Genomic DNA, 102,945 nt, shown 5'->3' with positions numbered 1-102,945 from the left:
TTGAAGAACTTCGATCTGGTGGCAATGGCGGAGGGGTTCCACGCGTACCCATCTCGAACACGACCGTTAAGCCCTCCAGCGCCGATGGTACTTGGACCGCAGGGTCCTGGGAGAGTAGGACGTTGCCAGGTTGGAGAACAGGAAAGCACCTCATACGGGGTGCTTTTTTTGTGCTTCTTTTTTGGCTTTTTCGCTTGATATAAGGTTGGTTCGAGTACTTCTCCAAATTTAAGGTATGGGCTGTTATATGGATGCATATGAACTCCTGGCGTGATCACTCAGGCGCGAAAACGGCATTCTCCTCCAAAAGTCGTACACTGGCGAGCTCTGTGCGAATGGTACTTGGGCAACGGCCACCGGGGAGCTCTGCGAATGGGTACTTGGGTAACGGACAACGGTGAGCTGCTATGAGGTGACATGGGCGGCGGAAACCTGCGGGTTCCGCCTATGTTGGATTTTATCCAACCGACGGAGCAAGAAATGCGGAAATGTTGATCTACAGTGGATTTGATCCAACGAGAAACGGGAAAATCGGGCGAAATCCCCGAAAGGGCCGCTCCTGATTGGACAAAATCCAACCAAAGCCGGCGGGTTTCGCGAAAAGGCCGGTTTTGGTTGGACAAAATCCAACGAAGCTCCGCGTACCTAGCCTAGACCTCCTGCCAAATTCGCTCTCATAACCGCATCCGTCTCGTCAAGGCACAAATGTACCCGAAATTTTCGCCCTCATGGCCGCATCCGTCAACCTGCATGACCAGCCCGTTAACGCCGGCGATGCGGCGGGTTGACGGCCGGCTGCGCCCCGCAAGAGCGGAGCGGCAACGGCGGCAAATCAGTGCGCCGCGCTGCCGCTATGGCCCGTTTTGTAGTGCCGCCGGAATTCGTTCGGCGTCATGCCGGTTGACTTTTTGAAGACGGTGCAAAAGTGAGGATAATTGACGAACCCGACTTTCTCGGCCAGCTCGTAGTTTTTCAGATCGGACTGAAGCAGAAATTCCTTCGCTTTCCGCACCCGCTGTTCGGTCAGAAAATCGAGAAAATTGTCGCCCGTCTGGATTTTGAACAGGTGGCTGAGGTAGCTCGGATTCAGGTGAACATGCTCCGCCACTTTGTTCAACGTAAGATTTTCGGAAAGATGAGCATAAATAAAGTCGACCGCCTTTTGAATTTCGGGATGCACCTGAACCGGCAGCTCGGCATCCTGCTTGTGGGCTTTGGCCATGATTTTTTCCAGATGGGACAGCCAGTCCTCAAGCGAGTCGCTGTGCTCCATGCGCAGCCATTCCTGTCTCGTCAGCGGCATCGCAAGCTCCTCCAGCACGCGCAAAACGGCGCTTTTCAGCTTCGAAGGCGTGGGCCGTTTCTCGAGCACGAACGAGAGCAGCAGCTGAATGCCTTCGATTCGTTTGTCGACGTCGGGCACGCTCCATTTGAGCGACAGCTTTTGGGACAGAAGGTTCCAATCCTGCTCCGTTTCGTGGCTCCAGACGATGCGATGGTATTGATGATAAAAATGCAAGGACGAACGGTTATCGTAAAAAAACGTTTCCTTCGCCTGCACGGCCTGCGAAATGGCGCGTTTCAATTCGGCGTAGTCGGTTGCGTCCGAGCTGATTCCGCACAGCAGCGGAGTGCCGAGATATTTTTTGAACCATTGATTTATATGGTCGTACAGCTGCTGGATCTGGATTTCGGAATCCGCTTTGCTGGACGAGGCGGGCTTCTGCAAAATGACGGCGGATTCGCCGTTGCCGAGCGGCAGCACGTCGCCCTCGGCGCGGTTCGGGATGCTCTCATAGATCGCCTGATTCATCGTGAACCGGATGAGCGAATGATCCCGCTCCGCATACCCGGCAAAAAACGCGATTCGATCCTGCAGCGCGACATAAAGCACCCGGTACGGCATTTTCGGCCGAAGCTCGCCGCTTCCCCGGATCAGATTGGCGCCGTCGCGCTCGAAGTTGAACAAGCCGCGGTCGATATCCTCGGCCATCCGTTTGCGGATTTCCCAGCTGTGCTGATGCTCCAGCCGGTCCCCGATCAGGGCGCGCTGCTTCATTTCCTTTTCGGCCCCGATGGCGTCTTTGCAGCGCAGCAGCGTCGCTTCGATTTCCTCCGGATTCAACGGGGTTTTCAGCACGTAATCGAGCGCTCCGAGCGCGATCGCCTGCTTGGCGTATTCGAAATCCTTGTGCGCCGTCAAAATGGCGAACCGGACATGGGGAAACCCTTTGCGCAGCTCCGCCATCAGCTCGATTCCGTCCATGACCGGCATCGTAATATCGGTGATGACCAGGTCCGGAAAGTAAACGGCGCAGCGCTCGAGCGCCTGCCGGCCGTTCGCCGCCGTGGCGACGACCTCGAGGCCGAGCTTCTCCCACCGGATATCGGAGCACAGCGCATCGAGCACCATATATTCATCGTCCACGAGCAATACGCGCAGCATGCGGTTCATCTCCTTCCGGTTCGGACGTTGCGCGATCCTCCGGCCGTTCGCCGGGCGGGGAAGCCGTCGCGGGCAACCGAACGGTTACGGTCGTGCCCTCTCCGGGAGCGCTTGCGACCGTCAGGCCGTATTTCGGGCCGAAATACAGTTGCAAACGGTCGTGAATATTTTTGATCCCCATGTGGTAGTATGTGTTTCGGCGGTTTTTTTGCGCGCCGGCAAACAGCGATTCGACGACCGCCCGTTCCATGCCGACGCCGTCGTCGGATACTTGCAAAACGATGTCCTCCTCCTCCTCCTCCCTCCGTCCGGAAAGGACGATCGTGCCGGGCCCCGCTCCGGCGAGAATGCCGTGGAAAACCGCGTTTTCCACCAACGGCTGGATCGTCAGCTTCGGGATGCCGAACGCGAGAACGTCGTCGTCAAGCTCCGCTTCGAGCGCGAACTTGTCGGGATAACGCACGGACAGCAAATAGGCGTAATGACGAATGCCTTCGACCTCCTGGCCGATCGGCACGAATTCGTCGACTTTGTCCAGATGGAAGTGAAGCAGCTCGACCAGGCTCGTAATCATCCGGTCGACATGCTCCGTCTGCCTGTGCCGGGCCAAATAGCTGATGGAATTCAGCGTGTTGTACAGAAAATGAGGCTGAATCTGGGCTTGCAGCACTTTGAGCTCGAACCGCTTTTTTTCCCGTTCGCTTTCGACAAGCTCCTCCATCAGTCCTTTGATCCTTCGCACCATCTGGTTGAAGCTGTTCACGAGAATGCCGATCTCCCCGCGAAAAGGCAGCGAAATCCGGGTTTGAAAATCGCCGGTGCTGAAGCGCCGCATCTGCTTGCTCAACAACTTGATCGGCCGGGCGACGTATCGGGACAAATAATACGAAATGACGAGCGACAGCAGCAAGCCGACGAGCCCGACCCAAAGAATGTAGCTTTGCAAAACGCCGATGCTGCCGTAAAGCTCTTCTTCCTGAAGCACGGCCATGATCCGCCAGCCCCAATTGTTGTTCTGAACGCCGGATACGTACAAACGCCCGCCCGCGCCGTCGTCGACATGCCGGCTGTTCCCGCCGCTCGCCTCCAGCTCTTCGGCCGGAAGCCCGGAAACGGAGTACGATTCGGAGAAAACGTCGTAGACGACAAACGGGTTGGAAACCGTAATCGGCCGGAGATCCGCGCTTAAAATAAGAAGGTCCTCGTTCAGCGAATCGTCCCTTACCCCATAGACGTTGATGATGCTCTCCAAATCCAAATCGGCCGCAAGCACGCCCCGAAGCGTTCCGTACGCGTCCGACACCCGGACGCCGACCGATACCGTATAATCGGACACGTCCGACATGTACGGCTCCGACCAATACATATACTCGCTTTTCAGCGCGCCGTCGTAAAGGTTCCGGGCCAGCCGATGCCCCCGGATATCCCATAAATAATTCGACGTTCCGACAACGTCCAGATCGGGCCGGATCAGATAGATGTTTTTCAGGTCCTGGTTCCAATACTTGCGCTCCCGCTCGAGCAAAGCGATCAGCGTTTCGTCGTCCGCAGCCGACTGCAGCCGTTCGTCGTTGGAAAGAGCGAGCAAATTGCCCTGGAGATTTTTCATGAAAAGGTTCAAATGGAGCTGCGTGCTTTCCAGCAAATTCGCGACGTAGCGGGTTTGCTGTTTTTTGTACGTTTCGACGATATAGTTTTGCGAGATGTAGCCGAGCAGGAAGATCAGCGACGCGATCGAGACGAAGCTGATCGCGAACACCTTGACGCTCAAGCTGATAAAAGCCGGGCTTCTCATCGGGAGGACGCTCCTCGCAGGGAAGTTGTATCATTGTAACGCGGCTCTGCCGCCGGCCGCCTTCGGATTTTTTGGATAAACCTTTTTCGTTTTTGGATTTTTGGGGATTACATCTTGCAGCAATTATATCAGAATAAAGAGAGTTGCAGCGGAAAGGGGTTTCGCCATGAGGCTGAAACGGCTCATTTTGTTTACGGTTTCGGCGGCGGTCGCGCTCGGCATGCTCGCGGGCTGCGGAGGCGGGGAAGACGGGGCGGATAAGGCCGTCGTCATCGAGGTCGACCGCTGGTACCCGACCAGCGTGCGGTTTCCCGATCCGGACGACGATATCGTTCTCGAGACGATCCGCAAGGAGCTGAATATCGATCTGAAGTACGACTTCTCCACGGGCAGATCCCAGGAATGGAGGGCGAAGCTGGCGGCCCGGGCGGCTTCGGGCGACCTGCCGGACGTCATCTATTTTTTCAACATGATGGATTACCGGACCGCCCGTTCGCAAGGGTATATCGTTCCGCTTAACGACGTGCTGAACGCAAGCAATCTGCCGGAGAACTTATCTTATATAACCGAGGATATGCTGCGCTCGATTTCCGACGACGGCGGGCTTTACTACGGCATTCCGAACCGGATGGGGCCTATGCTCGAAGGGATGTTCATCCGCAGCGACTGGCTCCGCGAGCTGGGCCTTGAGCCGCCGCGAACCGTCGAACAATTCGCGGCCGTCGCCGAAGCGTTCGCGAAGCGCGACCCGGACGGCAACGGAAAGGACGACACGTACGGCTTCACCTCCGGCGGGTGCATGAGCTGCCAGGATTTCTGGGAGCTGCTGTCCGCGTTCACCGGCCTCGCTTCCCCGGACGAATATTTGGCGGACGGCGAACTGAAGGGAGGCTGGACGTCTCCGAGGTACCGGGAGTATTTGCGGTTCATGCGGGATTTGATGGCCGCGGGGGCGCTCGACCCGGATATGGCCGTCAACGATTCCAACCGCAAAACCCAAAAAATCGTGCAGGGACAGGTCGGCATTTTCCATTCTACCGGGTATCCCGCGGACGTCATCCGGCAGCTTCGGGCGAACGACCCGGGTGCCGAAATCGCGTATTTGCCGCCGCTGGAAGGTCCGGCGGGCGCCGGTTACCATTGGCCGCTCGTCGGCGTCGGCACGACGATCGGCATTACGACGAAGGCGGCCAAATCGCCGGAGAAAGTGCGCAAAATCGTGGAGCTCGTCGATTGGATGAACGGGGAAGAAGGGAAACGGCTTCTTCTGTATGGGGCGGAGGGCACGAACCACGTCAAGGAGCGGGGCGAAATCCGAATGCTGCAAGGCAGACAAAACGACTACCTCGAGGTTTACAACCTGATCGGAGACCGCAGCAAATTTCTGTCCGACCTGGACGTCATGAAAGCGTTCCATTCGGAGCCGGAGGAATTCGAGACCGTCAAAAGCATGATCGAAGGCGGCGGCAAAAGAGGCTCCGTCTACGGGCTGGGCTACGCGATGGAACGCTCGGAGCTGATCGACCGGCTGAAAAGCTACCGCGAACAGATGGCGGCCAGATTCATTTACGGCAACGCCTCGCTGGACGATGCCGGCTGGGAGGCTTACGTCCGCGCCCATGACGGGGAATACGGCGGCGGCCGGGTCCGCGAAGCCATCCTTCTCGACCTGCAAAAAGGCGGCTTTTTGCAAACGGACAAAAAATAGAAAGGCGAACCCCAAAAAATCCGAATTCAAGCGGCGCTCGTCCCCCTTTATACTTGCCCTGAAACCAAAAACAGAGTTGAAAGGGGCAAAATCGGCACATGAAGGGTTTGCGTAACATGTTGGCAAGCGCCCTCGTCTTCACGGTTTTTCTGGCCGGATGCGGCGGGGAAAACGGGGCGACGAACGGAGCGGCGACCGGCTCGGCGTCCCCGTCCCCGTCGAATGCGGGGGCGGAATCCACGGGCGGCGCCGCGCCCGAGAAAGTCACGATTACGATCCAGTATCCGAAGCCGGACCAGGAAGTGGAGCGGGCGGCGATGGACGATCGGATCAAGCGGTTCCAGGAAGAATATCCGCACGTCGAAATATTGAAAAGCGATTGGCATTATAGCGACGGCGGGGCGGCGACGCTCGGCGTCAAGCTCGCGGCCGGGGAAGCTCCGTCCTACTACAACACGTATGCCACCGAAGCGAAAATTTTGACCGACAACGGCTATGCGGCCGACCTGACGAAATTTTTCGACCAATACGAGTTCAAGGATCAGTTGAATCAGAAGCTGCTCGACATTTTCAACGTGGACGGCAAGTATTACGCGTTTCCGCAGGGCGGCTACGTCATGACGGTCGGCCTCAATGCGAAGCTGTTCCGCGAAAAGGGCGTGGAGCTGCCGGGCTACGACTGGACCTGGGACGATTTGATCGCGGCGGCCAAAGCCGTGAACGACCCGGCCAAAGGCATCGCCGGCTTCGCCGTTGCGGCGAAAGGCAATTCGGCCGGCTGGAATATGACGAACTTCCTGTACCAGGCGGGCGAATTCGTCGAGGAAACGAAGGACGGCAAAGTGACGACGACGCTGAACTCCCCGGCCGCGCTCAAGGTGCTGGAGCTTTATCGTCAGCTCAGATGGGAGCATAACGTGCTGCCGGGCGACTGGAATCTGGAAAATCCGGATTTGTCGAACCTGTACAAGCAAGGACGGCTGGGCATCGTGTTCCATTCCAATTCCCTGAACACGGGAATCAACGACGGCGGCTTCGCTCCGGAAGACGCGAAAATCTACCCGCTTCCGAGCATGGAGAAGGGTTCTCCCAATTACGCCATTACCGGGGGCAACTTCTACGTCATCAACCCGCAGCAGACGGAAGCCCAGCAGGAAATGGCGTTCAAGTTCATCACGTACGACTATTTCAAGGACAGCGGCATCGAAACGGAGGAAAAGAAAATCCAGGAGCGCCAGGCGAAAAATCAGATGCACATTCCCGATCTGATGCCGTATTACAGCCCGGATTCCGCGTACGCCGCCAAAATGGAGGAGCTGTACGCCAAATATCCCGGCGTCGTCTACGAATTCGATCCGGCGTTCCTCGAAATCTACAATGCCAACGCGAAGCCGGAGCCGCCGTTCCATGCCCAGGATTTTTATGCGATCATGACGAACGTCATCCAGGAAATTTTCAGCAACGAAAAAGCCGATTTGCAAAAGCTTCTGGAAGAAGGGGCGCAGGAGCTGCAATCCGAGTTCCTGGATAAAGTGGAGCTGTAACATCAAAGACGGAGGACGCCCGAAGCCGCGCGCGGCGTTCGGCGTCCTCCGGGAACGTCCCGAACGAGGAAGGTGAAGCATGAAATCGGCATATTCGGCAAGCCCGCCGCTGACCGCAGGAAAGGTCCGCAGCAAGTCGAAGCTTTATTTCTGGGGACTCGTTTTTCTGCTTCCGGAAATCGTAATCTTTTGCGTCTTTTTGTGGAAACCGATCGTCATGGGGATTTATTACAGCCTGCATGACATCAATTTCGTCAAAGGCAATACGTTCGTCGGCCTTCAAAACTATATCGAAATGATCCGCGACGACAGCTTTTTTACCGCCATCCGCAATACGCTCTGGTTTATTTTTCTAGGGCTCGCCATCGGCTATTGGGTTCCGGCCGTGGCGGCGATCGCCATCTCCGAGCTGAGACGGTTCAAGTCGACCGCCAGGCTCATCGTCTATTTGCCCAATATCGTGCCGGCCGTCGCGCTGTACGGCGTCTGGAAGTGGCTGTTCGAGCCGATCGGTCCGCTCAACAATTTCCTGTCCGTCTTCGGTCTGGATCCGGTCATGTGGCTCACCGACAAATCGATGTCGATGTTTTCGATCGTGCTGATGAACACGTGGCACCATTTCGGCGCGACCGCGCTGATCTACCTGGCGGCGGTCATGAGCATTCCGAAGGACCTGTACGAGGCGGCGGAAATCGACGGGGCGGGCGTCTTTCAGCGCATTCGCTATATTACGCTGCCCTCGATCCGGATGATTTTCGTGCTGATGCTCATCATGCAGCTCATTTCCAACAGCCAGTCCTACGAGCCGCAGCTTGCGATGACCGGGGGCGGACCGAATGAGGCGACAACGACGTATATGCTGCTCGTCGTCAACGATGCCTTCAAATCGTTCGCGTTCGGCGAGGCGTCGGCCATGGGCGTCATGCTGTTCGTGGCGCTGACCCTGCTGTCCATCGTGCTGTACTCGCTGCAAAGAAAGGGGACGGAACCGTAATGGACAAGGAATCGCTGCGCGAACGCGGCATTTTGTCCCACTTCGATTTTCGCCGGAAAACGGTTTGGGCCGGGTACGCGGTCATGATCGTGCTGCTTGCCGCCTTGTCGGCGACGATGATTTATCCGTTCCTGGTGACGATCTTCAACGCCTTCAAAACGAGAGAGGACATCTACACGTTTCCTCCGACGCTGTGGCCGAAGGAGTGGGTGTGGAGCAACCTGGGAGAAGGCTTTCAATTTATCGACCTGTCCCGGTACATGCTGAACACGTTCGCCATTTATGCCGGCAGCATGATCGTCGCGGTCGTCTGCATCGGCCTGGCCGCGTTCAGCCTGTCCCACCTGCACATCCCGTTCCGCAAAGGGTTCACCCTGTTTTTCATGTGCACGCTGATGATCCCGTCGGCGACGTACATGATTCCGAACTACTTGAACCTGCAGGAGCTCGGACTGCTGAATACGTATTGGGCGTTCTGGCTGCCGTCCGCCGCCAACGCTTTCTGGATTTTGCTGCTCAAAAGCTTTTTCGACGGCATACACAAGGAGCTGTTCGAAGCGGCCCGAATGGACGGGGCCTCCGAGCTGCGCTGCTTCCTGCAAATGGCGCTGCCGCTGTCGTATCCGATTCTCGCCACGATTTTGATTTTCGGATTCACGGCGGCGTGGAACGAATGGTTTTGGGCGGGGCTCGTCATTTCCAGTCCGGATAAGTACCCGATCGCCACCGCCGTCTACAAATACGTGCTTTCCGGCGAGTCCAACAACATTCAGGTCAACGTAAAATTCGCGATTTTGACGCTGGTGATGGTTCCGCCGTTGTTGATGTTCGCCTTTTTGCAAAAATACATTATTCGCGGAGTCAATTTGTCCTCTGTGAAAGGGTGAACGCGCCCGAAGCGCCTTGCGAATCCTCATCCGGTTTTGCCGCCGCACGGGGATTCTTTTTTTGGCGATTTCAAAAAACGAAGGAGGAGAACAGGAATGAGACGAAAAACGGCAATGCGGGTCGCGGCCTGGGCGCTCGCGATCGTCACAGCCCTCGGCGGTTTGCCGCTCCCGGGGGCGTCGACTGCGCCGGCGGCCGCGGCCTCGGAGACCTGGTTCGAGGATGATTTCGACAGCCCGGCTCTCGCGCAGGAACGCTGGAAGGAAGTTCCGGGCCAGTGGGACGTCAAGACGGAAGACGGGGTCAGCTTTTTTCACGGATTCCACGCGAACACGCGAACGTTTCTCCGGTTGGAGGAAGCCGCGGGCTGGACCGATTACGAAGTGAACGTCAGGGCCAGGTTCGCCGCCAACGTCACGGGCCGGGCGGAGTTTTTCGTCAGGGCCGACGACAGCGGCAATTTCTACTCCGTAGAGGCGCAGCTGACGCAGGACGGGGCTTCGGCCGCGACGTTCAAGATCCACCGCTGGGCGGGCACCGTCTACCAGGGGAATTTGACCGCGAACGTGACGCATGCTTACGATCCGACGCAGTGGCACGATTATACGGTAACGGTGGAAGGAAGCACGATTTCGCTTCGGCTGGACGGGGAACCGATTATTTCCGCGACGGATCCGAATTCTCATTATCCGTCGGGCGGGATCGGGTTCCGTTCGCAGAACGTCGGCCTGCAGATCGATCGGGTCGCCGTTTCGGGCGAGGGCGGGCGGGCTCAGGAATTGCAGATTCATCACTCGCCGATTACGGAGGCCGACACCGGGCAGGGGATCGACATTTCCGCGGATATCGTCGGGCCTGCAAGCGTAACGGCGACCGTGTATTATCGGTACGGACATGCCGATGAGGGGCGCATTTTTGAAAGCGCTTCAATGTCGAAGGGCAGCGGAGACTCGCATTCCGTACGCCTTCCCGCACCCCCGTCCGGGGACGAGGACACGCTCAACTACTATATCGAAGCCTCGGATGCGGCCGGGAGCCGGAAGTCGACCGGGTATGCCGACGATTTCGCGGATGCCGCCCGGACCGCGGAGCACTGGACGAAAACGCCCGAGGAGTGGATCGTCGCGGACGACGGGGACGAGCGGGTCATGAAAGCGACCGCCGGCAATACGCGCAACTATTTGACGGGGGCTGGCTCCGAGACGTGGACGGATTACGACGTCGAGTTCCGGGCCAAATTCGCCCGCAAAGCGAACGGCCGCGGCGAGTTTTTCGTCCGGGCGAACGACCAGGGCGACTATTACGCCGTCGAGGCTCAAACGTCGGAAGGGACGAACGACGTCCTGCTGAAAATCCATTATTGGGACAACACCGTTTATCAGCAAAATCTGACGGCCAACGTGAACGCGACGTTCGACGCTTCGGCCTGGAACGACTACCGCATCGAGGTGCGGGGGAACCGGATTACCTTCTACGTGAACGGGACCGGGCTGATTTCGGCAACGGATTCGAACAACCGGTATCCGTCGGGCGGCATCGGCTTCCGTTCGAATAACGTCGATCTGGAAATCGCCGATCTGACCGTGAGCCATCCGGTGAAGCTGATCGCCTCGGGGCCGCTGGCGGTCGAACATTCTCCCGTCGCATCTGTGCCGTACAACGCCGACATTCCGGTCGCCTTTACGGTCAGAGGCGACGCCGGATCGGCGGTGACGGCCGCGGTCCGGTACCGGTACGGAGACGAGCCGGAGCGGGAAGTCGCGGCCGCGCGGGGGACGGACGGCATCTATCGCGCGACGATTCCGGGCACGAACCGGTCCTCCGCCGTCGGCTACCATATCGCGGTACGGGACGAGGCCGGCAACGCGGCCCGGTATCCGGCGTCCGGCGACGCGTCGGTAGCCGTCGGGGCGTTCGAGCCGTACGCGAACGATTTCGAATCGCTTGCGGTCGGCAGCGTGCCCGCGGGCTGGACGGTGCGCGGCGACGCCAAAATCGCGGCGCTTCCGGAAGGAGGCAAGGCGCTGCGCCTGAACGGCCGGGTCGGCACCGTTTACCCGTCCGCCACGCTGTCGAATCCGGCGTACGGCAGCATCGACAACTTTATTTTGAAGTTCCGGGCCAAATACGTCCGCACGAGCGACGAGTATTACAACGTGTGGCGGTTGCGTTACCGGACCCAAAACGACAACAACAACTATTCGATGGAGTGGGGGACCCACAACTGGCGGTATTTCATCATGCGCAAAACCGATCTCGGCGGCAACTATTATTTGGGCACGTATAACGAAGCGCTCGACAACCGCTGGGTCGACTACGAAATCCGGGCGTCGGGCATCACCCACGAGCTTTACATCGACGGGGAAAAGGTGATCGGCGTCGACGACTTCGACACGCTGCGGATGGACAAAGGCTACATCCAATTCGGCACGGTCAACGGCATCGAGCTGCTGATCGACTCGTTCGAAATCGTCCCGCTGGAGCCGGAGCCTATCTACAACGTCGAGCCGGCAGGCAATTACACGGGCATTTACGGACCGGGCGAGGCGCCGGGGCTGAACGTCTTCGTCTCGGGGGGCGCGGAGGCGCACACGTACAAGGTTGCCTACAAGGTCCGGCGGGCCGACGGCGAACGGGAGCTCGTCGCGTCCGGCGAGCGGGAATACGAGCTTGCGGCCTACGGAGAACTGAACGAGGAGCTGACGTTCGAGCCGGGCATCGGGGACATCGGCACGTACGACGTCGAAGTCGAGCTTTACGTGGACGGCGTGCGGAGCGACGCGTCGACGAAAACGATGCGGATGGCGGTCGTCCGGGAAATTCCCGAAACGCCGGAAATCGACGCCGACATCGAGTCGAAGTTCGGGTTCAATACGCACTACAAGGAAAACTGGCGCGACGACATAATGGACGCCGTCCGCAAAACGGGGGCGAGGCACCACCGAAGCACGCTTAACATCGCCGACAGCTTCACGGGCCAATACGGCGCAGACGGCAAGCCCGTATTCGACTTTGCGAAGACGGACGCGTATTTGAACAAAATCGCCAGCTTCGGCCTGAACAGTATCCCCGTGTTCGGCGTGATCGAAGACACGGCGACGGCCGCTTCCTACGAAGGCCTGCGGCTGCTCGAACGCTTCGCCTACGAGAGCGCGAACCGGTACCGGGGGCTGATCCGGACCTTCGAAACGTCCAACGAGCCGGAGCTGTTTGTCGATCCGTACATTCCGTACGAAATCGTTCAGCAGTGGAAGCGGCTCTATCTCGGAACGAAAAAAGCGAATCCGGGCAGCGCGCTGATCGCCGGGGGCCACACGTCGAGCGTCCGGAGCGTGCTCCCGAGGGAGCTGGAGCTCGGGGCGTACAACTTCGCGGACGCGTTTTCCTGGCATCCGTACGTGTACAACGCGATGCCGGACGGCGCCATCGAATCGTTCGTGGACGATATCGGCGGCATGATCGACGCGTACGGGGGCTGGAAAGATTTCTACCTGACCGAAGGCGGCTGGCCGACGGCCAAGGGCGGCTACCCGAACGTGAGCGAAGAGGTGCAGCGGGATTACATTGCGCGAGCGTTTCTGATTTATATGACGGAGCCGAAGGTCAGGGCGTGGGAGTATTACAATTTCAAAAACGACGGCACGGACGAAAACTATTACGAAATTTTCTGGGGCATCACCGACGTGGACGGCAGGCCCAAGCTGGCGTACGGCGCGGTCAACAACCTGATGACGACGCTGGCCGGAGCGGCCTATGCCGGACGACTGGAAGTGCCCGACGGCAAAGTCAGAGCCTACGTCTTCCTGAAGGACGGCAAGCCGATCATCGCCGCCTGGCGGTCGGTCGATCACAAGGACGATCCCGCGAGCAACCCGGCTACGTCGCAGCTTGCGATCGACGTCGGCACCGACGAAGTCGTCGTGCGGTCGATCGAGGGACGCGACCGGACGGTGGCGGCGACGAACGGCCAAGCGGAGGTTACGGTATCGGGTTCGCCGATCTTTATTTTGAACGCTTCGGCCGACGCGCTGTACGAGGCGGCGATTGCGCTGCAGGGCGATTACCGCGAAGACGCCGCGGGCAAAATCGCGAAGCTGGAAACGGCGGACAACGCCGCGGCCGTGGCGGAGCTGCTCGGAAGGCTGGAAGGCATCGGACAGCGGCTCGAAACGGCGATGCGCGAACCGGCGCTCGCGGACAAGGCGGCGGGGCTCGAGCAGGGCATCGGCAGCCTGTATGGCTTAATGAGCGACATGGCGAGCGCGATCGAGGCCGGACAAGCGGAGCGGAAGCAGGCTTTCGTCGTTATGGAAGCGCTTTACTATTATGCGGAAGCGGCCGCCCAGGCCTTGATCCAGGCGAAGAGCGAACAGGGAGCGGGTGCGGGTGCGGGTTCGGCCGTTCCGGACTATGCGGCCGCGGTGGCTGCGGCCCGGTCCGCTCTTGAGGCGAGGGCGGGGGACGACTACGTGCTGCCGGTCGGCAACGCGGCGGTCATGCGGGCCGAGCGCTACGGCAGGCTGGCGGAAAACAACCGCGAGCGCGGGGCCGATGCCGCAAGCTACGCATACGGGCTGCTCGCCCGCGAGTTCGCCGCGGTCGCGCTGCGGATGACGGCGGCGGACGCTCCCGTGTATGTGGGAGCGTGGCTGAACGTGACGCCGGTCAAGCGGAACGCGGAGGCCGGCTACGCGAGCGAATTGGCGGGCACCGTCGCCAACGATACCGCGGAAAGCGTCAGCGCCGCCGTGCGGATCGTACCGCCCGAAGGCTGGGGGGAGGCGGAGACGCTGACGGCGACGATCGCTCCCGGCGGGACGTACCGCTTCGAGCATACGCTCGCGATTCCGGCCGACGCGCCGGAGGGTGTCTACGAACCGAAGGTCGAACTCGTCGTCGGCGGCGCCGTCGTCGACGAGGCGGCTATCGAGCTGACCGTCGAAAGCGCGATCGCCGCCGGGATTTTGCCGGTCGGCAAGCCGATCGCCGAGCTGGACGAAATTCAAGTGCGGCTGCAAGGTCGCTCCGCGGCTCCGAAATCCGGCAAGGTGACGGTGTACGGTCCCGACGGCGAGCCGCTCGCTCCGGTTTCGGGCGATACGTTCGCGGATCTCGGCAAGGACGAAACCGTCACGCTCGCCTTCCGCTGGGACTACCGCGAAGCCCGCGACTTCAACGAATATTCGAACCGGATTACGGTGACCGAATCGGCAAGCGGCCGGGTCATCTTCGACGACGCGCAGGTTCCGCTCGATTTTCTCCTGATCGAGAAGACGGGGACGGTCGCCGTCGACGGCCGGCTGGACGACTGGACGGCGGCGTATCCCGTTCATCTGCGCGGGGCCGGCCGGAACAACACCGGCGTGTACGACCCCGGCAACCTGGACGCGACGGCGTACGCGATGTGGGACGACGGTCATCTGTACCTGGCGGCGAAGGTGTCGGACGACATTCACAAAAACTCGGAGGACGCCGCGAACATGTGGAAAAACGATTCGCTGCAATTCGCGATCGATCCGCTGGCCGACAGCCCGGCTGCCTACAACCAGGACGACATGGAATGGGGCTTCGCGCGGCATGACGACGGCCGGCTGCTCGCGAACATCTTCTTCTCGCGTCCGCCGAATCCGAACGGAAGCGCCGGGGAGCTGCTGCCGTTCGCGATCGCCCGCGACGAGGAGGCGAAGGAAACGACGTACGAGATCAAGATTCCGCGCGGGCTGATCCATGGCCTGGCGCTGGCGGAAGGGACGAAGCTCGGCATGAACTACGCGGTCAACGACGCGGACTTTCAGATGGGCCGGGACAATTTCATCCAATGGACGCGCGGCCTCGCCGACGGCAAAAACCCGGGCGGCTACGACCGGTTCGCGCTCGCCGACACCGCCGAGGACCCGGATCCGGTGTCCGGCACGTCCATCGCGTTGGCCGCCGACAAGCCGATCGTGGAAGTCGGCGAGAAAGTCGCCGTGACGGTCGCGGCGGAGGAGGCGGACGATCTGTATGCCGTCGAGCTGACGTTCCGTTACGACCCGAGCCTTTTCCGGCTGAACCGGGCCGAATTGGCGGAGGCGTTCGCTCCCGGCGGCGACGGTTATTTGCGGTACGAGGACGACGGCGGAACCGTGCGCGTCGCGGCAAGCCGGACGGGCGCCGTGCCGGGCGCCTTTGGCAGCGCGGATTTGATCCGGCTGGAGTTTGCGGCGCTTTCCGAGGACGGGGCGGCCGACTTCGCCGTGCCGGGCCCTGTCGCCGTTTCGAATAGCGGCGGGCAAGCGGCGGTCGTTCCGCAAGGCGGCGAGCTTCGGGTCGCGGTTGCCGATACGGCGGCGGTGACGGGCGGAAAGCCGAATCCGAAAGCGATCGAGACGATCGCCCGCTCGTTCGGGAAGCGCGAAGGAGAGACGGGGTACAAGGCGGTTTACGACATGAACAAGGACGGCATCATCGACATTATCGATCTGGCCTATGTCGCTTCGCGGTATTTGCGGTCCTGATCATTTGAGGAAACGGAGGATGGCGAAATGCGAGTCAAACGATGGATAGCCTTCCCGCTCGCGATGGCGCTGCTGCTGGGCGGACTGCCGCTGCCGGCGCAGAAGGGGGCCGCGGAGGAGCTTCCGGCCGAACCGGAGCCCGCCCCCCGGGTCGCGCTGAAGGAGCTCGGCTGGACGCCTGCCGAGCCGGCCGTGGGCGAGGAAGTCGGGTTTTACGCGGTCGTGGAAAATCAGGGCGGCGCAGCGACGTCCGCGCCGGTGGAGGTCGCCTTTACGGTCGACGGCGTTTCGGTGGCGCAGGCCGTGTACGGCGGGGCGATCGCCCCCGGCCAGTCGGTAACCGTCGCGGCGGAGCAAGGCTGGACGGCCGCGCCGAACGAGCACCGCGTCGCGGCGAAGCTCGCCGGGTCGTCCGCCGAGCTCGCGCGGATGCTGGCGATGCCCGCGGCCGAACTTGCGCGCGGCAAGCCGGCGACGGCGAGCTCGGAGAAAACGGGCAGCGGCCGGGTGGCGGCGAACGCCGTCGACGGCGACGCCGCCACCCAATGGGAAGCGGCCGGCGCGCCCGCGCACCTGACCGTCGACCTGCAGGCGCCTTACGTCGTCGACAAGGTCGCCGTCTCGCTCGGCCCGGACTGGAGCGCGCGAACCCAGACGCTGGCCGTCGAGGGCAGCCTTGACGGCACCGCGTTCATGACCCTTGCGCCCGCGCAGAGCTACCGGTTCGAACGGACGCCCAAGAACCGGCACGAGATCGCGTTCGATCCGGCGAAGGTCCGGTACGTCCGGATCGCGGGAAGCTCCAATTCGAACGCGGCCAACGGCATCCAGCTGACCGAGCTCGAGGTATACGAGGACCCGACCTATCCCGACGAAACGGGAACGGCGAACCTGACGGTCGCCGGACTGACGTGGGAGCCGGTCGGCCCGTTCGCCGGCGACTCCGTCCTCTTCAACGCCGAAATCCGGAACGCGGGCGAAAAAGACTTCGCGGGCGATCTGACCGTTCGCTTCGAGGTCGGAGGCCAAATTGTCGCCGGCACCGCGGCGAACGTCTCCCTGCCGCGCGGCTGGCGGACGACCGTCGTCTCGGCGCCCTGGGTGCCCGCGTCGGCCGGCCCGCATGAGGTCAAGGTGTATGCCGAAGGGTTCGAGAGCGGCGCCCGCGTCTACCCGATCCGCATCGCCGACGCGGAGACGAGGCTGCCGGACGGGTGGACCCACACGCAGGTCGGCAGCCACGCCCTGGCCGGGTCGGCCGTCTATGCGGACGGAACGTTCGCGGCGGAAAGCTCGGGCTTCGACATCGCCGGAAGCGCCGACGAATTTACGTTCGTGCACCGGAAAGCGGCCGGCGACACCGCGATATCGCTCCGGCTGCATCCGCTGGCGAACGCGGGCGCGTCGGCCGGCTCCGGCGTCATGCTCCGGGAGGGCGCGGGCCCGGGCGGCGATTTCGTCGGCGTGCGGCTGCTCGCCGGCGGCTCGCTGCGGCTCGAGAGCCGCAGCGGCGGGGGAGCGGCGGAAGCGGTCGAGCTGCGATCGTCGGTTGCGGCACCGGTTTACGTCAAGCTGCAGCGGGCGGGCGACGCGTTCTCGGCTTACGCGTCTTCGGACGGGGTGCAGTGGGGAGAGCCGCTGGCTGTCCGCAGGCAGGAGATGGACGAAGAGCTCGAAGCCGGCATGACCGTCGCGTCGCGGAACCGCGGCCAACTGGTCCGGGCGGAGTTCGACGAGGTGAACGTCGAGCAGGTGAACCTCCCGGACCTTGTCGTCGCCGGCGTCGCCATGTCGCCCGCCGAGCCTGAGCCCGGCGACGAAGTGACGTTCGTCGCCGAGGTGGAAAACCGCGGGCTCGCCGCTACGGCGCAGGCCGAGTTTACGGTGGGATTTAAGGTCGACCCGTCCGTGAACGTAGCGCTCGTCGCCACGGGCGTCCATTCCGGCATCGTCGAGCCGGGCCAAACCGTTACCGTCACGGCTTCGGCGCCGTGGACGGCCGAACCGGGAACCCATGCGGTGCTGGCCGTCGCCGACATCGGGGAAACGGTGGCGGAGGGCAACGATCTGAACAACGAAACGACCGCGTATACGGCGGTCAAAGTCCGCAAGTCCGAAGCGGAAAAAACGGATTTCGAAAAGCGGGCGGACTTCATTTTGGACACGTTCGCGACGGAGCGGCCCGAGCAGACGGACCGCACGCTGTGGGTGAAGGAAGCGATTTTTTACGCCCAGGCGCGGTTCGAGCGGGGCGTCGACGTCGAAACGGCGCTGGACATCGTGGACAGCATCAACGACAATCCGGCCGGCGCGTCCATGTTCTTTTATACGGCGAACATCGACACCTACTTGCGATTCGGACATTTGTATCCGGAAGCGCTCCGGGAAAAGGTGAAGGCGAAGCTGACGGCCATCGACTACAGCCAGAACGGCAGCACGGAAAACCATTTCATCAAGTTCCGGACCGCGGGCTATCTGGTCGCCCAGACGTGGCCGGACTGGAGCCGGGCAGCGGCGACGAAGCAGTTTGCCGAGCAGGATTTGCGGAGCATGATGAAGCGTTTCGTCACCTACGGCATGAAGGAATACGATTCGACGACCTACGCCGCGCTGTACGTCGAATGCCTGCTCATGCTCTACGAGTTCGCGCAGGACGAAGAGATGCGGCAAATGGCGAAAATGACGCTCGACGCCATGCTGGCGAACATCGCGGGAGAATGGATGAACGGCTACTGGGTATCGTCGACGCTGCGCGATTACAACGGAATGAGCCCGGAAATCGGAGGCGCCGGGACGATCATGGCCTGGCTTTACTTCGGCGGCGAACGCGCGCCGAGCCTCCGGGTGAACGAGTTCGGCTACCCGGAAGGAATGTATTCGGTCATCGCCGCGTCCTCGTCCTACCGGCTGCCCGGCCTGCTGGCGGACATCGCGGCCGACCGGAGCGCGCCGTACGTGCACAAGGAAAGCCACGACCAGCATCCGACCAACAAGCTCAATCCGCCGCACGGCTACCGCAAAACGACCTACATGACCGAAAACTACGGGGTCGCCAGCCAGTTCGACGGAGCGGGCAGCCTCGGCTGGTCGGATCAAATGCGGCGCTGGTTCGTCCGCTGGACGTCCGACGGTCCGTACAGCACCTTTTTCATGACCCATCCGAAGCGGGGCGGCATCGAATCGGGGGCGACGCCGTACGAGCAGGTGCTGCAAAAGGACGGGGCGGTCGTCGCGGTCTACAACATCCCTTCCGGCGACCCGTTCAAGTTCATAAACGGGCCGTTTCCGGACTCGCTATTAAAAATTCGGGAAGATCCGAGCGGCTGGATTTTTGCCCACGGCGGCAGCGTCCTGCTGGCGGTCAAGCCGCTGAAGCCGTACGTCTGGACGGAGTCGTTCGTCGGCTCGCTGCGCGTGCCGGTGCTGAAAAGCGATGGAACGAAAAACGGCGTCATCGTGGAAACGGCCGACCCGTCGGCGTACGGCGCCGAGGAGGACGGGGCGCTTTCCGAAGCGGAGCGGATCGACGCCGAGCTGGACCGTTTCGCGCAGGCGGTGCTCGCGCGCACGGAGGTGGACGCCTCCGGGCTCGAGCAGGCCAACCCGTCGCTTACCTACACGTCGCTGGCGGGAGATACGCTCAGCCTGACGTATAACGGGGCGCGGACCGTAAATGGCGAGGCGGTCGATTATACGGCCTGGCCCCTGATCGATTCTCCGTTCATGCATCAGGAGGTCGGCGGGAGCCTGCTGACGATCCGCCGCGGCGAGGAGGCGGTCGTATACGATTTCGAAAACTGGCAAACGTTCCGTCCGGCGGCCGGGCCGGATCTATCCGCCGCGGGTCTGACCTGGACGCCGTCGTATCCGCAGGCGGGCAAGGATATCGTCTTCGGGGCCGCGGTCCGCAACGACGGCTTGAGCGCGACGCCGGGCGAAGGATTCGAGGCGATTTTTAAGGCGAACGGGGAGACGGTGAGCACCGTGCGGCATCCGGAAGCGCTGGCGGCGGGCCAAACGGTCACGGTAACCTCCGGCGCCTGGCGTCCCGCCGAACAGGGGGCGTACGAGGTAAGCGTCGAGCTTCGCGCGGCGGGCTGGGACGAAGCGGAGACGGCGAACAACGAACGCGACGCGCGGCTCGAGGTGTACGGCCCGTCCCGCCTGCTGTTCTCCGACGGCTTCGAGCAGGACGTTACAACGAAGTGGGATGCCGCGGGCAGCGTCGGGTCGTGGTCGCACGAGGCGGATCCGGCGCGAAATTCGATGGTCATGAAGGGCACGAGCACGGCGACGAGCGGGAACCCGGTCCGCAAAGCGGCCAAGGCGTCGGCCTGGGCGGATTACGAGCAGACGTCCCGCGACTACCGTTTCGAATTTACGGCCAAGTACGCCGGCGGCGCGGCAAACGGCGGCGCCGGCGAGCAGCTGCGCGCGCTCGTCCGGTTCGCGAGCCCGCAAGCGTACTACTATTTCGACTTCAACGATGCGGCGGACCAGGTTTCGTTCGCGAAATATACGGCGGAAACGGGATTCGTCACGTTGCATCCGCCCGTCCGGATTGCCGGCAAGCTTCCCGGCTTCGATTTTCGCCAGTACAACGAATACGCCATCGAGGCGGCCGGCGACCGGTTCTCCTTGTTTATCAATGGCGTTCCGATCATCGAAGGCGTCGCGGATACGGCGGTTCCGTCCGGTACGGTCGGCTTCATGAACCGGAATTCGGAGCTGTGGATCGATGAGGCGTCCGTGCGCACGCTCGGCGACGAGCCCGGTCCCGATGACCGAACGACGTTCGATTTCGCGGTCGAGCCCGGCTCGATCTCGGACGGAGCGGTGACGATCAACGTCGAAGCGGCCGATGCGGACGACCTTTACGGTGCCGCGCTGGATATCGCCTACGACAAGACGAAGCTGACGCTGACGGACGTCCGCCCGCACCCGCAATTCGGCGAGCACGCGGAGGCGACCTACGAGGAATTCGATTCGTTCGTTCGCGCGACCGCGACCCGGACCGAAGGGGACGGCCCGTCCGGCATCGACGGCGACGTCCCGGTGCTGCAGCTGACGTTTCTCGTCGCCGAGCCGGACGAACCGTTCGTCCTGACGCTGCGAAGCGGCTCGGAGTATGTAGACGGCGCGTCGGAGCGCTTTACGGTGGAAGAGGACGTCGAGGCGTCCATTCTGCTGATCGATCCGGACGTCAATGGCGACGGAGAGGTCGAAATCGACGACCTGGCGCTCGTCGCCCGAGGGTACGGGTTGACGGCGACCGATCCCGGCTACGACGCCGCATGCGATTTGAACCGCGACCTCGTCATCGACGCCGCGGACTTGGATTTCATAGCCGATCGGCTGCTGGAAAGCTGACCTTCGCTTTGCCGATGCGGTTTGCGCCCGCGCGCGGCCGCATCGTCATCGCCCCGGGACAAAAAGGAGGAAACGAACTTGCGAAAACTCATGTTGGCGGGCCTTGCGCTCGCGCTCGTCTGGATGCTCGTTCCGGCCGCGCCCGGCATCGCGCGGGCCGAAGAGGAAGAGCTGCGGCTCTCGCTGTCCGTCGCGGGCAAACCCAAATCGGACCGCCACAAGAAAGGCGACACGTTCGAAGTGGAAGTCGCGGCCGGGCAGGCGAAGGACCTGTTCGGGGTCCAGTTTGTCGTGGAATACGACCCGAAGGCGCTTCAGTTGAAAGCCGACGGCCATATTTCCGTAAGCAAGCGGTTCAACGACTGGGTGCGGAAGGCGGACGCGCGCAAGGGAAAAGTCGAGCTGGCGTTGACGCGCAAAACGCTGCCTTCGGGCGCGACCGGCACGGAGTCGTTGGCGACGCTGAAATTCAAGGCGTTGAAGGAGGGGGAAACGACGATCAGGCTGACCGGCATCAAGGCGACGGACGCGGCGCCGAGGGAGCTTGCGGCCAACGACGAATTCGTCCTTCGGCACGTTATCGACAAACCCGGCAAGCCGGATAAACCTGACAAGCCGGATAAACCTGACAAGCCGGATAAACCGGACAAACCCGACAAGCCAGACAAGGCGGAAAAAACAGGAAAACGTTAAATTTACAAACCGACGGCCTTCGGATGATATGGACTTAACATTTCCTCCCTATGCTTGTACTTGATGGATGTCATTACAAGGGCTAGGGGTGGATAAGTTGAGCAAAACGATGGACCGGAAAACGTTTCTCTCTTACCTGGGTACGGGCGCGACGGCGCTGGCGGCAGCTTCCGCCGGACTGGGCGTGCTGGACGGCAAAGCTTCCGCCGCATCCGCGACGGCCAATCATTTGTTCGGGTTCAACACGAACCGGGTCAGCGGTTATTTCGATCCGATTCAGCCTTCCAAGGAAGACCAGCTTATTTTGCCCAAAAACTTCAAATACGACGTTGTCGCGGCTTTCGACGACGTGATCAATCCGGCGGGGGAAAAGTTCGGGTCGGGCTGCGACTACAACGCCTTTTTCCCGATTGACGGCTCCAACGTTCGCGGGCTTCTCGTCAACAATCACGAGTATACGACCATTTTCCAGATCGGCCCGGTGAAGGACGACAAGATGACCGCCGACCAAATCCAGAAAAACCTGTATTACCAAGGCATGTCCGTTATCGAAGTGTATCGCGACGAAAACGGCGTATGGAAAATGGACAAAACGTCCAAGTACGCACGCCGCATCAACGGATATACGAAATTCGACATCACCGGCCCGGCCAAGGGCACTCAGGCTCTGAAAGGCGCGACGACGGCGACGGGCACGTTCGCGAACTGCTCCGGCGGCGTCACGCTGTGGAATACGGTGCTTTCGTGCGAGGAGAACTTCGAGCAGACGGCCGCGGCGTCCAACCTGCCGGAAACGCACTACGGATGGGTCGTCGAAGTCGATCCGTTCGACAAAAACTTTTTGAAAAAGCATACGGCGCTCGGCCGGTTCAACCACGAAAATACGGCGATGGGGCTGGCCGCGGACGGACGCGTCGTCGTCTACATGGGCGATGACAAGAAGGATGCCTGCGTCTACAAATTCATCAGCAACGGCAAATTCGACAAGGCGAAGGGCCGAGCCAATTCGGCGCTGCTCGAAGACGGAACGCTGCACGTGGCCGATTTGAAAACCGGCAAATGGCGCCCGGTAACGCTCGAGGAAGTCGCCAAATCGTTCGAGGACGAGCCGGAACTGAAAGCGACGTTCAAAACGCAGGGCGACGTCGTGACGTACTGCCAGCAGGCCGCGAAGCTTGTCGGCGGCACGCCGACGGACCGTCCGGAGGATATCGAGATTTCGCCGTTCGACAACACCGTTTTCATCTGCCATACGAACAACGACAGCCACGGCAACATTCACGGCCACATTACCCGCATTTTCGAAGCGGGCAACGACCTGGGCGCCCTGGAATTCGACTTCGAGATTTTCGCCGCCGGCGGACGCCAATCCGGCTTCAGCTCGCCGGACAACCTCGCGTTCGATTCGAACGGCAACCTGTGGGTCGTCACGGACATTTCGAGCAGCAGCCAAAACAAGGGCGTGCACAAATCGTTCATGAACAACGGGCTTTTCGTCATTCCGACGAGCGGGCCGGACAAGGGCGTCGCGCTGCAATTCGCGTCGGGTCCGGTCGAATGCGAGCTTACCGGTCCTTTCTTCACGCCCGACGAGCAAACGCTGTTCCTGTCGATCCAGCATCCGGGCGAAAATACGGAGGATTTGAGCCAGCCTACGAGCACGTGGCCGCACCGGCCGGGCGAAAAAATCGCCAGGTGCGCGGTCGTCGCCATCAGCGGCTTCAAGCTGGGCTAAACCCCCGGGATAAAAAAGAAAAGGAGCGATCGCGATGCCATTCGGCAATATCGGAATCGGCGGTTTAATTCTCATTTTGATCATCGCGCTCATCATCTTCGGTCCTTCCAAGCTTCCCGAGCTCGGCCGCGCGTTCGGCCGGACGCTCAGCGAATTCAAAGGGGCGACGAAGGGGCTCGTAAACGGCGAGGACGAAGGCGGCAGCAAGGAAACGGGTTCGCAAGCCGCTTCGACATCGGCTCCGCAAGCCGTCGCGGCGCAGAACAAGCCGAATGCGTAACCCGAACGACCAGAGCGCTCTCGAGCATCTGGAGGAAATGCGGACTCGCATCATCCGCACGCTCGTCGCCTTTGTCGTGGCGATGGCGGCGGCGCTCCTTTACGTGCGGGACATTTACGAATGGCTCGTAAGAGATATGGACCGGCCGCTCGTTTTGCTCGGTCCGTCGGACGTCATGTGGGTATACATGATGATCGCGGGCTGCATCGCCGTCGCCGTCACGCTTCCCGTCGCCGCCTACCAGACGTGGAAGTTCGTGGAGCCGGCATTGCCGGACCGGGCGCGGCGGCCGGCGCTGCTGCTCATCCCCGCGATCGGCGTGCTGTTCGTCGCCGGCGTCGGGTTCGGCTATTTCGTCCTCTTCCCGATGGTGCTGCAATTTATGCAGAACATGGCCGCGGGCTCGTTCGAGACGATGTACACGGCGCAAAAGTATTTTACGTTCATGATCCATATGACGGTTCCGTTCGGCTTTCTGTTCGAGATGCCGGCGATCGTCATGTTTTTGACCAAGCTCGGCATCGTGAATCCGGTGAGAATGGCCAAAGCGCGCAAGATGGCTTACTTCGCGCTTGTCATCCTTGCGGTTACGATCACGCCGCCGGACATCATGTCGGACATTATCGTCATCGTTCCGTTGTTTTTGCTGTACGAAATCAGCATCACGATTTCCAAGGTCGTCTACCGCAAGCAATTGCGCCTGGCGAACGCGGATAGCGGGTCTTCCCTGGCGCCGCAAGATTAAGCCGCATCAGCCGTCTTTTCGCCGAATCCGGGCGGGGAGACGGTTTTTTGTCCCTTGCCGTTCCGCGCGACGAGTGCGAACCGCGTTGAAATGCGTTATGATGGAGCCAAAGGGAGGCATGCCGCATGCAGATTCGTCAGCTTACCGCGAATGAGATGGAGGAGCGTATCGCGCTGTCCGAATTCGCGTTTCAAAAAGGGTTGTCCGAGGAGGAGGCGAAGGAATACAAGGCTTCGTTTCGGCCGGAGGAGCATTGGGGGGCGTTCGGCGAGGACGGCAAGCTGATGTCCGGGCTTCATTTGATTCCGTTTGAAATGCGGGCGGGACGGACGTTGTTGAAAATGGGAGGCATCGCCAGCGTCGCGACCTGGCCGGAAGCGAGAAGATACGGCTGCGTAACGAAGCTGCTCGGTCAAGCGCTCGTCACGATGCGCGAACAAGGCCAAACGGTAAGCATGCTGCATCCGTTCTCGTTTCCTTTTTACCGTAAATTCGGCTGGGAAATGACCGTCGAACGAAAGATGTACGTCATTGCGCAGAGCCAGCTCCCGAAACGCTCGGAAGTCTCCGGAAAAATCGTCAGGGCGGCCAAGGAGGCCGACGCTTTCAACGACCTGTACGACCGGTTCGCCATGGGCCGCGTCGGGATGCTGAAGCGTTCGCCGGAATGGTGGCGCTCGAAGGTATTTTCCAAGCCGGGGCTTGCGGCGATCTGGCAAAACGCAAGCAGCGAGCCGGAAGGCTACATACTCTATGAGGTGAGCGGCGGAACGTTTGCCGTTCACGAATGGGTCGCGTTGACCGAAGAGGCGCGGCGCGGGCTTTGGCAGTTCGCGGCCAACCACGATTCGATGGCCGACAAGGTGACGATGACGGTTCCGGCCGATGACGAAAGCCCGTTCCTTTTCGCCGATCCCCGGTTCAAGCAGGAAGTGGTCCCTTACTTCATGTCGCGAATCGTGGATGCGGAAGGCTTCGTCTCCTTGCTTCCGTTCGCTCCCGGGGCCGGGAACGAAAGCTTGCGGCTTGCGCTCCGCGACGAATTCGCGCCGTGGAACGACGGCGTTTTCCGCATCGAGTGGGACGCGGAAGGCGCCGCGCGGATGCGCCGCGAGGAGGAGGCGGCCGTCCGTTCCGACGGCGTCGCTTGCGATATTCAAACGTTGACCGCGATGCTGCTCGGCAACCGGCGTCCGGCGGATTTGGAGCGTTGGGGCCGGCTGCGGGGGGACGCCGAACGGATCGAGCTGCTGGAACGGCGCGTGCCGGAACATCGGCCGTACCTGGCGGATTTCTTCTGATCGCTTTCGCCCCCGCGAATAAAGCGATGCCGCCCTTCCCATACTGATCATGAGGGGGCTTCGTCCCCCTCTTGGCAAATAAAACAAGATCGATTATAATAAGTCTATAGTCAAAGAAAGTCAAAGTCAGAAGGCGCTCCGGAAAGGAGGTTCTGATGGTGCGCAACATATCCGATCTGATCGAGCATTATTTGAAGCAGATCATTCATAACAGTTCGGATGGCGCGGTCGAGATTCAGCGCAGCGATTTGGCGGGTAAGTTTTCTTGCGTTCCTTCGCAAATCAATTACGTCATCAGTACCCGGTTTACCCTGGAAAAGGGGTATTACGTCGAGAGCAAGCGCGGCGGCGGCGGCTATATCCGGATTCAGCGCGTAGATCTGCCTTCGCTGGAGGCGATTCAGGCGCACGTTCAGCAGACGATCGGCGATCGGATCGATCAGACGGCTGCCGAAGGACTGATTTATCAGCTGGAAGAAGCCGGATTTATGACCGGGCGCGAGGCGGGCATGCTGAAGGCGGCCGTTTCGCGCGAGGCGCTCGCGGTCAAGCTTCCGTACCGGGATGAGCTTCGCGCGAGAATCATGAAAGCGGCGTTGTTCGCTCTGCTCACGAAGTAGGGCGAAGCGCATTCCGGAAAGGAGGAAAAGCCATGGTTTGCCAAGAATGCGGCAAACGGCCGGCAACGCTTCATTTTACGAAAATCAACAATGGAGAAAAGTCGGAGCTGCATATTTGCGAAGCATGCGCCCGCGACAAGGGCGAGATGATTCCGGGTACGGCAAGCGGCTTCTCCATTCACAATTTGCTGTCCGGCCTTCTCGATTTCGAGCCTTCGAACGTCGGATCGCGGCCGGACGTTCCCCGTTGCGAAAAGTGCGGGATGACGTACGCCCAATTCAGCAAAATGGGGAAATTCGGGTGCAGCCACTGCTACAAGCAATTTTCCGAACGGCTGGATCCGCTGCTGAAGCGGGTTCACGGAAACACGGTGCACGTCGGCAAAGTCCCTAAGCGGGCCGGAGGCCACGTGAAAGCGAAACGCGAAATCGATCGGCTTAAAAAGGAAATCCAGGTTCGAATCGAACGCGAAGATTTCGAGACGGCGGCTCAGCTCCGGGACCGGATCCGGGAGCTCGAGAACGAAATCTCGGGTTGACGAAGGAGAGGAATCTTCGTGAACAAGCAACCTTTTCAACAAGCGCTAAGTCCGTGGATGAGCAAAAAAGCGCCCGAAACGGACGTCGTGCTCAGCAGCCGGGTGCGGATCGCCCGCAATTTGCGGAATTATCCGTTTCCGCTGTTCGCCACGTCGGAGCAATCCGAGAAGGCGATGGAGCAGCTGCTCGGCATCGCGGAAAGCGGGCGGCTGAACGGGGTCGATTCCTTCCAGACGATCCGCCTGTCCGAGCTCACCGAACTGGAGAAGCTCGTCCTCGTCGAAAAGCATCTGATCAGCCCGATGCTGGCGAACGAGTCCCGGAACGGCGCGCTTATCCTTAGCAATACCGAAGACGTCAGCATTATGGTGAACGAGGAAGACCATCTGCGCATTCAATGCCTGTATCCGGGCTTTCAAATACCGGAGGCGTGGGATTTCTCGAGCAAAATCGACGATTTGTTCGAAGAGGGCGTCGATTACGCCTTCGACGAAAAGCACGGCTATTTGACGAGCTGCCCGACGAACGTCGGCACCGGCATCCGGGCATCGGTCATGATGCATCTGCCGGCGCTCGTGCTGACCGGCCAGATCAACCGGATTTTGACGGCGGTGACGCAGGTCGGTCTCGCGGTTCGCGGGCTGTACGGCGAAGGAAGCGAAGCGACGGGCAACCTGTTCCAGGTCTCGAATCAGATCACGCTCGGCCAGTCCGAGCAGGAGATCGTCGAGAACCTGCACGCCGTCGCCAAGCAGATTATCGGCCACGAAAAAGCCGCCCGCGGCAAGCTGTTGAACGAGAACCGAATCCGGGTGGAAGATCGGGTCAAGCGCTCGTACGGCATTTTGACGCATGCGACCGTCATCGATTCGAAGGAAGCTTCGCAGCGGCTGTCCGACATTCGGCTCGGCGTCCATCTCGGCATTCTTCCGGATCTCGATCCGACCTCGCTGAACGAGTTGATCGTGTCCACGCAGCCGGGATTTTTGCAGCAGGCGTACGGGGATACGCTCATTCCCGAGCGGCGGGATATCGCCAGGGCGGAAATGATTCGAACGAAACTGGCATCCAGGGCGTAAATGTTCTATTCTTACATTAATTGGGGAGGTGCTGTCTTATGATGTTCGGAAGATTTACCGAACGCGCGCAAAAAGTGCTCGCGCTGGCGCAGGAAGAAGCGGTGCGCCTGGGACACAATAACATTGGCACGGAGCATATTCTGCTCGGTCTGATTCGCGAAGGAGAAAGCATCGCCGCCAAGGCGCTCATCGCGCTCGGACTCGGACTCGAAAAAATTCAGGACGAAGTCGAATCGCTCATCGGACGCGGCCAGGAGCAGCCGACCAATATCGCTTATACGCCCCGCGCCAAAAAGGTCATCGAGCTGTCGATGGACGAAGCCCGCAAGCTCGGCCATACGTATGTCGGCACGGAGCATATTTTGCTCGGCTTGATCCGCGAGGGCGAGGGCGTCGCGGCCCGCGTGCTCAACAATTTGGGCATCAGCCTGAACAAGGCCCGCCAGCAAGTGCTGCAGCTTCTCGGCAGCAGCGAGAACGTTTCGCAAAACCACGGCCCGTCCGCCAACGTCAGCACGCCGACGCTTGACGGCCTGGCCCGCGACTTGACGGCGAGTGCCCGGGACAACAATATCGACCCGGTCATCGGACGGGCGAAGGAAATCGAACGCGTCATTCAGGTGCTGTCTCGCCGCACGAAGAACAATCCGGTGCTGATCGGCGAGCCCGGCGTCGGCAAAACGGCGATCGCCGAAGGCCTTGCGCAGCGGATCGTCAACAACGAAATTCCGGAAACGCTTCGCGACAAACGCGTCATGACGCTGGATATGGGGTCCGTCGTGGCGGGCACCAAATACCGGGGCGAATTCGAGGACCGGCTGAAAAAGATCATGGACGAAATCCGCCAGGCCGGCAACGTCATTCTGTTCATCGACGAGCTGCACACGCTGATCGGAGCCGGCGGCGCCGAAGGGGCGATCGACGCCTCCAACATTCTGAAGCCGGCGCTCGCCCGCGGCGAGCTGCAATGCATCGGCGCGACGACGCTGGACGAATACCGCAAATATATCGAGAAGGATGCTGCGCTCGAAAGACGGTTCCAGCCGATTACGGTCGACCAGCCGTCTCCGGACGAAGCGGTCCAAATTTTGCACGGGCTGCGCGATCGCTACGAAGCGCATCACCGCGTGAAAATCACGGACGAATCGATCGAAGCCGCCGTCAAGCTGTCCGACCGGTACATTACCGACCGGTTCCTGCCGGACAAGGCGATCGACCTGATCGACGAAGCGAGCTCGAAGGTACGGCTCCGTTCGTACACGGTACCGCCGAATCTGAAGCAGCTTGAGCAGCGTCTCGAGGATATCCGCAAGGAGAAGGACGCCGCCGTGCAAAGCCAGGAATTCGAAAAAGCGGCCGCGCTGCGAGATACCGAGCAGAAGATTCGCGAGGAGCTCGACGCGACGAAGAACCAATGGAAGGAAAAGCAGGGCCGCACCGATTCCGAGGTGACGCCGGAAGATATCGCGCAAGTCGTCGCCAGCTGGACCGGCATTCCGGTGAGCAAGCTGGCGGAGGAAGAAACCGAGCGCCTGCTGAAGATGGAGGACATCCTGCACGATCGCGTCATCGGACAGGACGAAGCCGTCAAAGCCGTCGCCCGCGCCGTCCGCCGCTCGCGCGCCGGCCTGAAGGATCCGAAACGTCCGATCGGCTCGTTCATTTTCCTCGGGCCGACCGGCGTCGGGAAAACCGAGCTCGCGCGGGCGCTTGCCGAAGCGATGTTCGGCGACGAGAACGCGGTCATCCGCATCGACATGTCGGAGTACATGGAGAAGCACTCGACGTCCCGCCTCGTCGGAGCGCCTCCGGGATACGTCGGCTATGACGAAGGCGGCCAGCTGACCGAGAAAGTTCGCCGCAAGCCGTATTCCGTCGTCCTGCTGGACGAAATCGAGAAGGCGCACCCGGAAGTGTTCAACGTGCTGCTGCAAGTGCTGGAAGACGGGCGCCTGACCGATTCCAAAGGCCGCACCGTCGACTTCCGCAACACGCTGATCATCATGACGTCGAACGTCGGCGCCGACCAGATCAAGCGCAACTCGACGCTCGGCTTCACGGCCGCCCAGGACGGAGGCCGGGATTATCAGAACATGAAGGATAAGGTGCTGGCCGAGCTGAAGAAGTCGTTCCGTCCGGAGTTTCTGAACCGGATCGACGAGACGATCGTCTTCCACCCGCTCGAAGAGAAGCACATCGCCCAAATCGTCACCCTGATGGCGGACGAATTGCGCAAACGCCTCAAAGAGCAGGAAATCCAGTTCGAGCTCACCGAAGCGGCGGCGAGCTTCCTCGCCAAGGAAGGCTTCGATCCGCAATACGGCGCGCGTCCGCTGCGCCGCGCGATTCAGAAGCATATCGAAGACCGCCTGTCCGAGGAACTGCTGATCGGCAAAATCAGCAAAGGCCACTCGCTCGTCATCGACGAGAAGGACGGCGAGCTGGTCGTCAGCACGAAGGACGAAGTGACGAGCAATTCCTGATGATTCGCGTATACAGGCGAGCCCGCCGGAAGTTTTCGGACTTCCGGCGGGCTTTTTTTGTCGGTTGGCGCCGCCGCGCTAACGGCTAAATGCACCTCCGCATGGCCCGTTAGCGATCCGGTTGAGTCGTGACGGCTCATCTCAGCCCGTCATGTACATATGGCCGTACACAGTTGAGTAAAAAATACCCATCTTGCCGCCTCCGCATGCCCGCAAACGCCCCGGTTGAGTCGTGGCGACTCATCTCAGCCCGTCATGTACATATGGCGGTAGGCAGTTGAGTAAAAATTACCCACTTTTGCGCCTCCGCATGGCCCGTTAGCGATCCGGTTGAGTCGTGGCGGCTCATCTCGACCCTCCAAGTACATATAGCCGTATGCAGTTGAGGACAAGCGGCTTGCGCGCTTTTCACCGGATCACCGTATTCTTCATCTTTTTTTTCGTTTTGCGCGTACAATGTAAGGATTGAATGCGGAGCAGGCTTGAGCAGCGTTATAAGCGTGAATATCCTGCTCGATTGAACGGAAGCAGGAGACTATATTTTGCTTTATTCTCCAGCTTACAAATTCTAACGGAAGCAGCGCCCTTATTTCAGGTGGGACGGGGTGAAAACGTCTCTTTTGGCTCAAATAACGGAATGAATTTCCATTACATTGATGACGTACAATTGTTTGTGTGCCATGATTTGGAGCCTTAACAGGCAACAAAAAAGTAGGGTATTCTCGGGATTGCTAGATCACCAAGAAGGAGCCCTACTCGATGTCTACTATACCCGAAAACATGCTTTCCGATCTATTTGAAAATGTTGTCACCCAGTTCGTCAAGGACAACCTGGAGTCCATCATGCGTGCCGAAATCAAGCACTTCATGGAAGAAGGACTTGGTGGCGAGCGCAACAGCCGCAATGGCTACTACGAACGCACCCTTCACACTAAATACGGCCACATCGAGGATCTTCAGGTGCCGCGCGACCGTAACGGCCAGTTCCAGACCCACGTCTTCGAGCCGTATCAGCGACGGGACGGGTGGCTGGAGGAAGCCGTCATTCAGATGTACAAAAGCGGGATGGGGACCCGGGATGTCGCTCGATTTATCGAGAGTATGTTCGGCAGCCAGTACTCCCCCTCCACCATCAGCAACATCACGGCTACCGTACTCGAGGACATCCAAGCCTGGCAGCAGCGCCCCTTAAAGAAACGCTACTCCGTCATCTACCTCGACGGCCTCTACGTCAAGCTCAAGCGCAGCACGGTGAGCGGCGAAGTCATTTACTTCGCCATGGGCATCGACGAAGACGGTCATCGTCAGATCCTCGGCTTCTACGTCGGCGGTCAAGAGAGCGCACACGGCTGGCGGGAGGTCCTCAAGGACTTGTACAGCCGCGGGGCTACGGATGTGCTACTTGGCGTATTTGACGGCCTCGCAGGGCTCGAAGAGGCCTTTAAGGAGACGTATCCGAAAGCAGATGTGCAACATTGCATCGTTCACAAGGTGCGCGCGACGTTCCCCAAGATTCGAGTCCATGACCGGGCGGAGGTGATCAACGATCTGAAGACGATCTACCGCGCACCGGATCGCGATCTGGCAATAGCGGCGCTTGATGCGGTGCAAGCGAAATGGGGCAAACAGTACCCGAAAGAAATCCAATCGTGGCGGGCTCAGGTGCCGACGTTACTGACGTTCTACAGCTACCCAACTGCGATTAAAGAAGCCATTTACACCTCCAATCCGATTGAACGAATGAACAAGGAAATCCGCAAGCGACTGAGGCCGATGAACAGCCTTACGAACATGGACGCGGCGGAGAAGATTGTTTACTTGGAGGCGATAGGTTACAACGAGAACTTCGAGAACCGCGTCATCCGAGGCTTCGGCGATCTGGAGGTGAAGAAGAAGCTGACCGAGCTGTTCGAGGAACGTTATCCCACGAGCAAAGCGGAGGAGCAGTAAAGCGGCCTCCCGCGCCTTCGCTTGGGCTACGCCCTCCACTAAGACAACAACAAACCTTTGATTCCATCGTCCCGATGGAAAAACCTACTTACACAAACTTCTTGACGCTACCATTACATTTTGAAAACCTCGATTTCGCGGGAATAACGGCGCTGGCCGCCGTAGAAGGGTCCGGCTTAACCGGACTTGCCGCGGGAGCAGAGAGTGCATGCCTGGGTCGTCGGAACGTACGGATTCGTGACACAGGAGACCGAGCGAACAAACGGCGAGTGCCTCCGTCAGCATCGTGCGGGTTGAGAATTCCGTTGCCGACGGTGCGAACGCGCGACTGCGGCCCGCATCGTGTTGGTCGGGAAATGCGAGCAAGCGCGCAAGGCGGATCTCGAACCTTTCTTCCGGCGGAACTGAGCGAACGGGATATCGGAAAGAGAAGGATAAGAGAACATCTAGAAGGGACCAAAGGGAACGCATCGAGGGAACGGAGACCGCTCACCAACCGGCGGGCCAAGTCATATGTTGCAGTATTGCGCGCGGCAAACCGGCAAACGGGCGCTTGGCGCCACTGCGGTTTTCCCGTCGAGGCGCGGGATTAAACATGCCTTGCATTTCGCCAAGCATTTCAGTGCCCGTAAAAGTTAGGCCAAAATCAGCTTGGCAGTCGCCGGCACCCGCGGAGGCAGCGGAACCGGAATCTGCCGCAGGAAGGAGAACGGGAATGTATCGTCGTTCGCGGAAGCCGATCCGCTGGAATCAGCCGCTCGTGCTGTTCATCTCGGGCGTTTGCATCGTCGTTTTGCTGCTCGTGCTCAGCAAGATTTTGTTCGTGCTTTTTTATTTGGGCGGAGGCGTGCTGATTATCGGACTTGTGCTATGGCTTCTTTGGCGCTGGTGGTGGACGCGGTAAAGCGGTTCGGCTTAGAAAAGACACGGTTTGAAGCATAATGGCGAGGCAGCGGGGTGAAATAGCGCAAGGCCGCGTGAAGTGGTGCAGGCGGAGGGTATGATGCAGGCGGCGGCGGGAAAATGGCGCGGGCTTCGGCGGGCATGGCGCAGGCAGCGGCGTGAAATGGGCAGACAGCGGCGGGGCATCGCCGAAGCATGCGCGCGGGAGGTCGCGCCCGAAACGAGGCTCATTGCGGGGCCGTGAGCTTTGGGTCTTGCGTCCGGGGTTTAATCCGGCATGCAAAACATGGTACACTTTTGGTAACTGCAAATGATAAAGGGGCTCTCGCATGGCCAAACTCAAAATCAAATTCGTATGCAACGAATGCGGCACGGAATCGCCCAAGTGGATGGGCAAATGCCCGGGGTGCGGGGCATGGAACACGATGACGGAGGAAGCCGAGTCCGTCGTCAAGGCTCCGGTCGCGAGAAGCGAGCTGACGCGGGCGAAAGAAAAGGCGAAGTCCATCATAGATATAGAAAGCGGGCGCGAACCGCGGGTGCCGACCGGGCTCGGCGAGCTGAACCGGGTGCTCGGCGGCGGACTCGTGCCCGGCTCGCTGCTGCTCGTCGGCGGCGATCCCGGCATCGGCAAATCGACCCTGCTGCTGCAGACGTCGCACGCGCTGACGACGCAGGGGCTCAAGGTGCTGTACGTTTCGGGAGAAGAATCCGTGCGCCAGACGAAGCTGCGGGCGGACCGGCTCGGCGCTCTGAACGGCAACCTGTTCGTGCTGTGCGAGACGAATCTCGACCTGATCGACGATGCGATCGCGGAGGTCCGGCCGGACTTTCTCGTCATCGATTCGATTCAAACCGTCTACCGCCCCGACGTTCCGTCGGCTCCCGGAAGCGTGGCGCAGGTGCGGGAATGCACGGCGCAGTTTATGCGGATCGCGAAGGTCAACGGAATCGCCACCGTCCTCGTCGGCCACGTGACGAAGGAAGGCGCGATCGCGGGTCCGCGTCTTTTGGAGCATATGGTCGATTGCGTGTTATACTTTGAAGGAGAACGGCATCATTCCTACCGTCTGCTGCGAGCCGTCAAAAACCGCTTCGGCTCGACGAACGAAATCGGCATTTTCGATATGTCGGAGGACGGGCTGCGCGAAGTGGCGAACCCTTCGGAGCTGTTCCTGTCGGAACGTCCGCTGGGCGTCGCGGGCTCGACGGTCGTCGCCAGCATCGAAGGAACCCGGCCGGTGCTGGTGGAGCTGCAGGCGCTCGTGTCGCCGACGCATTTTCCGTCGCCCCGCCGCATGTCGTCCGGGTTGGATCATCACCGGATTTCGCTGGTCATTGCCGTGCTGGAAAAGCGGATGGGCTTGTTTTTGCAAAATCAGGACGCTTACGTGAACGTCGCCGGCGGGGTCAAGCTGGACGAACCGGCCGCCGATCTGGCCGCGGCCGTCAGCCTGGCGTCCAGCTTCAAGGATTTGCCCACCCGGCCGTTTGACGTCGTTTTCGGCGAGGTCGGGCTGACGGGAGAAGTAAGAGCGGTTTCGAGGGCGGAGCAGCGAGTGAAGGAAGCGGTGAAGCTCGGCTTCAAACGGGTCATTTTGCCCGAGCTGAGCATGAAGGGCTGGCAGCCGCCTGCAGGTATCGAATTGATCGCAGTCCGAACGGTCGCGGAAGCGCTGAAGGCTGCGTTGGAATAGGGGAGCCGAGCGGAAGATGAAGGAGACCAAGGAAAAAGAACACCAACAGCATCAGACGATGAACCAGCTGCTTCAGATGGTTGCGCCGGGAACGCCGTTTCGGGAAGGACTCGAAAACGTTCTCCGCGCCAAAACCGGGGCCCTCATCGTCGTCGGATACAGTCCCGAAGTGATGGAAGTCGTCGACGGCGGTTTTTCGATCAACTGCGACTTCAGCCCGAACTATTTGTACGAATTGGCCAAAATGGACGGCGCGATCATCCTGAGCGAGGACGGCAAACGGATTTTATACGCGAATACGCAACTGATCCCGAATTCTTCGATCGCTTCGACCGAAACCGGCATCCGTCACCGGACGGCGGAGCGGGTGGCCAAGCAGACGGGCAAGCTCGTCGTGTCGATTTCCCAGCGGCGCAATATCATTACGCTGTATCAAGGCAATCTGCGCTATTCCCTGAAGGAAATGGGCGTTATTTTGACGAAAGCGAACCAGGCGATTCAAACGCTGGAGAAATACAGGGCCGTGTACAGCCAGGCGCTGACGAACCTGTCGGCGCTCGAGTTCGAGGAGCTGGTGACGGTTCACGAAGTCGCCTATGTCGTGCAGCGCGCCGAAATGGTGCTGCGCATCAAGATGGAAATCAACCGCTACGTGCTCGAGCTGGGCAATGAAGGGCGCCTCATCAGCATGCAGATGGAAGAACTGGTCGGCACCGCCGAGGAAGAAGCGCGGCTGTTGCTCAAGGATTACGCCCGCGACGCGAGCGAAGACAAAATTCGCGAAATCCAGTCCGCGCTCAAAAAGCTGACGAACGACGAACTGCTCGATACGAACATTCTCATCCGCACGCTCGGATACCCGTCGCTCAACATGCTGTCCGACGACGGGCTGCTGCCCCGAGGCTACCGGATGCTCAGCAAAATCCCCCGGCTTCCGAGCGTTATCATACATAACCTGGTGGAACGTTTCGGCGCCTTGTCCCGCATCCTGCTGGCATCGATCGAGGAGTTGGACGAAGTGGACGGCATCGGGGAGGTTCGGGCCCGGACGATTCAGGAAGGGCTCAAAAGAATTCAGGAACAGGTGTTTATTGACAGACAGATTTAGGCAGACTAGAATGATTAGATGGCGCCGTCTGCTCTGCACGGCGCGTTCGCTTGAATAGCCGTATCGAATTCCGGCGAACCGGTTCGCTGAGCTAAGGTAAAGTCGAGGTGAAATCGATGATCGCAAAATCCATACCCAGCGTGTTTACGATCGGCAATCTGTTTCTGGGCGTGCTTGCCATTATTTTGGCGTTTCACGACCGGGCGGAAGGCGCCGCCTTGCTGGTGATCATCGCGATGCTGCTTGACGGGGTTGACGGGCGAGTGGCAAGAGCTCTCAACGTCCAAAGCGAATTCGGCAAAGAACTGGATTCCCTGTCCGACGTGATTTCGTTCGGAGTCGCTCCCGCGTTTATCATGTACCAAGCCGCCTTCATTGACGTAACCCCGGCGCTGGCTTGGATCGTAACCGCCATTTTCCCGATTTGCGGCGCGCTCCGGCTGGCTCGCTTCAACGTGATGGAAGGGGTTCCCGGATACTTTATCGGGCTGCCGATACCGGCCGCCGGCGGCGTTCTGGCCACGCTGGCGCTATTCGATCAGGAATTGCACGTTTCGCTGCTGCTGATCAGCACGCTGCTGCTTTCGTTTTTGATGGTCAGCGGCATTAAATATCCGAATTTCAAAAAGGTCGGCTTCCCCAAAAAAGCGGTCTGGATCGTTCCGGTCGTCGTGCTCGCGGCCGTGCTGCTGGCGTTCCAGTTTCCGACGGCGATTCCGCGGGTCATTTTGGCCTTGCTGCTGCTGTACGCGGTTTGGGGGCTAAAAAAAAACGTTGAGCGTCTGCTCCGGCTCGTGCCGAGACGCCAGCGCAAGAAGCGGGCTTCCGCGGACGAATCGAGAAGATCCAAGCATAGCGCATAAACGAACGGCGCTGCCTCCGGGAAGAGGCAGCGCCGTTTTTGGTTTTACCCCAAATCGATCGTGAAGCGGACCGTATGCTCGTCGGGGCGTTCCGTCGCGACGGGCAAGCCCAACGCTTCGCAGACCGATCGCAGCGGGAGCAGGGCCGTACCCCCAACGACCGAGGGGGCGTAAGCGAGCGGGACCGATTGCCCGTCGATTTCCGCCTCGGCCCGGCCGATTTGCAGCTTGGCGATACGGCTTCCGAGCGTTAACGAGATCGTCTTCGTTTCCGGGTCCCAGAGGACGGAAGCGCCGATCGCTTGGGCGGCTTCTTTCGCCGGGACGGACAGTTCGTCGTCTCCCGGGGCCGACAGGACGGACCACCGGGGGACATCGGCAGCCGTGCCTCCCGCAAACGCGGTTTCCATGTTCAGGACGCGATCGTCCGGCGTCAACACGAGCGTCGCCAACTGGCGCTCCAGCGTTTCCGCGAAGGAGGCCGCATTGCCCCTCGTCATCCGGTATGCCGGATCGTCCCGGCCGATCGCTTCGGCGATCGCGGTGTTGACGTCCTGCTTGTAATGGGACAAGTCCTTGTACAAGTCCAGATCGTACGTCCAGTCCGTCTCGGTCTGGAAGTTGTATACTTTCGCGTTCGGAAGCTCGTCCAGCCTTTCGAACATCCATACGCTCAGCTCGAGCTGATTCCGGTAGCGGACTTCGTTCGTCTCCTTCCATACTTCCTGCCGCAGCACGCTGTAAGGCGGATAGAAAAAATAAAACTCCGTTTCCGGATAGCTCTTTGCAAGCTCGTAAATATATCGGTCGAAACGGGCTTTCAGCACGTCGGCCGGCTCCTCGTTCAAGCCGAAGTAAGCTTCCTCCTGCTTGGCGGCGCGATAGCTGTTCACGACCCGCTCGGCGCCGAACAGGCTTTCGTCGTTCCAATTGTTCAACAGCTCGAGATCCCGGTTTTGTCCCAAAAGCGCCTGCCTGGCGATGCCTTCGAACCACATTTCGTAAACGGAGTAATTGAACCAGTACCGGTAATCGTTCCATACGTTGTCATCGTACAAATAGTCCGGAAAATCCGCCGCTTCCTCCGAATCGTTTTCCTTCAGCGAGAAATAATCCAGTCCCCACAGCACCTTCTTGACGCGTCCAGTATCCAGCGCGATCTTCGCGATGGCGTAATGCTCGTCCGCGGTCGAGCCTCTCATCGACAGCTTCATCGTTTTGCCGCCGAGCGTCCGGTCGACGACGGAGGGCAGAAAGTTTTCGGTCATGGACGTGCCGATTACGATCGTGTCGTAGTCGTAGTTTTTGGCGAGGCCGGGATTCTGGTAGCGCTGCTCCGTGGAAAATACGGGCGGGAAAATCGCGGACTTGCGGTAAAATTGCAGCGGGTCGACGAGAACGGTCGCGAAACAGACGACGGCGGCGAGAAGCAGGGCGAAGGCCGCGAACTGCAGCAGCATTCTTCTGCCCGCTTTGGAACGGGTTCCGATTCGTCCCGCGGCTTCAAGGCGCCGCAGCGGCGCTTGCGCGGACGACGGTTTCGGCGATTTGATCGGCAATGGCAAGGATAGCTCCCCTTAATAAGGCAAAAAGGAAAACGGGGCGCGTCCGCCTTGCGGGGACGCAGTCGCCGTTATTCCCCTTTTTAAGTCAGATTGAACAGACCGAGCGTCGAGCACTTGTCGGATTCTTTGGCGACGACTTCATCCAGGTTCACGTCCAACAAGTTGCACAGCGCGGACATGTAGAACAAATTTTTGCCGAGTTCGGCTTGGACGGCATCCCGGCAATGCTCGCACAGCTCTCCGTCCATATGCGATTTGGATTGCCGCTTGGCTTGATCGAGCTCCATCTCTTCGGTGAAGCCTTGATGGCTGGCATTCAATTCGATGCATCCGCATTCCGTAATCGCTTTGGCTACGGACCGGTTGACCGATGCGTTCGCTTGGGTCAACTTCGTGACGACATCTAGCAGACTGCGGTGACGCAGCAAGAGTTCCGACACTTGCTGCTGAAATTCCTGCAGCGTTGGTGCGCTCATCCGATCCACCTCGGTTACCGTATTTTTACTTTTCCCTCCCCATTATAGAGCAGAGAGTCCGGCATTTCAAAAGAAGAAACGCTCAGAATCGAGGAAGTTGCTGGCAAAAAATCGGGAACGAAGATTAACGTGCCGGATTTTGGAACATACTGATAGTAAATTTTGGGTTTATGACGACAACTTTATGGTCTGCACACGTCAAAGGAGTGATCTTTAGCCATGATGAAAAGAGTGATTCAAGCAGCCGGCGTGCTGCTCGGCTTCCTGTGGGGAAAGCAATGGACGTTATGGAACGGCTTCGGGGGATTGGCCTGGACGAGCCCGGGAACGGGTTCGCCGGCTTCGGGAGGCTCCGACATGCTTGGCGGCGCCATCGGCGCGATGATCGGGCTGCTCGCGGCCTCGGCGTTGGCTGGGCCGCTGCTCGCCCTGCTGTCCCGGAGCGTCGACAAGCTGTCGGAATACCCCGCGCCGACGCTTGCGCTCGGAGCCGCGGGCGGAGGAGCGGGGCTTGCCGTTTCGGCGCTGCTGTTTCCGCTGCTGACGGACCTTCCGCACGTCGGGAGCGTGCTTGCCGCATTGGCGGCGCTGCTGCTTGCCTATGCGGGAACGCGGCTGGCCGTCCGTAAGCGGGACGAGCTGGGAGCGTGGATGGCTTCCCGCGCCGCCGTTCCCGCGGTTCAGGCGGAGGAGCCGCGGTACGAGGAGCATAAAATTTTGGATACGAGCGTTATCATCGACGGACGCATTGCCGACATCTGCAAGACGGGGTTCATCGAAGGCACGCTGGTCATCCCCGAATTCGTGCTCGAGGAGCTGCAGCATATCGCCGATTCCTCGGATTTGCTCAAGCGCAACCGCGGCCGCCGCGGGCTCGACATTTTGAACAAAATCCAGAAAGAACTCGACGTCAAGGTGCTCATTCACGAGGACGTGAACGACGAGCCCGGCGAAGTGGACAGCAAGCTGGTGAAGCTCGCGAAGGCGATGCGGGGCAAGGTCGTCACCAACGACTTCAATTTGAACAAGGTGTGCGAGCTGCAGGGCGTTTCGGTGCTCAACATCAACGATTTGGCCAACGCGGTCAAGCCGGTCGTGCTGCCGGGCGAGGAAATCGTCGTGCAGGTGATCAAGGACGGCAAGGAGCACGGACAGGGCGTCGCGTACTTGGACGACGGCACGATGATCGTCGTGGAAGGCGGCCGCGATTTCATCGGCACGACGATGGAAGTGCTGGTGACGAGCGTGCTTCAGACGTCGGCCGGACGGATGATTTTTGCGAAGCCGAAGCTATTGGAAAAAGCGCTTTGACAAGGTATGATAATAACCATGCGGGCGAGACAAGCGCTTGTTTGTCTCGCTTTTTGTTTTCGCGGTTCGGAAAGGCCGGGTTTCGCGCTTGGCCTGTTCCGAATCGCCTCCGATAAAAACGACGTTGTTTGTCCTTGAGGACGGCGAAGTCGTTTTTACTTGGTTTAACGGGAGAGGAGCAAGGCGATGAAGTGGGGAGCGGTCATTGTCGCGGCCGGCCGGGGAACGCGCATGCGGGCCGGCGACAACAAGCCGTATTTGCCGCTGTCCGGCAAGCCGGTGCTGGCGCATACGCTGGACGCGTTCGAGCGCTCGCCGTCGGTGGCGGAGATCGTGCTCGTCGTCGCGCCGGGCGAGGAGGAGCGCGCCGCAAGCGTCGTCCGCGAGGCGGGCGCGCGCAAGGTGAGCGCCGTCGTGCCGGGCGGGGCGGAGCGGCAGGACAGCGTGTACGCGGGCCTGACGGCGCTTTCGGCGGAAGGGGCGCTCGTGCACGACGCGGCCCGCCCGCTCGTGACGCCGGCACAGATCGAAGCCTGCTGCCGGGAGGCGGAGCGGCACGGAGCGGCGGCGCTGGCCGTGCGGGTGAAGGATACGATCAAGGTGGCGGACGAGGAGGGCTTTATCGCCTCCACGCCGGAGAGGCGCCTGCTCTGGGCGGTGCAGACGCCCCAGGCGTTCGTCCGCGAGGAGCTGCTCGAAGCACATCGGCTCGCGCGGGGCGACGGATCGCCGGCCACGGACGACGCGATGCTGCTGGAGCGTCGGGGGCGCAAGGTCGCGATCGTCGAAGGGGACTACCTCAATTTGAAAATAACGACGCCCGAGGACCTGCCGGTGGCGGAACTTCTGCTTGAAAGGCGTCGGCGGGAGGAAACGGACTTATGATCAGAGTGGGGCAAGGCTTTGACGTGCACCAATTGACGGAAGGACGGCCGTGCATCATCGGCGGCGTCTCCATTCCGTTCGAGAAAGGGCTGCTCGGACATTCCGACGCGGACGTGCTGCTGCACGCGATAAGCGACGCCGTGCTCGGGGCGCTGGCGCTCGGGGATATCGGCAAGCATTTTCCGGATACGGATCCGGCGTACAAGGACGCGGACAGCGTCAAGCTGCTCGAGCGCGTGTGGGAGCTCGCCCGCGAGCGGGGGTATAAGCTCGGCAACGCGGACGCTACCATCATCGCGCAGGCGCCGAAGATGGCGCCGCATATTCCGGCGATGGTCGGGGTGATCGCCCGCGCGCTGGAATGCGACGTCTCGCAGGTGAACGTCAAGGCGACGACGTCGGAGCGGCTCGGCTTCACCGGCCGGGGCGAAGGCATCGCGGCGCAGGCGATCGTCTGCCTCGTGCGCGACGCGACGTAATTTTGCCGCGCCGCGATAAGCCGCGCCGCGGGGCTGCCGCTGGTCGAGCAAGATCCCGCCGCGATGGCGATGCGGGAGTTTCCGAGAGGACGATAACGGCCCGAAACGACCGTTATTTCAGCAACGGCTTTCCATTTTGCAAAATAACGGTCTGCTTACGCCTTTAATCGAATGGAAAGCCCTCGAATCGGGCGGAAACCGATGATTAACGGTCGCAAACGGCCGTTGTTAAACGTCAGGTACGGCATTTGGCGAATGAACGGCCTGAAGTGGCCGCTATTGTCCGGCAGACGCGGTGTTTTGGCGAAAAAACGGCCCGAGACGTCCCGTAAACATGAACGACAACTGACATGAACAGGTTCGAAGACGCCGTCCCCGCAAGTCCAGGCGGCGCGTTCGACAGAAGGAGGAGTAGGCGATGACCGACAAAGTACGCGTCCGCTATGCGCCCAGTCCGACCGGGCATCTGCATATCGGCAACGCGCGAACCGCCATTTTCAATTACTTATTCGCCCGGCACCACGGCGGCGATTTCATCATCCGCATCGAAGATACCGACGTCAAGCGCAACGTGGCGGGCGGCGAGGAAAACCAGCTGACGTATTTGAAATGGCTGGGCGTCGACTGGGACGAAAGCGTCGACCGCGGGGGCGCATACGGCCCGTATCGGCAAACCGAACGGCTCGACATTTACCTCGAGCTGTGGCGGGAGCTGGTCGACCGCGGACTGGCTTACTATTGCTACTGCACCGAGGAAGAGCTGGAGCGGGAGCGGGAAGAGCAGGCGGCCCGCGGCGAGACGCCGAAATATTCGGGCAAATGCCGCCATTTGACGGCGGAGGACCGGGCTCGCCTGGAAGCGGAGGGCCGCGTGCCGAGCGTCCGTTTCGCGGTGCCGCAAGGGAAGTCGTACACGTTCGACGATATGGTCAAAGGGGAAATCACGTTTCGTTCCGAGGATTTCGGGGATTTCGTCATCGTCAAGAAGGACGGCATTCCGACGTACAACTTCGCGGTCGCGGCCGACGACCATCGGATGGCGATCACCCACGTGCTGCGCGGAGAGGACCACATTACGAACACCCCGCGCCAACTGATGATCTACGAAGCGTTCGGCTGGACGCCGCCCGTGTTCGGCCATATGACGCTCATCGTCAACGAGCACCGCAAAAAGCTCTCGAAACGCGACGAATCGATCGTGCAGTTTATCGAGCAATACGACAGCCTCGGCTATATGCCGGAAGCGCTGCTGAACTTCATCGCGCTGCTCGGCTGGTCGCCGGAGGGCGAAGAAGAAATTTTCGGCCGCGAACGCTTGATCGAAATTTTCGACGCGAACCGGCTGTCCAAAAGTCCGGCCGTCTTCGACACCGTCAAGCTGAACTGGCTGAGCCAGCATTACTTGAAGGCTGCTTCTTTGGAACGGGTCGTCGAGCTGTGCGTGCCCCATCTGAAAAAAGCCGGCCGGCTGCCGGAGTCGCCCGGAAGCGCCGAGCTCGCGTGGGCGACGGCGCTGGTCGAGCTGTTTCGCGATCATTTGCGGTACGGGGCGGAAATCGTGCCGCTTTCGGATTTGTTTTTCCTCGATCGGCCGGAGCCGGACGACGAAGGGGCGGCCGTGCTGGCGGAGGAGACCGTGCCCGGCGTGCTTCGGGCGTTTTCGGCCCGGGTTGCCGAGCTCGGCGAAGAAGGGTTTACGGTCGACGGCATCAAGGCGGCGATCAAGGCGGTGCAGAAGGAGACCGGCGTCAAGGGCAAAGGACTGTTCATGCCGATTCGCGTCGCGCTGACCGGCCAGACGCACGGCCCCGACCTGAACGGCAGCATCTGGCTGCTCGGCCGCGAAAAAGTGCTGAAGCGGCTGGAAGAAGCGTTGAAGTAAGCTGCGAGCCGCGGGCGATGGCGAGGGCGGGAGCCCGGGAGCTCGGTCACCCGAAACCGAAGCCGCGTCCGAACGGCAGCCGAACCGCCCGCGTCCGCGGATGCGGCGCCGCAAGGGTGCAACGCGCAACGCGCTGACCGGGCGAGGCCCGTCCGCCGCGTCCGCAATTGATGCCTTGTCACGAATGGGTGTAAGGGGTATACTTGCGGTAACGAAGACGATAGCGGCGACCGAGCTGCGTCCATACAATAGCAGGAACAGCGACGAACAGGAGAGTACGTTTCGCGCCAGGAACGACCAGAGAGGGCTGCCAAGGCTGGAAGCGCCCCGTTCCGACGAAACCGAAATGCGCCTGGGAGCCGCGCCGCCGAGCGACGGATATCGGTTCGGCCGGAATGAACGCCAATAACGGAACGACGCGAGTGACACGACAGCGTGAACCGTGAGCGGGCAAGCCGGCTGTGCCCATAGGGTCGGGTAAGCGGTGCCGGGGGGAGCCCGTTAAGAGCCGACGAGAAGGGTTTTTCGCGCCGCGCAGGACGGCCGCCGGAAAGCCCAAGCAGAGTGGAACCGCGTAACCGACGCCTCTGCAGCCTTGCGCTGCGGAGGCTTTTTATATGGCGTTCTCCGTTTGGAAGAGGAGCCTTGCCGCTTGTCGGGCCTTCGTTCGGTCGGGGCCTGGGTACGCTGGATTTTATCCAACGAGCGGAGCGTATAACGCGAAAAAAACTTTCTGCATTGGATTTTGACCAACGGGAAACGGCGATTCCGGGCGATTTTCTTGAAAAGACGCCGCTTGATGGGATGAAATCCAACGTAGACGGCGAGAAACGGGAAATGACCGCTTTTGATTGGACAAAATCCAACGAAGCTCGCGAATATTATCAGGTTCCCTTGAGATGGGGAGGTTGGGTCAGCTATGGGATTTTGGAGTACGATACGTTCGGACATCGAGGCGGTCTTCGAAAACGATCCCGCCGCCCGCAGCAAGTTCGAGGTCGTGTTTACGTATTCCGGCCTGCATGCAATTTGGGCGCATCGGATTGCGCACGTGTTTTTCCGCAAGCGTTGGTTCACGGTCGCCCGGATCATTTCGCAGGTCAGCCGTTTTTTTACCGGCATTGAAATTCACCCCGGCGCCAAAATCGGGAAAAAGCTTTTCATCGACCACGGCATGGGGGTCGTGATCGGCGAAACGTGCGAAATCGGCGACGAGGTCGTCATTTACCAGGGCGTGACGCTCGGCGGGACCGGCAAGGAGAAGGGCAAGCGCCACCCGACGATCGGCAACCGCGTCGTCATCGCGTCCGGCGCCAAAGTGCTCGGATCGTTCACGGTCGGAGACAACTCCAACATCGGGGCCAATTCCGTCGTGCTGCGCCCGGTGCCGGCCGACAGCACCGTCGTCGGCATTCCGGGCCGGGTGGTGAAGCGCAACGGAGAACGCGTCAAGGACCGGCTGGATCACAACAACCTTCCCGACCCGATCGTCGAAACGTTCCGCTCGATGCAGAAGGAAATCGACGAGCTCAGAGCCGAAATCGAACGGCTGAAAGGGCGGCCCGGGCGGACGGAGGGCAAGCGGGAATCCGGAGGGGGCGGGCCCGTGGAGAACGGTCGCGAGCCCGTGGAGAACGCGCCCGTGGAGAACGGACGAGAGCCCGAGGGAAACGGCCCCGCGCCCGGGGAGCGCAGGCGCGACTCCCAGGAGAGCGGCGCGAAGCCTGCCGGCGGGGGCCAAACCGACGAACGATCGGAACGAAAGCCCGCCGCGGCGGGCGTGCAAGATTAACAACCGAAAAGGAGCAGACTTACGTGAGCCTGACGATCTATAACAGCTTAACCCGGGAAAAGGAAAAGTTCGAGCCGCTTCATCCCGGACAAGTCAACATGTATGTATGCGGGCCGACCGTCTACGACTATATTCACCTCGGCAACGCGCGTCCGGTCATTTTTTTCGACGTCGTGCGCCGATTTTTGGAGTCGATCGGGTATAACGTAAACTATATCGTCAACTTTACCGACGTTGACGATAAAATGATCCGCAAGGCGCAAGAGCTCGGCGTCTCGGTTCCCGAGCTCGCGGAGCGGTTCATCGCCGGCTACCACGAAGACCGGGAAGCGCTCGGCGTCCGTCCGGCGACGCTGAACCCGCGGGTAACGGACAACATGGAGGAAATCGTCGCGTTTATCGGAGAGCTCGTGGAGAAAGGCTATGCCTATGAAAGCGGCGGAGACGTCTATTACCGGACGTCGAAATTCCCGGATTACGGGAAGCTTTCGCACAAGCGCCTCGAAGATCTGCAGTACGGCATTCGCGTCGAGGTGGACGCCCGCAAGGAAAATCCGCAGGATTTCGTCCTGTGGAAGGGAGCGAAGCCCGGCGAAATCAAATGGCCGAGTCCCTGGGGCGAAGGTCGGCCGGGCTGGCACATCGAATGCTCCGCGATGGCGCGCAAATTCGCCGGCGACACGCTGGACATTCACGGCGGCGGCCACGATCTGCAGTTTCCGCACCACGAATGCGAAATCGCGCAATCCGAAGCGCTGACCGAACGGCCGCTCGCCCGCTACTGGATGCACAACGGGTTCGTCAACATCAACAACGAGAAAATGTCGAAATCGCTCGGCAACGGCATCAACGCGCGCGAAATGGTCAAACGGACGACGCCGCAGGCCGTTCGCTACGTCGTGCTTACGACGCATTACCGCAGCCCGCTCAACTTCAGCGAGGAGACGATCCGCCAGGCGGAAAACAGCGTCGGCCGGCTCGCGACTTCCCGCGACAACGTCAAAATCCGGCTTTCCGGAGAAGAAAAAAGCGCAAGCGGCGCGCCCGCCGACGAACAGCTGCAAAAACGGCTCGTGGAGCTGGCCGAGCAATTCCAGGCGAAAATGAACGACGACTTCAACACGGCCGACGCGGTGACGGCATGGTTCCAGCTCGTTTCGGAGGCAAACGCCTACCTGCAGCGGGAGAAGGCGAACGCCGACGACTTGCGGCTGTTCGCGCAGCTGTTCGGCGAGTTTGACGACATCCTCGGCCTGCTGCCTCCCGAAAAGGCCGACGAGCTGCTGGACGAGGAGATCGAAAAGCTGATCGCCGAGCGCACGGAAGCGCGCAAATCGCGCAACTTCGCGCGCGCCGACGAAATTCGCGACCTGCTGGCCGCGGAAGGCATTCTGCTCGAAGACACGCCGCAAGGCATCCGCTGGAAGCGCAAATGACGGAGGGGACGAATCGCGAAGCCGCCGTCGTCGCCCCCGAGCTTCCGCGCGACGTGCCGGTCGGCCAGCTGTCGCCGATCGCGCTCGCCTATATCGGCGACGCGGTATTCGAGCTGTACGTCCGCCAGCGCCTGGTGGCCGCCGTCACGCGCAAGCCGCACGAGCTGCACCGGGCGGCGACCCGCCATGTGTCGGCGGCCGCGCAGGCAAGGCTGCTTCGCCGCTGGCAGCCGCTGCTGACCGAGGACGAGGCGGACGTCGTGCGGAGGGGGAGGAACGCGAAGTCCGGGCAGCCCCCGCGCAATGCCGATCCCGACGATTACCGGCACGCCACCGCGCTGGAGTGCCTGGTCGGCTATTTGTACTACAAAGGCTGCCGCGAGCGGCTGGAGCAGTTGATCGATCTGGCGTTCGAAGACGAACCGACGACGAGCGTGCAGGAAAGGATGAAAACTTGATGAACAATCGCAACCGCACGCGATCTCCGGGGGCCCCGGGAGCTTCGCGGAAGCCGAACGGGGGCGGGCGTCCCGGGGACAACCGCGGGAGAGCCGAATTCGCCGGCGGGCCGGAGCGGGGCCGTCCGGCCGCAAGCGCGCAGCAGCGCGATCGCGGGCAGGCCGGGCAACCGGACCGCGAACGGGCGGACCGGCGGGACCGCCAGCCGCAGCGACGATACCAGGCGGAAAGGGAAGGCGAGGAGCGCGAGCTTTTGGCGGACCGGGAGGACGAGGCGTCCGGGGAATATCTGGCCGGCAAGCATCCCGTGCTCGAAGCGCTGAAGGCCGGACGGTCCCTCAACAAAATATGGCTGTCCAACCAGGCCCAGCGGCATGCGGTGCAGCCGATTATCGACGAGGCCAAGGCCAGGGGCGTCGTCGTGCAGTTCGCGGACAAGCGCAAGCTGGACGGCCTGGCGCCCGACATGGCGCACCAGGGGGTAGTCGCGCAGGCGGCCGCCATGTCCTACGCCGACGTGGAGGACATGCTCGCCCTGGCGGCGGAACGGGGCGAATCGCCGCTGCTCGTGCTGCTGGACGAGGTGGAGGACCCTCACAACCTCGGCTCGATCCTGCGCACGGCGGACTGCACGGGGGCGCACGGCGTCATCGTGCCGAAGCGGCGCAGCGCCAGCCTGACGGCCGTCGTGGCGAAAACGTCGGCCGGGGCGGTCGAGCACGTTCCGGTGGCGAGGGTGGCCAATCTGGCGCAGACGATCGACCGGCTGAAGGAAGCCGGCGTGTGGATCGCCGGAACGGACGTCTCGGCCGCCCAGGAGGTGTACCGGGCGAATCTGAAAGGCCCGCTCGCCATCGTCATCGGCAACGAAGGCAAGGGAATATCCCGCCTCGTGCGGGAAAAGTGCGATTTCCTGATCTCCTTGCCGATGTTCGGAAAGATCAATTCGCTCAACGCGTCCGTCGCCGCCGGCGTCATTTTGTACGAAGCGGTGCGTCAGCGCCATTCCGGCCCTCAAGCTTCGGAGGGCGGGCATGCTCAATCGTGAAGACGTTCTGATAGTCGACGGCTACAATATGATCGGGGCCTGGCCGGAGCTGGAGAAGCTGAAGCTGGAGCGGCTGGAAGACGCGCGCGATCGCCTGCTCGATTTGCTGGCGGAATATCAAAGCTATTCCGGGGTCAAGATTACGGTCGTCTTCGACGCGTTCCGGGTTCCCGGAGCCGGCGCCGCCTTTCGCCAGCACCGGCTGCAGGTCGTGTTCACCCGGGAGAAGGAAACGGCGGACGAATGCATCGAACGGCTCGTCGGAGACATGAAGTCGGTGCGGCGCAACGTGTACGTCGCCACCTCGGACCAGGTGGAGCAGACCGTCGCCTTCGGCCGCGGGGCGTTCCGCGTGACCGCCCGGGAGCTTCGGCTCGCCATCGAAGAAGGGCGCAGGGAGATCGAGTCCGCCATCCGCCGCGAGCCTCCGCCGAAGCGGAACCCGCTCGCGGGCGTGCTCCGTCCGGACGTTCAGCTTCGCCTCGAGCGGTTGCGGCGGGGGGGAACGTTTTCGGAGGAGGACGGCGAGGAATAGGGAAAGGATTCGTGTCGAAACCCGGGAACCCTTGTCAAATCGGGTTTGATCGGTTGACGCTATTGGTTTCATCAAGTATATTGGTATAAGATTGGTAGTTTACTTGCTAGATCAACTCGCCTTGACGGTCGGAGGGATGATTCGTGAGCTTAGACGTAAACGAGCTGGCAACACACGAATATGACTTCAAGGCCGACGAGGACATCGTAGAAGCCGTTCATGAAGGAAATTCCGAAGCGCTCGAGTACTTGATCCATAAATACCGCAATTTTGTCCGCGCGAAGGCTCGCTCCTACTTTTTGATCGGCGCGGAACGGGAGGACATCGTACAGGAGGGCATGATCGGCCTGTACAAGTCGATCCGGGATTTCAGAGGCGACAAGCTGGCGTCCTTCAAGGCGTTTGCCGAATTGTGCGTCACCCGCCAGATCATTACGGCGATCAAGACGGCGACCCGGCAGAAGCATATTCCGCTCAATTCCTACGTTTCCCTGGACAAACCGATCTACGACGAGGATTCCGACCGGACGCTGCTCGACGTCATCTGCGGCTCGAGAGTGTGCGATCCCGAGGAGCTCATCATCAACCAGGAAGAGTTTTTCGGGCTTGAGGACAAGATGTCCGAAATTTTAAGCGACCTGGAGCGCAAGGTGCTCATGCTTTATCTGGACGGCCGGTCCTACCAGGAAATCGCCGTCGATCTCGACCGGCACGTCAAGTCGATCGACAACGCGCTGCAGCGGGTGAAGCGCAAGCTGGAGCGATATCTCGAAGTGAGGGATTTCGGGAACTGACCGTACATAAGCGCCGTCGGCAGAAGCTTTTCTGCCGGCGGCTTTTATTGTCGGCGGGCCGCGGAGCGGCGATTCTCGCGAGACGCGGTTAAAGCGGGCGAAATATTGGTAGAATGGTAATGAGCTCTGTGGCCGGAGTCGCGTTGCTGCCAGCAAAGCGCGGAACCTTTTCGTTGACATCGAATAGGCCCTGTGATAAAGTATTTTAGTAACCTTAAGGTGGAGTTCTGTGCGCAGGTCCGGATTCGGGATGAAACGCCAGGTTTCGTTGTCGTAGGGCGGCGAAGCGGGAGGATCGCCCGGATTCAATATGTTTATGAGGTTGGCAACCCGGGAGGTGGAACACATGCGGGTAGTGGTTACGATGGCTTGCACGAACTGCAAGCAACGCAATTATACGACCAGCAAGAACAAGCGGACGCATTCCGAACGCATCGAGCTGAAAAAGTACTGCAAGTTTTGCAATGAACATCACGTTCATCGCGAAACGCGGTAAGTTCTAGGAGGTTTGGACGTGACTTTCCTGGCCAAAATGAAACAGAGCTTCGGGTCCTTTTTTGCGTTTTTCGGCGATGCCTGGGGTGAACTGAAAAAAGTCCGCTGGCCCAAACGTAAGGAACTCGTCAGCTACACGATCGTCGTTATGGTGACCGTGGTTCTGGTGACTCTCTACTTCTGGGTATTGGATATTATCATTTCGCAGCTCGTCGATCTCGTCATTTGACGCCGGACCCTAAGGTGACATCGATGGAGAAAAGATGGTATGTTGTCCATACGTACTCCGGGTATGAGAACAAGGTGAAAACCAACCTGGAGAGACGCGTGGAGTCGATGGGCATGCAGGACAAAATTTTCCGCGTGCTCGTGCCGATGGAAGAAGAGATCGTCAACAAGGACGGCAAGAAGAAGACGGTGATGCGCAAGGTGTATCCCGGCTACGTCCTCGTTGAAATGATTCAAACCGACGACTCTTGGTACGTGGTCCGCAACACGCCCGGCGTTACCGGGTTTGTCGGATCTACCGGTTCGGGATCGAAGCCGACGCCCCTCCTGCCCGAGGAAGCGGAGCAAATTTTGCAGCACATGGGCATGGAAGAGCCGAAGCCGGTCATCGATTTCGAATTGAAAGAGAACGTACGGGTCAAGGTCGGGCCTTTCGCGAATTTTGTCGGCTCGGTGGAAGAAATTCTCCACGACAAGAGCAAGCTGAAAGTGCACGTCAACATGTTTGGCCGGGAAACCCCGCTTGAGCTGGATTATACTCAGGTGGAGAAGATATAACTATCTCTGTAGGTTTCTGTAAGAGCGGGAGGGGCCGACGGCTCCGTTTCACCGCATTTTGGGGCAAGGAGGTGTGCATCATGGCGAAAAAAGTCATTAAACTGGTCAAGCTGCAAGTGCCGGCAGGGAAAGCGAACCCGGCGCCGCCGATCGGTCCGGCATTGGGTCAAGCCGGCGTGAACATCATGGCGTTCTGCAAAGAGTTCAACGCTCGTACGGCAGATCAAGCCGGTCTGATCATCCCGGTTGTCATTACCGTGTTCGAGGACCGTTCCTTCACGTTCGAAACGAAGACGCCTCCGGCCGCCGTATTGCTGCGCGTAGCCGCAGGGATCGAAAAAGGCTCCGGCGAACCGAACAAAAAGAAAGTCGCAACCGTCAAACGGGCCAAAGTACGCGAGATCGCCGAGCAAAAAATGCAGGATCTGAACGCGGCTTCCGTCGAAGCGGCCATGCGTATGGTCGAAGGTACCGCCCGCAGCATGGGCGTTACGATCGAAGACTGATTCCGGACGGAACGTTGTTGCGCCCGGAAGCTCCGGATGCAAATCCGGAAGCAGCCTCGTCCGCCGGTCCCGACGGATCGGAAAACGGATGGCGGTTAGCGGGCCGGCAAGGCTCGCGTGTGGGAGGACATTTCCGTTAATACCACAGAAGGAGGAGAACATAATGGCTAAAGTAGGCAAGAAGTATGCAGAAGCCGCCAAGCTGATCGATCGCGACGCCACTTACGAGGCGCTCGAAGCGATCGAACTCGTGAAAAAAGCGGCATCGGCCAAATTCGACGAATCCGTCGAAGTAGCCGTGCGTCTCGGCGTAGACCCGAGAAAGCAAGACCAAAACGTCCGCGGCGTCGTTGTCCTGCCTCACGGCACGGGCAAAACGAAACGCGTTCTCGTATTCGCCAAAGGCGACAAGCTGAAGGAAGCGGAAGCTGCCGGCGCCGATTATGTCGGCGATCAAGACCTCATCAACAAAATCCAGCAGGGTTGGTTCGAGTTCGACGTCTGCGTCGCGACTCCGGACATGATGAGCGAAGTCGGCAAGCTCGGCCGTATTCTCGGGGGCAAAGGCCTCATGCCGAACCCGAAAGCCGGCACGGTTACGAACGACGTAACGAAAGCCGTGCAAGAGATCAAGGCCGGTAAAATCGAATACCGTCTGGACAAAGCCGGACAAATTCACGCTCCGATCGGCAAGGTATCGTTCGACGCCGAAAAGCTGAACGAAAACCTGAAAGCCCTGATCGACGCGCTGAACCGCGCGAAGCCGGCGGCTGCCAAAGGCGTGTACCTGAAGAACATCTCGATTTCTTCGACGATGGGACCGGGCGCGCGCGTGAACGTTGCGGCTTACCGTTAATCGTTCCCATTAAACGGCGATTGACATCCGCCATGCGTTCATGTTAAGCTGGCAGGGTTAAAGTTGAATATGGATACCGTAGACCGTAGGTGCCGCGAGGCTTAATTTCCTACCGAGGTGTGTGAATAGAGTTTGGCCGACTTTTCGCGCTTCCGGCATGATGCCGGAAGACGAAGGGAAGGCGAACGAACACGTCATGCCTCCGCAGCGTCTGCGGAGGCATTTTTAATGCTTCTGCCAGGCGCGGCGGGAACGATACGGTGGAATCAAGAACCAGGAGGTGTGTGCGAAATGGCAAATGCAAAAATCATCGAAGCGAAAGCCCAGGAAGTGGAAGCGATCGCGACGAAGCTGCGCGAAAGCGCGAGCACGGTCGTCGTCGATTACCGCGGCCTGAACGTGGCTCAAGTAACCGAGCTGCGCAAACAGCTGCGCGAAGCCGGCGTCGAGTTCCAAGTTTTGAAAAACTCCCTCGTCAGCCGTGCCGCGGCCAGCGCCGAGCTGTCCGAACTGGACGCCGTCCTGACGGGCCCTACGGCCGTCGCGTTCAGCAAAGACGACCTCGTTGCCGCAGCTCGCATTTTGAACGGTTTCGCGAAGAAAAACGATGCGCTGCAACTGAAGGGCGGCGTCGTGGAAGGCCGTTACATCGACGCGGCGCAAGTGAAGGCGCTGGCCGACCTGCCGTCCCGCGAAGGCTTGCTGTCCATGCTGCTCAGCGTCCTGCAAGCTCCGATCCGCAACTTCGCGCTGGCGGTCAAAGCCGTCGCCGAGAAGAACGAAGCGAGCGCCTAATCCGCAGGAAGCCGCCTGAGGGCGGAGTTCTCCCGGCATAAGCGCGAATTTTGCACCGCACAGAAATCAATTTAAAATTAATGGAGGGTATATCCATGAGCAAAGAGTCTATCATTGAGGCCATTAAAGGCCTTAGCGTTCTGGAACTGAACGATCTGGTCAAAGCAATCGAAGAAGAATTCGGCGTAACGGCGGCTGCTCCGGTTGCAGTCGTCGGCGGCGGCGGCGGCGCGGCTGCCGAAGCGGCAGAGCAATCCGAATTCGACGTCGTGCTGGTCGAAGCCGGCGCTTCCAAAATCAACGTCATCAAAGTCGTTCGCGAAATTACGGGTCTCGGCCTGAAAGAAGCGAAAGACGTTGTCGACAACGCTCCGAAGCCGATCAAAGAAAAGGTCGCCAAGGAAGAAGCCGAATCGATCAAAGCCAAGCTCGAAGAAGCAGGCGCAAAAGTCGAAGTCAAGTAATTTTGCGGCATAGAAGCAAACCCCTTGAAGATGATCTTCGAGGGGTTTTGTTCGCGATGAGGAGGCAAACTAATCATCGTTTACGTTGGAGGACGAGGAGCTTGACTTGCCCATGAGCGATCACTATTACACGGAGCGGCCGACGGCCGCCAGCGACCGGCGAACCCTTCGGGAGGAGCTTAGAGGGTTTCCTTTCCGTTTCGTCTCCGATGCCGGCGTGTTTTCGCGAGGCGAGGTGGATTACGGGAGCCGAGTGCTGATCGATTTTTTGGACATCCCGGAAAACGCGAGCGTGCTCGACGTAGGCTGCGGCTATGGCCCGATCGGCCTTGCGGCCGCCCGCCTTGCGCCGCGAGGACATGTCACGATGGTGGATGTCAACGAGCGCGCCGTGGCGCTTGCCCGCGAGAACGCGGCCTTGAACGGAATCGCCAACGTCACCGTTTTGCAGAGCGATCTGTACTCGGCGGTAGAAGGCTCGCGTTTCGACGTCATTTTGTCCAATCCGCCCATCCGCGCGGGAAAGGCGGTCGTCCATCGAATTTTGGCGGAAGCGAAAGATCTTCTCCGTCCCGGAGGTTCGCTGTGGATCGTCATCCGCAACAAGCAGGGGGCTCCTTCGGCGAGAGCGAAGCTGGAAGAGACGTTCGGCGAGGACGCCGTCGAAGAGATGGGAAAGGACAAAGGCTATCGGATTTACCGGGCGACGGTTCCGGGCTGAACTTGCGGCGGCGCGCGAACGGGGAACGCGAATCGCCGCAAGCCGTCGTCAATAGCGGCTTTTTCGATCGGGGATGGGGACAGGAAGCTTTTCGGGGCAGCGATGCCGGCGGAGGGCTTTTTTTGTGCCTGAAAATTTCGCCTTCATGGCCGTATGTGCCCCGAAAACCTGACGTCCGAATTAACGCCCCATATACAAACCGTTAACACAATTCGGTTTAAACTATTTTGCGCTTGTCTTATAGTAGGTCTGTAAATCGGCGCTTCAGATACTTGCGGCCATGTCGTCGCTTCGGGGGAGGAGAAAGGTTTGATTCGATTTGAGGGGAAAAGAAAGCTTTTGTCGCTGTTGACGGCCTCGTCCATGCTGTTGCTGTCGGCGGTGTCGATCGCGGGACTCGGAGGGGCAGCCCCCGCATCCGCCGCTTCGCCGGATTTCGAGCTGCGCATTTTGCACACCAACGACACGCACGCGCACCTCGACACCGCTCCCAAACGGGTAACGGCGGCGAAGCAAGCCCGAACGGAAAACACGATTCTGGTCGATGCGGGCGACGTTTTTTCCGGTACGCTTTATTTTAACCAATTCAATGGACTGGCCGACGTCTGGTTCATGAACTTGATGGGCTACGATGCCATGACGTTCGGGAATCACGAGTTCGACAAAGGGCCGGGAGCGCTTGCCGATTTTATCGAGGCGGCGAATTTCCCGTTCGTCAGCTCCAACATCGATTTTAGCGCGAACGCCGAAGTCGGCGGCCTGTTCAAAGGAGAGATTGGCGCGGCGAGCGTTACGGGAGCGGTCTATTCGTCCATCGTCAAGGAAGTGGGCGGGGAACGCATCGGCATTTTCGGCCTGACGACTCCGGATACGGTTTCGCTTTCCTCTCCGGGGGATACGATCGTTTTCGAAGATTATAAAGCGAGCGCGGAGACGGCCGTGGCTAAACTGAAGGAGGCGGGAGTCGACAAAATCGTCGTCCTGTCCCATCTCGGCTATACCGAGGACGAGAAGCTGGCTCGGCAGGTGAGCGGCATCGACGTCATCGTCGGCGGCCACTCCCATACGAAGCTTGAAGAGCCGGTCGTTTACAATGCGGACGGCGAGCCGACGCTGATCGTGCAAACGGGCGAATACGGCGACAACCTGGGCCAGCTCGATGTCACGTTCGACGAACGGGGCGTGCTGAAAGCCTGGAGCGGAAAGCTGCTCGCCGTCGACGGGTACGAGGACGATGCGGAAGCTGCGGCCAAGCTGCAGGAATTTGCGGCGCCGCTCGATGAGCTGCGGAAAACGGTCGTCGGCAAATCGGAAGCCGCGCTCGACGGATCGCGCGAAACGGTCCGGAAGGGGGAGACCAACCTCGGCAACCTCATCGCGGACGGCATGCTGGCCAAAGTGAAAAGCATCGTGCAGGCGCCGGATGCGGCGGGCTATGTGACGATTCAGAACGCGGGCGGCATTCGCGCTTCGATCGACGAGGGAGACATTACGCTCGGCGAGGTGCTTACGGTCATGCCGTTCGGCAACAATCTGACCGCATTGAAAATGACCGGACGGGAGATCGCGGCCGCGTTGGAGAACGGGGTAAGCGGCGCCGAATCCGGGGAGGGCCGCTTTCCGCAGGTAGCGGGCATGCGTTTCTATTACGATTCCACGAGGCAGCCGGAAATCGTCGATTCGGTTACGGGCGAAGTGAAGCAGGAAGGTTCGCGCATCGTCAAGGTGCAGATCGAAGGCGCGGACGGCAGCTATTCGGATATCGATCCGAACGCTTATTATATCGTGGCGACGAATTCCTTTCTCGCCGGCGGCGGCGACTTCTACCGTTCGATGGCCGCGGCCAAGGAAGACGGGCGGCTGTACGAGCTGAACCTGGTCGACTACGAGGTGTTCGTCGATTACTTGAGCCGGCTCGGCACGGTCAATAGCGAAACGGAAGGGCGCATTACGGATTTGCTTGGCGGACCGCTTCCCGGCCAGGGCGTCGTCATCCCGTTGCCTTCGAACGGTTCGAACGGCTCCGGCGGGAACGGCGCGAACGGCGAAGAACAAACCGACGGCGGAAGCGCGCCGGACGACGGCGAAGAAGGTTCGTCCGGCAGCGGCGAGCCGTCCGGCGGGGAGTCTCCGGCAATCGAATTCTCCGATACGGCAGGGCACTGGGCGGAGGCTTCGATTCGTCAAGCGGCGTACTTGGGCATCGTCAACGGCTATCCGGACGGCGAATTCCGGCCCGACGCTCCGGCGACCCGCATCGAGTTCACGGCGATGCTGGGCAGGGCGTTCAAGCTGGAAGGCGAATCGTCATCGCCCGATTTCGCGGACGAAATTCCGTCCTGGGCAAGAAGCTATGTGGCGCAGGCAGCGGCCAAAGGCATCGTGACCGGCTATGCCGACAAAACGTTCCGGCCAAACGGGACGCTGACCCGGGTCGAGATGACGGTGATGGCGGTTCGCGCGCTCGGGCTGCCGACCGATCCGGCCGCAAGTCCCGGCTTTGCGGACGACGACCGGATCCCGCAATGGGCGCGGCCATACGTCGCGGCGGCCTACGAAGCGGGACTCGTCGGGGGGACCGGCGGCAATCTGTTCAGCCCGAACCGCGAAGCGACGAGGGCTGAAGCGGTCGGGCTGCTTCTGGCCGCGGCGGTTCTGGCCGGCGCAAACGGAAACTGATATTCGAGGAAGGCGCTGCCGGCGGGCTCGAGTACGTCGCAGCTCCCGGCCGTTTTCCATAAGACCGGCAGGCGAATTCTTTCCTGCCGGTCTTTCTCTTGCGAACGAAACGGTTTTTTGAAACGGGTTCGCGAAATTTGGTATACTGTCCTTGTCCGGGTCCCCCTTTTATTCAAATCAAAAAAGATTTGACTCCTCATTTTCAATGTGATATCATTAAAAAATGTCAGTATTAGGATGGGCTCAATGTCTTTAGCAGACTAAAATGTCAAGTCCTAATCGCGTTTTGGGAATAAGTTTATGCCGATAGGCGTATAATGAGTTTGTTTTGGGCAAATGACTGGATAGAGACGCCATTGTGCCGCCAATCGGCGCATAAGGGCTTTTCTTTATTTATGTCTATCGGGCTTTTGCTCGTGCGGACCTTTTGCGCCTAGAGTGTCATACGCCCGCGAGTCGGCTGCCTCTGCTAGTGCTGGAGAGAGGATCTCGTTCTCGCTTGTGTTTAAGTAGAACGAAGGGGTGAGGTAAATTGGCAGGACATCTTGTTCAATATGGTCGCCGAGAGCGGCGCAGCTATGCCCGCATCAAGGAAGTGTTGGAGGTTCCGAACCTGATCGAGATTCAAATGCAATCGTACCAGAAGTTTCTGGACGACGGTTTGCGCGAGATCTTTCAGGACATTTCGCCGATTCAGGACTTCACGGGCAATCTCGTGCTGGAGTTTATCGATTACAGTCTCGGAGAACCGAAGTATTCCGTCGATGAGTCCAAAGAGCGCGACGTGACGTATGCGGCCCCGCTGCGCGTCAAAGTCCGGCTGCTTAACAAAGAAACCGGCGAAGTGAAGGAGCAGGAAGTGTTCATGGGCGATTTTCCGCTCATGACCGAAACCGGCACGTTCATTATCAATGGCGCGGAACGGGTCATCGTCAGCCAATTGGTGCGCTCCCCGAGCGTCTACTACAGCACGAAAGTGGACAAAAACGGGAAAAAGACGTTTACCGCGACGGTCATTCCGAACCGCGGCGCCTGGCTTGAGCTGGAAACGGACGCGAAGGACATCATTTACGTCCGGATCGACCGCACCCGTAAAATTCCGGTAACCGTCCTTCTCCGTTCGCTCGGCTTCGGGTCGGACGCCGAAATTCTGGATTTGCTCGGCCACGACGAATATATTCGCAACACCCTTGAAAAAGACAACACCGACTCGACGGAAAAAGCGCTTATCGAAATTTACGAGCGCCTTCGCCCCGGCGAGCCGCCGACGCTCGAGAACGCGCGCAATTTGCTCATCGCCCGCTTTTTCGATCCGAAGCGTTACGATCTGGCCAACGTCGGCCGCTACAAAATCAACAAAAAGCTCCACATCAAAAACCGTCTGTTCAACCAACGCCTCGCCGAGACGCTGGTCGATCCTTCCACGGGCGAAATTATCGCGGAAGCCGGCAAGGTCATCGACCGCCGCCTGCTCGATTCCATCATGCCCATGCTGGAGAAGAACGTCGGGTTCAAGACGTACCGCGTAACGGGCGGCGTCCAGGAGGCGGAGGACATTCCGCTCCAAAGCGTCAGCGTGTACTCGAACGTCGAAGAAGGCAAAGTCGTGAAGGTGATTTCCAACGGCATCATCGACAAGTCGGTGAAGAACATCACGCCTGCGGATATTATTGCCTCGATCAGCTATTTCATCAACCTGCTGCACGACATCGGCAGCACGGACGACATCGACCACCTGGGCAACCGTCGTCTGCGTTCCGTCGGCGAGCTGCTGCAGAACCAGTTCCGGATCGGCCTGTCCCGGATGGAGCGCGTCGTTCGCGAGCGGATGTCGATCCAGGACCAGAACGCGATCACGCCGCAGGCGCTCATCAACATTCGCCCGGTCATCGCGGCGATCAAGGAGTTTTTCGGCTCCTCGCAGCTGTCGCAGTTCATGGACCAGACGAACCCGCTTGCGGAATTGACGCACAAGCGCCGCCTGTCCGCGCTCGGTCCCGGCGGCTTGACGCGGGAACGCGCCGGCTTCGAAGTGCGGGACGTGCATCCTTCCCACTACGGGCGGATGTGTCCGATCGAAACGCCGGAAGGTCCGAACATCGGCTTGATCAACTCGCTGTCGACGTTCGCCCGCATTAACGAGTACGGCTTTATCGAAGCTCCGTACCGCAAGGTCGACCACACGACCGGCGTCGTGACGGACGAAGTCGTCTATATGACGGCGGACGAGGAAGACAACTACATCATCGCCCAGGCGAACGCCGCGCTGACCGAGGAAGGCAAATTCGCCGACGACATGGTCATCGTCCGCTATAACAAGCAGGCGGACAACATCCTGACGATGCCGAGCGATCGCGTCGACTTCATGGACGTATCGCCGAAGCAGGTCGTATCCGTCGCGACGGCGATGATCCCGTTCCTCGAGAACGACGACTCCAACCGCGCGCTCATGGGTTCGAACATGCAGCGCCAGGCGGTTCCGCTGCTCGTGCCGGACGCGCCGCTCGTCGGCACCGGCATGGAGCATAAAGCCGCCAAGGATTCGGGCGTGTGCGTCGTCTCCAAGTACGACGGCGTCATCGAGCGCGTGACGGCCAACGAAATTTGGCTGCGCCGCACCGAGATCGTCGACGGCAAGGAAGTGAAAGGCGATCTCGTCAAATACAAACTGCAAAAGTTTATGCGTTCCAACCAGGGAACTTGCATCAACCAGCGGCCGATTTGCCGCAAAGGCGAAATCGTCAAAAAAGGCGACATCCTGGCGGACGGCCCGTCCACGGATACCGGGGAATTGGCGCTCGGCCGCAACGTCGTCGTCGCCTTCATGACGTGGGAAGGCTACAACTACGAGGATGCGATCCTGCTGTCCGAACGGCTCGTGCGCGAAGACGTCTACACTTCGATCCACATCGAGGAGTACGAGTCGGAAGCGCGGGACACGAAGCTCGGACCGGAAGAAATCACGCGCGACATCCCGAACGTCGGGGAAGACGCGCTGCGCAACCTTGACGAGCGCGGCATCATCCGCGTCGGCGCGGAAATCGGCGCCGGAGACATTCTCGTCGGCAAGGTAACGCCGAAGGGCGTGACCGAGCTGACGGCGGAAGAGCGTCTGCTGCACGCGATTTTCGGCGAGAAGGCGCGCGAAGTGCGCGACACGAGCTTGCGCGTGCCTCACGGCACCGACGGCATCGTCGTCGACGTGAAGGTGTTCACTCGCGAGAACGGCGACGAATTGCCGCCGGGCGTCAATCAGCTCGTGCGCGTCTATATCGCGCAAAAACGGAAAATCTCCGAAGGCGACAAGATGGCCGGACGCCACGGCAACAAAGGGGTTATCGCCCGCATCCTGCCGGAAGAAGATATGCCGTTCATGCCGGACGGAACGCCGGTTCAAGTCGTCTTGAACCCGCTGGGCGTCCCGTCGCGGATGAACATCGGCCAGGTGCTGGAAGTCCACCTCGGCATGGCATGCAAAAGTCTCGGCATTCGCGCCGCGACGCCGGTATTCGACGGCGCGCACGAATCCGACGTTTTCGATACGATGGAAGAAGCCGGCATGCAGCGCAACGGGAAAACGATCCTGTACGACGGCCGCTCGGGCGAACCGTTCGAACGCGAAGTCACGGTCGGCGTCATGTACATGATCAAGCTGGCCCACATGGTCGACGACAAGATCCATGCCCGTTCGACCGGCCCGTACTCGCTCGTTACGCAGCAGCCGCTCGGCGGCAAAGCCCAGTTCGGCGGCCAGCGGTTCGGGGAAATGGAAGTATGGGCGCTGGAAGCCTACGGCGCCGCCTATACGCTGCAGGAAATTTTGACCGTCAAATCCGACGACGTGGTCGGCCGGGTGAAGACGTACGAGTCGATCGTCAAAGGCGAGAACGTGCCGGAACCGGGCGTTCCGGAATCGTTCAAGGTCTTGATCAAGGAGCTGCAAAGCCTCGGCATGGACGTGAAGATTTTGTCCGGGGACGAGCAGGAGATCGAGATGAAGGAAATCGACGACGAAGACGATGCGACCGGCGACAAGCTCAATCTCAATCTCGAAGGTTCCGAAGTCGGCGTAGATTGACAGGCTGAACGGGGAACGGCGCCAGCCGCCGTTCTTCTGCCGCTTGTAAGGGCAGACAACCGTCCGCCCTGCCATTTGTTTCGAAAATCGCAGCAACCATGAAGGAGGGCTTGCTCCTTGTTAGACGTCAACAATTTCGAGTTTATGAAAATTGGCTTGGCTTCCCCGGACAAAATTCGGTCCTGGTCGAGAGGCGAAGTGAAAAAGCCGGAAACGATCAACTACCGGACGCTGAAGCCGGAGAAGGAAGGCCTGTTCTGCGAGAAGATTTTCGGGCCGACCAAGGATTGGGAATGCCATTGCGGCAAATACAAGCGCGTCCGCTACAAAGGCGTCGTCTGCGACCGCTGCGGCGTCGAAGTGACGCGCGCCAAAGTGCGCCGCGAACGGATGGGCCATATCGAGCTGGCCGCGCCGGTTTCGCACATTTGGTACTTCAAAGGGATCCCGAGCCGGATGGGGCTGGCGCTCGACATGTCGCCCCGTTCGCTTGAAGAGATCATCTACTTCGCATCCTACGTCGTGACCGACCCGGGCGACACGCCGCTGGAGAAAAAACAGCTTTTGTCCGAAAAAGAATACCGCAGCTACCGCGAGAAGTACGGCTATGCGTTCCAAGCGGGAATGGGAGCCGAAGCGGTCAAAAAGCTGCTTCAGGATATCGATCTCGACCGCGAGCTGGAAATGCTCAAGGAAGAGCTGCGCACGGCCCAAGGCCAGCGCCGCAACCGCGCGATCAAGCGCCTGGAAGTGATCGAGGCGTTCCGCAATTCCGGCAACCTTCCGGACTGGATGATCCTGGACGTGCTTCCGGTCATTCCGCCGGAGCTGCGCCCGATGGTTCAGCTGGACGGCGGCCGCTTCGCGACGAGCGACCTGAACGACCTGTACCGCCGCGTGATCAACCGGAACAACCGGCTGAAGCGGCTGCTCGACCTGGGCGCTCCGGACATCATCGTCCAAAACGAGAAGCGGATGCTCCAGGAAGCCGTCGACGCGCTGATCGACAACGGCCGCCGCGGCCGTCCGGTCACGGGCCCGGGCAACCGTCCGCTCAAATCCCTCAGCCATATGCTGAAGGGCAAGCAAGGCCGTTTCCGTCAGAACCTGCTCGGCAAACGCGTCGACTATTCCGGCCGTTCCGTTATCGTCGTCGGCCCGAGCCTGAAAATGTACCAATGCGGCCTGCCGAAGGAAATGGCGCTGGAGCTGTTCAAGCCTTTCGTCATGAAGGAGCTTGTGCTTAAAGGCCAGGCGCACAACATCAAGAGCGCGAAACGGAAAGTCGAGCGCGTCAGCCCCGAAGTGTGGGACGTGCTCGAAGAAGTGATCAAGGAGCACCCGGTTCTGCTGAACCGCGCGCCGACGCTTCACCGTCTCGGCATCCAGGCGTTCGAGCCGACGCTCGTCGAAGGCCGCGCCATCAAGCTGCACCCGCTCGTCTGTACGGCGTACAACGCCGACTTCGACGGCGACCAGATGGCCGTTCACGTTCCGCTGTCCGCCGAAGCGCAAGCGGAAGCCCGCCTGCTCATGCTGGCGTCCGGAAACATCCTGAACCCGAAGGACGGCAAGCCGGTCGTTACGCCGTCGCAGGACATGGTCCTCGGCTGCTACTACCTGACGATGGACAACAAGGAAGCGAAAGGCTCCGGCCTGCGCCTCGCCGACGTCAACGAAGCGGTGTCCGCTTACCAGCGCGGCGTCGCGGACCTGCATGCGCGCGTCGTCATTCCGGCCAAGGCGCTCAAGAAAGAGTCGTTCACGCCGGAGCAGCAGGACGCATTGCTCGTGACGACGATCGGCAAAATCATTTTCAACGAAATTTTCCCGTCGTCGTTCCCGTACATCAACGAAGCGACGAAGGAAAATCTGCTGAAAGGCACGCCGGATAAATATTTCATCTACGACAAAGGCGCGGACGTCGACAAGTTCATGGCCGAGCTTGGCACGCCGGGCGCCGTCGGCAAAGAATATTTGGGCAACATCATCGGCGAGTGCTTCAACCAGTACCACACGATGAAGACGTCGGTCATTCTCGACGACATCAAGCAGCTCGGGTTTACCTACTCCACGCGCGCGGGGATTACGGTCGGCGTCGCCGACGTTATCGTTCCGCAGGAAAAGGCGAAAATTCTCGAGCAATCCGAGGAAAAGGTCAAGGTCATTACGAACCAGTACCGCCGCGGCTTGATTACCGACGAAGAACGCTACGACCGCGTCATCGACATCTGGTCGAAGACGAAGGACGAAATTACGGACGTCCTCATGAAATCGATGGACCGTTACAACTCCATCATGCTCATGGTCGACTCCAAGGCGCGGGGCAACAAATCGCAGATCACGCAGCTCGGCGGGATGCGGGGCCTTATGGCGACGCCGTCGGGCCGCATCTTCGAGCTTCCGATCAAATCGAACTTCCGCGAAGGCCTGACCGTCCTCGAGTACTTCATCTCGACGCACGGCGCGCGTAAAGGTCTTGCCGATACGGCGCTGCGGACCGCCGACTCGGGTTACTTGACCCGCCGTCTCGTCGACGTCGCGCAGGACGTAATCGTTCGCGAGGAAGATTGCGGCACGGACAAAGGCATCGTCGTGTCGCGGATCGAGGACGGCAAGGAGATCATCGAGGATCTGTACGACCGCATCGAAGGCCGCTACGCGTTCGAGACGGTGCGCCATCCGGAAACCGGCGAAATTATCGTCGGCCGCAACGATTTGATCGACTCGGTCAAAGCCGAGGAAATCGTGTCCGCGGGCGTCACGAAGCTGCAAATCCGTTCCGTGCTCAGCTGCCGCGCCCGTCACGGCGTCTGCAAAATGTGCTACGGCCGGAACCTGGCAACCGGCAAAAAAGTCGAGATCGGCGAAGCGGTCGGCATCATCGCCGCCCAATCGATCGGCGAACCGGGTACGCAGCTGACGATGCGCACGTTCCACACCGGGGGCGTTGCGGGCGATGACATCACGCAAGGTCTTCCGCGGATCCAGGAGCTGTTCGAAGCCCGGAATCCGAAAGGCCAGGCGGTCATTTCCGAAATCGACGGCGTCATCAAGGAAATTCGCGAGGCGAAAGACCGCCGCGAAATCGAAGTTCAAGGCGATGCCGAAACGAAAGTTTACTCCGTTTCGTACGGTTCGCGCATCCGCGTTTACGAAGGATTGCAAATCGAGGCCGGCGACGAGCTGACCGACGGTTCCATCGATCCGAAGGAAATGCTGCGCATCAAGGGCGTCCGAGGCGTGCAGAACTACATTCTGCAGGAAGTGCAGCGGGTATACCGGAACCAGGGCGTTGAAATCAACGACAAGCACGTCGAAGTCATGATCAAGCAGATGCTTCGCAAAATCCGGATCGTCGATCCGGGCGACACGACGCTTCTGCCCGGCGCGTTCGTCGACGTGCACGAATACGAAGCGGCCAACCGCGAAGCGATCATGGCGGGTCTCGAGCCTGCCGTCGCGCGTCCGGTGCTTCTCGGGATTACGAAGGCTTCGCTCGAAACCGACTCCTTCCTGTCGGCGGCGTCCTTCCAGGAAACGACGCGCGTGTTGACCGACGCCGCCATCAAGGGCAAAGTCGACCGCCTGCTCGGCCTGAAAGAGAACGTCATTATCGGCAAGCTCATTCCGGCGGGCACGGGCATGTCGCGTTACCGCAACATCCGCATCGTCGATCCGCTCGACGAGTCCGCGGAAGAGGCCGAAGGCCTCGAAGCCGTCACGATCGAATAAACCGGCTTGCCGGTTACAAAAGCAGCGCCCTCGCGGCGCTGTTTTTTGCATGCCGGAAAGTTTAGGTTCTTCGCCTTGCGAAAGCGTTTTAGGAAAAATTAGGGGAGGAGGAGTGGGGCCGCGCAAGCGAAAGGAGCTAGGTTGGATTTTGTCCAATCTAAAGAGCGGAAAACGGGGAAACCGTGGGCTAGAGTGGATTTAATCCAACGAGAAACATGGAATTTGGGTGAAAAGGCGGAAAAGGCCTCGCCAGATTGGACAAAATCCAACGAAGATGACGTGTTTCGTGGAAACACCGGTTTTGGTTGGACAAAATCCAACCAAGCTTCGCCGAACTCAGCATCCTCCCGATTCGTCCTGCTCAACCCTGCTCAACCCTGCATTCTTCGCGCCACAGCAAATTTTAGCAGGCTTGATTCCGTTTTTGCCTGCCGCATTTGCAACTTTCCGTCGCCCGTTTCGTAAAAAGGGTGTTCGATATTTGCCGAAACGAAATCGCGGAGACGAAAAATATGAGCCCATCCCCCATCATCAAACTGAATGACGCTTGCAAAAGCTACGAAGGCCGGACCGTGCTTTACCCGTTGACGCTGGACATTCGGTCCGGAGAGACCGTCGCCGTCGTCGGAACGAACGGCTCGGGGAAAAGCACGCTGCTGAAAATACTGGCGGGCCTCAGCCGGCTGACGGGCGGAAGCAGTACCGTCGGCACCTCGGGAGGGAAGGCCGCGAGATTCGGTTTTGCGCCGGATCGGTTTCCGAAGCTTCGCTTTACGGCAATCGAGTATTTAAGCCATATGGCTGCCATATCGGGCATGGAGAAGAAGTCGGCCGGGCAAAGAATCGAAAGGCTGCTGCAAGACTTCGGCCTCGATTCGTACGCCGAGCTGCAGATTCGGCATTTTTCCAAAGGGATGCTGCAAAAAATCAACGTGATCCAGGCGGCGTTGGGGGAGCCCGACTTGTTGCTGTTGGACGAGCCTTTTTCCGGATTGGACGTCGAGACCCAGGCGGACCTGTACGGCAAGCTTGCCCGGCTGCGCGAGGATGGAACCGCGATCGTGATCACAGGACACGAAAACGATTGGCTGCCGCGACTTGCCACCCGCATATTGTCGCTCAAGGAGGGACGATTGCTGGATGACCGGCAGGCAGCGGTGGAATTGGCTCCGCTTTGCGCGGTGGAGTGCCGGGTTCCGGAGTCGGCGGCGGAAACCGTCATGGCCCTGCTGAACCGTCCGGAGTTGCCGGGAATGGTCAGCTACTCGCTGTCGGGCGGAAAGCTGGCCTGCCGGATTGAGTCCGCCCGCTGCGACGGCTGGCTGCTCCGGCTGTTGTCTGGAGGAGCTTCGGTCGTGTCGGTGGCCCGGACATACGGGGAAGAGCCGCAAGACGGGCAGAGGAGGGACGGACGATGAAAGCTCTCCTTCGTTATTTTTTCCGCGACTACCTTCGTTCGATTCGGTATTTGCCTTCATTTCTGGCGTTCGCGATCGTGCTGATCGTCGTCTACAGCGTCGCTCCGAACCCGGTCATGAACAGTTACTCGTTTACGGCCGTCTGGCTGTTTTTGGCGATGGCCTGGATGGCATACGGATATATCGACGCGGAAAACGAAACCCAGCAGATGGTGACCGTTCTGCACGCGGGGAACGCCGTCCGGTATTACCGCGCGAAGCTGCTGCTTATCATGCTGATCGGAGCCGCGCTCGCTGTCGGAGCCGTCGCTTATCCCGCGATTTTGGACAAGTTCGACAGACCGCCCGATTTGTCCGAGCTGACCGCGGCATTGACGGCGCACATCGCGATCGCCTGGCTTGGCATCGGGTGCGCGAGTCTGTTTTCGTCCAAACTGATCGGAAGAAAACAAACCTCGCTTATCGGCCTGCTGCTTGTTCTGGCTCTGGCGATTGCCGGATTCGGCGTTAGCGAACGGCTGCCCGAGCTGATCAAATTTGTCGCGTGGAGCTTGCCGCCGGCATTTCGCGTCATGGACGTTTTGATCCGATTCGACGAGCGCTCCGCAGGCGGGGTTGCGTTTACGATCGCGTTTGCGGCGCTGTATTCGCTCGCGCTGATGGAAATCGCCTGCAGGCTGATGAAGCGGAAATTGTTCTGAAAAAAAATCGGCCGCTTCGCCTGTTTTCAACCGGCCGGATTCTTGACATCCCAAAGCCCAGGTGCTACTATATCATAGTGTGTGCCTGACCTTAATGTATTCATCTGTATTATCGCAGATAGAGGAAGGCGGCGCAGGGTGCTCTTTTTCACCCGGCTATCCGGATTCGCACGTCGTTCAAGAGAATGTGCGATCGGACGATGCCCGGCTGATTAGCGCGCAATCGATGTCGGCACGGCAATGGCCGCGGTCGTGGAGATATAAGTTCTTTAGGGTTCTAACCGTTCTTATCGCAAGAGGGAAACGGTCAGACCCTTTCGCACTTCTCAAAATGAACCGCCTGGATCTGTGGGCTTCGCAAACGGATGCTCGGCCGTAAACCGTATATGCCTCAAAATCATGGGAAGGGGGTGGCAACATGCCAACAATCAACCAGCTCGTACGCAAAGGCCGTGAGCCTAAGGTGGTAAAATCGAAATCTCCTGCACTGCAGAAGGGCTTCAACGCGCTGAAACGCGAAGAAACCGATCTGAGCTCCCCGCAAAAACGCGGTGTCTGCACTCGCGTAGGTACGATGACCCCGAAGAAGCCGAACTCGGCGCTTCGCAAATACGCCCGTGTTCGCTTGACGAACCGCGTAGAAGTGACCGCGTACATTCCGGGAATCGGCCACAACCTGCAAGAGCACAGCGTCGTGCTCATTCGCGGCGGCCGGGTCAAGGACCTTCCGGGTGTCCGTTATCACATCGTTCGCGGCGCGCTCGATACCGCAGGCGTCAACAACCGCAAGCAGGCCCGTTCCAAATACGGAACGAAGCGTGCTAAAGCGAAGAAATAATAGGCAGCCGTCCTAGAACGGATGTATAGGCGCGGCTATGCGCTACCAACAATGGGGAAGGAGGAATTTTTCGATGCCACGGAAAGGACCGGTACCGAAACGGGACGTTCTCCCGGATCCGGTATACAACAGCAAACTGGTTACCCGGCTCGTCAACCGGATCATGATCGACGGCAAGAAAGGCGTTGCCCAACAACTCCTGTACAATGCCTTCAATCTGATTCAGGAGCGTTCCGGCAAAGATCCGATGGAAGTATTCGAAGCGGCCATCAAGAACATCATGCCCGTTCTCGAAGTCAAGGCTCGCCGCGTAGGCGGCGCCAACTACCAAGTTCCGGTTGAAGTCAAGCCGGAGCGCCGCACGTCCCTTGGACTGCGCTGGCTCGTCAACTACTCCCGCAATCGCGGAGAGAAGACCATGGAAGAACGTCTCGCGGCCGAAATCATGGATGCTGCCAACAACACGGGAGCAGCCGTAAAGAAACGCGAAGACACGCACAAAATGGCAGAAGCCAACAAAGCGTTCGCACACTACCGCTGGTAATCCCGCGGAGCTGAAGAACCGAAAGGAGACAAATGCATGGCAAGGGAGTTCTCCTTACAGAATACGCGCAATATCGGCATCATGGCGCATATTGACGCGGGGAAGACGACGACCACCGAACGGATCCTGTTCTACACCGGACGCGTCCACAAAATCGGCGAAGTGCACGAAGGCGCCGCCACGATGGACTGGATGGAGCAAGAGCAGGAGCGCGGCATCACGATTACTTCGGCCGCCACGACCGCTCAATGGAAGGGTCACCGCATCAATATTATCGACACCCCGGGACACGTTGACTTTACCGTGGAAGTCGAGCGCAGCTTGCGCGTATTGGACGGAGCCGTTGGCGTATTCAGCGCCAAAGAAGGGGTGGAACCGCAATCCGAGACGGTATGGCGTCAAGCCGACCGTTACGGCGTTCCGCGTATCGCTTACGTCAACAAGATGGACATCATCGGCGCAGACTTCCTCAATGTCGTCAAAGACATGCGCGAGCGTCTGCAAGCCAATGCCGTCGCCATTCAACTGCCGATCGGCGCCGAGAACGACTTCAAAGGCATGATCGACCTGATCGAACGGGTTGCTTACGTTTATCAAGACGATCTTGGCAAAGAGCCGCTCAAATCCGAAATCCCGGCCGAGCTTGCGGACAAGGTGGAAGAGCTGCGTCTTGAATTGGTAGAAAAAGTGGCCGAGCTGGACGAGGAACTGATGATGAAGTACCTCGAAGGCGAAGAGCTGACGGTCCCCGAGATCAAAGCGGCTCTCCGCAAAGGCGTCGTCGAAGTGAAAATCTTCCCCGTCGTCTGCGGCTCGTCTTACCGCAATAAAGGCGTTCAGCCGATGCTGGACGCAGTCGTCGACTACCTGCCGGCTCCGACCGACGTACCGGACATCAAGGGTACGCTCGAGGACGGCACGGAAACGACGCGCAAATCGGCCGACGATCAACCGTTCGCCGCGCTTGCGTTCAAAATCATGACCGACCCGTTCGTCGGCAAGCTGACGTTCTTCCGCGTCTATTCCGGCGTTCTGAACTCCGGTTCGTACGTCATCAACGCGACGAAGAACAAGCGCGAACGGATCGGACGGATTCTGCAAATGCACGCGAACAGCCGTCAGGAGATCAGCGTCGTTTACTCCGGCGACATCGCCGCTGCCGTCGGTTTGAAAGACACGACGACGGGCGATACGCTGTGCGACGAGAAGAACCCGGTTATTCTCGAATCCATGAACTTCCCGGAACCGGTTATCCAGCTTGCCGTCGAGCCGAAAACGAAGGCCGACCAAGACAAGATGGGGATCGCTCTGCAGAAGCTGGCCGAAGAAGACCCGACCTTCCGCGCGCATACCGACGAAGAAACGGGACAAACGATCATCGCCGGCATGGGCGAGCTTCACCTTGAAATTCTCGTCGACCGGATGCTTCGCGAGTTTAAAGTCGAAACGAATGTCGGCAAGCCGCAAGTCGCTTACCGCGAGACGTTCCGCCAAGCCGCGAAGGTCGAAGGCAAGTTCGTTCGCCAATCCGGCGGCCGCGGCCAATACGGCCACTGTTGGATCGAGTTCGAACCGCTCGAAGCCGGAGCAGGCTTCGTATTCGAGAACAAGGTTGTCGGCGGCGTCGTACCGCGCGAATACATCGCGCCGGTACAAGCCGGTATCGAAGAAGCGATGAAAAACGGCGTGCTTGCCGGCTTCCCGCTCGTCGATATCAAGGCTACGATCTTCGACGGATCGTACCATGACGTCGACTCCAACGAAATGGCGTTTAAGATCGCCGGCTCCATGGCGCTTAAAAACGCGAAAGACAAATGCGCTCCGGTTCTGCTCGAGCCGATCATGAAAGTCGAAGTTACCGTTCCGGAAGAGTATATGGGCGATGTCATGGGCATGCTCAGCTCCCGCCGCGGACGCATTGAAGGCAGCGATACCCGCCATGGCGCTTTGATCGTCAGAGCGAAAGTACCGCTCGCGGAAATGTTCGGCTATTCGACCGTACTTCGTTCCGGCACCCAAGGCCGCGGCGTGTTCTCGATGGAACTGTCGCACTACGAAGAAGTGCCGAAATCGATCGCGGACGAAATCATCTCGAAGAACAAAGGCGCTTGATCCGTTCTGGATTTGGACGGGCCGAGGCCGGCGCATGCCGGCTTCCCCCGTCAACCCATAAAATTCCTTTACTTATAAGGAGGAGAACATTTCAATGGCAAAGGCTAAGTTTGAACGTACTAAACCGCACGTTAATATCGGCACGATCGGTCACGTCGACCACGGCAAAACGACGCTGACGGCTGCGATCACGACGGTTCTTTCCAAAAAATACGGCGGCGCTGCCGTCGCATTCGACCAAATCGACAAAGCTCCGGAAGAACGCGAGCGCGGGATCACGATTTCCACCGCTCACGTCGAATACGAAACGCCGAACCGTCACTATGCTCACGTTGACTGCCCCGGACACGCCGACTACGTTAAAAACATGATCACCGGCGCAGCGCAAATGGACGGCGCGATCCTCGTCGTATCCGCCGCTGACGGCCCGATGCCGCAAACGCGCGAGCACATCCTGCTCTCCAAGCAAGTCGGCGTTCCTTACATCGTCGTATTCCTGAACAAATGCGACATGGTTGAAGACGAAGAACTGCTTGAGCTGGTCGAAATGGAAGTACGCGACCTGCTGAACGAATACGAGTTCCCGGGCGACGACACGCCGATCATTCGCGGCGCGGCTCGCGAAGCCCTGCAAAACCCGGACGGTCCTTGGGCAGACAAGATCGTCGAACTGTTCGAGCAAATCGATACCTACATTCCGGAACCGGTACGCGACGTTTCCAAGCCGTTCCTGATGCCGGTCGAAGACGTGTTCACGATCACGGGCCGCGGTACGGTTGCTACGGGTCGCGTTGAGCGCGGTACGGTCAAAGTCGGCGACGAAATCGAAATCATCGGTCTTGTCGAAGACAGCCGCAAATCCGTCGTTACCGGCGTTGAAATGTTCCGCAAGCTGCTCGACTCCGCTCAAGCCGGCGACAACATCGGCGCCCTGCTGCGCGGCGTTGACCGCAAAGACATCGAGCGCGGACAAGTTCTGGCCAAGCCGGGTTCGGTTAAGCCGCACACGGAATTCACCGCTCAAATCTACGTCCTGACCAAAGAAGAAGGCGGCCGTCATAAGCCTTTCTTCACGGGCTACCGTCCGCAATTCTACTTCCGGACGACGGACGTTACGGGCATCATCAACCTGCCGGAAGGCACGGAAATGGTTATGCCTGGCGACAACATCACGGTATCCGTTCAACTGATCGCTCCGATCGCCGTTGAAGAAGGCACTCGCTTCTCCATCCGCGAAGGCGGCCGTACGGTTGGCGCAGGCGCCGTCGCTACGATTCAAAAGTAATTTGCCATTCAAGGAGACGCACCCGAGCTTATCGGGTGCGTTTTTTTGCGTTCGGGCGACGGTGCGAAGTTTCGCGCAGATGGAAGCATATGGTATACTTGTATGGCCGCTCATGTTTATTCCTTGGAGGTCATTCCATTGAAATTTGCTAGTTTTGACGGAAAGAAGCCGGGGCAAGCTGCCCCGAACAAGGCGAACGCCAACGGCGCCCGCGCGGCCGATGCTCATTCGTTCGGCGATATTCAGTCGCTTCAGCGGCACCTCGGCAATCAGGCGGTCTCCCGCATGATGGGATTCGGCGGAGGGAGGAAGTCCGAAACCGGCGAGATGCCGATTCAGCGAATGATCAACAACAGCGGCTCGTACAAGGAGCTCAGCGAAAAGTCGCCCGATATCGCGAAGCTCTATTTGCGCCTGGAAGAAGATCAGCAAAAAACGATGAAAAAGATGTGGGAAAGCGAAACGAACTACGACATCGAAAATATGGAACAGCTGCTGGCGGAAATCGAATCGTTTCAAACGGAACGGCTGTCGGAGCTTTATCATCAATCCCGATATTTTCATGCGTCAGATCTCGATAATTATAGCGGCATTTTGAGCAAAGGGCTTGATCCGTCTCATGGAGGAGTCGGCGGAGCTTCCGAAGCGGAGGACGAGTTTTTCGTCGAAACGAGCAAAAACTTCGTTCATGTCGCAACGGACCGGAAAACGGCCGACGAGTATGGCGAAAGGTTGAGCGAAAAGGGAAAAAACCCGAAAATCGCGCGCGTTTTTCTGGACAAGGGTCAACGATCGAAGCTTCTGGTCGACCCGATGCATATCCCGGAAGCCCGGAAAACGAAATCTCTCATACCGCCCGAGCATATCCGGCCGATCGACGAAGAGGTCGAGATGCTCGCGCCCGACTGGAATATAGAGCGGTCGAACGAAGCCATCGCCAGCTCCGTGCTTTCCGGGGACGAAGAAGGCTTGATCGCGCCTCATCGTTTCGGCAAGCTCGCCGATTCGGCATACCGGCGGCGGCGAATCAGCTTCGGCGGATTTTCGGCGGAAACGCGCGACGAGGAAAGAAGCGAGGACGAGAACGATCCGAAAAACGATTACTCGGATATGGCGCAAAACCCGGAAATCATCTCCGATCAGGATTTTAACGAACTAATCAAGCCCTTTTTAGAGGATCAAATCAACATCGACGATGTCGAAAATACGGCGGAGCTGATTAGCGATTTGGCCGTCAACCCCGACGTTTTGGGGCGCGTTCTCGAAAAAGCGAGCAATGATACGCTGACTCGAATGCTACAGATCATCAGGAAAGAGCTCCAAGCCGAGTTCTTCGAAGATTTGATAAAGGAAGCGGAAGCGATCCTAAAGAAACGGCAGCCCACGACGCGCAGGATCTTTCTTGGCGGCAGCCGTCAGCCGAGCAAGCTGCCGAATTGAGTTCCTTCTATTATATAGGAAGAAATACGGTGGATTCGCAAGCCGTTCGCGAGCGGCAGTTTGCCGACGGAACGCCAGTTTATGAAAATGAAAAAATTTTGTTGCAATCGCATGGGCAGATCGCTATAATAGTGAATGTTGGTCTGTGACTGTGCGATGATGCGAGAGGTTGCCGACACACCCGGCCCCTTTGCCATAGAGGGGTGGACGGGACGCTGCCGGGTTATTCTCGCGGAGTATGTCCGATTCCAAAATTGGGCGAATGAAGGAGGGAATTTCTATGGCGAAGCAAAAAATCCGTATCCGTTTGAAAGCCTACGATCACCGCATTCTCGATCAATCCGCGGAAAAAATCGTAGACACGGCTAAACGTACCGGCGCCGGCGTATCGGGACCGATCCCGCTGCCGACCGAAAAACAGGTCATCACGATTTTGCGCGCGGTACACAAGTACAAGGATTCGCGGGAACAATTCGAAATGCGTACGCACAAGCGCTTGATTGACATCGTCAATCCGACACCGCAAACGGTCGACGCATTGATGCGTCTCGACTTGCCGTCCGGCGTGGACATCGAAATCAAGCTCTAATAGGCCATACAAGAACAAAGAAATCCATCGCATGAAGGAAAAGAGGTGTCAACATGAAAGGAATCTTGGGACGTAAAATCGGGATGACGCAAGTGTTCTCCGCTAACGGCAACGTTGTGCCGGTTACGGTTATCGAAGCGACTCCGAACGTCGTGCTCCAGAAGAAAACGGTAGACAACGACGGTTACGAAGCGATCCAGCTGGGCTTCTCCGACAAACGCGCGAAACTGGCGAACAAACCGGAGACAGGTCACGCTAAAAAGGCCAACACGGCGCCCAAGCGCTACATCCGTGAAATCAGCGGTTCTTCCGACCTGGAAGTCGGTGCGGAAGTCAAAGTTGACCTGTTTGCTGAAGGTGAATTTGTTGACGTAACGGGTATTTCCAAAGGCAAAGGCACGGCCGGCGCCATCAAGCGTTGGGGCTTCCAACGCGGCAAGATGACCCACGGCTCCAAGTACCACCGCGGCAACGGTTCGCTCGCCACGATCCGCGACGCCAACCGCGTGCCGAAAGGCAAGAAAATGCACGGTCGTCTCGGCAACGAAACGATCACGATCCAAAACCTTGAAATCGTCAAGGTCGACGTCGAGCGCAACGTAATTCTGATCAAAGGCTCCATTCCGGGCGCTCGCAACAGCTACGTCAAAGTCCGCTCGTCGGTGAAGAAATAATTAAACACCCCTAGAAAGGAGGACCACTCATGCCGAAAGTGACTGTATATAACGTGGACGGCGGCCAAGTCGGCGAATTCGACTTGCCCGAGAGCGTGTTCGGAGTTAATCCGAATACTCACGTGCTGCACAGCGCAGTCGTGAATCAGCTCGCATCCGTTCGCCAAGGCACGCACAAAACGAAAGGCCGTTCCGAAGTTCGCGGCGGCGGCCGCAAACCATGGAAACAAAAAGGCACGGGCCGCGCCCGTCAAGGCAGCATCCGCTCTCCGCAATGGAAAGGCGGCGGCACCGTTTTCGGACCGACTCCGCGCAGCTACGGCTTCAAACTGCCGCGCAAAGTTCGCCGTCTGGCGATCAAATCGGCTTTGTCCAGCAAAGTGATCGGGGGCGAAATTATCGTTCTCGACGCGCTGAGCATGGCCGCTCCGAAAACGAAAGAATTCGCGAAAATTTTGAACAACCTCAAAGTCGAGCGCAAGGCGCTTGTCGTTACCGCCGACTACGAGAACAACGTGGCCCTGTCCGCACGCAACATCCCGGGAGTGAAGTTCGTCTCCGCCTCCGGAATCAACGTGCTTGACGTCATGGTGCATGACAAGCTCATCATCACCAAAGATGCGGTCGCCAAAGTCGAGGAGGTATTCGCGTAATGAAAAACCCTCGCGATATTATTAAACGGCCGGTCATCACGGAACGCACGAGCGAGTTCATCGATCAGCTCAAATACGTGTTCGAAGTTGACATCAAGGCTAACAAAACGGAAATCAAGCAAGCCGTCGAACAAATTTTCAAGGTGAAGGTCGCCAGCGTCAACACGATGCGCGTGCCGCCGAAGCCTCGCCGTTACGGTCGCCACTCCGGGTACTCCTCGGAATGGAAGAAAGCGATCGTGCAACTGTCCGCGGACAGCAAGCCGCTCGAATTTTTCGAAGCGTCTGTATAAAAGTTTATAGGGTAAGGAGGGAAAACCAGTGCCAGTCAAAAAGTTTAAACCGACATCGCCTAGCCGTCGCGAAATGACGATGTCCACGTTTGAAGAAATTACGACGTCGCAGCCGGAGAAATCGCTTCTCGCGCCTTTGCCGAAACGCGGCGGCCGCAACCACCAGGGTAAAATCACGGTCCGTCACCAAGGCGGCGGCCACAAGCGGAAATACCGGATCATCGACTTCAAGCGGAACAAGGACGGCGTGCCCGGACGCGTCGCTTCGATCGAATACGATCCGAACCGTACTTCTTACATCGCCCTGATCAACTACCTGGACGGAGAGAAACGCTACATCGTCGCTCCCAAAGGCTTGAAAGTCGGCGACGAAATCCAATCCGGCGCGGATGCGGACATCAAGGTCGGCAACGCATTGCCGCTTGAAAACATCCCGGTCGGTACGGTTATCCACAACATCGAATTGAAGCCCGGCAAAGGCGGACAGCTCGTTCGCGCCGCCGGCACCGAAGCTCAGCTGCTCGGCAAAGAAGAAAAATACGTTACGATTCGTCTCGCTTCCGGCGAAATCCGCCGCGTTCTGAAGCAATGCCGCGCGACGATCGGCACCGTGGGCAATCAAGACCATGAGCTGATCAACGTCGGCAAAGCCGGACGCTCGCGCAACATGGGCAAACGTCCCGTTGTCCGCGGCGTCGTCATGAACCCGGTCGATCACCCGCACGGCGGCGGCGAAGGCCGCGCTCCGATCGGTCGCAAGTCGCCGATGTCCCCTTGGGGCAAACCGACGCTCGGCTACAAAACCCGCAAGAAGAAAAAAGCTTCAAGCCAATATATTGTTCGCCGCCGCAAGTAAGCTTCATTCGCCTGACGGCGATAACGGCCAGCCCTCATTTCGGGTTGAAAGGAGGATTTTACCATGGGTCGCAGCTTGAAAAAAGGACCTTTCGTCGACGACTATCTGTTCAAGAAAGTCGAAGTGCTTAACGAGTCCAACAAGAAGGTCGTCATCAAAACGTGGTCCCGTCGCTCGACGATTTTTCCGCAATTCGTCGGTCATACTTTTGCCGTATACGACGGCCGCAAACACGTTCCGGTATATGTGACGGAAGACATGGTCGGTCACAAGCTCGGGGAGTTCGCTCCGACGCGCACGTACAAGGGACACACGGACGACGACAAGAAAACGGGCAGAAGATAACGAAGCGTGCGCCGGGCGACCGGCGAACGTAACGTACGGAGGGAGGTACAACGATGGCACAAGAAGCGAAAGCCGTAGCGAGATACATTCGCATTCCGGCCCGCAAAGTCAGACTGGTCGTGGACCTGATCCGCGGCAAGCAAGTGGGCGAAGCGGTCGCGATTCTGCGCCATACGCCGCGTTCGGCATCTCCGGTACTGGAGAAGCTGCTGAACTCTGCTGTGGCGAATGCTGAGCACAACTACCAACTGGACGTAAACAAGCTGGTCATCACCGAAGCTTACGTCAACGAGGGTCCTACCCTGAAACGGTTCCAACCGCGCTCCCAGGGTCGTGCATTCAGCATCTTCAAGCGGACCAGCCACATTACGCTGGTCGTATCCGAAAAATAAGGAGGGACAACGTGTGGGTCAAAAGGTAAATCCCGTCGGTCTTCGCATCGGCATTATCCGCGATTGGGAATCGAAATGGTATGCCGACAAAGATTTCGGCGATCTTCTGATGGAAGACGTCAAAATCCGCGAATTCCTTAAAAATAAGCTGAAAGACGCAGCCGTTTCGCACATCGAAATCGAGCGCGCGGCGAACCGCGTCAACGTAACGATTCACACCGCCAAGCCGGGCATGGTTATCGGCAAGGGCGGAGCCGAAGTCGAAGTGCTTCGCGGCGCGCTGACGAAGCTGACGAACGGCAAAAAAGTTCATATCAACATCTCCGAAATCAAAAATCCGGAACTCGACGCTGTCTTGGTTGCGGAAAGCATCGCTCAACAGCTGGAACGCCGCATTTCGTTCCGCCGCGCGATGAAGCAATCGATTCAACGCACGCTGCGTTCCGGCGCAAAAGGCATCAAAACATCGGTCAGCGGACGTCTGGGCGGAGCGGAAATCGCTCGTACCGAAGGGTACAGCGAAGGTACGGTTCCTCTGCACACGCTGCGCGCCGATATCGACTATGGAACGGCTGAAGCTCATACGACCTACGGACGCATCGGCGTGAAAGTTTGGATCTATCGCGGCGAAGTCCTTCCGGCGAAGAAGAAGAAAGCCGCCGTTGAGGAAGGAGGCAACTGATCATGTTGGTCCCTAAACGCGTCAAACACCGCAAACAGCACCGCGGCAAAATGAAAGGCCAAGCGAAAGGCGGCACGACGGTAAGCTTCGGCGAATTCGGCCTGCAAGCTCAAGAGCCTGCCTGGGTAACGAACCGTCAGATCGAAGCCGCCCGTATCGCCATGACCCGTTACATCAAGCGGGGCGGTAAAGTCTGGATCAAAATTTTCCCTTCCAAGCCGATTACCCAAAAGCCGCTTGAAGTCCGGATGGGTAGCGGTAAAGGTAACGTCGAGAAATGGGTAGCCGTGGTCAAGCCGGGCAAAGTCCTGTTTGAACTCGCCGGCGTCTCCGAAGAGATCGCTCGCGAAGCGATGCGTCTTGCGGCGCACAAGCTGCCGATCAAGACGAAGTTCGTGAAACGCGAAGAACTGGGTGGTGAAGCAAATGAAGGCCAGTGAATTCCGTAACCTGACTTCGGTTGAAATCGAACAGAAAGTCGCCGGTTTCAAGGAAGAATTGTTTAACCTCCGTTTCCAACTGGCTACCGGTCAATTGGACAATCCGCACCGCATTCGCGAGCTGCGCAGACAAATCGCCCGGGCCAAAACCATTTTGCACGAACGTGAACTCGGCATCGGTTCTTGACCGGCCATAAACCCGAACAACGTACTCGGGAAGGAGGATACCCATGAGCGAACGCAATGCCCGCAAGGTACAGATCGGCAAAGTCGTCAGCGACAAGATGGACAAAACGATCGTCGTTTCCGTAGAAACCTACAAGAAACACAGCCTGTACCACAAACGCATTAAATACACGAAGAAATTCAAAGCTCACGACGAGAACAACGAAGCGAAAATCGGCGATACCGTGAAAATCATGGAGACCCGCCCTCTGTCCAAGGACAAAAGATGGCGCCTGGTCGAAGTTACCGAGAAAGCCGTTATTCTCTAATACCGACATTTAACGACTGAAAGGAGGAACCTGCGATGATTCAACCGTTTACGAGACTGGCCGTAGCCGACAACTCCGGCGCGAAGGAACTGATGTGCATTCGCGTGCTGGGCGGTACGGGACGCCGTGTCGGTCACATCGGGGACCTGATCGTTGCTTCCGTCAAACAAGCAACACCAGGGGGCGTTGTCAAGAAAGGCGACGTCGTCAAATGCGTAATCGTTCGTACGAAACGTTCGGTGCGGCGTAAGGACGGCTCCTATATCGCATTCGACGAAAATGCGGCTGTTATCGTTAAGGAAGACAAGAGCCCGCGCGGTACGCGGATCTTCGGACCTGTCGCTCGCGAGCTGCGCGAACGCGACTTTATGAAAATCATTTCCTTGGCGCCGGAAGTCCTGTAACCTCCGAAGCGTCCCAAGTAAAACAGGCTAGGAGGTGTACTCATGCCCCGTTTGAAAAAAGTGCTGGAATCGCACAACAATAAATTGCACGTGAAGAAAGACGATAACGTCATCGTCATCACCGGCAAGGACAAGGGCAAGAAAGGCCGCGTCATCGCCGCTTACCCGCGCGAAAACCGCGTGCTGGTCGAAGGCGTGAACATGGTCAAGAAACATACCCGTCCTTCCACGAACAATCCGCAAGGCGGCATCATCGAGCAAGAAGCTCCGATTCACGTGTCCAACGTCATGCACGTCGATCCGAAGAGCGGCAAGCCGACCCGTATCGGTCACAAAGTGCTTGAGAACGGAAAGAAAGTTCGGATCGCCAAGCGTTCCGGCCAAGAAATCGACTAATTTCAATCCAGACGGAAAGGAGGTCGCTTTGACAGATGGCAGCAAGATTGAAAGAACGTTTCCTCAACGAGATCACTCCTGCGCTGATGCAGAAGTATAGCTACAAATCGGTCATGCAAGTGCCGAAAATCGAAAAAGTCGTCATCAACATGGGCGTAGGCGATGCGGTCCAAAACTCCAAAGTGCTGGACTCGGCCGTCGAAGATTTGCAAAAAATCTCCGGCCAGAAACCGGTCGTCACCCGCGCGAAGAAGTCCATCGCAGGTTTCCGCCTTCGCGAAAACGCGCCGATCGGCGCCAAGGTCACGCTGCGCGGCGACCGGATGTATTTCTTCCTCGACAAGCTGTTCAACATTTCGCTTCCGCGCGTTCGCGACTTCCGCGGCGTATCGACGAAATCGTTCGACGGACGTGGGAACTACACGCTCGGCATCAAAGAACAACTGATCTTCCCGGAAATCGAGTACGACAAGATCGACAAGATTCGCGGGATGGATATCGTGATCGTAACGACTGCTAATACGGACGAAGAAGCGCGCGAACTGCTGTCCCAATTGGGCATGCCGTTCTCGAAGTGACGTCGCCCACCTGGCCAGCGAGCCAAGGCCCAATCGGGAGGTGTGAAAGCAAGTGGCAAAAACGTCGATGAAAATCAAGCAACAACGTGCACCGAAGTTTAAAGTCCGTGCTTACACGCGGTGTGAGCGTTGCGGACGTCCGCATTCCGTGTTGCAAAAGTTTAAAATTTGCCGGATTTGTTTCCGCGAATTGGCGTATAAAGGCCAGATTCCTGGCGTTAAAAAAGCGAGCTGGTAATCAGCCTAGTTACGGAAGGAGGTTTACCCCCCATGGTTATGTCTGACCCTATTGCAGATATGTTGACGCGCATTCGCAACGCGAACCTGGTTCGTCACGAGACGGTCGAGCTTCCTGCTTCCACGGTGAAAAAGCAGATTGCCGAAATTCTCAAGCGCGAAGGGTTCATCCGCGACGCCGAATATATCGAAGACAACAAGCAAGGCCTGATCCGTATTTTCCTGAAATACGGTCAAAACAACGAGCGCGTCATCACGGGTCTGAAACGCATCAGCAAACCCGGCCTGCGCGTTTACACGAAATCGAACGAAATTCCGCGCGTACTGGGCGGCCTCGGGATCGCGATCATTTCGACGTCCAAAGGCATCGTCACCGACAAGGAAGCCCGTCAGTTCAAGTCCGGCGGCGAAGTGCTCTGCTACGTCTGGTAATTCAACCCGCAAACGATTGGAGGTGTACCCATGTCCCGTATCGGACGCAAACCGATCCAGGTGCCTAACGGCGTGAACGTGAGCCTGGAGGAAAATCAAATTACGGTCAAAGGGCCGAAAGGCACTTTGTCCCGCGCTTTGCATAAAGACATCAAAGTTTCGATCGAAGGAAACGTCATTTCCGTCGAACGTCCTTCCGATCATAAGCTGCACCGCTCGCTGCACGGTACGACCCGTTCGATCGTCGCGAACATGGTCAGCGGCGTAACCGAAGGTTACTCCAAAAATCTCGAGCTTGTCGGCGTCGGCTACCGCGCCAGCAAATCCGGCGAGAAACTCGTTCTGAACGTAGGTTACTCCCATCCGGTCGAATTCGTTCCGGAAGGCGGCATCGAATTCGAAGTGCCGGCTCAGAACAAAATCGTCGTCAAAGGCATCGACAAAGAAGCCGTGGGCGCCATCGCCGCCAAAGTGCGCGCCGTTCGTCCGCCCGAGCCTTACAAAGGCAAAGGGATCAAGTACGAAAACGAGCGCATCATCCGCAAGGAAGGCAAAGCCGGCAAAAAGAAATAATGAAGCGGCGGCATAGGGCCGCGGCTTAACGGTCAGGAAGAAAGGAGATGAACTCCGTAAATGATCACCAAAGGCGATAAAAACAAAGCCCGTTTGAAACGTCATCTGCGCGTTCGCAAAAAGATCAGCGGAACGACCGAACGTCCGCGTCTGTCCGTGTTCCGTTCCTCCAAGCACATCTACGCTCAACTGATCGACGACGTCAAGGGCGTTACGATCGCATCCGCGTCGACGCTTGACAAGGAATTGGCTCCGCAAATCGGCAACGGCGGCAGCGTCGAATCCGCTGCTAAAGTCGGCGAACTGATCGCGAAACGCGCGAAAGATAAAGGTCACGAAAACGTCGTGTTCGACCGCGGCGGCTATCTTTACCACGGACGCATTCAAGCTCTGGCGGACGCAGCCCGCGAAGCCGGACTCAAGTTTTAATTCACTACGGAAACAAGGAGGGTAAACGACTTGCGTGTAGATCCGAATACGTTGGAACTTACTGAAAAAATGGTCCAGATCAACCGCGTTTCCAAAGTCGTCAAAGGCGGCCGCCGCTTCAGCTTCAGCGCGCTCGTCGTTGTCGGCGACGGCAACGGCTGGGTCGGCGCCGGCATCGGCAAAGCGTCCGAAGTTCCGGACGCGATCCGCAAAGGCGTCGAGGACGCAAAGAAAAATCTCGTTTTCGTCCCGCTGGTTGGCAAGACGATTCCACATTCCGTCATGGGTCAATTCGGCGCCGGCAAAGTGCTGCTGAAACCGGCATCCGAAGGTACGGGCGTTATTGCGGGCGGTCCTGTCCGCGCCGTACTGGAACTCGCCGGAGTCGGCGATATTTTGACGAAATCGCTGGGCTCTTCCAACTCCATCAACATGGTTAATGCGACGTTGGAGGGACTTTCCCGACTGAAACGCGCCGAAGACGTGGCGAAGCTCCGCGGCAAAACCGTGGAAGAGCTGTTAGGTTAAGGAGGGGACACCATGGCGAAATTGCAAATCACCCTCGTTCGCAGCCTGATCGGCCGTCCGGGAGATCAACGCCAGACGGTTCAATCGCTTGGACTGCGCAAGCTGAATCAATCGGTCGTCAAAGAAGACAACGCCGCGATCCGCGGCATGATCAACCATGTCAGCCACCTGATCAAGGTTCAAGAGATCAACGGCTAATACGGCACGCAATCGCAAAATAATCAAGGAGGTGCGACAACGATGAAATTGCACGAACTTTCTCCTGCCGAAGGTTCCAAGTTCAGCCGCAAGCGCGTCGGTCGCGGCATCGGCAGCGGCATGGGCAAAACGTCCACGCGCGGCCACAAAGGCCAAAACGCTCGTTCGGGCGGCGGCGTTCGCCCGGGCTTCGAGGGCGGCCAAAACCCGTTGTACCGTCGCCTTCCAAAGCGCGGTTTCAACAACGACCGTTTCGCTCTGGAGTTCGCGATCGTAAACTTGGAACAGCTTAGCGGGTTTGAGGCGGGCACGGAAGTAACGCCGGAGCTGCTTCTCGAAAAAGGGATCATCAAAAACCCGAAGGACGGCATCAAAATTCTGGCGGGTGGCGAACTGAGCGTAGGCTTGACAGTCAAGGCCCACAAGTTTTCGAAATCCGCTGTAGAAAAAATCCAGGCCGCCGGCGGTAAAACCGAGGTGATCTAATGTTCGCGACCGTCTCCAACATTTGGAAAGTAGAGGACCTTCGCAAGAGGATCCTGTTTACCCTTTTCATCCTGCTTGTCTATCGCTTGGGTTCCTTCATTCCGGTACCGAACATTGACAAAGACGTCCTCACCATGGCCAACGAACAGGGCAACGAGCTGTTCGGCCTGCTCAACACGTTCTCCGGCGGCGCCTTGTTCCAATTCTCCATCTTCGCGCTGGGGATTTTGCCTTACATTACGGCATCGATCATCGTTCAGTTGCTCTCGATGGACGTCATTCCGAAATTCGCGGAATGGGCCAAGGAAGGCGAAAACGGCAAGCGCAAGCTGGCGCAGGTTACGCGTTACGGGACGGTCATTCTGGCAGTGATTCAATCGTTCGCAACCGCGATCGGATTCAACCGGATCTACAATTACGATATGGTGCTCGATCCTTCGTGGTCGACCTATATCATGATTGCGATCGTATTGACGGCAGGTACCTCTTTCCTTATGTGGCTCGGTGAGCAAATCAACGAAAAAGGCATCGGCAACGGGATTTCGATCCTGATGTTCGCGGCGATCGTTTCGGCCATTCCGGGCTATGTCCGCGACATTTATGCGGATAAGTTCGTGAATGCCTCCGGTCAGCTGTTCATGAATATCGTCCAGGTCGTGCTGATTGTCGTGCTGATCGTCGCGATGATCGTCGGGGTCATCTTTATCCAGCAAGGCGTGCGCAAAATACCGGTGCAATACGCGAAACGCGTCGTCGGACAGAAAATGTACGGCGGCCAATCGACGCACATTCCGCTCAAGGTGAACGGCGCGGGCGTCATTCCGGTCATTTTCGCCTCCTCGCTGCTGATGTTCCCCATTACGATCGCCCAATTCTGGGCGGGCCATGGCTGGGCGAACTGGATCATCAACCATCTTTACTACGATAGACCGCTCGGCATGGTGCTGTACGTCCTGCTGATTATCGGATTCACGTTCTTCTATACGTTCGTGCAATTCAATCCTCAGCAGCTGGCCGACAACATGAAGAAGAACGGCGGCTACATTCCGGGCATCCGTCCGGGCAAGCCGACCTCGGGCTACCTGATGCGCGTCATCACCCGCATCACGCTCGCGGGCGCGATTTTCCTCGCGGTCATATCGGTCATCCCGGTGTTCTTCGGATTGATTTTCGGATTGCCGAGAAGCGTTCAATTGGGCGGCACTTCGCTGCTCATCGTCGTCGGCGTCGCGCTGGAAACGATGAAGCAGGTCGAGAGCCAATTGATCAAGCGCCACTACAAAGGGTTTATCACGAAAAAGTCATAAGCATCGAAACGGCATTGCCTCAGCGGGCGATGCGGTTTACGCCTTGGGAGGAACAACGATGAACATTCTGTTTATGGGGCCTCCAGGCGCCGGCAAAGGCACGCAGGCCGAAAGGATCGTTGCCGAATTCGGCATTCCTCACATCTCGACCGGCGATGCGTTTCGTTTGGCCATGAAGGAGGGCACTCCGCTTGGCCAGAAGGCGAAGGAATACGTGGACAAAGGCTTGCTCGTTCCCGACGAGGTGACCAACGGGATCGTGCGCGACCGGCTTTCCCTGGACGATTGCAAAAGCGGCTTCCTGCTCGACGGGTTCCCGCGCACGATCGCCCAAGCGGAAGCGCTGGACGCGATGCTTGCCGAAATGGGCCGCAAGATCGACCATGTCATCAACCTGAAGGTGGACCGCAGCTTTCTGCTTGCCCGCCTGACGGGACGGAGGATCTGCAAGCAATGCGGCGCCACTTACCATACCATTTTCAATCCGCCGAAGGTGCCCGGTGTATGCGATAAAGACGGCGGAGAGCTGTACCAGCGCTCCGACGATACGGAAGAGAAGGTCGGTACCCGTCTCGACGAGTACACGAGCAAAACGGCCCCGCTGCTTGATTATTACGGCGACAAAGGCTTGCTCCGGGAACTGGACGGAGAGAAGGAGATCGACGCCGTGACGGCCGAAATCGCTTCTCTTCTGAGAGGGTAACGAGCGATGATCGTTTGCAAGTCCGAAGCCGAATTAAGCTTGATGCGCGAAGCCGGACGGATTGTGGCCGAAACGCATCGCCTGATGAAACAGGCGATCGTGCCGGGAATAACGACCGGAGAGTTGGACCGGATTGCCGAAGATTTCATCCGCAGCCAGGGTGCCGTACCTTCTTTTAAAGGCTATAACGGTTTTCCAGCCAGCATTTGCGCTTCCGTCAACGAGGAGCTCGTACACGGATTCCCCGGACCGCGGAAGCTGAATGAGGGCGATATCATCAGCATCGATATCGGCGCCCAGTACAAGGGGTACCACGGCGACTCCGCCTGGACGTACGGCGTCGGCAAGATCAGCGAAGAGGCGCAGCGGCTGCTGGATGTGACGGAAGCGTCTTTGTATGCCGGTCTTGCGCTCGTTCGTCCGGACGTTCGGCTGTTCACGATCTCTCACGGGATCCAGAAGGCGATAGAGGCTGCCGGTTTTTCGGTCGTTCGCGAATATGTCGGACACGGCGTCGGAACGAAGCTGCACGAGGAGCCGCAAATCCCGAACTACGGCGTTCCCGATCGGGGGCCGCGGCTTAAGCCCGGCATGACGCTGGCGATCGAGCCGATGGTCAACGTCGGCGAGCGTTACGTGAAGACGCTGGCCGACAACTGGACGGTCGTGACGGTCGACGGATCCTTGTGCGCGCATTTCGAGCATACGATTGCCGTAACCGACGACGGGTACGAGATTTTGACCCGAACGGAAGCTTAGGTGAATCGCGATGACGGAACAAGCAAGGTTTTCTCCCGGAGACATCGTGAGAAGCCGTCGCGGGAAGGACGAGGGACAGCTTCTGGTCATTATCGGGCTCGAGAGCGAGCGAATCGCGCTCGTGGCGGATGGCGACCTGCGGCGGTTCGATCGTCCCAAACGTAAAAATGTGCTGCATCTCGAACCGATCGGGATCGCAAGCGACGAAGTCGCAAGCAGCCTCCGCGAAACCGGACGCGTCACGAACGGGAAGCTACGTTTTGCGATCGTAAGCGCTAAGCGACAGCTTGAAGCGCATGCTGAAGAGAAAGGGGAATGACGGTGGCCAAAGAGGACGTCATTGAGGTTGAAGGAACGGTCATCGAACCGCTCCCGAACGCGATGTTCAAAGTGGAGCTCGAGAACGGACACCAGATTCTGGCGACCGTTTCCGGCAAATTGCGGATGCACTTTATCCGTATCCTTACGGGTGATAAAGTGGTGATACAGCTGTCGCCGTACGATCTTACGCGCGGCCGCATCACGTACCGCAAATAGTTCGTCCGGTCTGCCATCCGCGTGACGATCGATTCGGATCGTACATTAAGGAGGTTATCTATCATGAAGGTGAGACCTTCGGTCAAGCCCATTTGCGAAAAATGCAAGGTCATCCGTCGCAAAGGCAACGTGATGGTCATTTGCGAAAATCCGAAACACAAACAAAAACAAGGCTAAGAGGAGGTGCTTCTTACGCATGGCACGTATTGCTGGTGTTGACCTTCCCCGCGACAAACGCGTGGAAATTGCCCTGACGTACATCTTCGGGATCGGCAAAACGACGTCCCAGAAGATTCTTGCGACATCCGGCATCAACCCGGATACCCGCGTTCGGGATCTGACCGAGGACGAGGTATCCCGTTTGCGCGAGACGATCGACAAAACGCAAAAGGTCGAAGGCGACCTGCGCCGCGAAATCGCGCTGAACATCAAGCGCCTGATCGAAATCGGCTGCTACCGCGGAGTCCGTCATCGTCGCGGCCTGCCTGTCCGCGGCCAACGCACCAAAACGAATGCCCGCACGCGCAAAGGTCCGCGCCGTACGGTTGCGAATAAGAAAAAATAATAAGGGGGGATAACCAACATGGCACAAAAGGGCAAGAAAGTCGTCCGCACGAAACGTCGCGACCGGAAAAATATCGATTCAGGCGTCGCGCACATCCGCTCGACTTTCAACAACACGATCGTGACGATCACCGACCCGCACGGCAACGCCGTATCCTGGGCAAGCTCCGGCAACATGGGCTTCAAAGGCTCGCGCAAAAGCACGCCGTTCGCCGCTCAAATGGCTGCGGAAACCGCCGCTCGCGCCGCGATGGAGCACGGCATGCGTATTGTTGAAGTCATGGTCAAGGGTCCCGGCGCCGGCCGCGAAGCGGCGATTCGTTCGCTGCAAGCTGCCGGACTCGAAGTCAGCATGATCAAAGACGTCACGCCGATCCCTCATAACGGATGTCGTCCTCCGAAACGCCGTCGCGTATAATGCGCGCTCCTATGTGGTATCAAACAAAAACAACTTGTGAATAATGGTTGTAATGGTTAGGCATACTACATGGTTTGCCCTTCGCAATTCATCGCAAGCTTGATGGGGCAAAACAATCGGCAACGTCAGCGGCGCAGCGCGACGTTTTGAAGGAGGGTTATGGTTGTGATTGTGATCGAAAAGCCGAAAATTGAGTCGGTGGAGATACAGGAAGACAGAAGGTACGGCCGTTTTGTCGTGGAACCGCTGGAACGCGGATACGGCATGACGTTGGGGAACTCCCTCCGCCGCATTCTGCTGTCGTCCTTGCCGGGCGCAGCCGTTATATCGGTTCAGATTGACGGGGTTCTTCACGAGTTCTCCACCGTTCCGGGCGTCATTGAGGATGTAACGGAAATTATCCTCAATCTGAAGCGTCTGTCGCTGAAAATTCATTCGGACGAGGAGAAAGTGCTCGAGATCGATGCGGAAGGCGAAGGCGTTGTGACGGCCGGCGACATCAGGGCGGACAGCGACGTGGAAATCCTGAATCCGGATCTGCATATCGCGACTCTGGCTTCGGGCGCGCGGCTTCATATGCGCATTTTCGCCAAGCAAGGGCGCGGTTATGTCCCGGCGGATCGCAATAAGAAAGAAGATCAGCCGATCGGGGTCATTCCTGTCGATTCGATCTACACGCCGATTACCCGCGTCAATTACAAAGTCGAGAATACCCGCGTCGGCCAGGTGACCAACTACGACAAGCTTACGCTTGAAGTTTGGACGGACGGAAGCATCCGGCCGGAAGAAGCGGTCAGCCTGGGCGCGAAGATCTTGACGGATCACTTGTCGTTGTTCGTCGGCCTGACCGACGAAGCCAAGGACACCGAGACGATGAAGGAGAAGGAAGAAGACAAGAAAGAGAAAGTGCTCGAGATGACGATCGAAGAGCTCGATCTTTCGGTTCGCTCCTACAACTGTCTCAAACGGGCCGGCATCAACACGGTTCAAGAGCTGATCACGAAGTCCGAAGAAGACATGATGAAGGTCCGCAACCTGGGCCGCAAATCTTTGGAGGAAGTGCAAGAGAAGCTCGAAGAGCTGGGCCTCGGCCTTCGCATTGAAGAATAAAGACAGGCAGGGAGGGAAAAACCGATGGCTTATCAAAAACTGAGTCGCGATTCCAGCGCACGGAAGGCTCTCTTCCGCGACCTGGTGACCGACTTGTTCCTTTATGAACGCATCCAAACGACGGAAGCGAAAGCGAAGGAAGTGCGTTCGATCGCGGAGAAGCTGATCACGCTGGCGAAGCGCGGCGATCTGCATGCCCGTCGCCAAGTGGCGGCATTCGTACGCAGGGAGACGCTGGACGGCGACCAAGACGCCATTCAAAAATTGTTCTCCGAACTGGCAACCCGTTACGCGGAACGTCCGGGCGGCTACACTCGCATTCTGAAGTTGGGCCCCCGTCGCGGCGATGCGGCTCCGATGGTTTACCTGGAGCTCGTAGATCGCGCGTAAGTGCGGAACAAGAAAGGATGGACCGAACCCGCGTTCGGATCATCCTTTTTTTGTATGCTTCCCACCCGAAGCTGGAAACGAAGGGGCATTTAACGTTGAGAAACATTTGTTTGCTCGTGAGTTACGACGGTACGGCGTACAACGGCTATCAAAGCCAGCCCGGCGGCAATACGATCCAGGACAAGCTCGAGGAGGCGATCGGTCATTTGACCGGCGAGCGGCTGCGGATTCACGGCTCGGGCCGTACCGACGCGGGCGTTCATGCCCGCGGGCAGGTCGTCAACTTCGCCACCGAATCCCGCATTCCGGTCGAGCGCTGGGCGCTGGCCCTCAATGCCCGCTTGCCGAACGATATCGTCGTGCGCGACGCGATCGAGGTGCCGCTTTCTTTTCACGCCAGGCATGACGCCATCCGCAAGACGTACCGCTATTCGGTGATATGCGAACCGTTTCCCGACGTCTTCTCGCGGCATTTCGCCTTCCACCATTATGCCCCGCTGCGGTTCGACGCGATGCGCGAAGCGCTGCGGCATGTTCTGGGAGAGCACGATTTCCGCTCGTTCGCCAATCCGGGGCAAATCAAGCCGCACTACGTAAGGACGATATACGAAGCGCGGCTTGCGGTGGAGGGCGAAGGCGAGAAGGGCGAAGGCCGGGGCCGGGCGCATCTGTTTTTGACCGGGAACGGATTTTTGTACAACATGGTTCGGATTATCGCGGGAACGCTTCTGCAGGTCGGAGAAGGCAAGCGCCGGCCGGAGGACGTCGCCCGCATCATCGCCGCCAAAGACCGGTCCAAAGCCGGTCCGACGGCTCCTCCATACGGTCTTCGGCTTTGGGAGGTCGAATATGGAGAAGAGTGGGGCGTCAACTGGAATCCGACTCGATAATATGCAATTTTAGCTTGCAAAATCGGGCTTTTTCCTGTATGATGTGAGTTGTGTGTTCTTCAGGCTACCCACGGCCCCGATGGAGAATGCGCGCCCGCAAGACATGCAAGAGTCGTTCCTCCTCTCAGCCCGAAGCGAGAGGCGCCGAACGTCCGCATACGAGAATTACCCGACTGAATAAACGAACAATATGTCTTTTTGACATACAAAACGGAACAGGCCATTTCGATCAAGGAGGATGTTACATGCGCACCACTTTCATGGCGAAGCCGAACGAAGTCGAACGCAAATGGTACGTCATCGACGCCGAAGGCAAAACGCTCGGCCGTCTTGCCAGCGAAGCCGCAGCTCTCATCCGCGGCAAACATAAACCGGAATTCACTCCGCACGTCGACACCGGCGATTTCGTCGTCATCATCAACGCGGAGAAGGTCGTCCTGACCGGCAAGAAGTGGCAACAAAAGAAATACTACACGCACTCGCACTATCCGGGCGGACTGAAAACGACGACCGCAGCCGAGATGAACGCGAAGCGTCCGGACCGCATGATCGAGCTCGCCGTTTTCGGCATGCTGCCGAAAAACAAGCTCGGCCACCAACTGCAAACGAAGCTGAAAGTATACGCAGGCGCGGAACACCCGCACCAAGCTCAACAACCTGAAGTTTACGAACTTCGCGGTTAATCGAAAGGGAGGACCTACCAATGGCTCAAGCGCAATATATTGGAACAGGCCGTCGTAAACATTCGGTTGCGCGCGTTCGTCTCGTGCCGGGTGAAGGCCGCATCATCATCAACAAACGCGATATCAACGAATACTTCGGTCTCGAAACGCTGAAGCTGATCGTCAAGCAGCCTCTTGCTCTGACCGAGACGCTCGGCAAATACGACATTCTCGTGCTGGCGCACGGGGGCGGCATCTCCGGCCAAGCCGGCGCGATCCGTCACGGCATTTCCCGCGCGCTGCTCAAAGCGGATCCGGAACTTCGTTCTTCCTTGAAGAAAGCCGGTTTCCTGACGCGCGACCCGCGGATGAAAGAACGGAAGAAATACGGCCTCAAAGCGGCTCGCCGCGCGCCTCAATTCTCCAAACGTTAAGATGCACCTCGCAGCCTTCTCGCCATACAATGGCGGGGGGGCTGTTTTTTTGCCTATAGACGCGAAGAAAGCTTCCGACGATTTCCGGCAATTTTAACATTGAATAATCCGATGCGATAACGTATAATTTTAATGCCTTATAAATGTACCTACTTGTCAGCAGGGGGTTAAACGGATGAACTTATTGGAAAAGGAAAATCTCATTCGCGAAAAGGCGGAGGAGTTCGAGCACGCGTCGCCCGAAACGGTCATCCGCTGGGCCGTCGAAGCGTTTCCGAATATCACGTTCGCGTGCAGCTTTGGCGCCGAAGACGTCGTTCTGGTCGATATGCTGCAAAAAATCAGCCCGAAAACCGACATTTTTTATCTCGATACGGACTTTCACTTCAAAGAAACCTATGAAACGCGCGACCGCATGGTGGAGAAATACGGGCTGAAGTTCGTGCAGGTCAAGCCCAAGATCACGCCCGAAGAGCAGGCGGCCGAGCATGGCGACGAGCTGTGGAAGCGCGATCCGAACGCCTGCTGCAACATCCGCAAAGTCGAGCCCCTGACCCGCATTTTGGGCCAATACGACGCCTGGATTACCGGCATTCGCCGCGATCAGGCTCCGACCCGCGCCAACGCGAAGAAGGTGGAATACGACACCAAATTCGGCCTCGTCAAGTTCAACCCGCTGGCAGACTGGACGTCGGACGATGTATGGCATTACATTCGCGAGAACGACATTATTTATAATCCGCTCCACGATCAAAATTATCCGAGCATCGGCTGCGAGCATTGCACGCGTCCGGTCATGCCCGGCGAAGATCCGCGCGCGGGACGCTGGTCCGGCACGGACAAGACGGAGTGCGGCCTGCACAAATAATACCCTTCGAAGGGTTTACGACTGGAGAGGAAGAGAAAAAGCATGAGCGCAATTTTACCGCATGGCGGAACGCTCGTGAACCGGCTGCTCGAGGGGGCGGAGCGCGAAGCGCTTCTGTCCGAAGCGGCCGGTCTGACGGCGATTCCGGTAAACAACTGGACGATTTCCGATATGGATTTGATCGGCGTCGGGGCCTTCAGCCCGCTGACCGGTTTTATGAACGAGAACGACTACGACTCGGTCGTCAGCCGCATGCGTCTTGCGAACGGCACGGTATGGAGCATTCCGATTACGCTCGCCGTGACGAAGGATCAGGCGGCCGCTTTGTCCGTCGGACAGAAGGCGTCGCTGGTCGGCGAGAACGACGGCGTCATCTACGGCGTCATCGAGATCGAAAGCATTTACCAGGCGGATAAGCGGCGCGAAGCCGTTCAAGTGTTCAAAACCGACGACCTGGAGCACCCGGGCGTCGCCAAGCTGTTCGACCGCCCGGATACTTACGTCGGCGGCTCGATTCAAGTGCTGAACCGTCCGCAGCCGGAAAAGTTCAACGAATATTATTTCGATCCGGCGGAAACGCGGCGCCTGTTCGCCGAAAAGGGCTGGAGAACGGTCGTCGGCTTCCAAACCCGCAACCCGGTTCACCGCGCCCACGAATACATCCAGAAAGCGGCGATGGAAATCGTCGACGCGCTGTTTCTGAATCCGCTCGTCGGCGAGACGAAATCGGACGACGTTCCGGCCAACGTTCGGATGAAGAGCTATCTGGCGCTGCTGGAAAATTATTATCCGAAGGACCGGGTATTTCTCGGCGTCTTCCCGGCCGCCATGCGGTATGCGGGACCGCGGGAAGCGGTGTTTCATGCGATCGTCCGCAAAAACTACGGCTGCACGCACTTCATCGTCGGCCGGGACCATGCGGGCGTAGGCGACTACTACGGAACCTACGAGGCGCAGGATTTGCTGCGCACGTTCGGCGCCGAAGAGCTCGGCATTACGCCGCTGTTTTTCGAGCACAGCTTTTTTTGCAAAAAGTGCGGCAACATGGCCTCCAGCAAGACGTGCCCTCACGGCAAGGAAGACCATTTGACGCTGTCCGGCACGAAGGTGCGCGCCCTGCTGCGCGACGGCATTTGCCCGCCGCCCGAATTTTCCCGTCCGGAAGTCGCGCAGATTTTGATCGAAGGCATGGCCGAAGCCAGCAAGCAGTACACGATTTAAGCGACGCGCGAATCGGTTGAACGAACTTATAGCGAGAACGAATAAATATCCGCCTTGTCCCATATGATGTAGCGTACATCGGGACGGGGTGGATATTCGTGTTTAAAAAACAATCGTTCAAACGCTTCGGACAATCGAAAAGACGCTACGAGATTTTCATATGGGTCACCCGGCAAGGGCTGATGCGCATGACCGCAATCGTCGGTCTGCTCGCGCTTACCTTCGTCGTTCTGTCGAGCGAGCTGCCGGCCGCGCGCACGTGGTCGTTCTGGTCGCTGCCGCTTTCCGGCAAAGTGATCGCGCTCGACGCCGGACACGGCGGAGCCGACGGCGGGGCGGTCAGCGAGGACGGGACGATCGAGAAGGATATCAATCTGGCGATCGTGCTCTATTTGCGCGACTATTTGCAGCAGGCGGGGGCGCTCGTCGTCCTGACCCGGGAAGGCGATTACGATTTGGCGGGAACCGATGTGAAAGGCTACTCGCGGCGCAAAACGGAGGATCTGCTGCGGCGGGTCAGCACGATTCGGGAGAAAAAGGCGGACTTGGCGGTCAGCATTCATTTGAACAGCATTCCGTCGCCGGCCTGGTCGGGAGCCCAAACGTTTTTCCATCCGTCGCGGCCGGAAAGCGAGCGGCTGGCTGCCGTGCTGCAGAAGGAAATTCGCGAAACGCTCGCCAATACGAACCGAACCGCTTTAAAGAACGAAACGGTGTATTTGCTCAAGGAGCTGGAAATGCCCTCCGCGCTCATCGAGGTCGGATTTTTGTCCAACCCGGGCGAATCGAAGCTGCTTGCGGACGTCGAATACCAGAAAAAGGTGGCGGCCTCGCTCTACCGCGGCATCCTGCGGTACAGCAGCGGCGAGATAGTGTAAAATCTCTGTGGGTGTAGGAATTGGAAAAAGCGGATATAGAAAAAGAGCTTCTCCCTTGGTAAAGTGATGTTTGCGCACAACACACCAAGAAGGAGGAAGCTCCTGTGAGCCACTTTACCACAACAATGCCGACGATGAAAGAGATTGAGCAATGGATTTTCCGGAAAATGCAGGAGGAATTCGCTCGTGCGATGAAGCAGGTACTGGAGGCGCTGGATCAGCAGATCCTGGAGCAACGGGACCGAGAGCGTTATCGAGTAAAGGACGAGCGTGAAACAAGCGTCAACACAGTGTTCGGGAATGTGCGCTTTAAGCGGAGATTGTACTGTGACCGTAGAAGCGGCAAACACGTGTATCTGCTGGATCAGCTGTTGCAATTCGAAGGGCGCGGGAAAGTCAGTCCGCATTTGGAAGAGACAGCAATCGCATTCGCAAGCCAAGGACCGTCGTACCGGGACAGCGCAAAGAGGCTGGAGCAGCTTTTGGGCTACAATGTGCTGAGCCACCAAGCGATCAGGGAAAATCTGATGGAGCGTGCGCAACAGCCGATGCCAGCGGTGAAACGGCGCGCTGCCCGCGTGCTGTTCGTGGAAGTGGATGGGCTGTACACGAAGCTGCAGCGGAGCAAAAAGCGCGGGATGGAGAACGCAATTGCAGTCGTACACGAAGGCTGGGAGAAGAACGGCAAGCGGGTACAGCTGAAGAACAAACAGCATTACCTGCATACGAGCGGCGGCGACTTCTGGGAAGGGTTCGGGGACTTTCTGGTGGAGCGTTACGAAATCGACGAGAACACGTGGCTTGTGGTGAACGGAGACGGCGCGGCGTGGATCGGGGAATGTACATCCTACTTTCACCAATGTCTGTACATGCTGGACCGCTTTCATGTGGCGCGTGATTTGAAACGCTTTGTTGGTCATTTGCCGCAGGTGTGGGAGACCGTGAGACGGTCTTTGGCCAAACAGGATGCAGCCGCGCTTATGGCGGTCCTGGAAGGCGTGTCGGAGCAAGAGATAGCGGAAGAGAACCGGAAGGATTGGAAGCCGTATAAAAGATTTCTAAAGCGGCATGAGAAGCATTTGGACGACTACCGAAAAACACTCCAGGCGAAGGGGATCGACACAAGCGGTATGCGCCCGATGGGAAGCGCGGAATCGCAGATGCGTATATTCGCCAAGCGGACGAAGCGTGGCGGGTACAGTTGGAGTGAGCGAGGCGTCAGGGCGATGCTGAGGACGATGATGAGGATTCAAGAAGCGGGCACGGTGGTAAGAACGGTTGAAGGACAAGCGAGTAAGCAGGCAACGCCGCAGCAGTCGATAAACATGCGGCAATTGCTCAAGAACGTGACGCAACCGGTCAAGGGTTGTATCGCTGGAATGATTCGCATGCTGCAAGGACCGAAGCAAAGCAGCACAACGGGTATGGCACTCAAAGCACTTCGCGGATAACGGCAAAAAATTCTGACAAATCACTTGTGTTTGATGAAAGAACGAAGCAAAGCGCTTACAAGGAAGAGGTTCCTTCGGGGTTCGCGTTCCAGGCATCTTAAATGACTGCCCACGCTAGCTTGACACTGACCAGCGGCGAGACCGGACAGCGCTGACCGGACAGCTGTGCTATAATAGCAGATGAGAAAAGGACGAAGCGGAGGCAAGGAACGGATGATAACGAGAGAAACGGTGCTGGAGCTGGCGCAGGCGGTTGTCGAGCCGACGCTGCGGCGTCCCTTGGTCCAGCTTGGGCTTGTCCGGGACGTCATGGTCAAAGGAGACAACGTGTCGCTGACCGTCGTGCTTCATCCGGACAGCATCGCGCAAGCGAAGCAAGTGGAGGCGGAGCTGGCCGGCTCTTTGCATAAAGCGGCGAAAGGCTCGCTGCACGCGCGATTCCGCGAAATGACCGACCATGAAAAGGCGGAAGCCCTGGCCAAGCTGAATGCGGCCGGGGCAAGCGCGGCACAGACGGCGGACGGAAAGAGCGGTCAGCCGGCTTCCGCGCCCGCCGGGGCCCAAGGAACGCCGGTGAAGGGGCATGGAGCCGGCATGGAGCAGCATCCGCTGCTGCGGCCCGAGAACGGCGTTCAATTCATCGCCGTCGCCAGCGGCAAAGGCGGCGTCGGCAAATCGACCGTCACCGTCAACCTCGCGGTCGCGATGGCGCGGCGCGGCAAGCGCGTCGGCATCATGGACTGCGACATCTACGGCTTCAGCGTGCCCGATATGATGGGGATCGAAGAGCGGCCGGAGGCGGTCGGGGACAAAATCCGTCCGATCGAGCGTTTCGGCGTTAAAGTGATTTCCATGGGCTTTTTCGTGGAGGACAACAGCCCGATCGTTTGGCGCGGGCCGATGCTCGGCCGGATGCTGCGCAACTTTTTTGCCGATATCGAATGGGGCGAGCTCGATTACGTGCTGCTCGATTTGCCTCCGGGCACCGGAGACGTGGCGCTCGACGTCCACCAGATGATTCCGCACAGCAAGGAAATCATCGTGACGACGCCGCATGCCACCGCGGCGTTCGTGGCGGCGCGGGCGGGCGCGATGGCGATCAAAACGAAGCACGAAATTTTGGGCGTCGTCGAAAACATGTCCTGGTACGAAAGCAAAACCGACGGCACCCGCGAATACGTGTTCGGCCGCGGGGGCGGCGGCAAGCTGGCGGAAACGCTCGGCACCGAACTGCTCGCGCAGTTTCCGCTGGGAGCCCCGGACAACCATCCCTCGGAGCCGGATTTTTCTCCTTCCGTCTATAAGGACAATACGCCCGAAGGCCGGGAATATTTGGCTTTGGCGGACAAGATCATCGAGAAAACGGCGCGGGCGGATCGTTGAAGCCGGAATGGCGGTACACGATCCATCCGACCGCTCGAACATAAAAGAACCGCTGACGGGAAGCCTGTCAGCGGTTCTTTTTTTAGTGCGCCACGCATGACGCGCAGCTAGGCGGTGAAAGTCCGCTATGGGGGCTGGCAGTTGCCAACCATTAGCCAAGAGCAAGGGTGTCCATCGCGAGGTGGAATCTGAAGGAAGCTGGAGGCAAAGTCCCGACCCGAGGAACACGAATCGCATCAGGCATCCAAAGTGGGACGAGTCTGCTAAACAAGACAAAATCCAATAAACTACACGGACACGAGGATGTAAATACGGCGGGTACATGGGATGAAAGCGACGCGTCTTACCGTGGGAGGTCTCACGGACGCATGAAGCGGATGAGCGAGATGCGGTTGAAACAAGATTTATCGTGAGAAGTCAGCAGAGACCATATTAGTAACGCGACAAGCGTTATGAAGGGTTGAACCTAAGGAGGTGTTAGTCAATGAAAGTTACCAAAGTCGGGACAAAAGAAAGCAGAATACCTTGCTGTAGCAAGGGCTGCCCGCAAAGAGATAGTGCGGAACACAAAGGGTATGCGGGAGCGCTTACCGACAAGCGGATAACTGAAAACAACAACACCAACACCAACAGCCGAGGGGACAAGCTACTAGAGCAAATCTTGAGCCGGGAGAATCTGAATGCCATGCTGCGTAAACTCGGAAACGACCACAACACCGCCTTCAAGTTCGCGAGTACAAGAAAAGGCTATTGGCGAACAGCCAAAAGCCCAATCCTGCACACGACTGTAACCGACATACTTCTGGAGAAAGCCGGTTACACAACCTTCTCAGCGTATTTCAAGTCTGTTCGAATGTAAACTTAGGAACCGCCGTATACCGAACGGTACGTACGGTGGTGTGGGAGGTCGGCTACTCAACTAATGAGTAGCCTCCTACCCGATTGCTCGGATCATTGGCTTTCCTGTCCGCCGCCTTCGCCGCCGCCTTCGCCACCGCCTTCGCCGCCGCCTTCGCCACCGCCTTCTCCTCCGCCTTCACCGCCGCCCTCGCTTGCGCCTCCGGCGGACTGGTTTTTGTTCGGATTCAGCTCTTCCTTCACGACGCTCTGCAGCATCTTCATGATTTCCAGCTTAAAGACGGGATTTTGGACGGCTTCCTGCACGGCGCTCATCATCTGCTGACGGTATTCCGGCATCTTCATCGACTGCACGAAAACTTTTTGCATTTCCGAGCTTTGAAGGACGTTGATCATTTCTTTTTGATAACTGGGGTCTTTCATCAAATCCTTTTGCAGCTGCTTGTTTTCCTTGCTTACCGCCTTGGCGAATTCCCCGGCGAATTTCGGATCGGTCATCAGCTTCCGCAATACCAGGTCGTACTCGGGAGAAGTAAGGACGTCCTTGACCGCGATTCGTACTTGCTCCTGATCCTGAGGCGTCATGGATTGCATATGAAGGCTGCTCGCTCCGTATTTGGCCGTCGAGGCGTTCGTAATCGCCTCTTGGGCTTCGGCGGATCCGAGAATATCGATGACCATGGACTTGACGTCCTTGTAGGACATTTGTTGGCCGCCGCCGCCGCTCGACTCTTGGCCGCAGGAGGCGAGAAGGATCGCCATGACGGGCACAATCGCCAATCGGGACAGGCGTTTTGGCCGCATTCGCATAAGACGTTCTCCCTTCGCTGGGATAATGGTTGTAGTATGCGACGGGAATCGGCCGAATATAACGGGCATTCATGGCTTTTTGACTTGAACGTGGTAAAATGGAAGGAGGTATGCGCTTTTATGGAATTCGCGATGAAGCAACGACTTGGGAGGAATTGATTTTGAATTTGCGTAAATGGATGTCGCTCTTCGGCATGAGCATTCTGATCGGCTCTGCGGCCGCGGTCGTCGTCGGAGGGGCGCTGCAGCTGATGGATCTGGAATTCCGCGATGTCGGCACGAAGGGCTGGCTGTACAACCTGTTTATGATGGCGATTGCGGGCTTGTCGTTCGGGGCGTTTTCGCATATGGGCTTTTTCGCTTATTTGATGCTGAACTACATTTCGCGAAGCGTGTTCAAGCGCCCTTATTTGTGGGTGGCCGCGCAAGCTTTCATTACGTTGTTCGTGCTGGCCGAAATCGCGTTCTGGACGTATGACAGCGAGTTTCCGGCCGCGACGTTCTGGCTGCTTCCGATTCTGCTTACGGGCGCGGCGGCGGCCGTCGCTTGGCGCAAAGCGCAAGAGACGACCGCCGGGGCGTGGATACCGACGATGTTTTTCATGATCGCGGTAACCGCGGTGGAGGCGCTGCCCAGCTTCCGCTCGGGCAACATCGCATCGCTTGTTTTTTACATGATTCCGCTGTTTGTTTGCAACACGTACCAAATTCTCAAGCTTCACCGGATTTTGGGAGCGCCGGCGCAGGCGGCGAATACGACGACGCAAGCCGGTTAAGGGGAGACAAGCTCGGACCAGGCCGAACGGTCCTCGACCGTCTTGCCCTCCGCTTCGGTTTGGCTGAGCAGCTCGGAGACGGTAACGAATTCGTAGCCCTTTGCCCGGAGCTGATCGATGATGGCCGGCAAAGCTTCATGCGTCTGTTTGCTCGAGTCGCTCGCATGCATCAGAATAATGTCGCCGGGGTGGGCGCCGTCAACGACGCGCCGGACGATGGCGTCGACGCCGGGATTTTTCCAGTCGCGAGAATCCGTGTCCCATTGGATCACTTTGTAGCCTTGTTCTTCGGCGATTTTCAGCACGCGTTTGTCGAAATCGCCGTTCGGAAGGCGGATCAGATTCGGCGCCTTTCCGGTCATCTCCGTTAAAATGCCGTGCGCGACCGTGATTTGCCGGCGAATCTCTTCGTCGGTATATTCGCTGTAATTGTCGTGCTTATGCCCGTGGCTGCCGATTTCGAAGCCGTCGTCGACGATTCGCTTGACCAGTTCCGGATGCGTTTTGCTCCAGGGAGCCGACAGGAAGAAGGTCGAGTGCGTGACGCCTTTTTCTTTCAAAATATCGAGAATCGGTTCCGCCCGCTTGTCGCCCCAGCTGATATCGAAGGTGAGCGCCACGGCCTTCCGTTCGGTCGGAACGTTGTAGATGGCGGCGGGCGTCGGCGGAGCGAATACGCTGATGTTGTCCCTTTCGATCCAGACGATGGCTCCTGACAGCAGAGCGGCGATCAGCAAAAAAAAGAATTTGGTGATGCGCCGTCCGTTAAAAACGAAAAAATGATTCATGGGCTTTCGTTCGGCTCCTTTCCGATTGGGGAATCCGCTCGTCGCTCGTTGCGGCAGCACGGCTTGGTTACTATCAATGTATGCTTGGACATTTATTATATTCACGGGGGGATCGGGATTTGTTTAGCCGCACCGCACTTTTGCAGACGTGGAAAAACTTGCGCCGCTACTTCATATTCGCCGCCATTTTGTTTTTCGCCAGCGTCGTCGTGGGCGGCTCGCAAACTTCGCTGCCGTTTTTGGACGAGCAGATGAAGGCAATCTCGGAAATGGCGAACGAAGCGAGCAGCTCGGACAACCCGCAATGGAGCTTTTTCACCACGATTTTTTTCAATAATGTAAGAAGCGTCGTCCTCGCGATGTATTTCGGGATCGTCCTATGCATGATGCCGGTCTTCACGCTGGTGCTGAACGGCATGCTGCTCGGGTATTTGTTCGGCGGGATTGCGGACCAGGGCTTCAACATTTGGCCGATGATCGCCAAATCGATCCTGCCTCACGGCATCGTCGAATTTCTGGCTTTGTTTCTGGCTTGCGGAATGGGGATATACCTTGGATTTTCGGCGATAAAAAGTTTTTGGGGATCGCTGATCGGCAAGGATAAGCCGTGGAGCGGGTTCGTCTTCGCATTGAAAGGATCCGTCCCGACGCTGATCGCAATCGTGCTGCTGCTTCTTTTGGCGGCGGTCATCGAAAGCACCTTTACCTACTGGCTGACGACGAATTCGGAGCTCGCTTGACGGCGGGCTTTTTTTATTGCGATCCGAACATCTGCGTCTTGCGCGGGAACCGTCGGGGAAAAAAGTTTAGACCTCGTCATAAAGGTGGTAAAAATGGAGCATAACAGTAACACTTATGCCGGGATGCGCGCTTGTCGGGCTCGGACGGCATTTGATCAAGGAGGTTCGATCCCGCATGCTCGGTATGCTGTTCACGGATAAAGAGTGCAAGGAACTCGATTATATGCTGCGCAAAGAATTGGACGAGATGCTGCTTGATCTGAACGATCGCAGATTGGACGGTCCCGTAAAAGAAGCGATCTCCAAACGCTATAAAACGGTTTTCCGGATGTACGCCCGAATCGCGCCCCCGCGCGAGCTGTCTCATTATGCGTTGGGACTGAAGATGAAGCCGAAAGAAAGTAAAAAAGTTTAAGAAGGGGGTTGACTGGGCAGTCGCGGATATGTTAAAGTAACTTTCGCCCCTCGCAAGAGGCGCGCATTTACAAAATCGATCGGCAGCGGCGAATTTGAAAAAAATCAAAAAAACCTCTTGCAATCGAGTATGTAAATGTGATATATTAATCAAGTCGCCGTTACGACAGCGACGCGAAAGCGAAGGCCTTCGGGCTAACGCGATTGCTCCTTGAAAACTGAACATCGAGCGTAATTGGAAACAAGTCGAATGCAGGCTTTGAGCCTGTGCGAGACAAACCAGCAATAACTTTTTGAGCCTAAGGGCTCTTCAATAAAGTAGTTGGACATTTTGACTCTCAGGATTTCCTTCGGAAACCCTGCCGTCAAAAGTCCCTTTATGGAGAGTTTGATCCTGGCTCAGGACGAACGCTGGCGGCGTGCCTAATACATGCAAGTCGAGCGGATCTTTTTAGGTAGCTTGCTACTTAAGAAGGTTAGCGGCGGACGGGTGAGTAACACGTAGGCAACCTGCCCTTTAGCCTGGGATAACATTCGGAAACGAATGCTAAGACCGGATACGCAGCTTGGTCGCATGAGCGAGCTGGGAAAGACGGAGCAATCTGTCGCTAAGGGATGGGCCTGCGGCGCATTAGCTAGTTGGTGGGGTAACGGCTCACCAAGGCGACGATGCGTAGCCGACCTGAGAGGGTGAACGGCCACACTGGGACTGAGACACGGCCCAGACTCCTACGGGAGGCAGCAGTAGGGAATCTTCCACAGTGGGCGAAAGCCTGATGGAGCAACGCCGCGTGAGTGAGGAAGGCCTTCGGGTCGTAAAGCTCTGTTGCCAGGGAAGAATAAGGGCTAGTTAACTGCTAGCTCGATGACGGTACCTGAGAAGAAAGCCCCGGCTAACTACGTGCCAGCAGCCGCGGTAATACGTAGGGGGCAAGCGTTGTCCGGAATTATTGGGCGTAAAGCGCGCGCAGGCGGTTCTTTAAGTCTGGTGTTTAAGTGCGGGGCTCAACCCCGTGACGCACTGGAAACTGGGGGACTTGAGTGCAGAAGAGGAGAGCGGAATTCCACGTGTAGCGGTGAAATGCGTAGAGATGTGGAGGAACACCAGTGGCGAAGGCGGCTCTCTGGACTGTAACTGACGCTGAGGCGCGAAAGCGTGGGGAGCAAACAGGATTAGATACCCTGGTAGTCCACGCCGTAAACGATGAGTGCTAGGTGTTGGGGGGGTCCACCCCTCGGTGCCGAAGTTAACACATTAAGCACTCCGCCTGGGGAGTACGGTCGCAAGACTGAAACTCAAAGGAATTGACGGGGACCCGCACAAGCAGTGGAGTATGTGGTTTAATTCGAAGCAACGCGAAGAACCTTACCAGGTCTTGACATCCCTCTGACCGGTCTAGAGATAGGCCTTTCCTTCGGGACAGAGGAGACAGGTGGTGCATGGTTGTCGTCAGCTCGTGTCGTGAGATGTTGGGTTAAGTCCCGCAACGAGCGCAACCCTTGATCTTAGTTGCCAGCACTTTGGGTGGGCACTCTAAGGTGACTGCCGGTGACAAACCGGAGGAAGGCGGGGATGACGTCAAATCATCATGCCCCTTATGACCTGGGCTACACACGTACTACAATGGCCGGTACAACGGGAAGCGAAAGGGCGACCTGGAGCCAATCCTAAAAAGCCGGTCTCAGTTCGGATTGCAGGCTGCAACTCGCCTGCATGAAGTCGGAATTGCTAGTAATCGCGGATCAGCATGCCGCGGTGAATACGTTCCCGGGTCTTGTACACACCGCCCGTCACACCACGAGAGTTTACAACACCCGAAGCCGGTGGGGTAACCGCAAGGAGCCAGCCGTCGAAGGTGGGGTAGATGATTGGGGTGAAGTCGTAACAAGGTAGCCGTATCGGAAGGTGCGGCTGGATCACCTCCTTTCTAAGGAACCCTTCGGGGGATAA

General features: G+C 58.5%; 97 protein-coding genes, 2 rRNA genes, 1 pseudogene and 1 other annotated feature. Of the genes and pseudogenes, 94 read left to right on the top strand and 6 right to left on the bottom strand.

Features of this window, described 5'->3' with window-relative positions; genetic code table 11:
• The first annotated feature begins 14 nt into the window (after nt 1-14).
• Nucleotides 15-131 (top strand): 5S ribosomal RNA (rrf, locus tag B7E11_RS02440).
• Nucleotides 132-832: 701 nt separating this feature from the next.
• On the opposite strand, the gene B7E11_RS02435 is transcribed toward rrf, so the two are convergent.
• Together B7E11_RS02435 and B7E11_RS02430 are read right to left on the bottom strand one after the other, a co-directional pair.
• On the bottom strand, nt 833-2,446 hold the full coding sequence (locus tag B7E11_RS02435) for a response regulator (protein WP_176220578.1): 1,614 nt from the start codon (nt 2,444-2,446) through the stop codon (nt 833-835).
• Nucleotides 2,418-4,241 (bottom strand): sensor histidine kinase, encoded by a 1,824-nt coding sequence (locus B7E11_RS02430; RefSeq protein WP_080832029.1) that lies wholly within the window; start codon nt 4,239-4,241, stop codon nt 2,418-2,420. Before B7E11_RS02430 ends, B7E11_RS02435 begins: the two co-directional genes overlap by 29 nt.
• Before the next feature lie 166 nt (nt 4,242-4,407).
• Between B7E11_RS02430 and B7E11_RS02425 the strand changes: the two genes are divergently transcribed.
• From B7E11_RS02425 to pssA, 20 genes are all read left to right on the top strand, one after another.
• A complete protein-coding gene (locus tag B7E11_RS02425) occupies nt 4,408-5,949 on the top strand; it encodes an extracellular solute-binding protein (protein WP_080832028.1) in 1,542 nt (513 codons plus the stop codon).
• Between the two features lie 98 nt (nt 5,950-6,047).
• Nucleotides 6,048-7,493, top strand: a complete 1,446-nt coding sequence (locus B7E11_RS02420; RefSeq protein ID WP_139787044.1) for an ABC transporter substrate-binding protein — start codon at nt 6,048-6,050, stop codon at nt 7,491-7,493.
• Nucleotides 7,494-7,572: 79 nt separating this feature from the next.
• A complete protein-coding gene (locus B7E11_RS02415; RefSeq protein WP_080832026.1) occupies nt 7,573-8,487 on the top strand; it encodes a carbohydrate ABC transporter permease in 915 nt (304 codons plus the stop codon).
• Nucleotides 8,487-9,374 carry a carbohydrate ABC transporter permease gene (locus B7E11_RS02410; RefSeq protein WP_245809595.1) on the top strand — a complete coding sequence of 296 codons (888 nt, stop codon included), beginning with the start codon at nt 8,487-8,489 and terminating at the stop codon, nt 9,372-9,374. The genes B7E11_RS02415 and B7E11_RS02410 overlap by 1 nt, the downstream gene beginning before the upstream one ends.
• Before the next feature lie 96 nt (nt 9,375-9,470).
• Nucleotides 9,471-15,872 (top strand): 3-keto-alpha-glucoside-1,2-lyase-like domain-containing protein, encoded by a 6,402-nt coding sequence (locus B7E11_RS02405; RefSeq protein ID WP_080832025.1) that lies wholly within the window; start codon nt 9,471-9,473, stop codon nt 15,870-15,872.
• 27 nt (nt 15,873-15,899) lie between these two features.
• Entirely contained in the window at nt 15,900-21,242 is a 5,343-nt protein-coding gene (locus tag B7E11_RS02400; protein ID WP_080832024.1) for a CARDB domain-containing protein, read from the top strand.
• Between the two features lie 78 nt (nt 21,243-21,320).
• Nucleotides 21,321-21,935, top strand: a complete 615-nt coding sequence (locus tag B7E11_RS02395; RefSeq protein WP_176220577.1) for a cohesin domain-containing protein — start codon at nt 21,321-21,323, stop codon at nt 21,933-21,935.
• A gap of 109 nt (nt 21,936-22,044) precedes the next feature.
• A complete protein-coding gene (locus B7E11_RS02390; protein ID WP_080832039.1) occupies nt 22,045-23,670 on the top strand; it encodes a PhoX family protein in 1,626 nt (541 codons plus the stop codon).
• A gap of 34 nt (nt 23,671-23,704) precedes the next feature.
• On the top strand, nt 23,705-23,950 hold the full coding sequence (tatA, locus tag B7E11_RS02385) for a twin-arginine translocase TatA/TatE family subunit (protein WP_080832023.1): 246 nt from the start codon (nt 23,705-23,707) through the stop codon (nt 23,948-23,950).
• A complete protein-coding gene (gene tatC / locus B7E11_RS02380) occupies nt 23,943-24,695 on the top strand; it encodes a twin-arginine translocase subunit TatC (RefSeq protein WP_080832022.1) in 753 nt (250 codons plus the stop codon). The genes tatA and tatC overlap by 8 nt, the downstream gene beginning before the upstream one ends.
• Before the next feature lie 125 nt (nt 24,696-24,820).
• Nucleotides 24,821-25,996 (top strand): GNAT family N-acetyltransferase, encoded by a 1,176-nt coding sequence (locus B7E11_RS02375; protein ID WP_080832021.1) that lies wholly within the window; start codon nt 24,821-24,823, stop codon nt 25,994-25,996.
• A gap of 158 nt (nt 25,997-26,154) precedes the next feature.
• A complete protein-coding gene (locus tag B7E11_RS02370) occupies nt 26,155-26,616 on the top strand; it encodes a CtsR family transcriptional regulator (RefSeq protein ID WP_080832038.1) in 462 nt (153 codons plus the stop codon).
• Between the two features lie 32 nt (nt 26,617-26,648).
• Nucleotides 26,649-27,155 carry a protein-arginine kinase activator protein McsA gene (gene mcsA, locus B7E11_RS02365; protein WP_080832020.1) on the top strand — a complete coding sequence of 169 codons (507 nt, stop codon included), beginning with the start codon at nt 26,649-26,651 and terminating at the stop codon, nt 27,153-27,155.
• An 18-nt stretch (nt 27,156-27,173) separates the two neighbouring features.
• Nucleotides 27,174-28,235 (top strand): protein arginine kinase, encoded by a 1,062-nt coding sequence (gene mcsB, locus B7E11_RS02360; RefSeq protein ID WP_425430050.1) that lies wholly within the window; start codon nt 27,174-27,176, stop codon nt 28,233-28,235.
• A gap of 38 nt (nt 28,236-28,273) precedes the next feature.
• Nucleotides 28,274-30,718, top strand: coding sequence for an ATP-dependent protease ATP-binding subunit ClpC (clpC, locus tag B7E11_RS02355; RefSeq protein WP_080832019.1), 2,445 nt, complete (start codon nt 28,274-28,276; stop codon nt 30,716-30,718).
• A 759-nt stretch (nt 30,719-31,477) separates the two neighbouring features.
• Nucleotides 31,478-32,668, top strand: coding sequence for an IS256 family transposase (locus B7E11_RS02350; RefSeq protein ID WP_080832018.1), 1,191 nt, complete (start codon nt 31,478-31,480; stop codon nt 32,666-32,668).
• Between the two features lie 715 nt (nt 32,669-33,383).
• Nucleotides 33,384-33,572: a hypothetical protein gene (locus B7E11_RS02345; protein ID WP_080832017.1), complete on the top strand. Its 189-nt coding sequence runs from the start codon at nt 33,384-33,386 to the stop codon at nt 33,570-33,572.
• Nucleotides 33,573-33,900: 328 nt separating this feature from the next.
• Nucleotides 33,901-35,268: a DNA repair protein RadA gene (gene radA / locus B7E11_RS02340; protein WP_080832016.1), complete on the top strand. Its 1,368-nt coding sequence runs from the start codon at nt 33,901-33,903 to the stop codon at nt 35,266-35,268.
• Nucleotides 35,269-35,284: 16 nt separating this feature from the next.
• Nucleotides 35,285-36,376 (top strand): DNA integrity scanning diadenylate cyclase DisA, encoded by a 1,092-nt coding sequence (gene disA, locus B7E11_RS02335; protein ID WP_080832015.1) that lies wholly within the window; start codon nt 35,285-35,287, stop codon nt 36,374-36,376.
• 116 nt (nt 36,377-36,492) lie between these two features.
• Nucleotides 36,493-37,239 carry a CDP-diacylglycerol--serine O-phosphatidyltransferase gene (pssA, locus tag B7E11_RS02330; protein ID WP_080832014.1) on the top strand — a complete coding sequence of 249 codons (747 nt, stop codon included), beginning with the start codon at nt 36,493-36,495 and terminating at the stop codon, nt 37,237-37,239.
• A gap of 44 nt (nt 37,240-37,283) precedes the next feature.
• Here pssA and B7E11_RS02325 read toward each other — a convergent pair whose 3' ends face one another.
• Both B7E11_RS02325 and B7E11_RS02320 read right to left on the bottom strand, forming a co-directional pair.
• Complete coding sequence (locus tag B7E11_RS02325) at nt 37,284-38,804, bottom strand: copper amine oxidase N-terminal domain-containing protein (protein WP_176220576.1); 1,521 nt, start codon at nt 38,802-38,804, stop codon at nt 37,284-37,286.
• Between the two features lie 80 nt (nt 38,805-38,884).
• Complete coding sequence (locus B7E11_RS02320) at nt 38,885-39,280, bottom strand: nucleoside triphosphate pyrophosphohydrolase family protein (protein ID WP_080832012.1); 396 nt, start codon at nt 39,278-39,280, stop codon at nt 38,885-38,887.
• Nucleotides 39,281-39,499: 219 nt separating this feature from the next.
• Between B7E11_RS02320 and B7E11_RS02315 the strand changes: the two genes are divergently transcribed.
• The 69 genes and pseudogenes from B7E11_RS02315 to B7E11_RS29945 all read left to right on the top strand — a co-directional run bounded on the left by B7E11_RS02315 (nt 39,500) and on the right by B7E11_RS29945 (nt 97,467).
• The gene (locus B7E11_RS02315) at nt 39,500-40,591 is read left to right on the top strand and encodes a PIN/TRAM domain-containing protein (RefSeq protein ID WP_080832011.1); all 1,092 of its coding nucleotides are present in this window, start codon (nt 39,500-39,502) and stop codon (nt 40,589-40,591) included.
• A gap of 186 nt (nt 40,592-40,777) precedes the next feature.
• Nucleotides 40,778-41,476 carry a 2-C-methyl-D-erythritol 4-phosphate cytidylyltransferase gene (gene ispD / locus B7E11_RS02310; protein ID WP_080832010.1) on the top strand — a complete coding sequence of 233 codons (699 nt, stop codon included), beginning with the start codon at nt 40,778-40,780 and terminating at the stop codon, nt 41,474-41,476.
• Entirely contained in the window at nt 41,473-41,955 is a 483-nt protein-coding gene (gene ispF / locus B7E11_RS02305; RefSeq protein WP_080832009.1) for a 2-C-methyl-D-erythritol 2,4-cyclodiphosphate synthase, read from the top strand. The genes ispD and ispF overlap by 4 nt, the downstream gene beginning before the upstream one ends.
• A gap of 418 nt (nt 41,956-42,373) precedes the next feature.
• The gene (gene gltX / locus B7E11_RS02300) at nt 42,374-43,837 is read left to right on the top strand and encodes a glutamate--tRNA ligase (protein WP_080832008.1); all 1,464 of its coding nucleotides are present in this window, start codon (nt 42,374-42,376) and stop codon (nt 43,835-43,837) included.
• A 919-nt stretch (nt 43,838-44,756) separates the two neighbouring features.
• Nucleotides 44,757-45,404: pseudogene (gene cysE, locus B7E11_RS02295) on the top strand (serine O-acetyltransferase); the annotation flags it as partial.
• 248 nt (nt 45,405-45,652) lie between these two features.
• On the top strand, nt 45,653-47,065 hold the full coding sequence (gene cysS / locus B7E11_RS02290; RefSeq protein ID WP_080832007.1) for a cysteine--tRNA ligase: 1,413 nt from the start codon (nt 45,653-45,655) through the stop codon (nt 47,063-47,065).
• Nucleotides 47,062-47,523, top strand: coding sequence for a Mini-ribonuclease 3 (locus tag B7E11_RS02285; RefSeq protein WP_080832006.1), 462 nt, complete (start codon nt 47,062-47,064; stop codon nt 47,521-47,523). Before cysS ends, B7E11_RS02285 begins: the two co-directional genes overlap by 4 nt.
• Before the next feature lie 254 nt (nt 47,524-47,777).
• Nucleotides 47,778-48,572: a 23S rRNA (guanosine(2251)-2'-O)-methyltransferase RlmB gene (rlmB, locus tag B7E11_RS02280; RefSeq protein ID WP_240353501.1), complete on the top strand. Its 795-nt coding sequence runs from the start codon at nt 47,778-47,780 to the stop codon at nt 48,570-48,572.
• Nucleotides 48,559-49,107 carry an NYN domain-containing protein gene (locus tag B7E11_RS02275; RefSeq protein WP_080832004.1) on the top strand — a complete coding sequence of 183 codons (549 nt, stop codon included), beginning with the start codon at nt 48,559-48,561 and terminating at the stop codon, nt 49,105-49,107. Before rlmB ends, B7E11_RS02275 begins: the two co-directional genes overlap by 14 nt.
• 143 nt (nt 49,108-49,250) lie before the next feature.
• Nucleotides 49,251-49,901: an RNA polymerase sporulation sigma factor SigH gene (sigH, locus tag B7E11_RS02270; RefSeq protein ID WP_080832003.1), complete on the top strand. Its 651-nt coding sequence runs from the start codon at nt 49,251-49,253 to the stop codon at nt 49,899-49,901.
• 346 nt (nt 49,902-50,247) lie between these two features.
• Nucleotides 50,248-50,397: a 50S ribosomal protein L33 gene (rpmG, locus tag B7E11_RS02265; protein ID WP_080832002.1), complete on the top strand. Its 150-nt coding sequence runs from the start codon at nt 50,248-50,250 to the stop codon at nt 50,395-50,397.
• A gap of 18 nt (nt 50,398-50,415) precedes the next feature.
• On the top strand, nt 50,416-50,625 hold the full coding sequence (gene secE / locus B7E11_RS02260; protein ID WP_080832001.1) for a preprotein translocase subunit SecE: 210 nt from the start codon (nt 50,416-50,418) through the stop codon (nt 50,623-50,625).
• Nucleotides 50,626-50,648: 23 nt separating this feature from the next.
• Nucleotides 50,649-51,182 (top strand): transcription termination/antitermination protein NusG, encoded by a 534-nt coding sequence (nusG, locus tag B7E11_RS02255; protein ID WP_080832000.1) that lies wholly within the window; start codon nt 50,649-50,651, stop codon nt 51,180-51,182.
• Nucleotides 51,183-51,262: 80 nt separating this feature from the next.
• Nucleotides 51,263-51,688 (top strand): 50S ribosomal protein L11, encoded by a 426-nt coding sequence (gene rplK, locus B7E11_RS02250; RefSeq protein WP_080831999.1) that lies wholly within the window; start codon nt 51,263-51,265, stop codon nt 51,686-51,688.
• A gap of 163 nt (nt 51,689-51,851) precedes the next feature.
• A complete protein-coding gene (gene rplA, locus B7E11_RS02245; RefSeq protein WP_080831998.1) occupies nt 51,852-52,544 on the top strand; it encodes a 50S ribosomal protein L1 in 693 nt (230 codons plus the stop codon).
• Nucleotides 52,545-52,602: 58 nt separating this feature from the next.
• Nucleotides 52,603-52,780, top strand: a sequence feature (ribosomal protein L10 leader region).
• A gap of 55 nt (nt 52,781-52,835) precedes the next feature.
• A complete protein-coding gene (gene rplJ / locus B7E11_RS02240; protein ID WP_080831997.1) occupies nt 52,836-53,339 on the top strand; it encodes a 50S ribosomal protein L10 in 504 nt (167 codons plus the stop codon).
• Nucleotides 53,340-53,434: 95 nt separating this feature from the next.
• A complete protein-coding gene (gene rplL / locus B7E11_RS02235; protein ID WP_080831996.1) occupies nt 53,435-53,803 on the top strand; it encodes a 50S ribosomal protein L7/L12 in 369 nt (122 codons plus the stop codon).
• A gap of 112 nt (nt 53,804-53,915) precedes the next feature.
• Nucleotides 53,916-54,524 carry a class I SAM-dependent methyltransferase gene (locus B7E11_RS02230; RefSeq protein ID WP_080832036.1) on the top strand — a complete coding sequence of 203 codons (609 nt, stop codon included), beginning with the start codon at nt 53,916-53,918 and terminating at the stop codon, nt 54,522-54,524.
• Nucleotides 54,525-54,833: 309 nt separating this feature from the next.
• On the top strand, nt 54,834-57,203 hold the full coding sequence (locus B7E11_RS02225; protein ID WP_080831995.1) for an S-layer homology domain-containing protein: 2,370 nt from the start codon (nt 54,834-54,836) through the stop codon (nt 57,201-57,203).
• 532 nt (nt 57,204-57,735) lie between these two features.
• Nucleotides 57,736-61,281 (top strand): DNA-directed RNA polymerase subunit beta, encoded by a 3,546-nt coding sequence (gene rpoB, locus B7E11_RS02220; RefSeq protein WP_080831994.1) that lies wholly within the window; start codon nt 57,736-57,738, stop codon nt 61,279-61,281.
• Nucleotides 61,282-61,425: 144 nt separating this feature from the next.
• Nucleotides 61,426-65,016, top strand: a complete 3,591-nt coding sequence (gene rpoC, locus B7E11_RS02215; RefSeq protein WP_205432801.1) for a DNA-directed RNA polymerase subunit beta' — start codon at nt 61,426-61,428, stop codon at nt 65,014-65,016.
• A 286-nt stretch (nt 65,017-65,302) separates the two neighbouring features.
• The gene (locus B7E11_RS29320; protein WP_176220575.1) at nt 65,303-65,560 is read left to right on the top strand and encodes a protein kinase family protein; all 258 of its coding nucleotides are present in this window, start codon (nt 65,303-65,305) and stop codon (nt 65,558-65,560) included.
• Entirely contained in the window at nt 65,529-66,434 is a 906-nt protein-coding gene (locus B7E11_RS02210) for an ABC transporter ATP-binding protein (RefSeq protein ID WP_139787042.1), read from the top strand. Before B7E11_RS29320 ends, B7E11_RS02210 begins: the two co-directional genes overlap by 32 nt.
• Nucleotides 66,431-67,135 (top strand): hypothetical protein, encoded by a 705-nt coding sequence (locus tag B7E11_RS02205; RefSeq protein ID WP_080831991.1) that lies wholly within the window; start codon nt 66,431-66,433, stop codon nt 67,133-67,135. Before B7E11_RS02210 ends, B7E11_RS02205 begins: the two co-directional genes overlap by 4 nt.
• A 418-nt stretch (nt 67,136-67,553) precedes the next feature.
• Nucleotides 67,554-67,973: a 30S ribosomal protein S12 gene (gene rpsL, locus B7E11_RS02200; protein ID WP_080831990.1), complete on the top strand. Its 420-nt coding sequence runs from the start codon at nt 67,554-67,556 to the stop codon at nt 67,971-67,973.
• Nucleotides 67,974-68,046: 73 nt separating this feature from the next.
• Nucleotides 68,047-68,517, top strand: a complete 471-nt coding sequence (gene rpsG / locus B7E11_RS02195; RefSeq protein ID WP_080831989.1) for a 30S ribosomal protein S7 — start codon at nt 68,047-68,049, stop codon at nt 68,515-68,517.
• Nucleotides 68,518-68,553: 36 nt separating this feature from the next.
• Complete coding sequence (gene fusA / locus B7E11_RS02190) at nt 68,554-70,629, top strand: elongation factor G (RefSeq protein WP_080831988.1); 2,076 nt, start codon at nt 68,554-68,556, stop codon at nt 70,627-70,629.
• 94 nt (nt 70,630-70,723) lie between these two features.
• Nucleotides 70,724-71,914 (top strand): elongation factor Tu, encoded by a 1,191-nt coding sequence (gene tuf / locus B7E11_RS02185; protein ID WP_080831987.1) that lies wholly within the window; start codon nt 70,724-70,726, stop codon nt 71,912-71,914.
• A 138-nt stretch (nt 71,915-72,052) separates the two neighbouring features.
• On the top strand, nt 72,053-73,354 hold the full coding sequence (locus B7E11_RS02180) for a hypothetical protein (protein ID WP_080831986.1): 1,302 nt from the start codon (nt 72,053-72,055) through the stop codon (nt 73,352-73,354).
• A gap of 280 nt (nt 73,355-73,634) precedes the next feature.
• Nucleotides 73,635-73,943, top strand: coding sequence for a 30S ribosomal protein S10 (rpsJ, locus tag B7E11_RS02175; protein WP_019006420.1), 309 nt, complete (start codon nt 73,635-73,637; stop codon nt 73,941-73,943).
• A gap of 53 nt (nt 73,944-73,996) precedes the next feature.
• The gene (rplC, locus tag B7E11_RS02170; RefSeq protein WP_080831985.1) at nt 73,997-74,617 is read left to right on the top strand and encodes a 50S ribosomal protein L3; all 621 of its coding nucleotides are present in this window, start codon (nt 73,997-73,999) and stop codon (nt 74,615-74,617) included.
• Between the two features lie 29 nt (nt 74,618-74,646).
• Nucleotides 74,647-75,270: a 50S ribosomal protein L4 gene (rplD, locus tag B7E11_RS02165; protein WP_080831984.1), complete on the top strand. Its 624-nt coding sequence runs from the start codon at nt 74,647-74,649 to the stop codon at nt 75,268-75,270.
• On the top strand, nt 75,270-75,563 hold the full coding sequence (gene rplW, locus B7E11_RS02160) for a 50S ribosomal protein L23 (protein WP_080831983.1): 294 nt from the start codon (nt 75,270-75,272) through the stop codon (nt 75,561-75,563). The genes rplD and rplW overlap by 1 nt, the downstream gene beginning before the upstream one ends.
• 28 nt (nt 75,564-75,591) lie before the next feature.
• The gene (gene rplB, locus B7E11_RS02155; protein ID WP_080831982.1) at nt 75,592-76,419 is read left to right on the top strand and encodes a 50S ribosomal protein L2; all 828 of its coding nucleotides are present in this window, start codon (nt 75,592-75,594) and stop codon (nt 76,417-76,419) included.
• A 63-nt stretch (nt 76,420-76,482) separates the two neighbouring features.
• Nucleotides 76,483-76,764, top strand: a complete 282-nt coding sequence (gene rpsS / locus B7E11_RS02150; RefSeq protein ID WP_080831981.1) for a 30S ribosomal protein S19 — start codon at nt 76,483-76,485, stop codon at nt 76,762-76,764.
• A gap of 53 nt (nt 76,765-76,817) precedes the next feature.
• Entirely contained in the window at nt 76,818-77,156 is a 339-nt protein-coding gene (gene rplV / locus B7E11_RS02145; protein WP_080831980.1) for a 50S ribosomal protein L22, read from the top strand.
• Between the two features lie 13 nt (nt 77,157-77,169).
• Nucleotides 77,170-77,838, top strand: coding sequence for a 30S ribosomal protein S3 (gene rpsC, locus B7E11_RS02140; protein ID WP_080831979.1), 669 nt, complete (start codon nt 77,170-77,172; stop codon nt 77,836-77,838).
• A gap of 2 nt (nt 77,839-77,840) precedes the next feature.
• Entirely contained in the window at nt 77,841-78,278 is a 438-nt protein-coding gene (gene rplP / locus B7E11_RS02135; RefSeq protein ID WP_080831978.1) for a 50S ribosomal protein L16, read from the top strand.
• On the top strand, nt 78,265-78,465 hold the full coding sequence (gene rpmC / locus B7E11_RS02130) for a 50S ribosomal protein L29 (RefSeq protein WP_080831977.1): 201 nt from the start codon (nt 78,265-78,267) through the stop codon (nt 78,463-78,465). Before rplP ends, rpmC begins: the two co-directional genes overlap by 14 nt.
• Before the next feature lie 43 nt (nt 78,466-78,508).
• Entirely contained in the window at nt 78,509-78,772 is a 264-nt protein-coding gene (gene rpsQ, locus B7E11_RS02125) for a 30S ribosomal protein S17 (protein ID WP_080831976.1), read from the top strand.
• 35 nt (nt 78,773-78,807) lie between these two features.
• Complete coding sequence (rplN, locus tag B7E11_RS02120; RefSeq protein ID WP_027087361.1) at nt 78,808-79,176, top strand: 50S ribosomal protein L14; 369 nt, start codon at nt 78,808-78,810, stop codon at nt 79,174-79,176.
• 42 nt (nt 79,177-79,218) lie between these two features.
• Entirely contained in the window at nt 79,219-79,572 is a 354-nt protein-coding gene (rplX, locus tag B7E11_RS02115) for a 50S ribosomal protein L24 (RefSeq protein WP_080831975.1), read from the top strand.
• Nucleotides 79,573-79,607: 35 nt separating this feature from the next.
• Nucleotides 79,608-80,150 carry a 50S ribosomal protein L5 gene (rplE, locus tag B7E11_RS02110; RefSeq protein ID WP_080831974.1) on the top strand — a complete coding sequence of 181 codons (543 nt, stop codon included), beginning with the start codon at nt 79,608-79,610 and terminating at the stop codon, nt 80,148-80,150.
• Between the two features lie 52 nt (nt 80,151-80,202).
• A complete protein-coding gene (locus tag B7E11_RS02105) occupies nt 80,203-80,388 on the top strand; it encodes a type Z 30S ribosomal protein S14 (protein ID WP_036580069.1) in 186 nt (61 codons plus the stop codon).
• A 32-nt stretch (nt 80,389-80,420) separates the two neighbouring features.
• Nucleotides 80,421-80,819 carry a 30S ribosomal protein S8 gene (gene rpsH, locus B7E11_RS02100; protein WP_080831973.1) on the top strand — a complete coding sequence of 133 codons (399 nt, stop codon included), beginning with the start codon at nt 80,421-80,423 and terminating at the stop codon, nt 80,817-80,819.
• 30 nt (nt 80,820-80,849) lie between these two features.
• Nucleotides 80,850-81,392, top strand: a complete 543-nt coding sequence (gene rplF / locus B7E11_RS02095; protein WP_080831972.1) for a 50S ribosomal protein L6 — start codon at nt 80,850-80,852, stop codon at nt 81,390-81,392.
• 60 nt (nt 81,393-81,452) lie between these two features.
• On the top strand, nt 81,453-81,821 hold the full coding sequence (gene rplR, locus B7E11_RS02090) for a 50S ribosomal protein L18 (protein WP_080831971.1): 369 nt from the start codon (nt 81,453-81,455) through the stop codon (nt 81,819-81,821).
• 30 nt (nt 81,822-81,851) lie between these two features.
• Nucleotides 81,852-82,349, top strand: a complete 498-nt coding sequence (gene rpsE / locus B7E11_RS02085) for a 30S ribosomal protein S5 (RefSeq protein WP_080831970.1) — start codon at nt 81,852-81,854, stop codon at nt 82,347-82,349.
• Between the two features lie 12 nt (nt 82,350-82,361).
• On the top strand, nt 82,362-82,547 hold the full coding sequence (gene rpmD / locus B7E11_RS02080) for a 50S ribosomal protein L30 (protein ID WP_080831969.1): 186 nt from the start codon (nt 82,362-82,364) through the stop codon (nt 82,545-82,547).
• A 42-nt stretch (nt 82,548-82,589) separates the two neighbouring features.
• Nucleotides 82,590-83,033, top strand: a complete 444-nt coding sequence (gene rplO / locus B7E11_RS02075; protein ID WP_080831968.1) for a 50S ribosomal protein L15 — start codon at nt 82,590-82,592, stop codon at nt 83,031-83,033.
• Nucleotides 83,033-84,340 carry a preprotein translocase subunit SecY gene (gene secY / locus B7E11_RS02070; RefSeq protein WP_080831967.1) on the top strand — a complete coding sequence of 436 codons (1,308 nt, stop codon included), beginning with the start codon at nt 83,033-83,035 and terminating at the stop codon, nt 84,338-84,340. The genes rplO and secY overlap by 1 nt, the downstream gene beginning before the upstream one ends.
• Nucleotides 84,341-84,398: 58 nt before the next feature.
• Nucleotides 84,399-85,043 (top strand): adenylate kinase, encoded by a 645-nt coding sequence (locus tag B7E11_RS02065; protein WP_080831966.1) that lies wholly within the window; start codon nt 84,399-84,401, stop codon nt 85,041-85,043.
• A gap of 6 nt (nt 85,044-85,049) precedes the next feature.
• Nucleotides 85,050-85,802, top strand: coding sequence for a type I methionyl aminopeptidase (map, locus tag B7E11_RS02060; RefSeq protein ID WP_080831965.1), 753 nt, complete (start codon nt 85,050-85,052; stop codon nt 85,800-85,802).
• A gap of 10 nt (nt 85,803-85,812) precedes the next feature.
• Complete coding sequence (locus B7E11_RS02055) at nt 85,813-86,121, top strand: KOW domain-containing RNA-binding protein (RefSeq protein WP_080831964.1); 309 nt, start codon at nt 85,813-85,815, stop codon at nt 86,119-86,121.
• Nucleotides 86,122-86,123: 2 nt separating this feature from the next.
• A complete protein-coding gene (gene infA, locus B7E11_RS02050; protein WP_080832035.1) occupies nt 86,124-86,339 on the top strand; it encodes a translation initiation factor IF-1 in 216 nt (71 codons plus the stop codon).
• A 63-nt stretch (nt 86,340-86,402) separates the two neighbouring features.
• A complete protein-coding gene (gene rpmJ / locus B7E11_RS02045; protein WP_003333770.1) occupies nt 86,403-86,516 on the top strand; it encodes a 50S ribosomal protein L36 in 114 nt (37 codons plus the stop codon).
• A gap of 19 nt (nt 86,517-86,535) precedes the next feature.
• Entirely contained in the window at nt 86,536-86,904 is a 369-nt protein-coding gene (gene rpsM, locus B7E11_RS02040) for a 30S ribosomal protein S13 (protein WP_080831963.1), read from the top strand.
• Between the two features lie 18 nt (nt 86,905-86,922).
• Nucleotides 86,923-87,321 (top strand): 30S ribosomal protein S11, encoded by a 399-nt coding sequence (gene rpsK / locus B7E11_RS02035; protein WP_080831962.1) that lies wholly within the window; start codon nt 86,923-86,925, stop codon nt 87,319-87,321.
• A gap of 165 nt (nt 87,322-87,486) precedes the next feature.
• Nucleotides 87,487-88,431, top strand: coding sequence for a DNA-directed RNA polymerase subunit alpha (locus tag B7E11_RS02030; protein ID WP_080831961.1), 945 nt, complete (start codon nt 87,487-87,489; stop codon nt 88,429-88,431).
• A 24-nt stretch (nt 88,432-88,455) separates the two neighbouring features.
• Nucleotides 88,456-88,821 (top strand): 50S ribosomal protein L17, encoded by a 366-nt coding sequence (gene rplQ, locus B7E11_RS02025; protein ID WP_080831960.1) that lies wholly within the window; start codon nt 88,456-88,458, stop codon nt 88,819-88,821.
• A 95-nt stretch (nt 88,822-88,916) separates the two neighbouring features.
• Nucleotides 88,917-89,711 (top strand): tRNA pseudouridine(38-40) synthase TruA, encoded by a 795-nt coding sequence (truA, locus tag B7E11_RS02020; RefSeq protein WP_080832034.1) that lies wholly within the window; start codon nt 88,917-88,919, stop codon nt 89,709-89,711.
• A gap of 245 nt (nt 89,712-89,956) precedes the next feature.
• Nucleotides 89,957-90,394, top strand: coding sequence for a 50S ribosomal protein L13 (gene rplM, locus B7E11_RS02015; RefSeq protein WP_080831959.1), 438 nt, complete (start codon nt 89,957-89,959; stop codon nt 90,392-90,394).
• Nucleotides 90,395-90,414: 20 nt separating this feature from the next.
• Nucleotides 90,415-90,807, top strand: a complete 393-nt coding sequence (rpsI, locus tag B7E11_RS02010) for a 30S ribosomal protein S9 (protein WP_080831958.1) — start codon at nt 90,415-90,417, stop codon at nt 90,805-90,807.
• A gap of 175 nt (nt 90,808-90,982) precedes the next feature.
• Nucleotides 90,983-91,675 (top strand): phosphoadenylyl-sulfate reductase, encoded by a 693-nt coding sequence (locus B7E11_RS02005; RefSeq protein ID WP_080831957.1) that lies wholly within the window; start codon nt 90,983-90,985, stop codon nt 91,673-91,675.
• A gap of 42 nt (nt 91,676-91,717) precedes the next feature.
• Nucleotides 91,718-92,896: a sulfate adenylyltransferase gene (gene sat / locus B7E11_RS02000; RefSeq protein WP_080831956.1), complete on the top strand. Its 1,179-nt coding sequence runs from the start codon at nt 91,718-91,720 to the stop codon at nt 92,894-92,896.
• A gap of 182 nt (nt 92,897-93,078) precedes the next feature.
• Entirely contained in the window at nt 93,079-93,774 is a 696-nt protein-coding gene (gene cwlD, locus B7E11_RS01995) for an N-acetylmuramoyl-L-alanine amidase CwlD (protein ID WP_080832033.1), read from the top strand.
• A 104-nt stretch (nt 93,775-93,878) separates the two neighbouring features.
• A complete protein-coding gene (locus tag B7E11_RS01990; protein ID WP_080831955.1) occupies nt 93,879-95,225 on the top strand; it encodes an ISLre2-like element ISTco1 family transposase in 1,347 nt (448 codons plus the stop codon).
• A 213-nt stretch (nt 95,226-95,438) separates the two neighbouring features.
• Entirely contained in the window at nt 95,439-96,608 is a 1,170-nt protein-coding gene (locus B7E11_RS01985) for a P-loop NTPase (protein WP_080831954.1), read from the top strand.
• Between the two features lie 484 nt (nt 96,609-97,092).
• A complete protein-coding gene (locus tag B7E11_RS29945; protein ID WP_213084117.1) occupies nt 97,093-97,467 on the top strand; it encodes a hypothetical protein in 375 nt (124 codons plus the stop codon).
• 92 nt (nt 97,468-97,559) lie between these two features.
• On the opposite strand, the gene gerD is transcribed toward B7E11_RS29945, so the two are convergent.
• Nucleotides 97,560-98,270, bottom strand: coding sequence for a spore germination lipoprotein GerD (gene gerD / locus B7E11_RS01970; protein WP_176220574.1), 711 nt, complete (start codon nt 98,268-98,270; stop codon nt 97,560-97,562).
• Between the two features lie 167 nt (nt 98,271-98,437).
• Here gerD and B7E11_RS01965 point away from each other — a divergent pair, with 167 nt between their 5' ends.
• Nucleotides 98,438-99,052: a KinB-signaling pathway activation protein gene (locus tag B7E11_RS01965; RefSeq protein WP_176220573.1), complete on the top strand. Its 615-nt coding sequence runs from the start codon at nt 98,438-98,440 to the stop codon at nt 99,050-99,052.
• Here B7E11_RS01965 and pdaB read toward each other — a convergent pair.
• A complete protein-coding gene (pdaB, locus tag B7E11_RS01960) occupies nt 99,049-99,840 on the bottom strand; it encodes a polysaccharide deacetylase family sporulation protein PdaB (RefSeq protein WP_080831952.1) in 792 nt (263 codons plus the stop codon). The two genes, B7E11_RS01965 and pdaB, sit on opposite strands and share 4 nt — an antisense overlap.
• A gap of 119 nt (nt 99,841-99,959) precedes the next feature.
• Here pdaB and B7E11_RS01955 point away from each other — a divergent pair, with 119 nt between their 5' ends.
• From B7E11_RS01955 to B7E11_RS01945, 3 genes are all read left to right on the top strand, one after another.
• On the top strand, nt 99,960-100,580 hold the full coding sequence (locus B7E11_RS01955; protein ID WP_176220572.1) for a stage II sporulation protein M: 621 nt from the start codon (nt 99,960-99,962) through the stop codon (nt 100,578-100,580).
• A gap of 175 nt (nt 100,581-100,755) precedes the next feature.
• Complete coding sequence (locus tag B7E11_RS01950) at nt 100,756-100,995, top strand: hypothetical protein (protein ID WP_080832032.1); 240 nt, start codon at nt 100,756-100,758, stop codon at nt 100,993-100,995.
• Nucleotides 100,996-101,370: 375 nt separating this feature from the next.
• Nucleotides 101,371-102,922 (top strand): 16S ribosomal RNA (locus tag B7E11_RS01945).
• Nucleotides 102,923-102,945: the final 23 nt, after the last annotated feature.

The organism is Cohnella massiliensis (genome assembly GCF_900169535.1).
GTDB classification, from domain to species: Bacteria; Bacillota; Bacilli; order Paenibacillales; family Paenibacillaceae; genus Cohnella; species Cohnella algarum.
This window is presented reverse-complemented; position numbering and strand designations above follow the sequence as displayed.

Excerpts from the sequence above, each read along its gene's own strand:
- B7E11_RS02435 (WP_176220578.1), bottom strand. The coding sequence starts at position 2,446 with ATGCTGCGCGTATTGCTCGTGGACGATGAATATATGGTGCTCGATGCG.
- B7E11_RS02430 (WP_080832029.1), bottom strand. The coding sequence starts at position 4,241 with ATGAGAAGCCCGGCTTTTATCAGCTTGAGCGTCAAGGTGTTCGCGATC.
- B7E11_RS02425 (WP_080832028.1), top strand. The coding sequence starts at position 4,408 with ATGAGGCTGAAACGGCTCATTTTGTTTACGGTTTCGGCGGCGGTCGCG.
- B7E11_RS02420 (WP_139787044.1), top strand. The coding sequence starts at position 6,048 with ATGAAGGGTTTGCGTAACATGTTGGCAAGCGCCCTCGTCTTCACGGTT.
- B7E11_RS02415 (WP_080832026.1), top strand. The coding sequence starts at position 7,573 with ATGAAATCGGCATATTCGGCAAGCCCGCCGCTGACCGCAGGAAAGGTC.
- B7E11_RS02410 (WP_245809595.1), top strand. The coding sequence starts at position 8,487 with ATGGACAAGGAATCGCTGCGCGAACGCGGCATTTTGTCCCACTTCGAT.
- B7E11_RS02405 (WP_080832025.1), top strand. The coding sequence starts at position 9,471 with ATGAGACGAAAAACGGCAATGCGGGTCGCGGCCTGGGCGCTCGCGATC.
- B7E11_RS02400 (WP_080832024.1), top strand. The coding sequence starts at position 15,900 with ATGCGAGTCAAACGATGGATAGCCTTCCCGCTCGCGATGGCGCTGCTG.
- B7E11_RS02390 (WP_080832039.1), top strand. The coding sequence starts at position 22,045 with ATGGACCGGAAAACGTTTCTCTCTTACCTGGGTACGGGCGCGACGGCG.
- tatA (WP_080832023.1), top strand. The coding sequence starts at position 23,705 with ATGCCATTCGGCAATATCGGAATCGGCGGTTTAATTCTCATTTTGATC.
- tatC (WP_080832022.1), top strand. The coding sequence starts at position 23,943 with ATGCGTAACCCGAACGACCAGAGCGCTCTCGAGCATCTGGAGGAAATG.
- B7E11_RS02375 (WP_080832021.1), top strand. The coding sequence starts at position 24,821 with ATGCAGATTCGTCAGCTTACCGCGAATGAGATGGAGGAGCGTATCGCG.
- mcsA (WP_080832020.1), top strand. The coding sequence starts at position 26,649 with ATGGTTTGCCAAGAATGCGGCAAACGGCCGGCAACGCTTCATTTTACG.
- clpC (WP_080832019.1), top strand. The coding sequence starts at position 28,274 with ATGATGTTCGGAAGATTTACCGAACGCGCGCAAAAAGTGCTCGCGCTG.
- B7E11_RS02350 (WP_080832018.1), top strand. The coding sequence starts at position 31,478 with ATGTCTACTATACCCGAAAACATGCTTTCCGATCTATTTGAAAATGTT.
- B7E11_RS02345 (WP_080832017.1), top strand. The coding sequence starts at position 33,384 with ATGTATCGTCGTTCGCGGAAGCCGATCCGCTGGAATCAGCCGCTCGTG.
- radA (WP_080832016.1), top strand. The coding sequence starts at position 33,901 with ATGGCCAAACTCAAAATCAAATTCGTATGCAACGAATGCGGCACGGAA.
- disA (WP_080832015.1), top strand. The coding sequence starts at position 35,285 with ATGAAGGAGACCAAGGAAAAAGAACACCAACAGCATCAGACGATGAAC.
- pssA (WP_080832014.1), top strand. The coding sequence starts at position 36,493 with ATGATCGCAAAATCCATACCCAGCGTGTTTACGATCGGCAATCTGTTT.
- B7E11_RS02320 (WP_080832012.1), bottom strand. The coding sequence starts at position 39,280 with ATGAGCGCACCAACGCTGCAGGAATTTCAGCAGCAAGTGTCGGAACTC.
- B7E11_RS02315 (WP_080832011.1), top strand. The coding sequence starts at position 39,500 with ATGATGAAAAGAGTGATTCAAGCAGCCGGCGTGCTGCTCGGCTTCCTG.
- ispD (WP_080832010.1), top strand. The coding sequence starts at position 40,778 with ATGAAGTGGGGAGCGGTCATTGTCGCGGCCGGCCGGGGAACGCGCATG.
- ispF (WP_080832009.1), top strand. The coding sequence starts at position 41,473 with ATGATCAGAGTGGGGCAAGGCTTTGACGTGCACCAATTGACGGAAGGA.
- gltX (WP_080832008.1), top strand. The coding sequence starts at position 42,374 with ATGACCGACAAAGTACGCGTCCGCTATGCGCCCAGTCCGACCGGGCAT.
- B7E11_RS02285 (WP_080832006.1), top strand. The coding sequence starts at position 47,062 with ATGACGGAGGGGACGAATCGCGAAGCCGCCGTCGTCGCCCCCGAGCTT.
- B7E11_RS02275 (WP_080832004.1), top strand. The coding sequence starts at position 48,559 with ATGCTCAATCGTGAAGACGTTCTGATAGTCGACGGCTACAATATGATC.
- rpmG (WP_080832002.1), top strand. The coding sequence starts at position 50,248 with ATGCGGGTAGTGGTTACGATGGCTTGCACGAACTGCAAGCAACGCAAT.
- nusG (WP_080832000.1), top strand. The coding sequence starts at position 50,649 with ATGGAGAAAAGATGGTATGTTGTCCATACGTACTCCGGGTATGAGAAC.
- rplK (WP_080831999.1), top strand. The coding sequence starts at position 51,263 with ATGGCGAAAAAAGTCATTAAACTGGTCAAGCTGCAAGTGCCGGCAGGG.
- rplA (WP_080831998.1), top strand. The coding sequence starts at position 51,852 with ATGGCTAAAGTAGGCAAGAAGTATGCAGAAGCCGCCAAGCTGATCGAT.
- rplJ (WP_080831997.1), top strand. The coding sequence starts at position 52,836 with ATGGCAAATGCAAAAATCATCGAAGCGAAAGCCCAGGAAGTGGAAGCG.
- rplL (WP_080831996.1), top strand. The coding sequence starts at position 53,435 with ATGAGCAAAGAGTCTATCATTGAGGCCATTAAAGGCCTTAGCGTTCTG.
- B7E11_RS02230 (WP_080832036.1), top strand. The coding sequence starts at position 53,916 with ATGAGCGATCACTATTACACGGAGCGGCCGACGGCCGCCAGCGACCGG.
- rpoC (WP_205432801.1), top strand. The coding sequence starts at position 61,426 with ATGAAAATTGGCTTGGCTTCCCCGGACAAAATTCGGTCCTGGTCGAGA.
- B7E11_RS02210 (WP_139787042.1), top strand. The coding sequence starts at position 65,529 with ATGAGCCCATCCCCCATCATCAAACTGAATGACGCTTGCAAAAGCTAC.
- B7E11_RS02205 (WP_080831991.1), top strand. The coding sequence starts at position 66,431 with ATGAAAGCTCTCCTTCGTTATTTTTTCCGCGACTACCTTCGTTCGATT.
- rpsL (WP_080831990.1), top strand. The coding sequence starts at position 67,554 with ATGCCAACAATCAACCAGCTCGTACGCAAAGGCCGTGAGCCTAAGGTG.
- rpsG (WP_080831989.1), top strand. The coding sequence starts at position 68,047 with ATGCCACGGAAAGGACCGGTACCGAAACGGGACGTTCTCCCGGATCCG.
- fusA (WP_080831988.1), top strand. The coding sequence starts at position 68,554 with ATGGCAAGGGAGTTCTCCTTACAGAATACGCGCAATATCGGCATCATG.
- tuf (WP_080831987.1), top strand. The coding sequence starts at position 70,724 with ATGGCAAAGGCTAAGTTTGAACGTACTAAACCGCACGTTAATATCGGC.
- rpsJ (WP_019006420.1), top strand. The coding sequence starts at position 73,635 with ATGGCGAAGCAAAAAATCCGTATCCGTTTGAAAGCCTACGATCACCGC.
- rplC (WP_080831985.1), top strand. The coding sequence starts at position 73,997 with ATGAAAGGAATCTTGGGACGTAAAATCGGGATGACGCAAGTGTTCTCC.
- rplD (WP_080831984.1), top strand. The coding sequence starts at position 74,647 with ATGCCGAAAGTGACTGTATATAACGTGGACGGCGGCCAAGTCGGCGAA.
- rplW (WP_080831983.1), top strand. The coding sequence starts at position 75,270 with ATGAAAAACCCTCGCGATATTATTAAACGGCCGGTCATCACGGAACGC.
- rpsS (WP_080831981.1), top strand. The coding sequence starts at position 76,483 with ATGGGTCGCAGCTTGAAAAAAGGACCTTTCGTCGACGACTATCTGTTC.
- rplV (WP_080831980.1), top strand. The coding sequence starts at position 76,818 with ATGGCACAAGAAGCGAAAGCCGTAGCGAGATACATTCGCATTCCGGCC.
- rplP (WP_080831978.1), top strand. The coding sequence starts at position 77,841 with ATGTTGGTCCCTAAACGCGTCAAACACCGCAAACAGCACCGCGGCAAA.
- rpmC (WP_080831977.1), top strand. The coding sequence starts at position 78,265 with ATGAAGGCCAGTGAATTCCGTAACCTGACTTCGGTTGAAATCGAACAG.
- rpsQ (WP_080831976.1), top strand. The coding sequence starts at position 78,509 with ATGAGCGAACGCAATGCCCGCAAGGTACAGATCGGCAAAGTCGTCAGC.
- rplN (WP_027087361.1), top strand. The coding sequence starts at position 78,808 with ATGATTCAACCGTTTACGAGACTGGCCGTAGCCGACAACTCCGGCGCG.
- rplX (WP_080831975.1), top strand. The coding sequence starts at position 79,219 with ATGCCCCGTTTGAAAAAAGTGCTGGAATCGCACAACAATAAATTGCAC.
- rplE (WP_080831974.1), top strand. The coding sequence starts at position 79,608 with ATGGCAGCAAGATTGAAAGAACGTTTCCTCAACGAGATCACTCCTGCG.
- rpsH (WP_080831973.1), top strand. The coding sequence starts at position 80,421 with ATGGTTATGTCTGACCCTATTGCAGATATGTTGACGCGCATTCGCAAC.
- rplF (WP_080831972.1), top strand. The coding sequence starts at position 80,850 with ATGTCCCGTATCGGACGCAAACCGATCCAGGTGCCTAACGGCGTGAAC.
- rplR (WP_080831971.1), top strand. The coding sequence starts at position 81,453 with ATGATCACCAAAGGCGATAAAAACAAAGCCCGTTTGAAACGTCATCTG.
- rpmD (WP_080831969.1), top strand. The coding sequence starts at position 82,362 with ATGGCGAAATTGCAAATCACCCTCGTTCGCAGCCTGATCGGCCGTCCG.
- rplO (WP_080831968.1), top strand. The coding sequence starts at position 82,590 with ATGAAATTGCACGAACTTTCTCCTGCCGAAGGTTCCAAGTTCAGCCGC.
- secY (WP_080831967.1), top strand. The coding sequence starts at position 83,033 with ATGTTCGCGACCGTCTCCAACATTTGGAAAGTAGAGGACCTTCGCAAG.
- B7E11_RS02065 (WP_080831966.1), top strand. The coding sequence starts at position 84,399 with ATGAACATTCTGTTTATGGGGCCTCCAGGCGCCGGCAAAGGCACGCAG.
- map (WP_080831965.1), top strand. The coding sequence starts at position 85,050 with ATGATCGTTTGCAAGTCCGAAGCCGAATTAAGCTTGATGCGCGAAGCC.
- B7E11_RS02055 (WP_080831964.1), top strand. The coding sequence starts at position 85,813 with ATGACGGAACAAGCAAGGTTTTCTCCCGGAGACATCGTGAGAAGCCGT.
- rpmJ (WP_003333770.1), top strand. The coding sequence starts at position 86,403 with ATGAAGGTGAGACCTTCGGTCAAGCCCATTTGCGAAAAATGCAAGGTC.
- rpsM (WP_080831963.1), top strand. The coding sequence starts at position 86,536 with ATGGCACGTATTGCTGGTGTTGACCTTCCCCGCGACAAACGCGTGGAA.
- rpsK (WP_080831962.1), top strand. The coding sequence starts at position 86,923 with ATGGCACAAAAGGGCAAGAAAGTCGTCCGCACGAAACGTCGCGACCGG.
- rplQ (WP_080831960.1), top strand. The coding sequence starts at position 88,456 with ATGGCTTATCAAAAACTGAGTCGCGATTCCAGCGCACGGAAGGCTCTC.
- rplM (WP_080831959.1), top strand. The coding sequence starts at position 89,957 with ATGCGCACCACTTTCATGGCGAAGCCGAACGAAGTCGAACGCAAATGG.
- rpsI (WP_080831958.1), top strand. The coding sequence starts at position 90,415 with ATGGCTCAAGCGCAATATATTGGAACAGGCCGTCGTAAACATTCGGTT.
- B7E11_RS02005 (WP_080831957.1), top strand. The coding sequence starts at position 90,983 with ATGAACTTATTGGAAAAGGAAAATCTCATTCGCGAAAAGGCGGAGGAG.
- sat (WP_080831956.1), top strand. The coding sequence starts at position 91,718 with ATGAGCGCAATTTTACCGCATGGCGGAACGCTCGTGAACCGGCTGCTC.
- cwlD (WP_080832033.1), top strand. The coding sequence starts at position 93,079 with ATGCGCATGACCGCAATCGTCGGTCTGCTCGCGCTTACCTTCGTCGTT.
- B7E11_RS01985 (WP_080831954.1), top strand. The coding sequence starts at position 95,439 with ATGATAACGAGAGAAACGGTGCTGGAGCTGGCGCAGGCGGTTGTCGAG.
- B7E11_RS29945 (WP_213084117.1), top strand. The coding sequence starts at position 97,093 with ATGAAAGTTACCAAAGTCGGGACAAAAGAAAGCAGAATACCTTGCTGT.
- gerD (WP_176220574.1), bottom strand. The coding sequence starts at position 98,270 with ATGCGGCCAAAACGCCTGTCCCGATTGGCGATTGTGCCCGTCATGGCG.
- pdaB (WP_080831952.1), bottom strand. The coding sequence starts at position 99,840 with ATGAATCATTTTTTCGTTTTTAACGGACGGCGCATCACCAAATTCTTT.
- B7E11_RS01950 (WP_080832032.1), top strand. The coding sequence starts at position 100,756 with ATGCTCGGTATGCTGTTCACGGATAAAGAGTGCAAGGAACTCGATTAT.